General features: G+C 60.5%; 89 protein-coding genes and 13 pseudogenes (1 of these 102 only partly in view). 47 read left to right on the forward strand and 55 right to left on the reverse strand.

Annotated elements, in window-relative coordinates; genetic code table 11:
* The 8 genes and pseudogenes from tnpB to QNA11_RS20090 all read right to left on the reverse strand — a co-directional run.
* On the reverse strand, nt 1-315 hold the 5' portion of the coding sequence (gene tnpB, locus QNA11_RS20055; protein ID WP_165056354.1) for an IS66 family insertion sequence element accessory protein TnpB. 42 nt of this gene lie to the left of the window's left edge; the window shows 315 of its 357 coding nt (coding positions 1-315); the start codon lies at nt 313-315; its stop codon lies off the left edge, out of view.
* Nucleotides 312-737 carry an IS66-like element accessory protein TnpA gene (gene tnpA, locus QNA11_RS20060; protein ID WP_413661933.1) on the reverse strand — a complete coding sequence of 142 codons (426 nt, stop codon included), beginning with the start codon at nt 735-737 and terminating at the stop codon, nt 312-314. Before tnpA ends, tnpB begins: the two co-directional genes overlap by 4 nt.
* Before the next feature lie 182 nt (nt 738-919).
* Nucleotides 920-1,399, reverse strand: a complete 480-nt coding sequence (locus QNA11_RS20065) for a hypothetical protein (protein WP_281932586.1) — start codon at nt 1,397-1,399, stop codon at nt 920-922.
* Between the two features lie 274 nt (nt 1,400-1,673).
* A pseudogene (locus QNA11_RS20865) lies at nt 1,674-2,143 on the reverse strand (IS6 family transposase); the annotation flags it as partial.
* Nucleotides 2,144-2,449: 306 nt separating this feature from the next.
* The gene (locus QNA11_RS20075; RefSeq protein WP_281932587.1) at nt 2,450-2,911 is read right to left on the reverse strand and encodes a PRC-barrel domain-containing protein; all 462 of its coding nucleotides are present in this window, start codon (nt 2,909-2,911) and stop codon (nt 2,450-2,452) included.
* Nucleotides 2,912-3,149: 238 nt separating this feature from the next.
* Nucleotides 3,150-3,335 (reverse strand): annotated as a pseudogene (locus QNA11_RS20080) (transposase); the annotation flags it as partial.
* A gap of 38 nt (nt 3,336-3,373) precedes the next feature.
* Nucleotides 3,374-3,820 carry a GlsB/YeaQ/YmgE family stress response membrane protein gene (locus tag QNA11_RS20085; protein WP_349362234.1) on the reverse strand — a complete coding sequence of 149 codons (447 nt, stop codon included), beginning with the start codon at nt 3,818-3,820 and terminating at the stop codon, nt 3,374-3,376.
* 43 nt (nt 3,821-3,863) lie between these two features.
* Nucleotides 3,864-4,278, reverse strand: a pseudogene (locus QNA11_RS20090) (transposase).
* Nucleotides 4,279-4,852: 574 nt separating this feature from the next.
* On the opposite strand from QNA11_RS20090, the gene QNA11_RS20095 reads away from it, so the two are divergent.
* Complete coding sequence (locus QNA11_RS20095) at nt 4,853-5,524, forward strand: IS6 family transposase (RefSeq protein ID WP_281932588.1); 672 nt, start codon at nt 4,853-4,855, stop codon at nt 5,522-5,524.
* A gap of 126 nt (nt 5,525-5,650) precedes the next feature.
* Here the strand turns inward: QNA11_RS20095 and QNA11_RS20100 are convergent, their stop codons facing one another.
* A complete protein-coding gene (locus QNA11_RS20100; RefSeq protein WP_165056231.1) occupies nt 5,651-5,986 on the reverse strand; it encodes a hypothetical protein in 336 nt (111 codons plus the stop codon).
* Between the two features lie 343 nt (nt 5,987-6,329).
* Between QNA11_RS20100 and QNA11_RS20105 the strand changes: the two genes are divergently transcribed.
* Nucleotides 6,330-6,539: a hypothetical protein gene (locus QNA11_RS20105; protein ID WP_281932589.1), complete on the forward strand. Its 210-nt coding sequence runs from the start codon at nt 6,330-6,332 to the stop codon at nt 6,537-6,539.
* A gap of 168 nt (nt 6,540-6,707) precedes the next feature.
* Here QNA11_RS20105 and QNA11_RS20110 read toward each other — a convergent pair.
* Nucleotides 6,708-7,376: pseudogene (locus tag QNA11_RS20110) on the reverse strand (IS701 family transposase); the annotation flags it as partial.
* A gap of 57 nt (nt 7,377-7,433) precedes the next feature.
* Nucleotides 7,434-8,154: pseudogene (locus QNA11_RS20115) on the reverse strand (IS6 family transposase).
* 342 nt (nt 8,155-8,496) lie between these two features.
* Here QNA11_RS20115 and QNA11_RS20120 point away from each other — a divergent pair.
* Nucleotides 8,497-9,498, forward strand: coding sequence for a complex I NDUFA9 subunit family protein (locus tag QNA11_RS20120; RefSeq protein WP_281932590.1), 1,002 nt, complete (start codon nt 8,497-8,499; stop codon nt 9,496-9,498).
* 342 nt (nt 9,499-9,840) lie between these two features.
* Here the strand turns inward: QNA11_RS20120 and QNA11_RS20125 are convergent.
* A pseudogene (locus QNA11_RS20125) lies at nt 9,841-10,413 on the reverse strand (transposase); the annotation flags it as partial.
* A 72-nt stretch (nt 10,414-10,485) separates the two neighbouring features.
* Here QNA11_RS20125 and QNA11_RS20130 point away from each other — a divergent pair.
* Together QNA11_RS20130 and smbP are read left to right on the forward strand one after the other, a co-directional pair.
* Nucleotides 10,486-10,623: pseudogene (locus tag QNA11_RS20130) on the forward strand (IS6 family transposase); the annotation flags it as partial.
* Nucleotides 10,600-10,908: a small metal-binding protein SmbP gene (gene smbP, locus QNA11_RS20135; RefSeq protein ID WP_281932707.1), complete on the forward strand. Its 309-nt coding sequence runs from the start codon at nt 10,600-10,602 to the stop codon at nt 10,906-10,908. The pseudogene QNA11_RS20130 and the gene smbP, both read left to right, overlap by 24 nt.
* Here the strand turns inward: smbP and QNA11_RS20140 are convergent.
* On the reverse strand, nt 10,888-11,199 hold the full coding sequence (locus QNA11_RS20140) for a CBS domain-containing protein (RefSeq protein WP_281932591.1): 312 nt from the start codon (nt 11,197-11,199) through the stop codon (nt 10,888-10,890). The genes smbP and QNA11_RS20140 overlap by 21 nt on opposite strands.
* Before the next feature lie 228 nt (nt 11,200-11,427).
* On the opposite strand from QNA11_RS20140, the gene QNA11_RS20145 reads away from it, so the two are divergent.
* Nucleotides 11,428-11,616, forward strand: a complete 189-nt coding sequence (locus QNA11_RS20145; protein WP_281932592.1) for a hypothetical protein — start codon at nt 11,428-11,430, stop codon at nt 11,614-11,616.
* A gap of 1,120 nt (nt 11,617-12,736) precedes the next feature.
* On the opposite strand, the pseudogene QNA11_RS20150 reads toward QNA11_RS20145, so the two are convergent.
* Nucleotides 12,737-13,060: pseudogene (locus tag QNA11_RS20150) on the reverse strand (DDE-type integrase/transposase/recombinase); the annotation flags it as partial.
* A gap of 52 nt (nt 13,061-13,112) precedes the next feature.
* Here QNA11_RS20150 and QNA11_RS20155 point away from each other — a divergent pair.
* The 4 genes and pseudogenes from QNA11_RS20155 (at nt 13,113) to QNA11_RS20170 (ending at nt 16,646) form a co-directional block, all read left to right on the forward strand.
* Nucleotides 13,113-13,817 carry an IS6 family transposase gene (locus QNA11_RS20155; protein WP_281932593.1) on the forward strand — a complete coding sequence of 235 codons (705 nt, stop codon included), beginning with the start codon at nt 13,113-13,115 and terminating at the stop codon, nt 13,815-13,817.
* A gap of 51 nt (nt 13,818-13,868) precedes the next feature.
* Nucleotides 13,869-14,342, forward strand: a pseudogene (locus tag QNA11_RS20160) (IS6 family transposase); the annotation flags it as partial.
* A gap of 139 nt (nt 14,343-14,481) precedes the next feature.
* Nucleotides 14,482-15,530 (forward strand): annotated as a pseudogene (locus QNA11_RS20165) (IS110 family RNA-guided transposase).
* A 285-nt stretch (nt 15,531-15,815) separates the two neighbouring features.
* Nucleotides 15,816-16,646, forward strand: a pseudogene (locus QNA11_RS20170) (IS5 family transposase).
* Between the two features lie 147 nt (nt 16,647-16,793).
* On the opposite strand, the gene QNA11_RS20175 reads toward QNA11_RS20170, so the two are convergent.
* The 4 genes from QNA11_RS20175 to QNA11_RS20190 form a co-directional block, all read right to left on the reverse strand.
* The gene (locus tag QNA11_RS20175) at nt 16,794-16,991 is read right to left on the reverse strand and encodes a hypothetical protein (protein WP_281932594.1); all 198 of its coding nucleotides are present in this window, start codon (nt 16,989-16,991) and stop codon (nt 16,794-16,796) included.
* 598 nt (nt 16,992-17,589) lie between these two features.
* The gene (locus QNA11_RS20180) at nt 17,590-17,886 is read right to left on the reverse strand and encodes a hypothetical protein (protein WP_283484510.1); all 297 of its coding nucleotides are present in this window, start codon (nt 17,884-17,886) and stop codon (nt 17,590-17,592) included.
* A gap of 456 nt (nt 17,887-18,342) precedes the next feature.
* The gene (locus QNA11_RS20185) at nt 18,343-18,546 is read right to left on the reverse strand and encodes a hypothetical protein (RefSeq protein WP_165056255.1); all 204 of its coding nucleotides are present in this window, start codon (nt 18,544-18,546) and stop codon (nt 18,343-18,345) included.
* A gap of 39 nt (nt 18,547-18,585) precedes the next feature.
* Nucleotides 18,586-19,020, reverse strand: coding sequence for a DUF2721 domain-containing protein (locus QNA11_RS20190; protein ID WP_281932596.1), 435 nt, complete (start codon nt 19,018-19,020; stop codon nt 18,586-18,588).
* Nucleotides 19,021-20,789: 1,769 nt separating this feature from the next.
* Here QNA11_RS20190 and QNA11_RS20195 point away from each other — a divergent pair.
* Both QNA11_RS20195 and QNA11_RS20200 read left to right on the forward strand, forming a co-directional pair.
* Nucleotides 20,790-21,047 carry a hypothetical protein gene (locus QNA11_RS20195; RefSeq protein ID WP_281932597.1) on the forward strand — a complete coding sequence of 86 codons (258 nt, stop codon included), beginning with the start codon at nt 20,790-20,792 and terminating at the stop codon, nt 21,045-21,047.
* A 792-nt stretch (nt 21,048-21,839) separates the two neighbouring features.
* Complete coding sequence (locus QNA11_RS20200; protein ID WP_283484511.1) at nt 21,840-22,199, forward strand: hypothetical protein; 360 nt, start codon at nt 21,840-21,842, stop codon at nt 22,197-22,199.
* Here the strand turns inward: QNA11_RS20200 and QNA11_RS20205 are convergent, their stop codons facing one another.
* Nucleotides 22,200-23,555 carry a transposase gene (locus tag QNA11_RS20205; protein ID WP_283481505.1) on the reverse strand — a complete coding sequence of 452 codons (1,356 nt, stop codon included), beginning with the start codon at nt 23,553-23,555 and terminating at the stop codon, nt 22,200-22,202.
* A gap of 354 nt (nt 23,556-23,909) precedes the next feature.
* Between QNA11_RS20205 and QNA11_RS20210 the strand changes: the two genes are divergently transcribed.
* The 4 genes from QNA11_RS20210 (at nt 23,910) to QNA11_RS20225 (ending at nt 25,352) form a co-directional block, all read left to right on the forward strand.
* The gene (locus QNA11_RS20210) at nt 23,910-24,257 is read left to right on the forward strand and encodes a DUF2173 family protein (protein WP_281932599.1); all 348 of its coding nucleotides are present in this window, start codon (nt 23,910-23,912) and stop codon (nt 24,255-24,257) included.
* Nucleotides 24,258-24,530: 273 nt separating this feature from the next.
* Entirely contained in the window at nt 24,531-24,839 is a 309-nt protein-coding gene (locus tag QNA11_RS20215; protein WP_281932600.1) for an SOS response-associated peptidase, read from the forward strand.
* The gene (locus tag QNA11_RS20220) at nt 24,754-25,044 is read left to right on the forward strand and encodes an SOS response-associated peptidase family protein (RefSeq protein WP_281932601.1); all 291 of its coding nucleotides are present in this window, start codon (nt 24,754-24,756) and stop codon (nt 25,042-25,044) included. Before QNA11_RS20215 ends, QNA11_RS20220 begins: the two co-directional genes overlap by 86 nt.
* 122 nt (nt 25,045-25,166) lie before the next feature.
* The gene (locus tag QNA11_RS20225) at nt 25,167-25,352 is read left to right on the forward strand and encodes a hypothetical protein (RefSeq protein WP_281932602.1); all 186 of its coding nucleotides are present in this window, start codon (nt 25,167-25,169) and stop codon (nt 25,350-25,352) included.
* A 231-nt stretch (nt 25,353-25,583) separates the two neighbouring features.
* On the opposite strand, the gene QNA11_RS20230 is transcribed toward QNA11_RS20225, so the two are convergent.
* The 4 genes from QNA11_RS20230 to QNA11_RS20245 all read right to left on the reverse strand — a co-directional run bounded on the left by QNA11_RS20230 (nt 25,584) and on the right by QNA11_RS20245 (nt 27,581).
* Nucleotides 25,584-25,775 carry a hypothetical protein gene (locus QNA11_RS20230; protein ID WP_281932603.1) on the reverse strand — a complete coding sequence of 64 codons (192 nt, stop codon included), beginning with the start codon at nt 25,773-25,775 and terminating at the stop codon, nt 25,584-25,586.
* 19 nt (nt 25,776-25,794) lie between these two features.
* Entirely contained in the window at nt 25,795-25,992 is a 198-nt protein-coding gene (locus tag QNA11_RS20235) for a hypothetical protein (RefSeq protein WP_281932604.1), read from the reverse strand.
* Nucleotides 25,993-26,264: 272 nt separating this feature from the next.
* The gene (locus tag QNA11_RS20240) at nt 26,265-26,702 is read right to left on the reverse strand and encodes a hypothetical protein (RefSeq protein ID WP_283484512.1); all 438 of its coding nucleotides are present in this window, start codon (nt 26,700-26,702) and stop codon (nt 26,265-26,267) included.
* 687 nt (nt 26,703-27,389) lie between these two features.
* A complete protein-coding gene (locus QNA11_RS20245) occupies nt 27,390-27,581 on the reverse strand; it encodes a hypothetical protein (protein ID WP_281932606.1) in 192 nt (63 codons plus the stop codon).
* Between the two features lie 982 nt (nt 27,582-28,563).
* Between QNA11_RS20245 and QNA11_RS20250 the strand changes: the two genes are divergently transcribed.
* Nucleotides 28,564-28,728, forward strand: coding sequence for a helix-turn-helix domain-containing protein (locus QNA11_RS20250; RefSeq protein WP_281932607.1), 165 nt, complete (start codon nt 28,564-28,566; stop codon nt 28,726-28,728).
* A gap of 398 nt (nt 28,729-29,126) precedes the next feature.
* On the forward strand, nt 29,127-29,315 hold the full coding sequence (locus QNA11_RS20255; protein ID WP_281932608.1) for a hypothetical protein: 189 nt from the start codon (nt 29,127-29,129) through the stop codon (nt 29,313-29,315).
* A 452-nt stretch (nt 29,316-29,767) separates the two neighbouring features.
* Here the strand turns inward: QNA11_RS20255 and QNA11_RS20260 are convergent, their stop codons facing one another.
* The 3 genes from QNA11_RS20260 to QNA11_RS20270 form a co-directional block, all read right to left on the reverse strand.
* Nucleotides 29,768-30,220 carry a type II toxin-antitoxin system MqsA family antitoxin gene (locus QNA11_RS20260; protein ID WP_283484513.1) on the reverse strand — a complete coding sequence of 151 codons (453 nt, stop codon included), beginning with the start codon at nt 30,218-30,220 and terminating at the stop codon, nt 29,768-29,770.
* A complete protein-coding gene (locus QNA11_RS20265) occupies nt 30,213-30,530 on the reverse strand; it encodes a type II toxin-antitoxin system MqsR family toxin (RefSeq protein WP_281932610.1) in 318 nt (105 codons plus the stop codon). Before QNA11_RS20265 ends, QNA11_RS20260 begins: the two co-directional genes overlap by 8 nt.
* 627 nt (nt 30,531-31,157) lie before the next feature.
* A complete protein-coding gene (locus QNA11_RS20270; protein ID WP_283484514.1) occupies nt 31,158-31,973 on the reverse strand; it encodes a hypothetical protein in 816 nt (271 codons plus the stop codon).
* Between the two features lie 48 nt (nt 31,974-32,021).
* Between QNA11_RS20270 and QNA11_RS20275 the strand changes: the two genes are divergently transcribed.
* The 5 genes from QNA11_RS20275 to QNA11_RS20295 are packed head-to-tail and all read left to right on the forward strand — an operon-like array spanning nt 32,022 to nt 35,456.
* Complete coding sequence (locus QNA11_RS20275) at nt 32,022-32,456, forward strand: TrbG/VirB9 family P-type conjugative transfer protein (RefSeq protein WP_283484515.1); 435 nt, start codon at nt 32,022-32,024, stop codon at nt 32,454-32,456.
* On the forward strand, nt 32,375-32,845 hold the full coding sequence (locus QNA11_RS20280) for a TrbG/VirB9 family P-type conjugative transfer protein (RefSeq protein WP_283484570.1): 471 nt from the start codon (nt 32,375-32,377) through the stop codon (nt 32,843-32,845). The genes QNA11_RS20275 and QNA11_RS20280 overlap by 82 nt, the downstream gene beginning before the upstream one ends.
* A gap of 9 nt (nt 32,846-32,854) precedes the next feature.
* Nucleotides 32,855-33,682: a TraB/TrbI/VirB10 family type IV secretion system protein gene (locus QNA11_RS20285; RefSeq protein WP_283484516.1), complete on the forward strand. Its 828-nt coding sequence runs from the start codon at nt 32,855-32,857 to the stop codon at nt 33,680-33,682.
* Between the two features lie 17 nt (nt 33,683-33,699).
* Nucleotides 33,700-34,953 carry a type IV secretory system conjugative DNA transfer family protein gene (locus QNA11_RS20290; protein ID WP_283484517.1) on the forward strand — a complete coding sequence of 418 codons (1,254 nt, stop codon included), beginning with the start codon at nt 33,700-33,702 and terminating at the stop codon, nt 34,951-34,953.
* 14 nt (nt 34,954-34,967) lie between these two features.
* On the forward strand, nt 34,968-35,456 hold the full coding sequence (locus QNA11_RS20295; RefSeq protein WP_283484518.1) for a hypothetical protein: 489 nt from the start codon (nt 34,968-34,970) through the stop codon (nt 35,454-35,456).
* A 588-nt stretch (nt 35,457-36,044) separates the two neighbouring features.
* Here QNA11_RS20295 and QNA11_RS20300 read toward each other — a convergent pair.
* Both QNA11_RS20300 and QNA11_RS20305 read right to left on the reverse strand, forming a co-directional pair.
* The gene (locus tag QNA11_RS20300; RefSeq protein WP_283484519.1) at nt 36,045-37,475 is read right to left on the reverse strand and encodes a radical SAM/SPASM domain-containing protein; all 1,431 of its coding nucleotides are present in this window, start codon (nt 37,473-37,475) and stop codon (nt 36,045-36,047) included.
* Nucleotides 37,476-37,495: 20 nt separating this feature from the next.
* Nucleotides 37,496-37,672 (reverse strand): annotated as a pseudogene (locus tag QNA11_RS20305) (IS3 family transposase); the annotation flags it as partial.
* 360 nt (nt 37,673-38,032) lie between these two features.
* On the opposite strand from QNA11_RS20305, the gene QNA11_RS20310 reads away from it, so the two are divergent.
* Together QNA11_RS20310 and QNA11_RS20315 are read left to right on the forward strand one after the other, a co-directional pair.
* Nucleotides 38,033-38,248, forward strand: coding sequence for a hypothetical protein (locus QNA11_RS20310; protein WP_283481660.1), 216 nt, complete (start codon nt 38,033-38,035; stop codon nt 38,246-38,248).
* Complete coding sequence (locus QNA11_RS20315) at nt 38,238-40,307, forward strand: recombinase family protein (protein WP_283484520.1); 2,070 nt, start codon at nt 38,238-38,240, stop codon at nt 40,305-40,307. Before QNA11_RS20310 ends, QNA11_RS20315 begins: the two co-directional genes overlap by 11 nt.
* Here QNA11_RS20315 and QNA11_RS20320 read toward each other — a convergent pair.
* The 11 genes and pseudogenes from QNA11_RS20320 to QNA11_RS20370 form a co-directional block, all read right to left on the reverse strand.
* A pseudogene (locus tag QNA11_RS20320) lies at nt 40,307-41,345 on the reverse strand (IS3 family transposase); the annotation flags it as partial. The gene QNA11_RS20315 and the pseudogene QNA11_RS20320 overlap by 1 nt on opposite strands.
* A 355-nt stretch (nt 41,346-41,700) precedes the next feature.
* Entirely contained in the window at nt 41,701-42,639 is a 939-nt protein-coding gene (locus QNA11_RS20325) for a GIY-YIG nuclease family protein (RefSeq protein ID WP_283484521.1), read from the reverse strand.
* Between the two features lie 112 nt (nt 42,640-42,751).
* Entirely contained in the window at nt 42,752-44,011 is a 1,260-nt protein-coding gene (locus QNA11_RS20330) for an AcrVA2 family anti-CRISPR protein (RefSeq protein WP_283484522.1), read from the reverse strand.
* 80 nt (nt 44,012-44,091) lie between these two features.
* Nucleotides 44,092-44,649, reverse strand: a complete 558-nt coding sequence (locus QNA11_RS20335) for a hypothetical protein (protein ID WP_283484523.1) — start codon at nt 44,647-44,649, stop codon at nt 44,092-44,094.
* 705 nt (nt 44,650-45,354) lie between these two features.
* Complete coding sequence (locus tag QNA11_RS20870) at nt 45,355-45,744, reverse strand: hypothetical protein (RefSeq protein WP_502867587.1); 390 nt, start codon at nt 45,742-45,744, stop codon at nt 45,355-45,357.
* 536 nt (nt 45,745-46,280) lie between these two features.
* Nucleotides 46,281-55,397: a PKD domain-containing protein gene (locus tag QNA11_RS20345; protein WP_283484525.1), complete on the reverse strand. Its 9,117-nt coding sequence runs from the start codon at nt 55,395-55,397 to the stop codon at nt 46,281-46,283.
* 191 nt (nt 55,398-55,588) lie between these two features.
* Nucleotides 55,589-56,524 (reverse strand): DUF7146 domain-containing protein, encoded by a 936-nt coding sequence (locus QNA11_RS20875; protein WP_461649598.1) that lies wholly within the window; start codon nt 56,522-56,524, stop codon nt 55,589-55,591.
* A gap of 130 nt (nt 56,525-56,654) precedes the next feature.
* A complete protein-coding gene (locus tag QNA11_RS20355) occupies nt 56,655-57,419 on the reverse strand; it encodes a hypothetical protein (RefSeq protein ID WP_283484527.1) in 765 nt (254 codons plus the stop codon).
* 6 nt (nt 57,420-57,425) lie between these two features.
* Entirely contained in the window at nt 57,426-57,965 is a 540-nt protein-coding gene (locus tag QNA11_RS20360; RefSeq protein WP_283484528.1) for a hypothetical protein, read from the reverse strand.
* 226 nt (nt 57,966-58,191) lie between these two features.
* Nucleotides 58,192-58,806, reverse strand: a complete 615-nt coding sequence (locus QNA11_RS20365) for a hypothetical protein (protein WP_283484529.1) — start codon at nt 58,804-58,806, stop codon at nt 58,192-58,194.
* On the reverse strand, nt 58,806-59,279 hold the full coding sequence (locus QNA11_RS20370; RefSeq protein WP_283484530.1) for a hypothetical protein: 474 nt from the start codon (nt 59,277-59,279) through the stop codon (nt 58,806-58,808). The genes QNA11_RS20365 and QNA11_RS20370 overlap by 1 nt, the downstream gene beginning before the upstream one ends.
* A gap of 182 nt (nt 59,280-59,461) precedes the next feature.
* Between QNA11_RS20370 and QNA11_RS20375 the strand changes: the two genes are divergently transcribed.
* The 12 genes from QNA11_RS20375 to QNA11_RS20430 all read left to right on the forward strand — a co-directional run bounded on the left by QNA11_RS20375 (nt 59,462) and on the right by QNA11_RS20430 (nt 72,126).
* Nucleotides 59,462-60,019 (forward strand): lytic transglycosylase domain-containing protein, encoded by a 558-nt coding sequence (locus tag QNA11_RS20375; protein WP_283484531.1) that lies wholly within the window; start codon nt 59,462-59,464, stop codon nt 60,017-60,019.
* Complete coding sequence (locus QNA11_RS20380) at nt 60,016-60,327, forward strand: TrbC/VirB2 family protein (protein WP_283484532.1); 312 nt, start codon at nt 60,016-60,018, stop codon at nt 60,325-60,327. The genes QNA11_RS20375 and QNA11_RS20380 overlap by 4 nt, the downstream gene beginning before the upstream one ends.
* Nucleotides 60,327-60,623 (forward strand): VirB3 family type IV secretion system protein, encoded by a 297-nt coding sequence (locus tag QNA11_RS20385; protein ID WP_283484533.1) that lies wholly within the window; start codon nt 60,327-60,329, stop codon nt 60,621-60,623. The genes QNA11_RS20380 and QNA11_RS20385 overlap by 1 nt, the downstream gene beginning before the upstream one ends.
* A 10-nt stretch (nt 60,624-60,633) precedes the next feature.
* Nucleotides 60,634-63,069 (forward strand): VirB4 family type IV secretion/conjugal transfer ATPase, encoded by a 2,436-nt coding sequence (locus QNA11_RS20390; RefSeq protein ID WP_283484534.1) that lies wholly within the window; start codon nt 60,634-60,636, stop codon nt 63,067-63,069.
* The gene (locus QNA11_RS20395) at nt 63,059-63,754 is read left to right on the forward strand and encodes a hypothetical protein (protein ID WP_283484535.1); all 696 of its coding nucleotides are present in this window, start codon (nt 63,059-63,061) and stop codon (nt 63,752-63,754) included. Before QNA11_RS20390 ends, QNA11_RS20395 begins: the two co-directional genes overlap by 11 nt.
* Nucleotides 63,755-63,777: 23 nt before the next feature.
* Nucleotides 63,778-64,500, forward strand: coding sequence for a type IV secretion system protein (locus QNA11_RS20400; protein WP_283484536.1), 723 nt, complete (start codon nt 63,778-63,780; stop codon nt 64,498-64,500).
* A gap of 212 nt (nt 64,501-64,712) precedes the next feature.
* Complete coding sequence (locus QNA11_RS20405; RefSeq protein WP_283484537.1) at nt 64,713-65,768, forward strand: TrbL/VirB6 family protein; 1,056 nt, start codon at nt 64,713-64,715, stop codon at nt 65,766-65,768.
* Nucleotides 65,769-65,785: 17 nt separating this feature from the next.
* Complete coding sequence (locus QNA11_RS20410; RefSeq protein ID WP_283484538.1) at nt 65,786-66,535, forward strand: VirB8 family type IV secretion system protein; 750 nt, start codon at nt 65,786-65,788, stop codon at nt 66,533-66,535.
* The gene (locus QNA11_RS20415; protein WP_283484539.1) at nt 66,532-67,398 is read left to right on the forward strand and encodes a TrbG/VirB9 family P-type conjugative transfer protein; all 867 of its coding nucleotides are present in this window, start codon (nt 66,532-66,534) and stop codon (nt 67,396-67,398) included. Before QNA11_RS20410 ends, QNA11_RS20415 begins: the two co-directional genes overlap by 4 nt.
* A gap of 15 nt (nt 67,399-67,413) precedes the next feature.
* Nucleotides 67,414-68,760 carry a type IV secretion system protein VirB10 gene (virB10, locus tag QNA11_RS20420; RefSeq protein WP_283484540.1) on the forward strand — a complete coding sequence of 449 codons (1,347 nt, stop codon included), beginning with the start codon at nt 67,414-67,416 and terminating at the stop codon, nt 68,758-68,760.
* A gap of 1 nt (nt 68,761) precedes the next feature.
* Complete coding sequence (gene virB11 / locus QNA11_RS20425) at nt 68,762-69,712, forward strand: P-type DNA transfer ATPase VirB11 (protein WP_283484541.1); 951 nt, start codon at nt 68,762-68,764, stop codon at nt 69,710-69,712.
* Nucleotides 69,713-69,720: 8 nt separating this feature from the next.
* Nucleotides 69,721-72,126 carry a type IV secretory system conjugative DNA transfer family protein gene (locus tag QNA11_RS20430; protein WP_283484542.1) on the forward strand — a complete coding sequence of 802 codons (2,406 nt, stop codon included), beginning with the start codon at nt 69,721-69,723 and terminating at the stop codon, nt 72,124-72,126.
* 113 nt (nt 72,127-72,239) lie between these two features.
* On the opposite strand, the gene QNA11_RS20435 is transcribed toward QNA11_RS20430, so the two are convergent.
* The gene (locus tag QNA11_RS20435) at nt 72,240-72,866 is read right to left on the reverse strand and encodes a LysE family translocator (RefSeq protein WP_283484543.1); all 627 of its coding nucleotides are present in this window, start codon (nt 72,864-72,866) and stop codon (nt 72,240-72,242) included.
* A gap of 314 nt (nt 72,867-73,180) precedes the next feature.
* The gene (locus tag QNA11_RS20660) at nt 73,181-73,780 is read right to left on the reverse strand and encodes a cupin domain-containing protein (protein ID WP_330085148.1); all 600 of its coding nucleotides are present in this window, start codon (nt 73,778-73,780) and stop codon (nt 73,181-73,183) included.
* A 66-nt stretch (nt 73,781-73,846) separates the two neighbouring features.
* On the opposite strand from QNA11_RS20660, the gene QNA11_RS20445 reads away from it, so the two are divergent.
* Complete coding sequence (locus QNA11_RS20445) at nt 73,847-74,602, forward strand: phospholipase D-like domain-containing protein (protein ID WP_283484544.1); 756 nt, start codon at nt 73,847-73,849, stop codon at nt 74,600-74,602.
* 4 nt (nt 74,603-74,606) lie between these two features.
* On the opposite strand, the gene QNA11_RS20450 is transcribed toward QNA11_RS20445, so the two are convergent.
* The 3 genes from QNA11_RS20450 to QNA11_RS20460 all read right to left on the reverse strand — a co-directional run bounded on the left by QNA11_RS20450 (nt 74,607) and on the right by QNA11_RS20460 (nt 78,865).
* Nucleotides 74,607-75,284: a methyltransferase family protein gene (locus QNA11_RS20450; RefSeq protein ID WP_283484545.1), complete on the reverse strand. Its 678-nt coding sequence runs from the start codon at nt 75,282-75,284 to the stop codon at nt 74,607-74,609.
* Nucleotides 75,285-75,497: 213 nt separating this feature from the next.
* Nucleotides 75,498-78,146, reverse strand: a complete 2,649-nt coding sequence (locus QNA11_RS20455) for an LPD7 domain-containing protein (protein WP_283484546.1) — start codon at nt 78,144-78,146, stop codon at nt 75,498-75,500.
* A gap of 314 nt (nt 78,147-78,460) precedes the next feature.
* Entirely contained in the window at nt 78,461-78,865 is a 405-nt protein-coding gene (locus tag QNA11_RS20460; RefSeq protein ID WP_283484547.1) for a MobC domain-containing protein, read from the reverse strand.
* A gap of 1,027 nt (nt 78,866-79,892) precedes the next feature.
* On the opposite strand from QNA11_RS20460, the gene QNA11_RS20465 reads away from it, so the two are divergent.
* Together QNA11_RS20465 and QNA11_RS20470 are read left to right on the forward strand one after the other, a co-directional pair.
* A complete protein-coding gene (locus QNA11_RS20465) occupies nt 79,893-80,579 on the forward strand; it encodes a nucleotide-binding protein (RefSeq protein ID WP_283484548.1) in 687 nt (228 codons plus the stop codon).
* Entirely contained in the window at nt 80,572-80,994 is a 423-nt protein-coding gene (locus QNA11_RS20470; RefSeq protein ID WP_283484549.1) for a hypothetical protein, read from the forward strand. The genes QNA11_RS20465 and QNA11_RS20470 overlap by 8 nt, the downstream gene beginning before the upstream one ends.
* Before the next feature lie 228 nt (nt 80,995-81,222).
* Here QNA11_RS20470 and QNA11_RS20475 read toward each other — a convergent pair whose 3' ends face one another.
* The 4 genes from QNA11_RS20475 to QNA11_RS20490 all read right to left on the reverse strand — a co-directional run bounded on the left by QNA11_RS20475 (nt 81,223) and on the right by QNA11_RS20490 (nt 83,548).
* Nucleotides 81,223-81,627: a type II toxin-antitoxin system VapC family toxin gene (locus tag QNA11_RS20475; RefSeq protein ID WP_283484550.1), complete on the reverse strand. Its 405-nt coding sequence runs from the start codon at nt 81,625-81,627 to the stop codon at nt 81,223-81,225.
* The gene (locus QNA11_RS20480; RefSeq protein ID WP_283484551.1) at nt 81,624-81,875 is read right to left on the reverse strand and encodes a type II toxin-antitoxin system VapB family antitoxin; all 252 of its coding nucleotides are present in this window, start codon (nt 81,873-81,875) and stop codon (nt 81,624-81,626) included. The genes QNA11_RS20475 and QNA11_RS20480 overlap by 4 nt, the downstream gene beginning before the upstream one ends.
* A 277-nt stretch (nt 81,876-82,152) precedes the next feature.
* Nucleotides 82,153-82,530, reverse strand: a complete 378-nt coding sequence (locus QNA11_RS20485; protein ID WP_283484552.1) for a single-stranded DNA-binding protein — start codon at nt 82,528-82,530, stop codon at nt 82,153-82,155.
* 673 nt (nt 82,531-83,203) lie between these two features.
* Nucleotides 83,204-83,548 carry a single-stranded DNA-binding protein gene (locus tag QNA11_RS20490; RefSeq protein WP_283484553.1) on the reverse strand — a complete coding sequence of 115 codons (345 nt, stop codon included), beginning with the start codon at nt 83,546-83,548 and terminating at the stop codon, nt 83,204-83,206.
* A gap of 363 nt (nt 83,549-83,911) precedes the next feature.
* On the opposite strand from QNA11_RS20490, the gene QNA11_RS20495 reads away from it, so the two are divergent.
* Both QNA11_RS20495 and QNA11_RS20500 read left to right on the forward strand, forming a co-directional pair.
* Nucleotides 83,912-84,451, forward strand: coding sequence for a hypothetical protein (locus QNA11_RS20495; protein WP_283484554.1), 540 nt, complete (start codon nt 83,912-83,914; stop codon nt 84,449-84,451).
* Between the two features lie 384 nt (nt 84,452-84,835).
* Entirely contained in the window at nt 84,836-85,402 is a 567-nt protein-coding gene (locus QNA11_RS20500) for a helix-turn-helix domain-containing protein (protein WP_283484555.1), read from the forward strand.
* Between the two features lie 31 nt (nt 85,403-85,433).
* Here the strand turns inward: QNA11_RS20500 and QNA11_RS20505 are convergent, their stop codons facing one another.
* From QNA11_RS20505 to QNA11_RS20525, 5 genes are all read right to left on the reverse strand, one after another.
* The gene (locus QNA11_RS20505) at nt 85,434-86,372 is read right to left on the reverse strand and encodes a DUF2493 domain-containing protein (RefSeq protein WP_283484556.1); all 939 of its coding nucleotides are present in this window, start codon (nt 86,370-86,372) and stop codon (nt 85,434-85,436) included.
* A 330-nt stretch (nt 86,373-86,702) separates the two neighbouring features.
* Nucleotides 86,703-87,758, reverse strand: a complete 1,056-nt coding sequence (locus tag QNA11_RS20880; RefSeq protein ID WP_283484557.1) for a DUF7146 domain-containing protein — start codon at nt 87,756-87,758, stop codon at nt 86,703-86,705.
* Complete coding sequence (locus QNA11_RS20515) at nt 87,758-92,092, reverse strand: strawberry notch-like NTP hydrolase domain-containing protein (RefSeq protein WP_283484558.1); 4,335 nt, start codon at nt 92,090-92,092, stop codon at nt 87,758-87,760. The genes QNA11_RS20880 and QNA11_RS20515 overlap by 1 nt, the downstream gene beginning before the upstream one ends.
* A 170-nt stretch (nt 92,093-92,262) precedes the next feature.
* Nucleotides 92,263-94,401: a ParB/RepB/Spo0J family partition protein gene (locus QNA11_RS20520; RefSeq protein ID WP_283484559.1), complete on the reverse strand. Its 2,139-nt coding sequence runs from the start codon at nt 94,399-94,401 to the stop codon at nt 92,263-92,265.
* A 144-nt stretch (nt 94,402-94,545) separates the two neighbouring features.
* Nucleotides 94,546-95,739 (reverse strand): DUF932 domain-containing protein, encoded by a 1,194-nt coding sequence (locus QNA11_RS20525; protein WP_283484560.1) that lies wholly within the window; start codon nt 95,737-95,739, stop codon nt 94,546-94,548.
* 436 nt (nt 95,740-96,175) lie between these two features.
* Here QNA11_RS20525 and QNA11_RS20530 point away from each other — a divergent pair, with 436 nt between their 5' ends.
* Nucleotides 96,176-96,379: a hypothetical protein gene (locus QNA11_RS20530; protein ID WP_283484561.1), complete on the forward strand. Its 204-nt coding sequence runs from the start codon at nt 96,176-96,178 to the stop codon at nt 96,377-96,379.
* Nucleotides 96,380-96,717: 338 nt separating this feature from the next.
* On the opposite strand, the gene QNA11_RS20535 is transcribed toward QNA11_RS20530, so the two are convergent.
* Together QNA11_RS20535 and QNA11_RS20540 are read right to left on the reverse strand one after the other, a co-directional pair.
* Nucleotides 96,718-97,440 (reverse strand): IS6 family transposase, encoded by a 723-nt coding sequence (locus tag QNA11_RS20535; protein WP_283484562.1) that lies wholly within the window; start codon nt 97,438-97,440, stop codon nt 96,718-96,720.
* Nucleotides 97,441-97,592: 152 nt separating this feature from the next.
* Nucleotides 97,593-98,471: a trypsin-like serine peptidase gene (locus QNA11_RS20540; RefSeq protein WP_283484563.1), complete on the reverse strand. Its 879-nt coding sequence runs from the start codon at nt 98,469-98,471 to the stop codon at nt 97,593-97,595.
* A gap of 159 nt (nt 98,472-98,630) precedes the next feature.
* On the opposite strand from QNA11_RS20540, the gene QNA11_RS20545 reads away from it, so the two are divergent.
* The 4 genes from QNA11_RS20545 (at nt 98,631) to QNA11_RS20560 (ending at nt 100,448) form a co-directional block, all read left to right on the forward strand.
* Nucleotides 98,631-98,987 carry an ArsR/SmtB family transcription factor gene (locus tag QNA11_RS20545; RefSeq protein WP_283484564.1) on the forward strand — a complete coding sequence of 119 codons (357 nt, stop codon included), beginning with the start codon at nt 98,631-98,633 and terminating at the stop codon, nt 98,985-98,987.
* Nucleotides 98,988-99,161: 174 nt separating this feature from the next.
* Nucleotides 99,162-99,440: an SRPBCC family protein gene (locus tag QNA11_RS20550; RefSeq protein WP_283484565.1), complete on the forward strand. Its 279-nt coding sequence runs from the start codon at nt 99,162-99,164 to the stop codon at nt 99,438-99,440.
* A gap of 206 nt (nt 99,441-99,646) precedes the next feature.
* Nucleotides 99,647-99,988, forward strand: coding sequence for an ArsR/SmtB family transcription factor (locus tag QNA11_RS20555; protein WP_283484566.1), 342 nt, complete (start codon nt 99,647-99,649; stop codon nt 99,986-99,988).
* Nucleotides 99,975-100,448 carry an SRPBCC family protein gene (locus QNA11_RS20560; protein ID WP_283484567.1) on the forward strand — a complete coding sequence of 158 codons (474 nt, stop codon included), beginning with the start codon at nt 99,975-99,977 and terminating at the stop codon, nt 100,446-100,448. The genes QNA11_RS20555 and QNA11_RS20560 overlap by 14 nt, the downstream gene beginning before the upstream one ends.
* Nucleotides 100,449-100,700: the final 252 nt, after the last annotated feature.

Genomic DNA, 100,700 nt, shown 5'->3' on the forward strand with positions numbered 1-100,700 from the left:
CACGCGGCGAAAGTCGAGCCCCTCCAGCAGCGCCGAAAACTGCGCCGCGGACAACCGCATCACCCCGTCTTCGATCTTCGGCCAGCGGAACTCGCCATCTTCCAGCCGCTTGGCAAAGAGACAGACGCCCGTGCCGTCCCAGAACACCAGTTTGATGCGATCAGCCCTTTTCGCGCGGAACACATAAACAGCGCCGTCAAAAGGATCTGCCTGCATCGTCTCTCGGACCAGCGCAGCCAAGCCCTCGGCGCCCTTTCGGAAGTCGACGGGCTTCGTCGCCACCATGACGCGGATCGCGCCTGTCGGCCCGATCATGAACTCGCCTTCAAGGCGTCGATAATCGCCGTGACCATGCCCATGGGCGCGTCACGCCAGATCCAGACGCTTGCACCGTCAATTGCGAGCTCAATCACGTGCGGGCGAGCAACCGGTCTGCTCTCCGACCCCAGAGCGACGGGCGCTTCCTCTCGTCGCTCGACAACAACCGGCGCAAATGAAACAGCATCGAGTTCCGCTTGCCGTCGCGCCTTTTGTCGCCACGAAAACAATTGCTGCGGCGCCAGCCCATGCCGTCGCGCGACAACTGAAACCACCGCGCCAGGCGCAAGCGACTCTTCGACGGCTTGCGCCTTCTCCGCAACCGACCATCGTCGACGACGTTCGCCGCCGCCCGTGATCACTTCGATCCGGCGCACCGCTCCGCCATTAGGCTCAAGCGTAGGGTCAAGTCTGGACACAAGCCTTATCTCCAAATCAGGAGATCAGACTCGCTGCTTTCAGCATCGGTTGGAAGGTGGGACCGCAACAGCGCTTACGCTTTTGCGAGAATCTCATCGCCTCAATCCCATTTCGCAGGGCAACCGCTGACGACGGGCATCGTCTATCCCTTGTCTAATCCGTCGTCAGCGGCGGAGTGGCATCACTTGCTACCGTTATCGGTCTTGCCATTGTTATCCATGTCATGGTGGTGGTGATGGTGATGATGGCACCCATGCGCTGATGCTGCAGCTGGGGCCAAAGCCACAGCGATGGCGATCAAAGCTGATGATAGAATTTTCGTAAACATATCCGACTCCCTTGAGGACTTCACCTCATCACGCGAGTGACAAGATGTAGATAAGCCCTTCAAAGGGAGCGGCAATAACAGCTGGTCTGGGCCAAGAAGAAATCTACGACATGTGTGGACGCCCGCGCGACGCGCGACTTCGCCTTCTTTGGCGCGCAGAGCAATTGCGATGTCCAGGAGCTTTATGCGTTGATCGAGCAAACCCAGTATATCAACTAGGACGCAAAGGATGCGACGCGCCGCTTCCGGCAGAGGCAGCTTGGGATCCTGCACTGCCATGAAAAGCTTGCGGCCGAGATAAATAATCGGTCGCAGTTTTTCGTTATTGTTCAAGGAGAGCTGGCTTCGGTTGGACGGACGGCATGAGACGATCGACGTTTGTGTGGCTGGGAACTTAGTATGGCCGGCGCTTGTCCTTGCTGGCGCGGCTGTGCGCTTCTTGAGCTCCAATCGCCGCCTCGATCCCGAGCTGGGCCAAGCTATCGATAACCTCGGCCGCCACAGTGCGATCGACTCGCATGCCGCCGAACGAAATGCATTGTTCGCCGCCGGGCTTTGTCGCAAATTTTCACCCAAGACGCGATGAGCGCAGCGAGGATGATCTGGCTTACCCTGCCAGGGCATAGAACTGCTGCGCTGGACGCAATTCGCTCGTCGTTCCGAGCTGTCCCTTGCAGAGCGTGTGCATGAGTTCGATCCCCGTGAGCGTCGCCGCGGCTGATCGAAAGGATTTGAAGCCCAGCATCGGCCGCGTCGCGCGTTTGACGGCTCGGTGAGCATGCTCGACAATGTTATTCAAATATTTGATTTGGCGGATTTCGTAGCGCCGCCGTGTTCGCGCCACTCTTGTCGATCGTGATCTTTGCCGGAGCCATGCTGACCGATCGCCTTGCGCAGAAACCGCAACGTGGCTTTGCGGTCCCGCTTTGACCGTCAGCAGAAGGTCCACCGTTGCGCCAGCCTTGTGGCCCGATACAAATATTTCCGCCAGCCCTTGACCTTCACGTAGGTCTCGTCCAGTCGCCAGCTCCCGCCGATGGGACGCTTGCGGGCGCGGAACTGACGCTCCAGCAATGGCGCTGGCGCGCGCGGGTGCCCCCGTGCACTCCCAGCTCAGGCGCCCGTGCGTGAGCGGAGAAGTCGCCCGCGTAGCGCCAGCGCAGATCGGCGTGGGGGTCCCACAACGACGCCGGATTAGACGCGTGGTGGGTGGCAACCATGTACGGTCCCTCAACCGGCGCCGCCAGCGCCGTGTTTCAGGAACGCCCGGCTCGCACGATGCATCGCGGCGGTGTTCACCGGGCGCACGTACTTATGCCACCCCGTCGGGCGGCGTCAGATGCGCCGGTAGTCGCTCATCCGGTGCGGCGCCGTGCTGGATTTTTACTGCGCGGCCGCCGATGCCTCCCAGTAAGGCCGAGCGTGGTAATGTTGATGCACCCGTGCTTCCCATTCACGGTCCGTCCAGCTTTCGTCACTATATTCCGGCGCGCTCTCGACTAACTCTTGGCTCACGTCCGTCACGTAGCCACGACGATCTCTGTCGAATTTTAGCGAGGTCCAAGGCATCGGATGGTGTCCTGGATGCAGGCACATGAAGCCGCAGAAGTTAACGACCGCGTAAAGCACTCGGCCCGAGACCATATCAATCATGAAATGGTCGATCTTGCCGATTTCCTTGCCAGCCATGTCAAAAACGGCCGCGCCATCGATATGCTGGCTCGAGATCAGGTTGATTTTTGAATAAGGAGCGGCGGTAGCCATTTCACTCTCCCATGCGTGCGACGGCCACCGCTCGCCTTCCTGCGATATGCCGTGCTCACGCTCTTTGTAGGGGCTGAACATCTCGCATAGATCCCGAGCTCCGGCGGCGTCATGTGCGCCGTGAACGCGTGGGCCAGCGTATCGTTCCTCCCTTTCTGATTGGGGTAGTTGAAGTCAAGCTGTCCCGCCCTGATCAAATCTCGTACCGTTCCGTGGGTCGCACGCTCTCTTTGCGGTCGGCGCTCGGGCCGCCGCCTGATGGGGTCAGGAAGGCGAGGCGTCTCAATCTGTCACGACCTTGCCGGCAGCTGCGGCAGGCCAGCGCCATGCGAGCGAGTTCGTCGCCGCATCGGCTGATCCTGCCCAGGATGTCCGTCTCTCCGGATTGGTAGCGGGCCGGCGTCAAGCCGAGATGCGCGCCCAGGTCCCTCGAATGCTGGAAGAGATCCGCTCGGTCGATCGTGGCGCGGAAGGCGAGCGCCGTGATTGGACCTACGCCGGGAACGCGGCGATAACTTTGGCCCATCGTAGCGCTGTGCTGCACTAAATGGAGGGATACTTATCTGAATAGCCTTGTCCTGCGCCCGGATGAAATCTCTGCCATACGGTGATGATCAAAATCGAGCCCGCGATGGCAGCAATAAAATGCCCAAGCGACCCCCGCACGACAATACCTAAGAGGTCCGCGAGCTGCGATCCGATCCATGACCCTGCAACCCCCACAAGGATGTTCGTCAGTACCCAATTACGCACCCCTGTGTAACCATACCCGCTATCCAACCGGCTAACCCGCCAATGACGAGAAGGGCGAAAAATCCTACGTCGGGCGTTCCGAGAATACCTAGCGGCTGGTTCATCGCGACCTCCTGACACCCCTGGCAGGAGTGACAAATGGGTCGCTCTTGCTGATTGGCCCGACATCGTGAAGAAAAAAATTTCTTCATGCCAGATAAGCACAGATCGCCGAATGCAAGGCCCGCGGCGATGCATGTAAAAAATACGCCGACGCGTGCCGCAAGGCTTAGGCTAGGGTCTAGCTGACTATCGCGGCGATGCAGACAGCGGCGAGGAAGTCGGCTGCGTTCCGACCATAGCGTGTGGCGATGCGCGTGAAGTCTTTCAGCCGGCAGAACATGCGCTCGATGGCGTTGCGGTTGCGGTAGAGGAATGGCGAGAAGCAGTTCATCCACTTTCGATTCGCCTTGGGCTGTTGGGCATGGCTCTGCCGGCCTCGATCTGCCGCCGGATATATAACGGTTGTAGAGCGTCTTCCTCGGCCCGTATTCTGGCGGCGCGTCGATCCAGCGCCCGCCGGATTTCAGCACATGAACGATGCCGCTGATCACTCGCCGGTCGTCGACCCGCGCCTTGCCCCTCGTGTCGGTGGGACGGTGTGGCGCGATCTTCGCGAACTGGGCGTCCGTTAGCCAAATGCGGTCCGGAATCATTGGCGCTTCCTCGGAAGCTGTGAATCACGATGCCGCCCTCACGCCGGCAACTTTATAGACGAGCTCATAAGAGCGCGCACGCAATTCCTCCGGCAACATCGGCCCGACGAGGCGAGCCCGCGTCTAGCGCAGCACAGGCTCCCGGGAGGCAAGGTCGAGCAGAATCGCCTCAAAGAATAGTGCATCGGCTTCGGATGCCGATTACCCAGACGCTCGCTGCAGCGGATCAGTTTGCAATTCGACGGATTGACGGCATGGAAACCGTCTCCGTCAGAGACATATTATGCGCATGACAAAAAAGAAAAAACCTGTGACTGACGCCGACCCCGAAGCTGTCGAGAGTTGGGATAATGAGGGTGGCGCTCCGGCGTCAGGCGACCGGTCGTCGGTCCATCCCAAAAGCCCCCCAAAACCAATCGGCTCGCGCCACGAGGAAAAAAAGCTGGGTCCGCAGGAACCCTGCCGAGTGAACGCGCCAAACCCAGCCGAGGGGCGAGATAGGGCTCTGTCGCAAACTTTTCGGGGCTGAGGCTTGGCGTATAATCGCTAGAATCAAATTCGGCGAGACGGCGCGATGATCGAGTTCAAAGGCAGCCATTTCGAACGCGAGGTGATCCTGTGGGGCATCCGGTGGTATGTGGCATATCCGATCAGCTATCGGCAGCTCGAGGAAATGCTGGAAGAGCGCGGCGTCGAAGTCGACCATTCCACGCTGAACCGCTGGGTCGTCAAATACGTCCCGCTGCTGGATCAACAATTTCGCGCCCGCAAGCGTCCGGTCGGCGCAAGCTGGCGATTGGACGAGACGTATGTGAAGGTCAAAGGCAGCTGGAAATATTTGTATCGGGCCGTCGACAAAGTTGGCGCGACGGTGGACTTCCTGTTGACGGCCAAGCGGGATCGTAAAGCCGCATTGCGGTTCCTACGCAAGGCGATAAATCAGCATGGCGTGCCAAAGAAGATCACGATCGAGAAGAGCGGCGCCAACACGGCGGCCATCGAAAGCTACAACGCCGAACATGAGGCGGAAATCGAAATCCACCAAAACAAATTTCTGAATAACATCGTCGAACAGGATCACCGAGCCGTCAAACGAGTGGCGCGGCCAATGCTAGGGTTCAAGTCCTTTCGAGCAGCTATGGCAACCCTCGCAGGAGTCGAGCTCATGCACATGATCCGAAAGGGGCAGTTGCGGACGACGGGCGAATTGTGTCCCGCACAGCAATTCTACTCGCTGGCGGTGTAAACCTCGTCGTTGTTCCAGGCCCACCTCGGCCGCACAAAAAATTTGCGACAAAGCCAATTTCTGCCTTCCGCATTTTGTATGCGTGTCATGCTCCACGCATTGCCGGCCAGGACGCCCTTCTCGCTCTTAAGGCCTGTCAGTATTCTTAGCCTCCGATAGAAGCTTCATAATATCTTCTGGAGTCTCCATGACGTCTACGTAATTTTCTTCGCTCACCGCGAACGTGATCCGAGATCCTTTTTTGTGAGGGACTATCGTTCCGGCACTCGCAAGATTGACGAAGATGCCCGTCTCGCCATCATCCGATGTGCATTTTACCCATTCGGAAGGCATGCCAATCTCCTGCTTTGCGTTAGCCCTAGACTGATCGCCGGAAGCTGCTCCGCCCTCATTATCCCATACGGCAATAGCCCTTGCCTTCAACTCTGAGGCGGTCATCGGCTTTTTCAGATTATCGATCATCCCCTAAATATGGCGCGCCAGCCAAACAAATTCCAGGAAAGTGGATCTCCGGTGAGGCCTCAGTTGGAAATTCTGGACTCTTGGCGAGGCGATTGCGCTCGCCACGATCATGGCCGCCGCCGTTGTGAAGATCGCGTTGAACGCAGTCGAGATCGATTAATGACCGGCGCGGGTATTGTAGCGTGGCAAAAGGACAAATGTTGTCAAGGATACTTGATATCAAATGCAATAATGTGAACGTGTTAATTGTTCGTCCCGTCGGGCGATTTTTCGGCTACTTCATCCAAAAGCGTCGGGAGCTTCTTAATTCCGTCCTGCTGAATTTCTCGAAGACCGGTCGCGAATGACGGCCAAGGCTCCATTCCGCTCGGCAAACGCCAACCTGGATGGGATCAAAGATTATGGCGCTTATGGCAGCTACAATAATCTGTTGAGCTTGCTCTGGAATCCTGGCTACCCTTTTTCTCTGCCAATCGTGCAGCTCATAATGGATTTGCTCTGTGATATCGGGCCTGGCGCACCCAACTTTCTAGGAGGAACAGAAAAGGCATGACCTAGCATTACAGTTGCGATTTCAGGTGAGCACGCTTTGCCTGGGCTTGATGGGCTCTTCGCCAAAGCGACCAAGCGATGACGCACTCTGGTCGGATGCGCTTTCGAGCCAGCCGCGTTGCGATGCGGCGGATTTCCTGCATGGACCAGCGGATAAGCGACGGGCTCGTCAGCTCTGAGGCGGACTGGACGTCGTCGGCTTGCGCCGCATTGTTTTTGGGGGCGACGCGACCGTATTGGCGTGAACGCGGATCGCCGCCATCATGGCAAAGGCGAGCATGACCTGCGACACGTAACGACGCCAACCATGCCAGGAACGCGTCTCGTTGTGATCAAGGCCGAGTTCATTCTTCGTCGTTTCGAAACTGTCTTCGATCGCCCAACGACGCCCTTCGATTTTCGCCAGTCTTTCAATCGATGTTCCGGTCGGCGCCCATGCCGTGAAGAAGGCGAGATCGCCATCGGCGATTTTGCGCCGGATCAGAAGGCCGCGCGTCCATGCCTGCCCGGCGAGAGCCTTGTTGTATTCGCCAGCGTCGAGATCAGCGAGTTCGAGATAGGCCCAGTCGTGAAAGCGCTCGCCTTTCGTTCCCGCGCCCGCCGAAAGACGCCGCCACGCGGAGGCCGGCAAGCCCTCGGCGATCTCCTTCGCCGTTCCGGCGACGGTCTGGGGCCTGTCCCAGGAGTGAAAAGGGTCATTGGATTTCACGCCAAGCACATAGCCCTTGCCGGCGCGCCGCAACGCCATTTCGATGTCGCCGACGCCATAGACAGTGTCGGCGGTGACGAAGGAGAAGGGAACTTTCGCCGCGATCGCACGCTCGATCATAACACGGGCTCTGTTGCAAGCCCTGAAGCGGGGCGCAGAAGCGCGACTGTCGTAGCTGGCGGGGTATCACGCCGCCTTGAGCTCGATCCGCTCACTGACGAATTGCATTGCCTCGGCAAGAACGCAGGAGCCGATTCCAAAAGCGCGCTCGACAATACGGGCCTCGCCTCGCATGTCGCGCGTGAGGTTGAAGATCGCCGCCTGCCCCTTGCGCAGCGCCCTCATGACCTCGAACCGGGCGGATCAGCTGCTTCAGCTTGCCGTGGTCCGCCTCGACGACATTATTCAAGTACTTGACTTGGCATGCTCTGTTTCCTTTGGGCATTTGCCTTCCCTCTTCAGCTCGGCAATCGCCGCCGCGTAGGTCGGCGCCTTATCGGTGTTGATGACCAGGGGCTTCTCCCAAGCCTTGAGCCCGGTCAGCGATTTGGACAGAAAGCGATTGGCGGCTTGGGCGTTCCGCGTCGGTGAACGGTAGAAGTCGATGGTGTCGCCGTGCTTGTCGACGGCCCGGTAAAGATACGCCCATTTGCCGCCGACTTTCACGTAGGTTTCGTCAACCCGCCAGCTCGTCGACCGTGGGCGGCGCCACTGCCAGCGTAGCCGCTTCTCGATCTCAGGAGCGTATTTCTGAACCCGGCGGTAGATGGTCGAGTGGTCGACCGAGACCCCGTGCTCGCCCCATCATCTGTTCGAGATCGCGGTAGCTGACGCCGTAGCGGCAATACCATCGCACCGCCCAGAGCACGATCTCACCTTCAAAATGGCGTCCCTTGAAGTCCGACATCGCTTGCCTCCCCCGCGCTCGGACCCATCAAGCCGCAGAGCCCACGTTTTTGCAACAGAGCCAGCCAAAGAGGCCCAGTGCGAATAAGGTCGCCTTGCTCCGCGTCGGTCCAGTCCGGAACCCGAAGGAGAGATTTACGACGTGGTGCAGGAGAAGGACTTGATCACCAGCTCAAAAAGACAGGCGCAGATCGGAACCACTATCGAGCCCTTTATTCTTGAAATCTTAGCGTTCGACTCGAGTTAATGCGAACGGCGCATCGTCTTCGCGTTCAAGCCGCGTTAGTAGGCGGCCCAGAAAAACCGCGGCAGGACAAGCAAAAGCGGGAGTGGAGGTCGGACGATGACAAAGGATCAAATTGGCGCAGAACGTTCGGTGACCGTTTTTGGCGGATCTGGTTTTGTCGGACGCCATGTTGTGCGGGCGCTTGCGCGGGACGACTGGCGCGTGCGTGTTGCCTGCCGCCGGCCTGACCTCGCGTATTATCTGCAGCCACTGGGCGCCCCCGGACAAATCGCAGCCGTTCAAGCAAATTTACGCAATCCAGAATCAATCGTGGCTGCTCTGCGTGGCGCAGACGCCGTCGTCAATCTCGTCGGAATTTTGGCTGAAACTGGCACGCAAAAATTTTCAAGCCTTCACGTGCAAGGGGCTCGTATCGTCGCCCAGGCCGCCAAGGCCTTGGGAATCACCAATTTCGTGCAAATTTCTGCAATCGGCGCCGATCCTCAATCGTCTTCCGTCTACGGCCGCACTAAGGCTGAGGGGGAGGTGGCCGTTCTGGAAAACATTCCGTCCGCCGTCATCATTCGTCCCTCAGTGATTTTCGGGCCCGAAGACGACTTCTTCAATCGCTTCGCTACATTGGCGCGCTATTTCCCAATAATACCGATTGTTGGCGGCGAAACGAAATTTCAGCCCGTCTACGTCGAAGATGTCGCCGATGCTGTGGCGCTCGCGCTTGGCGGCGGCGCTAAACCAGGAGAGATCTATGAGCTTGGCGGACCGGAACAAAAGACTTTCATCGAGCTTGTCGAATATGTTTTGGAGGTAACCGAGCGGGATCGAAGGTTAGTCAGCCTTTCTTTCGGATTCGGCAAGGCCGTCGCGTCTATCATGCAACTTTTAACGACCCTGTCGCAGGGTCTTTTCCCCAAACTTCTGCGAATGACCACAGACCAGGTCGAACTGCTGCGCCACGACAATGTCGTATCGGAATCAGCCAAGGCTGAAGGCCGAACGTTCGCAGGTCTCGGCATTCAGCCAGAGGCGATAGAGACAATCGTGCCTTCCTATCTTTTCCGATACCGCAAGACGGGGCAGTATCAGGGACAGCGGAGCTAGTTTGTCTAGCAGGCTGTTGAAGAATCCTCCCGCTTCGCTTTGAGAGGGCTTCGTCGCCGCTGTATTCGAATTGGATCTCGATTGAGGCGTCGTCGCGCAATTCGGCGTTCCCATCGCCGGAGACTTCATCCATTTCGTCGAAGCCGATCCAGGCAAAAGCGATCGAGGTCGGGGCGTATTCGACATCGAGAGTCGCCTGCATCGCGCCGAAGGCGATTTCCCCGCGGCCGTCGGCGCCGATGACGATCGTCGCCGATCCGCACAGGTCGAGATAGTCTCGATCCCAAATGTCGGCCTCGACGATCCGCCAGCGACCAACGAGCTTGCACCCGGCGGGCGCGCTCATGTCGGCGCCGCCATCAGTTTCGGCAGCCGCACCAAATTGTAGGCGGCGGCCGCAAAAGTGAACGCCCAGCCTACCCGCGCGCGACCTCGGAACTTTGTCTGCTCCTGACCAGCGACGATCTTGATCCAGCCGAAGCCTTCTTCGATCTTCTTGCGGATGCGCTGGCTGATGGCGTAGCCCGCATGCTGCGTCGTGCGTCCGTCGATCGTCGAAGCGCGGCCGCTGGTGTTTTGCGCGACATGCGGCGTCACCTTCATCGCGCGCAGCTCATTGACGAAATCCTCGGCGTCATAAGCCTTGTCGGCGCCGATCGTGATGGCCGTTGGCCGATCGACGCGCGGCTCGATCATGTGCAGCGCCGCGATGCGCTCGGCGTGGCCATCCGCCGGCGTGAGGCAGGCGTCGACAAAGAGCGCATGCCGGTTCTCCATCAGCGCGTGGCCGATGAAGCAAAGCTTCGCCTCCTTGCCGGGGCCTTTGCGATAGAGACACGCCTCGGGGTCGGTCGTCGAGGCGTGCGTCTCGTTCGAGCGCTTCTCGCCGCGGAAATCCGCCTCCTTGTTGCGCCCGCGGCTCTGGTGCAAACAGCGGAAGCGGGGCATATTTTCAGGAGAAGGTGCTGAGCAGAGGACCTAATCCATATGCTGAGTATTGATGATCTCTTCAGAGGCCGCCATTTCGACCGAGAGATCATCATCCTCTGCGTACGGCGGTATCTGCGGTTCAAGCTAAGTTTTCGAGACCTCGTCGAGATCATGGCCGAGCGCGGAATTGATTTGGCGCCGCGTCTCGGCTTAGCGAAGGATCACCTGGCCGAGGCCATCAGCCAGACGAAGGAGGCCATCGCCACCGGGGAGCAAGGACAGGCGGACGTACTCGTCACCCACGCCGAAGCCGCGCTCAAGCATGCCGAGGCGGCCGAGAAGGTGAAATCCAATACGCATACCGAGGAAGGCATTAAGCATCTTGAGGCGGCGATTGACGAGGGCAAGAAGAAAAATGCCGGCGCTGCTACAGGGCACGCCAAAGAGGCATTGACGCACCTAGAAGCTGCGACGAAATAAGACGGATAAACGAGAGCGGCCCGGCGTTATACCCACGCTCGGGCCGCTACAGGTAAGACGAATTCTCATCGGTGATGCTCGCGCTGTTAACATTCTTTCGACGGCGCCAAACCCACCCTTTTCAGTATCACGACAATAAATGATGCCGCTGGTCATCACGTCGCGCGCGGTAAGCTGGGAGAGTTCCTTGTCTTCAGCAACGGCTCTGATTGTGATGTCGCGATCGGTAATCATGCCGACAAGTCGATCGTTTTCGCCAACCGGAACCGCCCCAATGTCATGTTCCCGCATCTTCTGCGCCACGTTGGCGACCGGCGTGTCGGGAGAAACCCATTCAGCGCCTTGTGCATCACATCCTTTACCTTCATGGGGAACTCCTATTTAACAGGCGGGCCTATCGGAGGGCATCCGCTGTTTCCTCCCAACACTCTTGGCTCGCCTTGTCGCCGTTTTAGGCTGTTAGTAAGATACTCGACCCCGATGTAGCTGGCGCCTGACCCAAGCCCTTGGAGAGAAATCATGTCTGAAGAAAATCACGTTTTGGTTCTTATCGCCGAGGCAATTCACAAGGCGAATTTCATAGACCCAAGCTCTACCACAGGCGTGAAAGATGCTCATCATAGGAGCAATGAAGAAGATAGTGCTCATTTAGCCAAGGCCGTCGTGGCCGCACTTCACGCTGCGGGCTACAAAATCGTAAAGGGCTAAAGGCCTGCGGCTTGTATGGCGGATATACGAAACGGCGCGCTGTCGATGCGCCTCAGTCATGGGGATTGTGTCGCTTGCGAAAACGCCGGAACACGGTAGCGCTACCCCAGCCGCGACCTCCTTTCCGTTTATAGCCACACAAGGACTCGTCATTGAAGCGGATTTCGACAGACCTGCAGGGCTTCAAGCGCCGCGGGGGTAGTTTTGCGGTTCAAGTTGTTCGCCTCGGGAGCGCAGAGCCACCCAAGCGCCAAACTCAGGGGCGCCTCTCTCAACTTCCGGGGCCGGCGCCGTCGAGCGAGCCACTCGCCCCCAAATTCACCGAAAAGGCTGACGGAATCTCGGCAGCCCGCCCATGGCAGGCAGCCGGCACAAGGATCATCGAGGTCCTCGATCAACCGCAACACCTCGAGAAGCAGCCCGAGCCGGGACCGCGCCGCGGCCGCCAGAGCCACGAAAAACTCGAGCATCCCCCCAATACGAGAAAGGGGCCTCAAGCCGGGCCAGCCGCCGACAAGCGACAGCCGCGCGCCGTCCCAAGCCACGAGTCCTCGACCGCGCCAAAAGCAGTCCCGGTGCCTCGTAAGGCGCGCCGTAGCGCCGAGGAAATCCTTGCGAGCCTTGCAGAAACGACTCCCGCGCCGGCCGTTCCCGCGCCGATAGCTGCGCCCCCGAAGGCCAAAAGAATGCGCCGCAGTAAGATTGAGGCCCTTGTTGCGAAGCTCGCCGAGGCATCCACGCCAAGCCGTGTAAAGCGCGATGCCAGGAAGGCAATCAGCGAGGCTGGCGTCCGGCTCACATTCCGGCAGCGCTGCGCCTTGCGCCACAAGTCGACGTAATGGCGGGCGTTTGCTGTTCGTCACCGAGGCTTATACCAGGGGACGAAGAAGCCAAAAATGCCTGAAAGCACCGCGAACACGATGACAGTCGATGCAATTATTGGGATGTCAGAGGTACCCCACCGGGCGAGGATGAATCCGAGAACCCCGCCCGCCCTCCTAGCCCCATTTGTTTGGTGAGGAGACTGTCTACTCGATGCGGGCTGTAGACGCCAGATAGAGGGCTGTGGTGCAAAATTTCCGTGACGAAACAACGAATGGCCAGAGGGCATGAGCGGAGGTCATGCAACGAGCGCTGTGTTCCAGATTTCCGGCGCACGGGTGTCTTTGATGCGAAGCGCTCCGAGTTTGAACCGACCTTTCCTGATCCGGTGCACGAGCTCGATACCAGCGATGGTGATCGAGGCAGTTCGGAACCGCTTCAACCCAAGCATTGGGCCCAAGCGAAGCTTGATCGATCGATGATCCTGTTCAGTGAGGTTATTCAAGTATTTTGAAGATCCAAATTGAGTCCGCGCGCCGCCTTGATGCTCGGCGAGGAATTCGCGCGCCGCTCGATGCGAAGCCTGGTAGCCATCGAGCGTGATGGCGCGGGGCAGTCGGCCTGGCGATGTCAGGTTAACTTCGGCGTAGGTAGTTCCGGGCGATACGGCTCGGATGAGCGAGCCCCCCGTCAGCTACAAGCGCCACCGCTTTCCGCCGCAGATCATCGCCCACGCAGTGTGGCTGTATTTTCGATTTCCCCTGAGCCTACGGCTGGTCGAGAAATTGCTGCTCGAACGCGGGATCGTGGTTTCCTACGAGACCGTTCGCGTCTGGGCTCACAAATTCGGACCGGACTATGTCCGGTGCTTGAGGCGAAAGAAGCCGAGCCGACAAGACATCTGGCATCTCGACGAAGTGGTGGTCACGATCAACAGCGAAAAACGCTACCTCTGGCGCGCCGTCGATCAAGACGGATACGTGCTCGACGAAATCGTCCAGATCCGCCGCGATACGCGAGCCGCCAAACGGTTGTTGGAGCGGCTTTTGTGCAAGCAAGGTTGTCCTCCCAAGCGCATGATCACCGACAAACTCGGCTCCTACGGAGCCGCCCGGCGCAAGATCATGCCGAAAGTAGAGCACTGCCAACACAAGGGCCTCAACAATCGCGCGGAAAACTCGCATGTTCCCATCCGAAAACGCGAGCGGGCGATGCAAGGTTTTCGTTCATGGAGCGGACTCCAGAGATTCGTCGAAACTTTTCCCGCCGTCCGCAACCACGTTGTTCCACCGCATTCACACCGCTCCGCATTCGCTACTCATCTGCATCGCCTCGCGGCGATGGCGGAGTGGAAATCCGTCACGCTGACCGCGGCCTAAAATTGACCCGCGCGGGGCATCTGCACCACGTTTAAGTTAATCTGACATCGCCATCTCGACGAGGTCGTCGTCTCGATCAATGGCGAGAAGCGCTATCTCTAGCGGGCCGTCGACCAGGACGGCTACATTCTTGACGAGATCGTTCAGGCTCGCCGCAACGCCACGGCCGCACAGCGATTGTTAAAACGCCTTCTCCATAAGCAGGGCTGTCACCCCCGGCGCATGGTCACCGACAAGCTCGGCTCCTATGCCGTAGCGCAGCGGAAGACTCTGCCGGATGTCGAGCATCGATCCCACAAGGGTCTGAACAATCGTGCCGAAAATTCCCATGTGCCATTGCGAAAAAGAGAGCGAGCGATGCAGGGGTTTCGATCATGGGGAGGGTTGCAGCGCTTTGCCGATGTGTTCTCCGCGCTCCGCAACCTGTTCGTTCCGTCCCGACCTTCCCGCCGCTCCGCCATCTCCATCCATCTGCATCGCCTCAGGGCGATCGCGGAATGGAGATCCGTGACGCTACCCGCTTAAAATGAAGACCAAATACGCTTCGCTACACCGTGTGCGAGTTAACGTGATGGTGTGGACGGCGCCGCACCGGCATCCAGCTCCGAGAGAGTTGTGCCAAGATGGTTGCTGTCAAGCAATCCATCTGCAAGGAGCGCCGTCCATGGGCAAACATAGCATCGATTTATCTTGTGTCACGATCGTTGGGCTCGATTTGGCCAAGCATGTGTTTCAAGTCCACGCCGTCGACGCTTCCGGAAAGGTCATCCTCGCGCGCGCAGTGAGACGAGGGCAGCTTTTGGCATTTTTCCAATCTCTTCCGCCTTGTCTCGTCGGCATGGAAGCTTGCGGTTCAGCGCATTATTGGGCGCGCCAGCTGATAGCGCTCGGCCATGATGCCCGGCTGATGCCGCCAGCCTATGTGAAGCCCTTTGTGCGCCGGCAGAAGAACGATGCGGCGGATGCAGCGGCGATTTGTGAGGCGGTGGCGCGGCCTTCGATGCGTTTTGTTGGCGTGCGCACGGAGGAGAACCAGGCAGTGCTGATGCATCACAAGGCGCGCGAGATGCTTGTGGGTCAGCGCACGCAGCTCATCAACGCCTGCGCGGACATCTGGCCGAGATCGGCGTGATCACGGCGCAGGGGCATAACGCTGCACGGGAACTGGCCAGGCGGATTGAAGCCCGCGACGAGACGATATCGCCCTGCGTCTGCGAGGCGCTGGCCCCGCTGGTTCTTCAACTGCGCACGCTCGACGAGGCCATCGACACAATCGACCGGTCGTTGATGAAAAAGGCGAAAGCCGATGCGACTGCGCGGCGCCTGATGAGCATCCCGGGCGTCGGCCCGATCACGGCCCAAGCGATAGCGGCAAGCGTCCAGGACGCCTCGAGCTTTGAAGGCCCGCGCGAGTTCGCGGCTTTCCTCGGCCTGACGCCGAGGCAGAACAGTTCAGGCGGCAAACAGAAGCTTGGGCGGATTTCGAAGATGGGCAACCGCTATTTGCGCAAATTGCTCGTCGTGGGCGCACATGCGGTGCTGTACCATCGCAAACCTCACACCGACGCGTTGCGCACATGGGCCAAAAAGCTCATGGAGACCAAGCCATTCAAGCTAGTCGCCGTGGCCCTTGCAAACAAACTGGCGCGCATCGTCTTTGCGATCCTGCGCAGCGGGGCGAGTTATGCTGCGGTGACGCAAACGCTGGCGTAAGTGGGAGTAGCGGTTCGGCTAGCGATAAATCCACCGCAAACGGAGTCGAGGGCGACAAAGAACTGATGCGAAGGCAAGCGAATTGATCTCAAAGCCCGCGGCGATGTCTGCGCGGAAGAGCGCGCTAATGTGATCGGGGCAAGGGATCAGCGGACAACATCAGGGCCAGCGGGCGAAGTTCCGCTGCGAAAGGCCGAAGACATGACCGCGCTCACGAACCATCGCAGAGATCTCAAAGTCGCCTTGACGGGAAGGCGCCGTCCAGACATGACATCGCCATTCGGAATGTGGACGCCGGATCATCGTAACCTACACCCGCGTCGGCGGGCGTTACCCCAGCGACATGACGGATGCGGAATGGGCCGTGCTCGTGCCGTTGATCCCGGCGGCCAAGTACGGCGGTCGACCGCGCAAGACCGACATGCGCGCGGCGATCAACGCCATTCTCTATTTGCTGCGCACGGGTTGTCCGTGGCGCTACCTTCCCCGCGACGGCTTTCCGCCACGGTCGACCGTCTACAACATCTTCCGCAATTTTCAGAAGGACGGCGTCTGGGACGCGATCTGGGACAAATTGCGCATGGAGCTGCGTGAAGACATGGAGCGCGAAGCGAGCCCCACGGCGGCGGTCATCGACAGCCAGTCGCTGAAGTCGACGGAAAAAGGGGCGGTCATGACGGCCTGACCGGCTACGACGCCGGCAAGAAGGTGAAGGGTCGCAAGATTCACGCGCTGGTCGATACGCAAGGCTTGCCGTTGCGCGTCGTCGTCCACTCCGCCGGCGTGCAGGATCGCGACGGCGCGGCGCTCGTGCTCGATAAAATCCGTAACAGCTTTCCCTGGCTCGAACTCGTCTGGGCCGACAGCGGCTACAACGCCCATCAGGTCAACACGGCGGTCGCCAAGGCTCCGTCGCTGCGCATCGAAATCGTCAAGCGCAGCGACGACATGAAGGGCTTCGTTCTGCTGCCGCGCCGGTGGGTGGTTGAAAGAACGTTCTCATGGTTCGGACGCAACCGACGCCTCGCCAAAGACTGGGAAAACCTCGCAACGACCCTGCAAACCTTCGTCGTTCTGGCGTCGATCCAGATCGCTATCAGGCGGCTCGCGCGATAGTTGTCTTTTGAGTCAGGTTCTTACACGATTTCAAGGTCGGGTGTGTTTGCTACCTAATACCGTACAATTGCGCCCCGCAAAGAAGCAGCCCGGTTATCCGGTATCAGGTAGCAAACACACCTAGTAAAATTAAAGCAAGGTAGTGTCCTAATTTGAAGCGTCGTCCTCAAATTTCTTCAACCGTTCAATCAGGATGCCAAGCTCGGCCTGGCATAGCTCTAAATGGGTGCGTATCTCATTTCTCTCTGCCTCCCGAAGAGGATTTGAATAAAGCTCGCCCCAATCGATTTGGATTGACTCCCTGAGCGTATGGATATCCCGGAGGAGTTTCTCTATTTCGCTCATTTGGCTCCCCTACGCACCACCGCGATTGCGGCTTTCAACGTGTCCTGCGGCGATCATACGCCGCTCAAATGCAATATTGCGAATTTGCGCCGCATGTCGGTTCCTTCAATAGGATCCGACCACACATCGTCGCGGCTTGCTTTGGGGTTGCCTCTGGATTGGAAACCTCAACCACGCCTTCCCACACGGCGCGGCGCTAGGTAGCAAGCAGGCCTAGTCCATTGCGTAAAATATAAGACACTGATTTACGTGCAGTTTCTATTTAATCTGGACAGTTATCCACATCCTGATGGTCGATTTCGCCGCACCGGCGCCCAAGGGGGGCGGCGACGCACTGACTGGCAGGCCTGATGACGCCATCCGAGGATTAAGGATCGTTCGAGCTATGCCTACCCCAGCGCCGTTGCCGCAGCCATAGGGTCTGCCCCTAAGAAGCCACGCGCGAACATCGCGCCGACGCCAATCGAAAGAATACGCCAGAAGGCCTGCTCTCGCATCATGTGCGTGAGCCCTCCCGAAGTGGTGGAGCCCCACACCCCCATTTAGGATGACAGGCCATCAAATCGAGCGGCGCCTTGGAGGCGCGCGGACAGATGTTCTACGGCTGTGGATACGGCTTCCCGAGAGGACCGCCGATTGGCAGCACCGTAAACAGAGGCTCGTTAGCGGTGATCGATAAGAACTCGTTGGCGATCATCGTCCGATAAAAGAAACGCATTTTCTTCTCGTAGGGGTCGAACATCGACCAGCCAACCATGCCGGTGTCTGGCCCCCATCCGCCCGTCGGATAGTGATGGTTGTCCCTGAAGCCCGGCGCGCTCTTGATCATATACTTAGCCAAAGGCATACGCGCGATATCCAGCAAATGCCGTTCAGCATAGCCGAGGTCATACACGCTCAGAGGAATGGTCGGCGTTTCGTTGCTGCTCAGCCATACGGAGCTTCTAATCCCGCGCTACCCATAGTAGCGGCGCGCGATTACGCCCTTCTGCGGCCAGCAGCATCGAGCATGAATAAGGCGGCCGCCCGAAGCTCACGGGGCAGCCGCCGGGTCGAGCGGTCGTCAGAGGGCCACCTTGGCGGGGCGGTCTTGGAGCTTCATTCCGTCCGCTCGATCACAACGCCCGAAAGCGTCGCTCACTATCAACCCTTTGAACACTTTTCGGTTCGCGGCTGTGGCAGCAATTTTCCGCGGGCTCCCCCGCCCATCCGGCTTGTCGCCCCATCTAGGGAGCAAGGCCTTGCCTTCCCCGAAACGCTCGCGTAGCTTCCCCGCAATGGCGTCGTGGCGCGGCGCCAAAGAGAAACGCCCCGACCGTGGATGTGCCGGCGGGGCGTTTTGCTTATAATGCTAACTCTTCTGTGGATCGTCTTTTTGAGCGATAGCGCAATATTCGGCTTTCCACGGCAACGTGTCGAAATCCGGCTCATAGCCCTTGTCTCGATACTCTTGCTCAGGAATGTCTATCCCGATCCTCCCAATTTCGACGAGAGCGGTATTTGGTTGACCCCGCTCGCCTGACGTCCGGTAACGTCCCTGCGGTTTTTCTGGCATAGCTCATCCTCCCGCTTTCTGATCTCAGGAGAGCAGCGATCACTCATATTCATCTGCCTCAGAAAGGCCGATGCGGGCTTCCTGGGCGAAGGAAACGAGCCCGGCACCCAAGAACAATGTTGCCACGACGAAGAGCAGGCCCGCCCCATACGCATATTTAAGGCCGAAGAACTCGGACGTAAAAACAATCGCTAGGAGGATTGTTGCGCAAATCCCGCTGACCAGAGAGGCGACTATGGCTCGGTTCAAAAGCCGTGCACGCCGACGTAGTCGATCAATGTCGGTCTTGAGATGTGCGCGGGCGGGGTCATCTCCAGGTATCCCATTGAGCCCGCGAATCCGGGTCACCACTGCGGAAAGCCGCGAGGACATGAGCGAAACGAATCCCGCGACTGCGCCTAGAAAGAAGGTTGGCGCGGTCGCCTGAGAAAAGATCATGGTCAACCGTGGCAGGTCCGGCACAAACTCAAGCATTGGATCCGCCTTACGCTGCTGCGTCCCGTGCGCCTGCTGACGTCGATTGACGTATCGGCGCTCTCTAAATCGGTAGAAGCCCCGTCGTTGAAGCGCCGGGCTACCGCAGAGCTTTACCGTTCGATCAACAATCCGAGGACCCCGCCAACGATTGCGCCGCATAGGGCGCCGACAGGCGCTCCGGAGAAACCGGATCCTGCTCCAGCCAGTAGTGCGCCTAACGCCGCACCGACCGCAGCGCCAATGCCAGAAAGTGCTAGGATACCGGACGTCTGGTCGTCGCGGTTATGTGTATCTGCCATGTGAGGATGCCTTGGTAGCGGTCTGGCGACAAACCAGACGCCCTTTCCATGCATAGGTAGGGCGCTGTTAGGCTATACGGCTGCCGCCGTCTCGCTTGCACCGTTTTGCAGCTGCTCTCCGCGCTGCGCCCATTCTCGCGGATGAAGATCGCGCTGACGGCTTTCGAGTGCGGCGCGGACTTGCCCTCCGGCTGGTCGACGGCGCGCATCAGGCGGAAGACGAGGCGCTGGCCGAGAGAGCGCGCAAAAGTAGCAAGGTCGAAAACTGAGCTGATGGACGTCCACCGGGCTGGTCGCAGCCGGGCGAGTGGGCTCCAACCTAAGCTGCCTCATCCTGCATTTGTGGAAACGAGGACTCAAAACGCTTCAGGCCTCGGCCAATTCTGAAGCGTAACCGCGGGCTCCCAAGTCGATAAATCGGGTGATGTCGTCTTGGATCATCTTCCGAAGCGCCAGGGGACCTCGCTTCCGGTTGAGCAAATAACCTGCGAGAATACGGGCGGGCCTGTTGCTTGGACTAACGCCGTGAGCCATAGGGGCGTGTTCGAGATTCGTCATCTCTCGCCTCTTCTTTGCGATCTGAGCTAGGGATACGCCCACCGCCTACGCATAAGATCATGCTGCGATGCGCGTGCTTCAAATGCCTATACCGCCCTCACATGTCACGTTGATGTCGTACGGCGGAGTCGGCAGCAACGGACGAGCAAGTGGAGGCGGTGCGGGGCGGACGTCCGGCCGATTACGGCAGAGGCCGGAACAAAGTTCTTAGAGCCAGAGTTGGATTCTCAACTTCTCCTACTTATCAGCGCCCGCACTCCCAGGTCGGGCGCATTTTTTCGGCCTATCCATGTCGCATCCATGTCGCGCGGGGCCGCCGGGATTGCCGGGGAATCGTTGGAAACCAAGGGAATTTGTTGCGAGCCGATGCAACATGAAAAGCAGCTATTTCGAGCCCCTGCCAACTAACTGGGGGCGCGAAACACCGCCTTCCGTGGGAGCTGCTTGTTCGCTCGCTCTTTTCAGATCAGGAAAGACAGAACCCCCGCCTGCCTGGCCTTCCCCAGGAGGATTGGAGAGAGGCACGCGGGGCGGGGGCAGGCGGGGGGCTACATAAACGAACCAATAATGGCTCCTCCGAGCCCGCCAATTACAGTACTCGCGAGAGCAGCCGGAAAGCCGATTGTCGCGCCTCCCAGCGCTGCGCCGAATGCCGCACCGACAAGAGCGAGAACCGTCGCCATAGTCATGTGTTCTTTGGCGGTAACCATCGTCGCCTCCACGATCGCGCCCCGCCAGCTCGAGGCGAGGTCTACCGTAGTACGGTAGCGCTCTTCCGCTGCCAGACAAGCGCTCGCCCTTCAGTTTTCTACGGGTTCCCACTAAGCGTTTCCCTTACCTTGAAGCGAGCGCTTATCTGGGCGTATTCCCGCCGCTCCAATGTGCGGAAAAACAAGGAAAAGCTTGCCAATGGGTCGTCTTGCTGTGTCCGTCCTCAACGAGTTGGAAGCGCCCGTTTTCTCAGCCGAATTTCCCACGCACACGACCGCCAAAAATTTCATCGAGTGGCGAATTGAGGATTTGCTGGCGCAGGGCGCGAAATATTTCGACATGATCGACAAGGATACGCACGCCGAAACCCGCTACAGCGCTGCTGCAATTGCCGATGGCGTTTTCGCCACCATCAAAACGGATTGGCGTTACGCCCTCATAAGGAGGGCAGCCTAGCGCTTGCTCCCGAAGCGCTCATCAAGAAGCGCCGGTGAGAGGGCGAGGCGAGGCGGTCGAATCGGGAAGTTCACCGCCTCCCTCGCGACTCAAATAGCAGCATTATCGCCCCATCCCGCTCGCCTGAAGCTGCGACGAATCGGGCAGCACGTCGCTCGGCACCACGGAGGGAGGCAAACAAACAAGCTATATCAACCGGTATTTAATATAAACAGCATGTTTGGATGGTTCGACTAGCCCTCAATCCGGTTAGCGCACTCGTCTGGGGGACAAGGGGTCGTGGGTTCGAATCCCGCCACTCCGACCATCTAACATTCGGAAAAAGGGCCAAGCCCGCTCGCCCGATATTGCGTCCAATCCTGGCCGAAGGTCGATCGTCCGGCCACTATGCGGCAGCTTTCCAGCTCTCCCAATAGAACTTTAATCTTGTGATCTTGGCGGCGGATTTAGGAGCGCGCCAATGGCTGAACACACAATCGCCCTTGCAGCCCTAATTTTGGGGGCATGTCTCATCCTGCGTATCATGCTGAGCGCCGGGCCATAGGCCGGGAATGAGCCGGAGAGGCTGTCCAGCACTGCCCGCGCGCAGGGCGGGCGCCTTAATGGAAAGACGGCCCGCCGCTAAAGATGCAACGGGCCGTCAGATCAGGCCAGGCGCCTGCGACAGTCTCACACACTCAAATCCTGTGAAGGGCGCGGGATTCCGGCCGGCCGATATTTCTAACCGAGCCACTCGACGCGGTCGTCTGACGATCTAACTGGCGGGTCTCCAGCACTCTGCAGGAGGCCCAGATGTCTAGTTTGAGAGCCATGGGTTCGACGGCTGCGCTTTGCGCCACGGTTGCCGTTTCCCTCGTGCCGACCTCATCGTTCGCCGGCGTCATGAGCATCACCGACAAGGCCAGCGTCAGCCTGTCGTCATCCACCAATCAGGTTGATTGGCGCCCCTATCGGCATCATCACCATCGTTGGCACATGGGCTGGTATTACGGCTGGCCACGCTATCGCATCGGAACCTACGCTGCTGCGGCGCCTTTAGCTGCCTACGGATCCGCCTATCCAAGCGGTTGCGGAGTCCACGGCACTGCCTATCCAGCATATGGCGGTTGCGGCGCGTGGGGTTATCAGCGCGGTGACGAAGTCGCAGCTTGATTAATCGGGTTCCGGAGCGGCGATGACGGCGAGCAAGGCCGGCGCGCCGCCGATGTCGGCGATGATGACGATGCCCGTGGCGCTATCTGTCCGAATAACGAACAAAAAGGCGTTTCTGGCCGCCTCGGCGCGTTCTCTTGGCGTCCCGCAGCCGACGAGGGCGCGCATCAGGACGCCAAGATTGAAGCCTGCGACGTGGATCAGATAGCGCTTGGCGATGTTCTCGCGACCGCGAAGCCAAGCCCGGCGCATGCCGCCGCCATCCAGCACATGGGCGAAGCTGCGTTCGACCAGCTCACCGCGCTTGCGCATGGCGGCGCGTCCAACGCCCGATTTCAGCCGTGCGCGGTTGGCGTAAACGGCGTCGCGCGCTTCTTCGTCTCCATGCCAGCGCAAATAGCCCTTCGCCGGCAAAGGCTCGCTGATCCGGCTCTTCCACTCGCCGTCGTCAAGGCCTTTCAAAACCTCGCGCGAATGATAGCCTTTGTCCGCGATGATTTCGCAAGGATCGTCCGGCGTCGGCGCGAGGCCGACAGCCGAGAGATTGGCCTTCGCCGTCTCCAGCGTGTCGCCAAGCGTCGTCGTATCGCCCTTGTCCGCCTCGTGGATCGGCGCGGCGACGATCACGCCTGTGTCGAGGTCGACCGCATGTTCCGGCTTGTAGGCGAGATGCGTCGTTCCGTCCTTCATCCGCGCGATCTTCGCCTCGGCGTCCGTGGCGCTCGTCCAATCGTCGTTCGAGAGCTTCTTGCCTTTGCGCTTACGGTCGAAACGCGCCAAATCCTCGGCGTTCGGCGTCGCGATCCCGCTTTCCTTCGCCATGCCCTCGAGCATTGCGCGATAGGTCTCGCCATTGTCGCGCCGCACGATGCTGCGCAGCGCCGCGTTCGCCTCCATGGTCGAGCCGTCGACGCCGATGCGCTCGCCCTTCACGAGGCCGCGCTCGGCGACGAGCTTCAAGATGAAACCGAATACCTTCTCGTGAACCTCATGCGGCAGACGCGAGCGCGTCTTCGACAGCCATGAATGATCCGGGACTTTCTCGCGCGTCGATAGCCGCAAGAAATCCCGCAACGAAAAGGAATCCGCGCAGCGCCATACGATGCCGCGTTCGCTGTCGAGCCCTTCGAAGTAGCCCACCATGTGCATGCGGAAATAGCGCCCTGGTGGCAACGAGGGCGCGCCCATCTTCGCCGCGTAGTAGGGCTTGCAGGCGTTCTCGACGAAAACGTCGAAGCCCGCGTCCAGTAGAACCTTCTGAAGCTCGTCGTAAAATGCGTGCCCCGGAGAGCGCGGCAGATCCGCCCAGCCGACAACCAGATCTTCCTGCGTCCCCGTCTCACGCCGCATCGCCATCGAACCAACCTCGGCCGAATCTCACTTGGAAACGGAATCAGTCAGACGCGACTTCGTCAACGGGCTGTTATGGCGGAGGTCTGTTTGGCATGGGGCTTGGCCCGTTCTAGCCGCCCGGCCTACTCCATACTTCAAGCAAAACGCCCCGCCGCTGCCTTTGCGGTCGGGGCGTTTCTCGCTCCGGGTTCCTGGCAGGGGCCGGAACGAATGAGTTCTCAGCGCCCGCTGTGACGAAAACAAGGCCTATTCCGCCCGGGGCATGGCCGTCGCGCAACGTGAGCGCCGGGATGCGCGAAGCGAGCGAATAAGCGGGTGCGCGGCGCCGCGGTGACCGTCGCAAAGGTGGAGAGAAAAATGGCGGCATTGACCGACCTTGCAAAATTGGATGGCGTCGTCCTCGCATTTGAGTTCGCCCCGGACGGCCGCCTGCTTAATCACGAAGCGACCGCCGAGACGCCGCCCGGGATGACTGAGATGGCTGCGGCTGCACAGTTCTGTGCGTCTGTAACGACCAACTTCAACGCGCTTGCCGAAGCATTCTCCAAACTGAGCGGCATGCAATGGATACCCCAACAGGGGTGGGCGTATTCCGGGGGTGAGTATACGATAGCCATCGGCTGCAACGGCTATCGCGGGGTTTTCATCAAGACCGAGAAGGCCGACTTCAACCAACTGTTTGAGCTACTGGTTGCCAGCAAATAGCTGGCTTGCGATGGGCACAGCGCGGGGCTATGGCTGGCGCAGCCGCGCGGATAGGTCCGGCCCCGCGATCGGCACGCAATAGCGCCGATGAGAGTGCGGCGTTAATATCGACCCCATGTGCGGACGGTTCACGCAATCCTATACATGGGCGGAGGTCGAGCGCTTCCTGAGCGTAATCGGCCCGGCGCGCAATCTACGGCCGCGCTACAACATTGCGCCTACCACGCCGATCGACGTCCTACGGCTTGGGGGGCCGGCCGCGAGCTCGTCTCGATGCGCTGGGGCCTCATCCCATCATGGTGGAAGAAGCCGCTCAACGAACTGCCGTCGACCTTCAACGCCCGCGCCGAGACACTTGCCGAAAAGCCGATGTTCCGCTCGGCGTTCAAGTCGCACCGCTGCATTATCCCGGCCTCGGGCTTCTATGAGTGGACCGGCAAGCCGGGCGCGAAGACGCCGCACTATTTCTCGGCCCCAGACGGCCGCCCGCTGGCCTTTGCGGGCCTTTTGGGAGTGCTGGCGCAATCCGGAGACGAACGAGCCTATCGAATCCGCAACTATCATCGTGGGGCCCGCACATGAGTGGACGCAGCCCTTTCACGACCGCATGCCGGTCATTCTCGACTGGTGCGACGCGGGGGCATGGATGCACGGCGACTATCCGCCCGCGCTCCTGCACCCGCCGCCCGAGGACGCCTTGCGGGAATGGGTGGTGTCGACCCGGGTGAACCGGGCGGGCGCCGGGGACGATGATCCGGCGCTGATTGAGGCGGTCGAGCCGGCTTGATTATGCTCTCCGCCACTCGCCCCCTACTGCGACCTGTCCGGACAGAAGTCGGGCAGCCCGGCGCCTTAGGGCTCGCCCCTCGACCCGCTCGCCCCATGTGTCAGGCAACTGGAGAGCAGACCATGGCCGACAGCGATCGCAATCCCAACCAACAGAAAAATCGCTATATTTTCGCAGGGACCGGTGCGGTTCTGGGCGCAGTAGCGGGTCTCGGCGCCGCCGGCGCGATTGCGGCGCTGGGGGGAGCCGCGCTCGGCGGCCTGTTGGGTTATAATCTCTTGGCGCGGATCGGGGCGCGGAAACATTAACGTTCCGGCGGTTGCTTCTGCCCAATGGGATAGGCCACCGAGGCGCATCTTCTGACGGTCGCGCCGCAGCCGCCGGCTGCAGCGAGGGAACCTCGGCCAATTTAAGAAGGCGAGAGACGTCGTCCTCGCCCGGCGCGCACGGCCGGAGAGCGCTCATCCCGAGGTCGCGCATGTTCCTGTGGTCCATGGCGGGGAGGGTGCAACAAGATGTCCTGAGCAGCCGCAGCGATGTCAGTTTCTAGCCTGGCCGCTTTCGCTCGCTCGCTTGGCGAGCGCTTCGTCTATCAGCGCCCTGATCTCGGGACGAACTTTTCTGCTGCCTTTTTCGAATAGTCCGGCGATCTGGCCAGCCCGAATTTTGGCCGCTCTGATGCGGCGTCTTTCTTCTGCCAATCTGGCCGCTTGGGTCTTGATGAGGGTCACGTTCCCGCCTCCGCAAGGATCAACGGTGGGGAGGCACTTTCCCAAGCGGGTCGGTCTGCGCAACATCCTTGCCTAGATCGCTCGCTGGTTGAACGCCTTGCTCTAACGCGGCGTCTTTCTGCCGCCCCTTTATTCCATTGAGCTCAGTCTTGCTTATTCGAATAATTTCCTGCGTCGCTTCAAGCGCCGCAGCCGTCATTTCCAATTCGCTTGCCATTAGCGGCTCTCCCGCCATCGTATGAGATGGGAACTTCACTGCAGGCTCACCGTTCCCTCCGCAACGAACTTTGTTGGAGCCATCTCTCGCGTCCAAGTCGGCACAACAAAAACGCCCCGGGCTTACATCCGGCGTCGGGGCGCTTCTCAGCCTACCCTCTTGCCAACAAATCAGCTCAGAGCTCTGCGGGTGCGCCAGAGCCTTCTCGGCTACCAAGGTAGTGCCCTGGCCATTTTCGCGCACCCGCGCCCCGCTCTGCCCGGCGCACGGCGTTACCGGCGCTCCCCGTCGCATAGGCGTCCAGCACTCTTCCAGTCCGTCCAAATAGCCTGCCGCGCGGCCTCGAGGTCGATCGTCCCGGCGCAGACCGCGCGGGCGAGGCAGACCTCGACGCGGTCTTTCGCTTCCGAGTCGTCGTGATCCTGCAAGATCAGGTTGCGCCGATCGGCGGGCGCGCCTCCCAAGGCCGGAGGGATGCGATGGTCGAGCACGAAATCTGCCATCAGCTCGAGCGGCAATCCCTCCCGCTGGAGCATCTCGCGTTTCACGTCGTTAGTGTAGGAGACAGGCGGTCGGACGGCAGGGGTATTTTGCGTTTTCAGGACGAGGCTGCATTCTCTTCCCGCGTCGCCCGAGAAGCGGCAGGCGTCGAGTTCATCCCGAGCGGCGGTGGGGCGGGGGTGCGGCTGGAAAACAAAGGCCCCGGTCATTTTCAAGTTAGATAGGTGCAAGTCATAGGAGGCCCTGACTATGAAGATTTTCCTTCAAGATACAACGAGAAAGACAGTATTCACTGTCGCGTGTGCAACGAGTTTCTCCCTGCCTGCGGCAGCGGCCCAAAAACAACCCAACTCAGAATATGGACTGCTCATTTCAGCCCTCGTTCATCAGAACCTTGCTTCAGTCCTCGCGCGGCGCGACCCAGGCTCGAATGCGGGTCCCGGCCAAGGGGCAGCCTCTTGCTCATTCTGGATAAAGCCAACTGCACAGGTAACACGGCTGAAATGCTCAGGCTCGACGCCTGGACAGGCTGCTGTACTGCGGCAGACGATAAAGGCGACACAGTTCCCCCCCGCCTCCAGGACCTGGCTTCGCGGCGGAGCAAACGGTCAAATTTTCCTGCCGATTGTGGCAGGGCGGTCCACCATCCGAAATGCAACTTTCGTCCAACTAGCTATAGGTTGATAAGGCATGAATAGCGTCATTTTCTGTGTGTAATTCCGCGCGCTTATCGAGATCGATCCCTACGATGGCGGAATAGTTGTCGCCTGGGACTTCTCCGCGAGGGGCGGCGGCGGATTGTGCGCTCGTCTTTGTCGGTTGCTTCGGAAGAGCCCCGCCGCCAGGTGGCCGGGGCACGAGGATCAGGCGGACGGCGGGTTGGTGATGAGATGCGCTCAAGCGCTCGTATAATCTGCGGCGTCACAGGCCAGCGATTGGAGGGCCGCAGCGTCGCGCGGGTCCGATAGGTCCGCCTCGCGAAGCGCCAACCGCATGGCGCGGGCGAGCCCGGCAGCTTTGACGGCGTGGTCTTCAAGCGACAAGAGCACGCCGCAGCGCGCGGGATCGTGAAGAAGCGTGTCAGTCATTCGGGGTTTCTCCTTGGGTTTGCGGCGGGGCCGCCGGGTAATGGGCGCGCGGTCAGGCGCCCCAGTAGGTTTGCGCCGAGAGGGTCACGGCGAACGCATAGGCCACGCGGGCGGCGAGCGCTTCGTCCGCAGCTCACACGAAATCATTCGGGTGCCGGCCTCGTAGCGCCTCGCCCATTCGACGGTGAGCGCTCATCATCGCGACAAGCTCCACGACCGTCGGGCTCTCTGCTTCGGCCCAGCGGTCATTACTACGCCTCGGCGCCGGCGAACTTCCAGAGGGCGCGGGCGTGCAAGGACGCGATCGGCTAGAACTATCGATTGCGCGGCGTGCCTGCCACGCGCGGCCGGTGCCATCAAAGCCGAAATAAACCGATCCGACGCGACCATTATCTTTGATGTTCTCGGAGAGCGACATGGGCTGGTCTCAGTAAATCCGCGGGCGATGAGTGGACGCGGGCTCGAACCGCGAAATGAGGTCGTCTCGAATCGGCTATCTCGCGGAGCATGTAGCCCACGGGCGGGTCCGCCGAGGCCCTCCGCGCCTCATCGGAAGTCTAGGGTGGCGGCAGGCAACACATCCACGTTGGTTTGCAGCGCCAAGAGCACGCATTCGGCCCGGAACGACGACAAGCGGTCAGCAGTCAAGGCCGTCTGAAAGTTGCACATGGAAAGGTCCTCTTGCGCGCGAGAGAAACCGGGCGCGAACATATCGAGGCGGTCGCGTGGGGGTGAGTGACGAAAGTCAGTTGCGAGCGAAATTCCCGAGGCGCGAGACGATATTGAGGATGATCCGGCCGGAGGCTTGGAGAACGTCGAGGGCCGCGATGATCACGACGCAGACGAGAAAGACGCCTTACCCATTCAGCGCTGCGCTCTTTCATAATCTTGCGGTACTTGATCGAAACTGGCGCAATCAGCAGGGGCATTTTCGCGGCCATGTCTGACAAACGACTCGCGACAGTCCTGCACCCATTGGCGCATGCAGATCGCCGCCCGCCGGCTTGTCGAGACCAGGATTACGGTTGATCGCTTGGCGGAACACTGCGGCTATGAATCGGCAGCTTCCTTCAGCCGCGCATTCAAACGGACTTTCGGCGTGTCTCCCGCGACGTTTCGCAAGAACCAGGCACAACGAGCTGATTGATAGATGATCTCCAGACGCCGGGTCGCCAACCGGCAAAATTCGTCTTCCGGTAGCCACTGCGGCTTATTCGAGACTGCGTAATCGTAGCCGTGGGGCGATCAATCATTCCGCCTTCGCCTTCCGCAACCGGACGCCCGCGTCGCCACCGTTCTCGGGGATAAACTCGACGCCTGCCGCTGCCGGTCGGCAGCAAAAGTAATTAGGGGGTAACGCGTTCGGACGATGGCCGCTTGATCGTCTTGTTTTCACAGAATCATAGGCTTAGGTTTCAAACGATCCGGGCACCCCCTCCGCGCTCGGCAAGAGAAACGCCCCGACGCCGGATGTAAGCGCGGGGCGTTTTTGTGGATATTAACAGGCGAGAGCGCCCTAGTTATTCATCCATGCGATCTAAAGACATGCGCTCCAAAGACCACGCCCTCTGGCTTGCAGAAAGAAAGCGCCGCGCGACGGCTGCCCAAATTCGGGCCGGCAAAGTTCCGGGTCTCTTCGAGCAAGGCAGCAAAATAGTCCGTCCTGAAATCAGGACGTTGATAGACGAAGCGCTGGACAAGAGAGCGCGCGAGAGCGGCGAGACCGAAAACTGATCTCTAGGAGCCCTCAAAGAGCTCGAACGCCCGCCCGCGACTTGCCCTACACTGTGACGAGTGGGCCGAATAGACGAAGGCCGCTCAGCGCGAGTGTGACTGAGCGGCCTTCTCAACCCCTCAAAAGCTTCCCCCGCTGTACACCCGCCGAGCATGGGGAGCCGGAGAGGTGGAGGTTTTAGGTAGACCTCTCCGTCCAGGCCGCAAGCGCCCCTTAGCAGGAAACAGCCGGCTCCGGATGCGCAAGGTTGAATTGTTTCAGGACCTCGGCCAGATCCGAAGCGTATCGGTGAGCGCCGAGGTCAGAAAAACGGCCGATAGGCGACATAGCCTTGAGCAGACTTGGTGGCAGGCCGGGGAATATCAAGAACTTTTAATAACTGCAGTACCCTGCGGAGGGGTGCCGTGGGCTGTGCCTCACCTTCGTGAGGAAGTGGCTCACGGCAGCTAAATCAATCGCCCGCGCGGAGTTCGCCGAACGAAGGCGAAGTAGGCGCAGGATGTGGCCGGGCAGACAGAACGGCCAGACCCGAAGGATCATGGTCGAGCAACGCCAGTGCGCTGCCAATCGCACGGCTGGGCAGAAGGTCGCCCGCCTCGTATTTCTGGAAGGCGCGCGGCCCGCCGCCGATCAGTTCGCCCGCTTGCTCTTGGGTCAAGCCCAGCTTCGTGCGAATGCGCTTGACCTCCTCGGGTGAAGGCAAGCCCTCTCTCTCGGCTTTGAGCCGATTAAGGGCGCGGTCGGAGACCTTCATGTCCTCGCCCGTGTGGATGCTTTCGCCGGACTCCTCGCAATACCAGCCGGGCATGTCGAAGGTGATGCTCGCGCCCTTGTAGTCGAGGGTCATGGGACGCACCCCGCGCTGCATAGGTGCTCCCGTCGTCGGACAGACTGGATTAGTCATTGTCTTTCTCCTTGAACGACAGCAACAAAAACTCGGTCACGGCGTCGGCCGTGAACTTGACGTAAAGCGCGCCGACCGGCGAGGGCACGTGATAGACGTCCTGCCAAATCCGATGATCTGCGTAAGAGGTCATGGATTTGTAGAAATGCTCGCGCTGCATGGTCTGAATCGTTGCGGCGATGTCCTCTCGGCCGAACCCCAAGGCCGCAGCGCTTCGCACAGCCGTGCCCGTAACATTGAGCTTATCGGCGTCCCCGCAAGCCGCCTTAAAAGCTGTCAAATCGTAGGTCGGCTTCCGCTTTTCAGTCATGGGGTATGATACACCATAATGGTGTATAGTCAAGGAAATTATTGTTTGGCTTATGCTAAGCCGACGCAGGCTTTCGGCAGGGGAAAGCGGCAGTTGCAATCCGAAAAGCGGGCCGCATCAAGGCGATGGCAATGGCTGTCAAAGTTGACGGAGCATTGAAGGCTGACTGTCGACATTCTATATTAGAGGCCGCGCAGTTATGCCACGCAAACTCATGAGGGTCTTAGATGCAAATTGCCGGTCAACTCGCTGCCGGACATGAATTGAGCCGGGCTGTTTTAGTTTTCGTCGTCGCGTTGCTTATTGGCCTCCTGACGCTGGCTGCTGTCGCTTCCATGCGGACAGACTGCTCTACAGAGAACACCTATCTGGGAACCCAAGACGGCTCATACCTCGTCACGGAAAACGGGGAGCGGATGATTATCGGGCAGGAACAGCAATGCCACTTGTTGGCCGGTCCATTCCGACTTCCGCTTTGGCGCTTGCCCCTTCCCTGACACGGCCTGAAAGCGGCGGCGCGTCGCCGTTCCGCTGACCAGCCTTTTGATTTACGCGAGTTCGGTCGCACGCGTCGCGGGCGCCCATGAGCCCCATTCCTTCATCAGCAACACGCCGCCAATGTCGAACTTACTGGCCATGCAGCCTGGGTTTTGCGGTGTGGACTTGCGATATGTCGTCCCGCTCCGTAGCCCGTCGCATGGATTCCAGGCGCTTTTTTTCGACTTCATGGCGTTCGATAGGGCCCCGTATCGGTTCGTAGATGTCATGAAAGCCGCGATGAAAATTCTTAGCCATGCGCAAGACCAGGTTGGCGAACTCGTGGACGTCCCCCTGCGTTTCTCGGATCGTTTGCTTCAAACGCACTGATGTATCGCCGCTATCACGCAAGTATTTTTCGTCGACCTCGCCGCCATTGTGCTCATAAACGTGGCGGCGCTGAAACATGCGGGTGGCGGTCCCGATGTCTCCCTCTGTTAGACCCTCACAGATGTCGATATCAAAGCCGCCAATTAGCTCCCTTCTGGTCGCGACAAGATCACGAAGGCGCATCTTTCGAATGCGCTCGCACCGCATCGAGCGCATCGGCCTATTTTTGATAAGCTGATCCGTATATTGCCCCACGAAGATATCGAAGGCTGAACCGATATCCTTTAGAGAATTCGACGGAATGCCGCCGCATTTCAGATCCGCGCGGATCGCCGGAATGATATTGTCGACAAGCTCATCAATGTCATTGCGGGTGCCGCAACCTGTGCAATAGGCAAATCGCCCCAAGATATCGTTGTATTCGCCGCACGCCGAGCAATTGAACTGCTTCTGTTGGCTTTCCTCGGCATAATAAGATGGCGGTTTTTCAATGTCCTTTCCTGCGGCGTCAGCGACGGCATCCATGTCGATTACGTGGTCGCCGTCCTCCTCGGAATTCAGAGCCTCATTTAGCATCTCACAATACTTTTGCACATACACACGCTGCGAATTGGAGAGAAACTGATGGCGTTCGCCGCGAGCGTAGCGTCTTCGGTGATGGCGGAACGAGCGCCGCGCCCAGTGCCGGCGGACTACAGGATTAGGACCGTGCCGTTCGAGAAAGATAACGTCGTGATGCTTTACGGCACCATGGGCGTCTCGACGATGATCGTATTCGGTGAGGATGAACGGATCGCAACGGTAGCGATGGGCGACACGCTGGCATGGCAGGCGGTGCCCGACCAGTCCAAACGCTTTTTGTTCCTCAAGCCGCTAGATCGGGATGCGGCGACGAACATGAACGTCGTCACAAACAAGAGGATTTATAACTTCGTCCTTAAGCCCGGAACGATCGGGGCGAGAGGGCGGTTTACAAACTGCGTTTCACCTATCCCGACGAAGAGAGCAGCGCTCGCCTTCTCAATCAAGCAAAGGAGATGGCGGCGTGGCCGAATTTGAAGGGACTGACGTGGGAGAATATGAACCTCGACTACGTCTACAAAGGCAGAGAGATTACCAAGCCCGCAAACGTCTTCGACGACGGCGTAAAAACCTTCTTCTATTTCGAGGGTGACGTACCCGCGATCTTTCAAGTCAACTCCGACTTGACCGAAACGCTTGTAAATTACCGTCGCGAAGGAAGGTGGATCGTGGTGGATAAGGTCGCGGGGCAATGGACCTTGCGACATGGCGATGAATCCACCTGCGTGTTCAATTTGCGAGGTCGCAAAGAGGAAATGCCGCGCGTCGATGTGACGGACGTTCAACCGACGCTGCAAGCGCGACACGCGCCGACCGAAAATGTATTCGAGCGGGTGTTTTCGACGTTGGCCGCCGCGCAACAATAAGGGCTGAACATGGCGAATGATGATTTCGAGCTCGAAGGCCGGCTTGCGGAAACAGTCACGCAACGCGGGGCAAATCCGAACTTGATGGTAGGGGCGGCGGCCTTGGGCGCCGCTGCACTTTTCCTCGGGGTAGTAGTTTACACTTCGAACGCGAAAAAGCCGCAGAAGCCGCCCGAGTCGGCGGAGGTATTTAACGCGGCGAAGATGGAACCGGGTATCAGCTTCGATAAGCCCGCGCCGAAAGAGGAAAACAAGCTCACGCTGCCACCGGCAACACCTGTGCCCGCCCCTGTCTCCCAGGGGCCGGTAATCGTTCCAGCGGACCAGGCGGTGGTTGACGATGGAGCGGCGCGTGAAGCGGCAGAACTCGAGAAGCGTCGTAAGGAAGAAGAAGCGAGAAGGCTAGCGCGTTTGCGATCGCCGATGCTCATTGTGGATCAAAAGGACGCTTCGGCGGCGGCTGCCGAAGGCGGCACTGTGAGAGTCCAGGCGCAGGACGAAGAGAAAGACGAAAATCGACGGTTTCAGCAAAACGTCGGCGGTCAAGACGTCGAAGTCGCGCGGGCGCGTAAGAACAATCGTATTGATGCGCTGGTGCCGCAAGGGACGTTTATTCGGGCGTCTCTGGAAACGGCCATCCAAAGCGATTTGCCCGGCATGGTTCGCGCGATCACGAGCGAGGACGTGTATTCCTTTGACGGCCGGCGTGTACTGCTCCCCAAGGGGACGATGTTGACAGGCGAATATCGTTCGGCGATCGCGCGAGGGCAAACGCGCGTCTTCATCGTGTGGACGCGCGTTCTCCGGGCAGATGGCCGTCGCGCGCGACCGATGTGATGAACATCGCAAAGAGCATGATCGAGACGCCGGTGAACGCGGATGCGTATTGGGTCGAGACCGCGCACGGATTGTTCGGTGGATTGCTCGCCTATGTGCTGGAAAGCCGTACGACAGAAGGAAAGCGGACGCTGCAATCTGTCCTAAAAATGTTTAGCACGGGCGCGTCTTTGGGGCGTCGCTTCGCGGAAATTATCGTGAACGAACCCGAGTTGCATCCTTTCATCGTCGACAAATTTCGCCAACATCTCGGCCGAGACGAAGAGCAAAGGCTGTCTTTTGAATCTCATATCGTCACGTCGCTTGAACCTTGGAACAATGAGCTGGTCGCGGCCGCGACGAGCTGCTCCGACTTTGACGTAGCAGAGTTTCGGCGGAAGCCGTTTACGGTTCTGCTGTGCAGCCCGCCCGGCAATTTGCGGTCGGTTATGTCGGTCATCCGGCTCTTTGTGGAAATGGTGCACGACGTTCTGCTGCGACATCTCCCCGGCGCGGATGAGCCCTATAAAGTGCTGCTGCTGCTCGACGAGTTCTACCAGTTCAAGAAACAAAGCGAGATTGTTGACCGCGCGCCTCTCGTCGCCGGATACGGATTTCAAATCGCGATGGTGTCGCAAAGCATCGCCTCGCTCGATGTCACCTACGGGAAGTCCACCCGCGAAATGCTGCTGGGGAACATGGACGTGAAGCTGTTCGTGGCGATCGGCGATGAGTTGACGGCCGATTATGTCTCTCGCGCGCTCGAGAAGCATTATGTGCTGCGTGAGGGATGGGGCGAGTCTAATTCGGCTTCGCCGGGTGGATGGGGAGGGATGCGGCAGAGCCGTTCGATTCAACGCCGATGGGAGCCGGTTCCGCTGATTTCACCGGACGCTTTGGGGCGTCTGGACAATGGCAAGATGGTCTTGCTGTTGCGCGCTCAGTGGGGTTCGGTACTCGAGAAGGTTAATTTTTATCGCGACGCGCAGTACCTACAGGCGGTGAAGGCGGCGCAGCCTTTCGAGCGCCTCGTATCGGCCCCGAATGTGCTTGGCGATAAGACGCTCAATGACGATGAGCCCGACGAAGAGGGCGCGGGTAGGCGGCCGGGGCGGGCGGCGATCGGCCGCCGTCGGCGATTCAGGCGGTGCGCGATCTGGCCTCTCGCGCGTTTGTCGATCCGACGATGTTCAATGAGAAATTCGTGGATGCGATGGAGCAAGTGTCAAATCAGCCGATGGCGGAACTGGCGGCGACGTTGCGCCAGTCGCCCGAGAAGCTCGGGACGTTGAAAATCGGTCGAGGAATGTTCGCAAGGCGCAGCGTCGAAGACGTGCTCCTTGACCTGCGCAAGGCGGCGATCGCGGCGAAGCGGTCGCTGAATGATGATAGGGCGCAGTTGGCGCCTGTGGACGGGGCGCCGATGGTGGACGCGGCGGACGCGGTGTCGGCGGCGGACGCGGGGCCGGTGACTGGCGAGGCGCCTGCGATGACGTATGGGGGCGGCGAGATGCCCTTCGCCGCCCAGGGCGACGAATCCGATTCCGATTCCGAGACCTTGGAAAGGGAGGCGGAATTAAATTTTGGGGCCGTGGTCTCGGGCGTCGAGCGGCTGAAAGCGAATGGTGAGGTCGTGTCGGCCGCGCTGAAGGCGCGATTTGGCGAGGAGGTCGAGGGGCTCTCGTTAAGCATGGGGATGTTCCTCGATACGCCGGACGATCTTTGGAAGCATATCCAACAGCGACGCGGCGCTGCGGCACGAGATAGGGTCGCGGATCGGTGGCGACTTTGGTAGTGACTTCCGCGTTATATTTCGGCGAGGGACCGGCCTTCGGTAGTGGGTCAGTTTGAATTTCGCCAATGCGTCATAAGCGGCCGTAAATCGATGACCGATTAGCGCCATAACGAGACACTCTCGGTCTAACTTCACGTATTCGGCCTGTTACGCAGCAATTCTTACGTCCTCAGCTCTTGTCCCCAGCAATCTTGAAGAATGTCCGGAATTTGTCCGGGACTTTCGTCGTCTGCTGGTGCTCCGTGACGCAGTCACAGTGGCACATATCGCAGTCGCAGTCCGGGTCAGGGGCACAATTCGGGTCGGTTTCGCAAACGCAAACCCCCTCACAATGGCAAATGTAGTCGCAATCCGGGTTGCTTACGCATTGGCAAACATAATCTTCACATTCACAAGAGCATTCGGGCGGATCAAGGTCACACTCGCACTTATGTTCCGGACAGGGTTCGCCAATAAAGCGCACCTCGCTCGCAAACTCTTGGTCTGCCGAAGAGTCGCCGGCGTTGTTAGATGGCGAGCGTTGACTAAGTGTGACAAGGCGGATTTTCGGAACCATGAGAATCCCCCGCTTCTACACTTGGAGGTGGTTTAACAACCGAACGAAATGATATTTGCGTGCTCTAAGTTACGAGGTTCGATGATGCCGTCCGCCAGCCAGGCGATGAGTTGTTTGTTGATCCGATGGGCAATCTGACAACGATATGGATCCGGAGAATAGAGATCCCCCTCAGAAAATCTGAAGCTTCTGACCGGACAGTCGCCGGCGCATTGATACCTGAGAAAGCAGCCTTTACAGGCCTCCATGTTACCGGAAACTCTTAATCTCAACTGCTCAATTTGAGCATGATTCAATATTATTCGGCCCTCAATCGGATCAACTTTGCCGATAAAGAATTCACCGGCAGCCGCGTCCATGGGATCGAGCACCTCGTAGCACGTTGTAATGTTTCCGTCAGGAGTAATGCAACGATTTTGTCCACATGCCGCGCAGAATCGTTGACGATAACGCTCAAAGCAGTGAATCCCCGAATATTTGACACTAATATCGTGCTTCAGACCTTGGAGAAAGCATTTCAGGAACTTTTCGGCGAATTCGTCCGCATCCGGTCTCGAAAGGGAGCTGGTGGCACACCGTCCTGTCAGTGAAACGGGTTCAAAATGAACCGCTGCAAGACCCAGTTGCTTCGCCAACTCGACTGTTTCTTCCATCGTCTCTAGGGCGTTGTCGGTAATCGTTGCCCGAACGGAAACGCGCCGGCCAGCTTTTACGAGCATTTTCAAGTTGCGCGTCACGACGTCATAACTCGGTCGCCCACCACGGAAAGGCCGCAGGCGATTCTGGATGTCGCGCGGGCCATCCAGACTAATATTCACATTAATATTGTTGTTGACGATCCAACGATGCACCGAATCGCGGTACGTCCCATTGGTGCCCATACCCACGACCGGCTGTAATCTCGCCGAGCGGGAACGCTCACAGAATTCCGCAACAATCTCTTTCAATGTGGCAAATTCAATTGTCGGCTCTCCGCCGCCATGGATTGTCAGGTGCACGTTTCTTATGTCGGCCCGCCCTTTAGCGGTGCCTGAACTGAGCGACGAAAAAAAATTGTCCATCGCGAGATTCCAAATCTCTCTGCTAATGGTCTTTGCCGCGTCTCCCCCGCGCGCGTAACAATACGCGCACCGGAGATTGCACTTGGTAGTAACAAATATGGCCAAGTGGGTCGTTGAACCCGAATTGTCCGGCGCACTGGGCCTCTGAATTTTATTCGCGTCTTTCAATTCAATCAAAATACCGAGTCCACGCAATTTCTCAGCAATTCCGCTCAATCGATTGCAATCTTTATCTGGTAGTTCTTCGAATGGATCAGCATCTTCCTGATTCTTGAGGAATGCCAGCATGCCCTCATTCATAGAGGCACAAGTGCGAGTGGCGGGGTCGAATAGGTAGATACCGTCGTTATGCTTGAACACCGATACCCGAGGATTCAATGTCAGGCGACTTGCTTGACCCATGGTGACCTGCCCCTGAACTTTCATCCAGCAATAATTAGAGTCGGAGCGTTTGATACGCCCGAGGGCGCGGATGTAGCAACAGGCGATCGGCGGAGCTGGTCGGGGTTGCGCAGCCGATCGCCTGTTGCGGTGAGATTGGCCGCATAGTCCGCTGGCGTCGCGTAGCCGAGCGAAGAATGCGGGCGTCGATGATTATAGAAGAAGGTTTGAGAACACCCACAAGACCGCTTGCAGGGAGGTTTTATATCGACTCCATCCGTGGTTCGGGCGTGAGGTCTTCATCCACGCGTCGATTGATAAGACGGATGGCAGCGTATTCCGGTGTTCAGTCGACGGCTCGGACGTCAAGCGGTGGCTCGAGATCCCCGCATGGATGTTTGATCGCGCTGCATGCGGGTCCGACGTACGCTTTTCCTCCGTTCCCGTCGTTAGTCTGCAAGCGCTCAGCGCGTTATCCGCGCTGCTCGATCAGGTGTTGAAGAACACGGCGCCATCATCGAATGCCCGGGTTCCCAGCGCATCCGGAGTCTCTCACGACCCGAATCAGGGAGAGACCCATGGTGCGGAAGACGACGGCGGCAGTGACCGGCAAACGGCTCAAGCGGCGCCTCCCGCCGCAGCAGATGGATTTATTCTCACAGGGGGTAGCGGCCGGCGCACCCAATTGGCTCGACCTGCCAAAGGATGCGCGAGAAGCGCTGATCGGTCTGATGACGCGGCTGATCCTGGCGCATGCGCGGACAACGACGAGGGGAGCCGGCCATGAGCAATGACAAGATCGGCCCTCACCATCTGGAGCGCAAGGCGATCCTCTATGTGCGCCAATCCTCGGCCCACCAAGTGCTGCACAACCGCGAGAGTGGCGCCTTACAATACGCCATGCGAGATCGGCTGACGGCGCTGGGCTTCACAGAGATCGAAGTGATCGATGAGGACCTTGGCCGCTCGGCGGCCGGCAGCGTGCAGCGCGCCGGCTTCGAGCGAATGGTCGCCGAGGTCTGCCTCGGCAAGGTCGGCGCCGTCTGCGCCCGCGAAGTCTCGCGCTTCGCCCGTAATAGCCGGGATTGGCAACAACTGATCGAGATGTGCCGCGTCGTCGATACCGTGCTCGTCGATCAGGAGACCATCTACGCGCCTCGGCACGGCAATGATCGTCTGCTGCTTGGGCTCAAAGGAAGCCTTAACGAATACGAGCTCGATCTTCTACGCCAGCGCTCGCTTTCCGCCCGTTACGCTAAGGCCCGGCGCGGCGAACTCGTCGTTGCGGCTCCGGTGGGCTTCGTGAAGGCCGGCGACCGATACGAGAAGGATCCGGATCGGCGCGTGCAAGCGGCAATCGCGCTGGTCTTCGACAAAATCGAGGAGCTCGGCAGCGCGCGACAGGCGTTGCTTTGGTTCCATGAGCAGGACCTTGAGCTTCCCGTGAAGCAGAGGGATGGCGAGACAACCTGGCGACGGCCCAATTACGCCACCCTCCACAGGATGGTCGAGAACCCGGCCTACGGAGGCGCCTATGCTTATGGTAGAACGGCCGCAACGATGGGATACGGCGCCAAGGGCGCCGGTGCGCAAATCCGCCGCAAAGCACGCGCCGACTGGCTTGCGCTGAAGCCCGGCGCCCACGACGGCTATGTGAGCTGGGAGAGGTTCGAAGCGATCCGCACCATGGTTTCCAGCAACATTCCAACGAGCCGGCATCACGGCGCGCCCAAACATGGCGACGCCTTGCTCGCCGGCCTGATCCGTTGTCGCCGCTGTGGGCGCAAACTGACGCTACGCTATAGCGGCATGCGGCATCATATCCCGCGTTACAGTTGCTCGCGCGGCTGGATGGATAATGGCGAGCCGCGCTGCATCGCGTTCGGGGGCTTGCGCGTCGACGATGCAATCGAGGACGCGCTTCTTGGCGTTGTTGGTCCCGGCGCCATTGCCGCATCGGTCGCTGCGGCCGAGGAGGCTGCCGAGCGTCGGGATCAGGTGCGCGACGCTCTTGGCCGCGATCTCGAGGCGGCGCGCTATGCCGCCGACCGCGCTTTCCGGCAGTATGACGCCGCCGACCCTGCCAACCGGCTGGTCGCCAGCGAACTCGAGGCGCGCTGGAATCAGGCCCTTGTCCGCATCGCCGACGTCGAAAGCAAGATCGTTGCGCATGAGGCGGCTTCTCCGACGCCGACGATCGACCCGCCCGCGCTTGCCCTGCTGGGAGCGAACCTCAAAACAGTCTGGTCAGCCCCGACGACGGACGCGCGGTTGAAGAAGCGCATCGTGCGCACGCTGATCCACGAGGTCGTGGCGGATATCGACGACGATGCTTCCGAGATCGTTATCGCCGTCCACTGGACAGGTGGCGTTCACAGCGAACTTCGCTTGCCGAAGCGCCGACGCGGACAGCGCAACAGCACACCCGCTGACATCATCGCCGCCGTACGCGAGCTGGTGCTGATCGCCAGCGACGATCTGATAGCCGGCCTTCTCAACCGCAATGGCCTCAAGACCGGCCACGGCAACCGTTGGACCCGCGAGCGCGTCACCTCGCTACGCTCGCACCATCGCATCCCGGTGTTCAAAGCCGCTGAGGATGGCATCGAGCCCTGGCTTAACCTCTCCGATGCCGCACGCCTATTGAAGGTCACGCCCAAGACCCTCCGACTGGCGGTGGAAGTCGGCGAGATCGAAGCCCGACGGCCTTTGCCAGATGGACCCTGGATATTCGCGCGCGCCGCGCTTGCGACCGACGCGGCCAGATCGATCGTCGAAAGAGCGCGTCGCAACGCGAGATACCCCGCGGGACCAGGCCGCGGCCAGCAAAGCCTATTCCCTTCAATAACATAGAGAGATGGGTGTTGTGATGCGCGGTTGTAGTCGCTTACCCATTCGCCGATCTTCGCCCGCGCGTGGTCGAGGCCGAAAAACAGCGTCTCATTCAGAAGCTCATCGCGCATGCGCCCGTTGAAGCTCTCGCAAAAGCCGTTCTGCATCGGCTTGCCCCGCGCGATGTAACGCCATTCGATCCCGCCTTCGCTTGCCCAGGACAGGATGGCGTTCGAGGTGAACTCCGTCCCGTTGTCGGAAACGATCATGCCCGGCTTGTCGCGCCGCCGGATCAGCGCGGACAGCTCACGGGCGACGCGCTTGCCCGAGATCGACGTATCGGGGATCGCCGCCAGACATTCGCGCGTCACGTCGTCGACGATGTTGAGGATGCGAAAGCGCCGGCCACAGGCGAACTGGTCATGCACGAAGTCCAGAGACCAGCGCGCATTCGGCTTCGCCTCGACGAGGATCGGCGCCCGCGTCCCAACGGCGCGGCGTCGGGAGCGGCGCTTGCGCACCGTGAGCCCTTCCTCACGATAGAGCCGGTAGATGCGGTTCTTGCCGAAGCGCTCGCCTTGCTGACGCAGCAGGACGAACAGCCGCCGGTAGCCGAAGCGGCGGCGAGCGTTGGCGAGTTCTCGAAGCCTTTCACGCAGAGCCGTATCGGCCTGACGCTTCGGGGCATAGCGGACCGTCGTGCGGTCGACGGCGACGATGCAGCAGGCCCGACGCTCCGACAGGCCCATCACGGCCCGAAGATGCGCGACGGCTTCGCGCCTGACGGCGGGCCCTACCATTTTTTTCCAGAAGCTCCCGGAGCGCCGCCGCTTCCAGCATCTGATCCGCCAACAGCTTCTTCAGCTTTGCATTCTCCTCCTCCAGCGCCTTCAGACGCTTCGCTTCCGAAACGTCCATGCCGCCGAATTTGGCCTTCCAATTGTAGAGCGTCGCTTCCGAAACCGCGTATTTGCGCGCCAGATCCGCGACCTTCGCGCCCGCTTCCTGCTCCCGCAAAATCCCGATGATCTGCTCTTCCGTGAACCGCTTCTTCTTCATCTCGTCCGTCCTGCAATGGGCCGGACTCTAATCCAAGCTGGAGGAGTTTTTCAGGGGCAGGTCATAGCCGATCCGATATCCCGCGCGGTGAATCTCGCCGTCCTTCCTCGTCCAAGGATGGCGCGGCAGCTTGTTGCTCGGAGGCGGGCTGCGCTTCTTTCGGGGCGTCGCCTTCTTCGTCGTGCGCGGCTTTGAGGCCATGATTTGCTCTCTCCAATCTCACCCCTACGATGAGCTTTTGAGAGACAGGAATCAAGAATGAGTTTTGAGAGGTAATTTCGCCAGTTTCGGAGGGTGGTGCGCTCGCCCGCGCCACTCTCTCAAAAACGACCGTTTTTGAGAGACGCAAGTGTGCTCATTTAAGCACACGCCCATATGTCTTGCCTGAAATGAGGTTGCGTACGCGCTTTTCTGACGCCCCAAAACGGTCCGCCAACTCAGGAGGCGAGTGGCCTACCGCGTGTAAGTCAATAATTGTGCGCAAAGCGCCTAAGCTGAACCTGTCAGAACGACCGCATAACACACGCGCAGCATAGTCAGGGTTATCCCAGAGAGCCGCCACGACCGGATTCGGCAGGCTGACACGACGCTCCTTGAGAAGGCGATCGAGAAGAGATTCTCGATCTTCGAGTTTACAGGGAGTGGCGCCTACGTATTTGCTCAAAAATTTAAACCCAGCCTTACCTCCGGGAATCATATTGAGCCCCTTAGGGTGGTCCAAATAATATGAGAATGCAGCGACACGATCCTCTTCAAAGCTCATCGCCTGATCCTCATCCGCACCCACCATAAGAACGTGGGACCGGATGATCTTCGGCTTCGCACGGAGCGCTTTATGGAAAAGCGTGTTCGAGCCGGAGCGCGCCGACTGAAGGTGGCCAGTAAGCCGCTGCCGCCAACCCTGCTTTGTCAAGCCGACGTAAATGTATCCGTCTTCGGTATCGGCTTCGCTATCGAAAAAGAGCTTATGCGCATAGACTGAATACGTGCCTTTGAGGCTCTTATGATTTGGATGCAGGTACCCCATTCGCATGCTCAGCGTAAGATCAGTGGCGTCACCGCCGGGAATTACCACCTCAAGTCCACCCGGCTCGAAGTAGGAATGTGCCTTGCCGCCGATAGCTTTCCATGCCTTCCGGTTTCGGTCGAATTCCACCGAGAAAAAATGGTCTCGGACGTGATTGCCCTGCGCTTCCATTTGGAAACAGACGGATACCAGTGCCGAGAATGCTTCACGGCCAAGGCCGGTCAGATAACGAAAATTTTCGAGGCGAAGATCAGCGTTCTTGAGCATGTGCGTATCAAACCATAGCTAAGCCCATCCATCAAAAATATGGCCTTCTCTCAAAAGGGATATGATTTTCGTAACAATCAGCGTGTTGCGAAATCGTTGATTTATGAACCGCCTAGCTGTGAACTGTATATATTCGACCTTTTTCAGGATGCCCTTGATCCGACCGCACCAAAGTTGGCCTTATCCATATAAGCCGCCGATCTACTAGGTTGGGACCGTGAGCTTGTCGTCGCCAGTGACCACGCCGCCAGTGAGTAGCCACCTCCTGCGACGCTGCTAATTCTGGATCGTTTTCCCTTTGATAGGGGGAGTCTCGATTAAGCGAGACGCGATGGACGGCGAAAAATCCGGTTTCGGCGAGCTGACCGGCGGCGGTCTTTTGTCGCTTGGCGGTAGTCGCATTGGTTGCAGAATCTACGAGAGTTTTAGGCGCGTCATCTGGCCATTCGGCGTGTGAGTTCTGCGGCTCAGCCGACAACAAACACAACGCGTTGCAAATCAGCGATATGACGGATTTTGCCGTTGGAATCGCTTCCTCGTTGAATAGCGCTTTCCGTTGATACCCTGTCACAGAAGGAACGCCGATTGAGACGCCTTCCTCGCGCGCCACTTGAACCCCATGCTGTAATCGATCAATCGCCTCTTCGTCGGGTTGAAGGGCAATATCCCTCGTTGCCACAGCAAGAACCATTGCCGCTTCCAAGGTTTGCTCTGGGTTGTCTAATGAGAGCGGCGCAAAAAAATGCGGCTCGTGATTCACAATCCACGAACCATGCTTGCGTTGCGTTTCGTCTCGCTGTCTTGACGTGATGTAAAAAGTCAACCGCTCTGCTGGGTCATTTTTACCAACGTAATGCTCTACATAGGCACCGTCGATGATATTGGGGGCTCCCGGGAGTCCGAAGCCTAACCCTCCCTCGAACCCGAGATAGAATGCTCGGAAAGGGAGTTTTATGTCTCCGAGGCGGATGTCCCCCAGATCGGTCTTGCCCAGAAGCGATATAAGATTTCGGTCGATCAAAAAGGAGTTGCGGCCTGCCGCTGTGAAGGGAATTAGGTGAGCTATGGTGCTCGAAAGGGAAACAAGAATATCGCTTGTCTCAGGTCGCTGTTCAAAAGCAATTTTCTCAAGCGCGCGATTGTAGATGTTCGCCGTAAAATCAACGACGGACTGAAACTCATCGCCTGTCATCAAGCCTTGTGAAAAATTCCGAGCCGCGTGCCTAATAAACGGCCATGCTTCTTTGGGAAGCTGACGCACGAAACGCATAGGGTGAATTTCGTCCGCCCTCATCACCACCACCGCTTCCGAAAGCGCTCGTTCGCTCCATTGCGTCAGCCTGACTCCCGCCAGATCGTCGGTAAAGGACATTATCACATATAGCCGTGGCTGCGGTCGGCGCGGCGAGCGGCCATTCCGGCTCCCCATCGGACCCTATTCGATGCCCACCTTTAACGTAGAGCTCCCTCGCGGAGCCCGAGCACATAGCGGGCCCACTGGTCGCCGCCCGAGACATGCCGCAGCTCCGGGGCGACATCGGGCCCGTTGTAGTAAAGCTCGTCGTTGCCGTGGGGCGCCGGCCATTGATGGGCGGCAAGGTGTTCGAGGGGGTCGTAAGCAAAGGCGATGTTACGACCGTCCGAACCGCGGATGGCGTCGAGCCGCATCTGGTTGGTGCGGGCGCGGAAGGAGCTGCTGAAGTCCCACGCCGTGGCGTTCGCCGCCTTCGGCTGCCGGCGCGTCGGCTGGCCGTCGGGGCTCCATGTGTAGAGGTTATCCGCGTTCTCCAGCACACGGTCGGCAGCATCGGTCGAATAGCCTGCCGAGATATGCGAGGCGATGCGGTTGCCTTCCGCGTCGTAGGAATGGCTCTCGATCTGCTGCGGCGGTGACGTCCGGGCCGCGCTGGCCAGCCGCTCGACCGTGTCGTAGGTGAAAGTCTTCGTGCCGGCGAGCTCGCACAGCGCCGAGAGATTGCCGCGGATGTCATAAGCGTGGTCGAATTTCATGAGGGGCGTGTCTGTCCAAAAGACAATCTCAGGCGTCCCCATATCCAATATATCAATAACAACTGAGCGATTGCCATGAGAGTTTGAACTCCAAGCCAGATCCCCTGTTGAGGGAAAGATGCCTCGGGACCGATATCGCATCCGCTTATTAGCCATCTACATGGCCTGTAAACTATGTATTCAAAGATATACCCCAGCGGAACTGCTAGATACCACATTACAACTATAACTTCTTCAACCGTCGCCGTTTTGTCGGCGGTGCGCCATCCGATCAACACAGACGCATATAGGTATATTGAATATACCAAGTGAAATAATACGAACACGGCATAGAATATAAGAATAGCGCGCGACACCATCGCAAGATGCTTCATTTTCATACTCACTGCTGGAATGCACACTTGAATTCACAATTCGAGAACAGATCAGAGGCAAACTCCTGACATGTATAGTCTGGCAAAGAATATCTGGGAGGCGCCAACTGCAATCTGTCGTAAACACACTTGTTTACACACGAATTGTTGAAAACAGTCTCACAAAACTCGGGCTTGCACACATCGCCGTCCACCCATTTGCCCCCGCCTGATCCGCGGCAAAATACATCACCCGCCGGACCGCGAGCGCATAGATAATCGTGGTGGAATGGCCCAACGTCGTTGCCGCGCGGCGCCGGCCATTGACGACCGACGAGGCGTTCGAGGGGGTCTAAGCAAAAGCGATGTTGCGACCGTCCGAGCCGCGGATGGCGTCGAGCCGCATCTGGTTGGTGCGGGCGCGGAAAGAGCTGACGAAATCCCAGGCCGTGGCGTTGGCCGCCTTCGGCTGGCGGCGCGTCAGCTGGCCGTCGGAGCTCCATGTGTAGAGATTATCCGCGTCCTCCAGCACGCGGTCGGCGGCGTCGGTCGAATAGGCAGCCGAGATATGCGACGCGATGCGGTTGCCTTCCGCGTCGTAGGAATAGCTCTCGATCTGCTGCGGCGGCGAGGCCCAGGCCGCGCCGGTCAGACGCTCGACCTTGTCGTAGGTGAAGGTCTTGGTTCCCGCGAGTTTGCTCAGCGCCGAGAGATTGCCACGAATATCATAGCGTGGCCGAATTTCATGAGGGGCGCGTCAGTCCAAAAGACAATCTCAGGCGTCGCCACATCCAATATATCAACAGCAACTGAGCGACTGCCGTGAGAGTTGAAATCCAAACCATATCCCCTGTTGAGGGAAAGATGCCTCGGGAGGGATCCGCACAGTCGATTATGCAAATAAAAACGGCTCCCCCCCAATTTCTTCTTATTCCCGGCGCAGCTGCCTCGGAAAAAGCAGCTTCCAGATAAACACGATTTGCAAACAATACCCAACTATATGAACGCCGTTGTAAATATTCAATCCACACGCCGATGGATACGCAATGAAATCAGCGCACCCAACTGCACTGATAATAAACCTGAACAAGTAAAAGTCAATTATTAATCCAATCGGAAACGCAAGTATGTCGAATATCAACACATACCCGCGCGCGTTCTCCGGCCAATCTGAACTAAAATCACCTAAGCCGTCGTACGCCATTGCGATTTGCAACAAAAGTGAAGTTATGCAGAAAAAGCAAACTATTAGCTTCACATACGACACCTTGCGGTTATTCATTTCGAGTAAGCTCCCTGAGCACACTTAATTTCACATATCTTAACAATGTGATCTGCCGCATCTTTGCAGTTCGCCTCTCCATTAAGGAATTCACCCATGGCAGGTCCCGGTCCGGACAATCTGGTGTAAACACAGTTGCTCATACAAGCGTCATTTGAAATTGAAGAGCATATACTTCCGTTCCCTCCGAGCGAGTCGCCAGTCACCCATCCGCCCGCGGGCCCCCCAGCACCATTACATTTTAAGTCTCCCTTGGGCCCAGATGCACAAAGGTATGAGTGGCTGATTTTTTGACATATACGAAACGCTAGTTGAGCGACGCGTCGCATAGTATTATTCGAATCGAATTTGAGGGGACGATCACACCAGTACACTTCATTATGCACCCACGCTCCAAACCTTCCCACAAAATATGAGTGATCCTGAGCCACTTCGAGATTGTAAACGACCATTTGGCGACCGATCTCCTCGATCGCAACGACTTTGAGCTTCGCGCCCCCTTCCGCGTGGAGAGTATCTCCTACCGCTAGCTCCCGCACGCGCGTGAAACCAAGTCCATCCTTGAAGAACGGATGCTCGCCCGTCACGCCGTAAGTTTCGCGCTTTCCATCCTCGGCTTCAACCGTCAGACGAACAATCCCCGGCGCTAGCCGCCGGAACAGGTCGGTTACCGGCCGCCAGACCGTTTCCGCCGTAAAGGCGTCCCGAGAGGCGATCAGATCGCCGACCTTGATGTCCTCGATCTTCTTCGGTCCATCCTTCGTGAGCACTTCCGTGCCCGACTCAAAAGAGAAGTGCGAACTAGGGCAAGACGGGGTAGGCGGACAACTTGGCCCGTCACCGCCCGGGGCGGGCTTGGGCGGCTGCGGAGGCGTCCCTGTGGCGCCGCAGGCGCCATCGGACTTGAGGTCCGTGTAGCCATCGAGCCCAAGCGCAACTTTGGCGAAGATTGTGTTCAGATTGCAAGCGATCCTGCGATACTGGTCAACGGGCGAGAGCCCTATCAGGCCGCTATAGTCCGCCGCGCTCAATCCGCTGGGATCACCCCAATTCTTCGGATTGTTCCAGGCGAAGCTGTAAAGATTGATATCTCCCCCGCCATACCCCAGCGGATCCTGCGCCAAAAACCTCCCCAGCACGGGGTCATAAAATCGCGCGCGGTTGTAATAGATGTCCGGCCCAGGCACCCACTCGCGCCCCTTCCAGCCATAGGGCTGCAGCGGCAGGCTCTCGACCACGGCCAAACGTCGCCCGAAGCTGTCGTAGTCGTAGCGGTTGGCGTCTACGCCAACGGAGTCGGAAAGCATGCGGATCGAGCCTTCACCGTCCGCATGGTAGTAATATTGCGCGCCCGTACCCGGCGTCGGCTGCGCGCCTTGCGCGTAGAGCTCCGTCGCCAGCGGCTGGTCGTTGCGGGGCCCGTGCACATAGCGCACCCACTGGTCGCCGCCCGAGAGATGGCGTAGCTCCAGGACGAAGTCGGGTCCGTCGTAGTAGAGTTCGTCGTTGCCGCGGGGCGATGGCCATTGATGGCCGACGAGGCGTTCGAGGGGGTCGTACGCGAAGGCGATGTTGCGACCGTCCGAACCACGGATGACGTCGAGCCGCATCTGGTTGGTGCGGGCGCGGAAAGAGCTGACGAAATCCCAGGCCGTGGCGTTGGCCGCCTTCGGCTGGCGGCGCGTCAGCTGGCCGTCGGAGCTCCATGTGTAGAGATTATCCGCGTCCTCCAGCACACGGTCGGCGGCGTCGGTCGAATAGGCAGCCGAGATATGCGACGCGATGCGGTTGCCTTCCGCGTCGTAGGAATAGCTCTCGATCTGCTGCGGCGGCGAGGCCCAGGCCGCGCCGGTCAGACGCTCGACCTTGTCGTAGGTGAAGGTCTTGGTCCCAGCGAACTCACTCAGCGCCGAGAGATTGCCGCGAATGTCATAAGCGTGATCGAATTTGAGGACTGGATTGCCGGTAGATGTCGGTGCATGCGCGACGCTCGCGAGCCGCCCGGTCTGCGCCTCGAAGGAGACATCGGCCTCGAGCCCATTGGGATAGACGAGCCGCTGCGGGCGCCCCGCGAAATCATAGCTCTGGGTTATGTCCTTGCCCCAGGGCGCAGTGATCGTGGTCACCCGATCTTCGGCGTCATAGGCGTAGCGCGTCACGGCCCCGTAATTGTCGCTCATCGCCATGCGCCGCGACAGCGCGTCATAGCCATAGGAAAAGGCGACGGAGACCGGATAGCCTGCCGTCTGCATGCCAGTTGGACGGTTCAGCGCGTCATAGGCGTAGTCGTAGCCGACGCCAGTGTCGCCGCGCACCGAGACGAGGTTCGAGGCCGCGTCGTAAGCGAAGCTCGACCCGCCTTCCCGGATCAGCCGCTGGAGCGGATCATAGGCAAGGGCCTGCGTCTGTCCCGAGGGCGTCGCAAGCGATACGGGATTGTCGATGCGGTCGTAGTGCGTGAGCCAACGCCCGCCCAAGGGGTCGACGCGCAAGTTCAGCCGCTTGAAGACGTCGTAGCCGAGCGCCGTCGTCTTTCCGCGCGCATTGATCACGCTCAGGGGATTGTCGCGCAGGTCATAGGCGAGGCTGCGCGTCGCGCCGAGCGCGTCAGTGACCGAAACCGAGCGATTGGCGGCGTCATAGGCGTAGCTCGTCACCGCGCCCGAGGCGTCGGTCGTGGTGAGGCGATTGCCGTTGGCGTCGTAAGTGAAGCTCGACGTCCCGGCGTCGGGGGTCGTCTCCGAGAGCAGCCGGTTGTTGGCGTCGTAAGTGCGGCGCGTGACATTGCCGGCGGGATCGACAATCTGGATGACATTGCCATTGCCGTCATAGCCTGTCGCCGTCACCTGGCCGGCGGCGCTCGTCTGCTCGATGACGCGGTTGTTCGCGTCGTAACGCGAGGCGCGGTTGCGAGCGATCGTAGTCCCCGCCGCGTCGATCGTCAGGATGAGATTGCCGCTCGGGTCGTAATAGCGCTCGAACGTCGTCCCCAGCGCGTCCGTCGTGCGCGAGAGATTGCCGTTGTTGTCATAGGCGTAGGCGGTCACATGGCCGAGCGGGTCGGTCTTGGTCAGCGCAAGGCCGCGCCGGTCATATGTGTAGGCGGTGACGCCCCCCATTGCGTCGGTCAGAGCCGTCATATTGCCGTTGGCGTCATAGCCCCATTTGCTGACATTGCCTACGGCGTCCGTCTTCTGGGCGAGCTTGTTGTGCGTGGGCTCGTAGACGTAAGACGTCAGACGATCGAGTATGTCGCCCGTCTGCGGGTCGTTGCCATGCCCGACGCCCTCGTGCAGCTGGATCAGATTGCCGCGCTCGTCCCAGAGATATTCGTTGACGAGCGTGTCGGACGACCCGATCTGCGGCAGGCCGAGCGGGCTCGGCGCGATTGGCCCGGTGCTGGTTCCCGCCGGGATTTCGCTGCGCACGACATGATTGGCGTCGTCGCGATAGAAGCGCGACACGCGACCGAGCACGTCGGTGACGCGCACCACAGCGCCCCACTCATTGACCTCCGTTTCGCTCAAATTGCCCTTCGCGTCCTGCATCTGGGTGATGCGCGCCTCGAGAGGCACGAAGGCAGCGTTGGTGGGGCCGCCAAGATCGACGCCGAGCGCGTCGAGGCCGAGCGCATTCGAGACGTCGAGCTTGACCGAGTTGCCGTCTGGGTAGGTCTGGCCCTTCAGCTGGCCGGTCGACGTATATGTGTTGCTCGTTTTGTCGCCATTGGGGTCGATCGTCGCGACGAGCTGGTGATTGGCGTCGTAGAGATATTGCGTGACATTGCCGAGCGGGTCGGTGACCTTTGTAAGATTGCCCGATCCGTCGTGCTCATAGCTCGTCGTTCGACCCGCGCCGTCGGTCGTCGACGCCAGCCATGAACCCGAATAAGCGAAAGCCGTCGTCTTGCCTGTGGGCTCGACGATCTGCGTCAGCTGGCCCTGGCCGTTGTAACCGTAGTTCGTGACATTGCCATTGGCGTCGGCGATGCTTGTCTGGAAACCATTTGCGTTGAAGGCGACGACCGTGCCGTCATTGTAGATACGGCTGTAGGTTCCGTCGCCGTTCTGAACGAGGCGGGTGTAATCGCCGATCGGTGAGACAAAGGCGCCGTCGGGATGCGGATTGCCGAAGAAGATGGCGACCCGGTCATTATCGATGTCGTTGACGGCAATATCGGAGATTCCGTCGCTATCGAAATCCACGACGTCGGTCTCGATGCCCACCCGGAACGGCGTGTCGATCTTGATCGGCGTTGGATTGAAGCCGCCCTTGCCGTCGTTGACGAAGACGTAGAAGCCGGCGGTCTTCGCAGTGACGATCAGGCTCGGGCGATTGCCCGCCGCCAGCGGCGCCAGCGTGACGCTGTCGGGCGCAAGGCCGCTGGGGAGTTTCAGCGTCTGGCGGATATATTGATTGCCCGCGCCGGTCATGCGCCACTGGACGATATAAACGGCGTCGGAGGCCGCGACCGCAAAGGCGGGCAGACCGGAGGCGTCGATGTCGCCCGTTGCGAGCGCGCGCGACGGTCCCGTAGGCGCGAGTGGCGTGGGCATTTTAATCGTGTCGATGACGACCTCGTCGTCCTGGACCTGCCAATAGCCAAGCGTGCTCGGCCCGCGCGACCACTGGCGATAGTTTCCGGTCGTATTGCCGCCATAGGTGAAGGAGAGCGAGCCGTCGGCGGTCAGCACCGCGACGGTGTCGTGCTGAAAACCCGGCAGGCGCACCTTCACATGGGTGACGTTCGTGCCTGATAGGGCCGGCGAGTCAAAATGGAAGGTGAAATTGTTGCGGCCGTCGTTGTAGATGATGTGAAGGTCGGGATGGTAGCTCTGATTTTCGCTCATCATGAGATGGCCGCCGCCGTCTCCGATGAAATCCCCGGTCACAATGGAGCCGCCGGCGCCATTGGACTCGACGGCAAGCGGCACGGGGAAGAAAGCCCCGCCGGTGGCGCCGAAGAGGATCTTCGCCTGATTATGCTTGGAGTTGACGTAGGCGACGTCGATATTTCCGTCGTTGGTCACATCGCCCGCCGCGACGTCCGTCACATCGACATTGAGTGTGCCATCGGCGTTCTGGAGTCCGGGATCGCCAATAATCGGCGTGGCGGTTTTGATGAATTGCCGGTTGCCGCGGTTGAGGATGACATTGAGCGAGCCATCCTTCCAGCCGAGCCGCAGGATCGAGGGAAGCCCGTTGCCCAAGAGGTCGGGCGTCGCGCCTAGGAACGGACCCTTGACCGGGATATAGACCGGGTTTGGCAGGAAGTCCGGCGCCTGCTCGGCATGGGCGACCAGCGTCCTTCCGTTGCCTTCGACAATGGCGAGGGAGCCGTCCGCCTGCTTGCTGAGCTTTTGCAGCTCCGCGAGCTGCCAGCCGGCGCCGAAGGCGCTCTGCCCCTGATTATTGACGACCAATGTTCCCGTCGTCTGAGCGGCGACAGCCGAGCAGGCGAATTTGCTAATGGTCAGCAGGGAATATCGATAGGCGCCCGACGTCAGACTCGTGGCGTCGGCGACGCCAGCCTGAATGACGCTGTTGTCGCGCGCGCCATCGAGCGCGGCGGCGCCCGCGCCCGTAAGCGGCATCGACAGATTGGTGGTCAATATCGTCGGCTGCGTGACGCCGGCGACGGTGAGCCGCGTCGTCAGGGTCTGCGGCAGGCCAAGGCCGGCGCCGAGCTGCGCGGCTGCGTCAATGATCGGACGCGCGTTGGCCGTGGTCGAGTGATAGACAAAGGTCAGACCGCGACCGGCGTTGAGCACGCGCGATCCAGGCGGCGAAAAGCTTGTGGCAAGATCGCCGGTCCCCAGCACGCTGGGCGCGAAAAAGTCCGCGGGCTGCGTTCGTGTCTCGGCGACGCCCGCATGGCGGGGCATCATGGCGAGGATCGTGCCGCCGGGGACGCCGCCGATTAGCGTCGCAATACTCCCCCCATCGGCCGAGACCTGCCCGATGCCGACGACACGTGCATTGGCGAGCTGCGGATCGAAGGCCCAGAGGTCCACCTGCGCGCCGGCAGGAAGCTTATCATTGTTGGCGACGGTGAGCTTGGCCGCCGGATTGAATGTGACTCCTGTCGGAGAGATCACCAACAGCTGGCAGGGCGCGAAGCCCGGAGGCAGATTGACAGGCGTATTGGGCGGCAGCGACCCGATCGAGACCTCCCCGGTATAGGGCGTGCCGTCGGCGTTGAAGGCCGAGTTCGGCGCGATGGTTAGCGTGACGCCGAGCCCCGGGTTCGTGATCGTCGTCGTCCCCGAGCCGTTGATGCTCCCGCCGCCCGAAGCGCGCGCCAATAGAATCGGGCCGTCAAGCGTGTTGGTGACGCCGGCGATCAGCGGCGCCGAGACGACCGTGTCGAGATAGAGCGCACCGTCTGGCGCGGGCGCGGCGCCAGACGCCGAGACGGCAAGCGTGTCCTGACCGGCGGGCAAGCCGGAGAGCGAAACCGCGCCAGTTGCATCGCTCGTCGCGCTGGCGGCGCCGACGGAAACGACGACGTTCGGAACAGGCGTCAAAACGCCATTAGCGTAATCGACCGCGTCATAGACCTTGGCGGTCAGGCCTGCGGTCGTCCCGGAGGGCGAGCCCGTCACCGTCACAGGAACGGTCTGGGCGATGGCGTCCTTGCCGTTCGTGGCCTGAAAGGTGAAGGAATAGCCCGACGGATCATTGCTCTGCGGCCGGAACTTGAACGCCCCTGTCGCCACGTCGAAGCTCGCCCCCGTTGGGAGCGCGCCGGAATAGGCATAGCTCACGGGCTTGCCCCCCGAATCCTTGGCGACGACAGTGAAGGCTAGGCTCGAGCCGAGCGCGACGCTTTGGGCCGGTAAGGGCGTGAAGACGAAGCCGCCCTGAGCGACGATCGTCGCGGTGGCGGGCGTCGACGCGCCATAGGCGTCGGAAACGATGAGCTGGACCACATAGGAGCCCGCGACGTCCGGGATCAAATGCGCGACAGGCGCGCCTATGTCGGTCAGCGCTGCTTGGCTGCCGGCCGGCGCGCCCTTCAGCGTCCAGGAGAAGCTAAGCGCATTGCCGTCCGGATCCACGGAGGCAGATCCGTCGAAGGCCGCCGTCTGCGCTACCAAAACCGGCGATTTGGCGACGATGGTCGCAACCGGCTGACGCGCGGAAACGTCTAGAACGAGCGTTCGTGGCCGGCTGTCGAGCACGCCGTCGGAGACGATCAGTTGCATGACGTAGCGGCCGTAGACGTCGGGCTTCAGCGTCGGGCGCGCGCTTGTAGGATTACCGATTTGCGCCGTGGACGTCGCTGGCCGCGATAGCAGCGACCATTTGTAGGTTAAACCGCCGTTGGGCGTCGCCGGCAGATTGGGATTGACCGAAGTCGAGCCGTCGAACTGGACGGCGACGCCGCGGTAAATGGGCCCCAACTGCTGCGGCATCGCGACAGGGCGCGCCTCGACCGTCGAGACCACGATGTCGTCGTTCGAGAACAGCAGCCGATTCTCGACCAAGAGCTGCACAATGGCGAGCTTCAAAGCCGGACCCGAGCGCTTCTCCTTCTCCTTCTCGTCCTTATCCTTATCTTCGTCCTTGTCCTTGGCTGACGTCTTCCCGGCAGGAGAGATGACAAAATCCGTGACGAGAGAGGACGGAGCGGAGAGCTTGCCCGGCAGCTGATCGCCTAGGCCGAGGATCGTCCATGTCGGCGCCAGCGGGCCAGCCTCCGTATCGCGAGACGCAGAACCATCCAAGGTGACAGCGGCGCCGGCGCGCGCCAGCGGATCGGGCCCCGCGACGGCGAACGGCGCGGCGGCGTCGGTCGTGATGACGACAGTGGCGGGGCGGGCATGGCCGAAGCTATCGTCGACGACAAGCTGGGCGACATAGGAGCCCGCGAGATCGGCCGTGAAGGTCGGCTTCACCGACGCCGGATCGTCGAGCTTAGCGGCCGACCCCGCCGGCCGGGAAATCAGCGCCCAGCGATAGGTGAGGAGGTCGCCATTGACGTCGGTCGAGCGCGAGCCGTCGAGTGAGACCTTCGCCCCAACGGCGATACGCTGGTCGTCGCCCGCATTTGCGACGGGCGCGACATTGCCCGTGGTCAGCAGCGAGGTCGCGAAACGCGCGTCCCGGCGACGCGGCGGCGCGTCGTCGTCATTCTCGCCTTCGCGCGACGCGCCCTGGAGCATGACCTGAACGACATAGTCGCCGGCAAGATCAAGCGTCGCCGCCTGACGCGCGTCAGGCCCGGCCTTTAACAGCGCCGCGCTGCCTGTGGGCTTTGACAACAGCGCCCAATTGGCATTGGGCGAGGCCGCCCGTCCCGGCGGCAGATAAGTCCCGTCCGCATCAACCCGAGCGGTCGCGCCCTTGGAGAGGAGTTGCGCGGGCCCGGCGCTCGCCCGACCGTTCAGTTTGTCGCGCGTGGAGAAAACGACGCGCGACGGCGCGCTGCTCTTGCCGGTCGCGTCGGTGACGACAAGCTCCGCGACATAGGCGCCCTCGGCGTCGATTGTGAGCGTCGGCCGCGCTGCGGTTACCGAGGATAAAGCGGCGGCACTCCCCTTGGGGCGCTTCACGAGCGCCCACTGGTAGGAGAGGGCGTCGCCATTGGCGTCGAAGGAGCGCGCCCCGTCGAGCGCGACCGTCGCCTCGACGCTCACCCGCCGGTTGAGACCCGCGTCGGCGACGGGGGCGACATTGGCGGTCGAGACGACGACCGTAGCGCTGGCGGGGGCTGGCCCCTCCTCGCCCTCCTTGGCCTGGGCCGAAACTGAAAAGACATAGTCCCCGGCGATGTCGACAGTGAAGGTCGGCCGCACGGACGCGGCGTCGGAGAGCCGCGCGGCGCTGCCCATTGGCAGCTTCACGACTGTCCATCGATAGGTGAGCGCCCGACCGGAAGCGCTCGTCGAGCCAGAGGCGTCAAGCTGGATCGTCTGTCCGATCGCCGCCAGCCGGTCGAATCCCGCGCTTGCGACGATCGTGGCGGAGCCGCCGAAGGCGTCCGCATGGGCGAGGGAAACCGGCCCGAGGAACGAGCCCTGGAAAAGACCGAAGGCGATAAGCGCCCGTAATGTATTAGGAATTCTATCGCAGCCAATCCGAGCGTATAAAGCGCCAAACGAAAACATTTCGATGCCTCAGATCAATGCAAGCAAGCTGAAAAACCGCTTAAGTACAGATAAACAATTATGATTTACCCGTATTTCTACGATAGCCAGCCCGCCACGCCCCAGCTATTGGCGCGCAGTTGTGGCCAAATAGCAGAGCCTTTGCAAGAGGTCTTGTGAACAACTCATCGAATTCCGGCGCTAAATCTTTGTCAGCCAAAGAGATATTTTCTTACCAGGGAGGCCGCCGACGGGGTGTCGTCTACCTCCGGAACCAAAATAACCGCAGATTCCCACACTCGCGCGAAATCGGCCCCCACCACTGTCGGCGTCGCGATCCACACCTCGAGCTCCGGTCGGTGCTCGAAGAATGAGAGAGCGGCGGATAGACCCGGCGCATCGTAGTCGGCGAAGACCGTGACGCGCCTTACGACCGGGGGAAGAGTGACCATCGCATAGCGATCGGCGCCCAGGGTCGCCCAAACAGGCAAATCGTCGTGAAGTAGCGACGCCGCCCAGGCCGTCTCGAAGCCTTCCGAGAGCCCGATGTGCTCGGCGGCGGGCGCGAGCCGCAGAAGTCCATCGCCAAGTGGTCCGATCGCGCGTCGCGGGTGCGGCACGTCGGCTTTTCGAAGCCCCGAAGGGTCGAGGAAGGTCAACTGAACGGCGACGATTTCGCGCGAGGGCGCCTGCACGGCTGCGATTAGGCATGGAAAGCGTCGCCTCTCGTCATAACGATAGGAGGGGAGGAAACGAATGGTCGGCGGCGGCGTCGACGGCAAGCGACGCGCGCGAAGGTATGTCTCGGCGGGCTTACCGGCGACGGGAAGCGCCGCCTTCCAGAGTTTCTGCGCGAGCGTGGTAGTGGTCTTCGATTTCGTGGGGAGTCTGTGAGGCGTTCGGCTTTCGAAGCGAAGCTTGGGGCCACGGTCCGGCGTTAGCGCGTCCAAAGCAGCGATAATGTCGCGGGGTTTGCAGCCCGCGAAGCAATGGAAGACAAGCGTGCGCTTTCCGTCGGATACGCTGAGCGATGGGCGGAGATCGCCGCGCCCCTTCCCATGCCCTTTCACGGGACAGGAGCAGAGGTAGCCGCCTCCCTCGGGCCTCCCGCCAAGAATTTTGGCTATCGTCGCGGCGTCATGCTTCATCGGGCCGGCGAATTAGTGGCTTTGCCCCGCCTGCTGCGCCTCGGCGCTTGAAGGCGCAATTACAGCGAACACGCCAAGCAAAAATCCGCAAAAGACGCTACGGCAGTCGAGAAACATGCGCTCAGCCTTCCTAAGCAAGATTTGCGGGAAGCGAAACGGGCGCGTTGCCTGGAGACGGCGGGATGACGCCCCCGGGCGTGGACCCACCGCCCGGGCAGTTGGTGCCGCCCCCACCAGAGCCGGTTGAAGCTTTGCACGTCGTCGCCGCTTGGTTGATTTTGTTCTGGATCGATTGTCCCCAGGAGCAGATGGATTGATTGTTCCCATCGAGGTTGGCAGTACCATTGCGAAGCATTGCGCCGGTGGCTCCAACGCCGCCATTGCCGGCGGTCGGGCAGGCGCCGCCGTTGGACTGCATGAAAGCGATGTCGTTCTTGCAGATGAGCGGGCCGAATTGAAAGCAGGCCATCATCATGCCGGGCGAAACCGCCGTGCCGGCGATAGACCTGTTGTTGGCGAGAGTCTGAAAGCCCCCTAAAGTGTTCGAGTTGCCGACCTGTTGAGCCCAAAGACAAACCTGCTGTTGCATAGGCAGATTGAGATATTGGCTTGGGCTCATGCCGGGGGGAAGATTCGAGCGCGTGAGCTGGAGCACGCCGAAGTTGTTGCCGTTCGATTCGCAGGTGTTGCCGCCGGACTCGGCCATGGCAGCGCCGCCGAAATTGCAGGAATTGTTTTTCAATGTGCCGTTGGCGTTCGAACAGCCTTGGAGGGCATTTGAGATGTCGGATGCGGAGTAGCTTTGATTGGAGCAGCCGCCCGCCAGAAAAGCGTGCACCGGCGCGCAAAACGCGGCGGACAACAGGGCGGCAGTCACGACGGAGGTGCGGCGCATGGCGTCCTATTGGAGCTTGATGTGAACGTCGATCGGGCTCTTTTCACCGTTCGATACGTCGGTGAAGGAGAATGAGCGCGTCGACGGATCGAAAGAGGCGATCGTCATGAAGCGCGTTTGCGAATTCGACGAAGCGTCGAAGCCGTACTCGCCGCGCACCGAAGAAATGGGAAGATCGAAGTTGGCGATGACGCGGGTCTTTCCGCCGATGATCTCAACGACGCGGGCGGGACAAGTTAACGAGTTGGGGTCGGCTGAACTCGACGTGCAACTGTTATTGACTGCGGAAACGACATAGGAGCGATCGGCGCCCTTGAAGGTGGTCGTCCAGACTTGGGCGATCGGCTTGAGATGGACGCCGGGCGCAAGAGCTTGGACTTCGGCTCTGTCGGCGCGAAGCTTCGCAATCTTGTCGGCCCAAACGGCCGTTTGGAGGCTCGCGGGTCCGACGAGTGAAAAATCCTCGGCCACGAGCCGGTGCGACGCTGCGTCTTGCGCATAGCTGGCGAACGGGACAAGGAGGGTAATGACTGCTACGGCGCTCACGAAAATCTCCTTCGCAATATTGGCCGATGCGAAGCGAGAAGCGAGGACGGGCGCCGGCGTCAAAGGCGCGAAGCGCCGGCGGAAAAGCAGAGGGTCCGCTTGCGGAAACTGCTTTTCCGCTTGACGCAAGGAGGCGAGCGGCCATGCCAAAAATCGCTGCGCTCGGATCAACGACGAAAAGAGGCGCGTTCGCGTGGTCATTGTCTGTGCTCCGGTGAGCTTGGCGCTATTTCGTGGGGTGAAGAGGCACGGTTTGAGCGCATTGGGGGATTTCCATATGCGAGACCGTGTAGCGGATTTTGAAGGCGCGCGCGGTCACGTCGTAGGAGACTTCGGTGCGCGTGGCGGATGAGTCTTCAATAGGGGCGTCAGGCTGCTTTTCGAGAAAACAGGCGGCTCCGTCGATCACGAGTGCGTAGCGGTCCGCCTCGAATATGGCGAGTCGCATCGGGCAGACTTTGATTTTCGTGCCTACCGCTGGGGAAGGGTATTCGTCCGTGCAAACATTGGGCGCGTCGAGCACGGTCAGAGCGGCGAGCTTGGTTTGGAAGTTGATCGTGAAGTGCCATTCCGAGGCGCCGCGATTGCCGACGGCGTAGCTGAGCGAGGGGTCTGCGAGCGGACGCCCCGGAACCGGCGCCGGCGGCGGCTTTGAATTGTTCTCGTCGAGCCGATCCTGCCAGATCGAAGCGTATGACTCCCCTTCTCCCCGGGGAATGCGAAGATCGGAATAGGCGACCGGACGCCATCGCTCCGGATCCGCCGTGAAGGATTCGGCAGAGACTGTCGCGGGCGGCAAGACAACCCCAGCCGCCAGGATCGACGAGAGCAACGCGCGCATCAGCGACGCCCCACGAAAGGCCGGAGAACGCGCATAGCGGCCCGAAACATTCGGCGGGCGGCAAAATAGCTCGCGGCGAAGAGAGCGAGCGTGGGAAGCAGCACCAGCAGCGCCGAACCGTTGGGACGCAGCGGGGTTTGCACGTCCGGAAAGAAGGCTGCGTTCAAAATGCGCTCGATTGGATAGAGAATCGGTCCGACAAGTTGGACAGGAAGACTGTTCAGCCAATCGGCCGCCAGCGAGACGACAACCACCAAGGCTCCTAAGACGATCAGAAAAGGGAAAGGAAGCCGAATCGGTTCAAAGAAGACGTATTGGCTGTCATGGAGATGCTTCATGGCGGCGCTCTCACTCGGACGCTTGCGTGGGACGTTTCCGATCCCTCGCGGCGTCCCAATATTTTCAGTCGTTTCCATATCGCAGATTTTGGCTGTTGCCAATTTATTATATTTTGTTAAGAGGGAGTCGCTCACCAGGGAATTGCCCCATGCGCATTGCGCTCCTTCTCACCCTCTGTCTTCTCCCCGCAATCGCGGCCGCCGACGGGCGAAAATCTGCGCCAGCGGGAGCTGTAAGGGTCGCCTTGGCGCCGGCCTCAGCCGCGCCGCGGAGCTTGCCGGCCGAGCCTGTCGAATCAGGAGCCTGCTCGTCTGAGATGGATTCGCAAAGCCTGCGAGGCCTGGTTCAATCCGAGGCGCGGCGTGCGGGAGTCGACGAGAAGCTTGCTCTCGCGATTCTGGATCAGGAGTCATCAAGCGGCGCCAATCTCAATTCCCCGAGGGGCGCGCGCGGGCCGATGATGCTCATGCCGCAGACCGCCGCCCAATATGGCGTCAAGGACATTTGCAACCCCGTCGAGAATGTCCGCGGGTCGATGCAGTTTCTGAAGGACCTCGTCGTCCAGTTCCAAGGAAACATGATGCTCGTCGCTGCCGCCTACAACGCCGGTAGCGAGCGCGTCTATCAGGCGAAAGGCGTGCCGGCGAACTCGGAAACGGTTCGCTACGTGGCTGCTGTGACCAATCAATATTACGGGCTCGGCGATCTCTCGGCGCGGCGTGGAAAGCGTGTCGCCGAGGCGAGCCGCAACGTTCAGGAAGCGGCAGGAAGCGAGTCGCCGCCAGCCGGAAAGAGCCGCTCGGCGAAAGACCAGGAGTGGATCGGCGGGTCGGTACTCTACGTGTCCCCTGGCGATGAAGGAGAAAGCAAATGAAAACTTTTTCGCATTCCGACGCAATGTTTTTGGGCGTTCTGGTCGGACTGGCGCTGATCGCTGGGTCCGATTCGGCTCTGGCGCAGACGGCGACCTTCCAGCCCCTGAACACCGCGCTGACGAGCGTGCTTCAATTCATGACGGGAACCTTCGCGACGACGGCCGCGACCGTCGCCGTGGCCGCCGTCGGCTATCTCGCTCTCACCTCGCGCATTCCATGGTCTTGGGCCTTCTCGGTCATCGTCGGCGTGGCTCTGATCTTTGGCGCTGCGCAAATCGTCCAGTCGCTCACAAACGGGCAGGGCTGATGATCCGGCAACAGGCGAAGCCCCGTCTCGATCCGCTCGTCGGCGGCCTTACAAGGCCGCCCATGATGCTCGGCGTCCCCTATGTGCTGTTCGTCATGGAATGGTGCGTCATCGTTCTCATCTTCATCAACACCAAAAACCTGCTGATGTTTTTGCTGTTCGCGCCCATCCACGGCCTCGCTTACGCGCTGACGGTCCGGGACAATCGGTTCGTCGACATTTTGCTCGTGCGCTACGGCAAATGCCCCATCACCCGAAATCATCGATTTTGGGGCGGGGACTCCTACAAGCCTTGAGGGGTCGAACGTGGCGAAGCTCTCCGCGCATATTCTCAATTCTCTGAAATTCGGAGCGCAAAGCGGCCGCGAGGCCGGGATATCCAAGCACGTGCCCTATCTTCGGCATGTCGAGGAGGACATGCTCAAAACCAAGGAGGGCCACTTCCTGATGGTGGTGAAGGTCGGCGGCTTCTGCTTTCAGACGGCCGACCAGGCGGAGATCGATATGCGGCTATCGAGCCGCAATACGCTCATTCGTTCGATGAACGACAGCCGCTTCGCTGTCTATTCCCACATCATCCGGCGCGAGGTGACGCCAGAGATCGGCGGCGGCTTCGACAACTTTTTCTGCGTGGAGCTCGATCGCCGCTACATGGCGAACCAGGCGCATAAGCGCATGTTCGTGAACGACCTTTATGTAACGATCGTTCGCCGGGGGTTTCAGGGCAAGGTCGGCATGGCGGACAAGGCAACGAGCTTTTTCCGCAAGGGGCTCGGCGTCGAAGAAAACGAGGTCGAGCGCGAGGCCAAGCGGGAGCTGCGCGACGTCACGGCCAATTTCTGCAGGGAGATGGCGAGCTACGGAGCGCAAATCCTTGGATGCAGAATGCGCCACGGCGCCGTCTGCACGGAAATCGGCGAATTCCTGGCGCAGCTGCTGAACGGCGGGACGCCGCTTCACTTGGCGCTTCCACGCATGGCGCTCGACGCCTATCTGCCGACGAAGCGCATCACCTTCGGTAAGAAGGCTCTTGAATTCAGGGGAGCGTCGGACGCCGACACAAGGTTTGCCGCCATGCTCTCCATTCGCGAGTATCCGGCCTACACGGGAGCCGGGATGCTGGACGGGCTCCTGCGCGTCCCACATGAAATGATCGTCTCGCAGTCCTTTGCGCTCGAAGACCGCGCGCCGGTCATGTCCCACGTCGCCAAGGTCGAGCGCCAGATCGCCGCCTCGGACGAAGCCGGGACGGAGGTCGAGGCGGCGATCAACACCGCGCGCAACGAGCTCGTCACTGGCCAAACGGTCCTCGGCTACCACCATCTGACCGTCTGCGCCCTCGGCCGCTCCATCCGCGAAATGGAGAAATGCGTTCAGGCGGCGACGCAGGAACTGCAGAATTTCGGGACGATCGTCGTCAGAGAGGACATGAACGCCGAGCCCGCCTTCTGGGCGCAGATGCCCGGGAATTTCGCCTACATCGCCCGCCGCTCCCTGATCTCCTCGCGCAATTTCGTCGGCTTCGCCTCGCTCCACAACTTCGCCGTCGGCAGGCCTGAGGGCAATCGGTGGGGACCGGCGATCTCGATCCTGGAGACCACGAGCCAGACCCCCTATTTTTTCAACTTCCATAGACGACAGGTCGGCAATTTCACGGTCACGGGCCCGACCGGTTCGGGCAAAACCGTCGGCCTCGGTTTCTTGCTTTGCCAGGCCATGCGGGTGACCCCGCGCCCGCGCGTCGCTTTTTTCGACAAGGACCGCGGCGCCGATCCGCTCATCCGGGCCATGGGCGGCAGCTACGAAGTGCTGGTCCCCGGCATTCCGACGGGCTTCAACCCCCTGCAGCTTCCAGGCTCACCCGAGGACCGCAAGTTCCTCGAAGACCTCCTGAAACTGATGGTGCGGCCTCGCGACGGCTCGGATCTTGGCGCTCATCAGCTCAAAATCGTCGAAGGCGCGGTCGATCAAATTTTCGCCGTGCCCGCCAAGGATCGACGCTTCGCGGAAGTCGCGCATCTGCTCAGGGGCAGCGAGAAGCTCGGCCAAGAGGATCTCGCGTCAAGGTTCGACGTTTGGACGAAGGCCCGCGGATGGCTCTTCAACAACGAGCGCGACTCGTGGTCGGCGTCGAATGGCGTGTTCGGCTTCGACATGACCAAGGTGCTCGACGATGACGATATCCGCACGGCGGCGCTCGGCTATATCTTCCACCGCATCGAGGGGATGATGGACGGCAATCCGATGATGCTGTTCATCGACGAAGGTTGGAAAATTCTGACCGACGACAAGTTCGCGGGCTTTCTCAACGACAAGCTGAAAACCATCCGCAAACTCAATGGTATCGTCGGCTTCGGCACGCAGTCGGCGAAGGATATCGTCGCCTCCCCAATGGGGCACACGCTGCTCGAGCAGACGCCGACCAACATCTTCTTCCCCAATCCCAAAGCGGACTTCGAGAGCTATGTGACGGGCTTCAAGCTCTCCGAGCGCGAGTTCGAGTGGGTGATCAACACGCATCCCGACTCGCGGCAGTTCCTGGTCAAACATGATCAGGACTCGGTCATCGCCCGGCTCGATCTCTCAAACATGTTCGATATCATCAAAGTCCTCTCGGGGAACGTCGACACCGTCAAGGAGTGCGAAGAGCTGCGCGCCCGGGTCGGGGACGATCCGAGCGTGTGGGTCCCGATTTTCTGCAATTGGCGCTCCGCGAAGCGGGAGGTTCCCCATGCGGCATAGATTATTTCCGCTGGCGACCTCCTTTCTCGCCGGCGTCGGGCCGGCCCTTGCCGATGTGCCGGTCACCGACACCGCTCGGGAGACGACCGAAAAAAGCATCTCCGATTGCACGGCCAAAGCGCGGGTCTACAAGGAATCGACCTTGCAGCCCTCGAAGGGGATTACGGCAAGCCTGCAGACGCCGGGGCAGGGCCAATTGCCGTCAGTTGGCGGCGATCTCCTCTCAGCGAACAATGTGACGGCGCCCGCGACCGGCATCGTCTCCAACATGGATTTGAGCGCCGTCCAGACTATCGTGCCCGGTGGCGGAACGAGCGTCACAGCGCTGAACCTGAACACAGTGGCGCAGACGGTCGCGGCTTTGGGCGCGGTAGCGAGCGGCATTCAAGGGAACAAGAACAACACGCAAATCGCCAGCGCCATCATTGGCGCGCTGGCCCTCTCCCAGACCGCCTGGAACCAAAACAGCAGTGCGCGCAGCAACAACGGCGGCATGTGGAACCAGGCGATCATGGTGACGAGCCTGACGGCGCAGCTCTTCAATCAAGGCGGACTGAACCTTATCGCCGGCGCGAGCCGGGCGGCGAATGCTTTGGCCTTCGACCCGGCCAAAGCGACGCTCGTCGGGCTCCCCGCAATAACGGACACGAATGCGACTGTCGTCACGCGTTCCACGGGACCGTGAGGCGAGGCCAGAGGAGACAGATCATGATCAGGAAGCCGCTGCTTTCATTGTCGCTCGGGAGCTCGTTGCTCCTTAACGCCGCCGCACTGGCGCAAGTCCCAGTTATCGACACGGCGACGCTGACCCAGGCGACGCAGACGGCGCAGAACACCGCGCAGATCATGAACACAAACCAGCAGATTCTCGAGACGGTCAATCACACGCTGGCGGCGGTGACGGGCGATCGGTCGACTGGAGGCCTGTCCTCGATTGGCCTTGGCGGCTTCTCGCTCTCGAGCGCGCCGGACCTGAGCTCGCTGCTTGGCGGCGGGTCCCTGTCGATGGGGGCGCTGGGCTCCTATGGTTCTTTAGCGTCTTCGATCATCAATGGCCTCAATCTCGCAAAAACGCTGACTGGAGCGGACTCAACGACGTCGACGACCGACCTCGCTTACACGGGCGCGGTCAACACCTCCGCCGCCATCACCGCCGCGGTGTCGGGCGCTCAGGCCGCCTCCGTTACGAGGTCGTCCGGCTTCAAAGGAGCGGCGGGACAAATTGGCTCGGCGCCGGACATCAAGGGATCGATCGATCAAAACTCGCAGATCCAGACTCAAACGGGTCAGACCATCAACGAATTGATCGGCACGGTTAACCTGACGAACGCAGCCCTGAACGCTCAGCAACAGCAGGATCTCGCCGCGCAATCAAAGCTAGCGAACATGTGGTCGTACGACGCTTCGAAGGCCACCCTCGTTGGGCAGTAGGAGAAAAGGCGCGATGAGAAGAAGAATTGCTAGAGGCGCCTTCGTCGTCACAATCGGGATGGCGCTAATGGCTCTCTCGGCTTGCGCGCACGAGGACCTTACGGCGCCTTGCATGCGCGACAGTTCTCTTTGGTCTTTTGGACGAGCCTTTGCGGCGGCAAGTGATTGCGGGCCGCTTCTCCCGATAAATCGATAATTATGGAGGAACCGCCGTGGACATTATCTCGGCGCTTTTCCAGAAGGTGGACGCCGTCGCTGCATCGACGGTGCAGCAGATTTATCAGTCCATCTCCTCTGGCCTTGCGCCGGTATTCACCGTGGCGTTGACGATCTACGTCGCATATTGGGGATATGAGATGATCTACGGGCGCGCGCCGCTGACTGCCGGCGCGTTCCTATGGCGCATCTTTCGCATCGGCGCCATCTACACATTGGCATTCAGCTGGGGCGATTTCTCCTCGATCGTCGTGGATGTGTTCACGAAAGGAGCCGACGGCGTGGCGACGGCGGTTTGCTCAGGCGTCGGCGGCACGAACTGCGGCACGCCGGAGACCTCGATTTCATCGACGCTTTCGACGCTCTTCTCTAACGCGCTAACGGCGGGCAAGACCGTGGCAGCTTCCGGCGGCTGGGGCGCCGCGATCGGCCTCTCGCTGCTCGCGATCGTGCTCCTCATCGCCGCAGTCGTCTTCATCACGATCGCCGTGAGCCTCGTGCTGGTCGGCAAGATTGCTCTGTTCGTCTTGCTTGGGCTGGGGCCGCTGTTCATCGCCATGGCCCTCTTCAACTTCTCTTCTGTCCTCTTCACCGGGTGGCTGCGCACCTGCGCGCAATATGCGATCGTCCCCGTTGTTGTTTACGGAATCCTTGGATTCCTGCTAACGCTCATGAACTCCACCATCACCAATCTGGAGTCGATCAATGACGCATCGTCCGCAATGACGGTGATCGCTCCATTCTTGATCCTTTGCGGCGTCGGAAGCGCCTTGCTGCCGCTTTCCCTCCAAATCGCAGCCTCGGTCGCTGGCGGCTACGCGTTGCGCGATGTCATCGACCTTCAAGGCCGGGCGCAAGGCGCCTGGCGGCTTTGGCGGGGCTGGCGCGGCGGCGGTTACCGCCAAGCTGCGCTGCCGCCGCCAAGCGGCGGCGGATACACGATCCATCCGGGCGGCGCCACCGTGCAACGCGGCGCGCGCTACGACCCGCGCGCCGAACAGGTGGCGGCCGCCCTTATTGAAAGTCGCGCGGCTCAATTTCACAGCGAATAGAGATAGGAACCTCCATCATGTCCGATGATGTGGAGACCGGCGGGCGGTCGCCGCTGGTGGGCGATAGCTATTATCACGATGGCGCGCGCTGGGAGCGGGACATCTACCGCCGGCTCGAGCTCTCCAGAAACGCCTGGCGCGTCGTCGCAAGCCTGATTGGCCTCGCGCTTCTGGCGTCGCTCGTCGCCCTGTTCATGCTCATTCCCTTGAAATCCACCGAAGTCGTGACGCTCCTGGTGGACAAGGCGACGGGCTATGTCGAGGTCGCTAGGCCGCTTGAGAGCGGGGGCCCGATTTCTGAGCGCGAGGCGGTGACGCAAGCTAACATCGTCCGTTTCATCCGCGCGCGCGAGACCTACGACCCGCCGGCCTTGAGGGACAATTTTGAGCTCGCGTCGCTGCTCTCAAGTGGAAGCGCGAGCAAAGAACTCGCGGAACAATTTTCCCTGACCAATCCAAACAGCCCGATGAAACTCTGGGGACCAACCGGACGCGTCAAAGTCTATGTCAAGAGCGTGAACTTTCTCACGCATGGCTGGATGGGCAACCCCAAGGCGCTCGCGACGGCGGCGGTACGGTTCATGACGACTCGCACGAATGAGCGAGAGCAGGTCATTGAACATTGGGCCGCGAATGTCAGGTTCCGCTACACCCAGGAGCCGATGCGCAACGAGTGGCGCTTCGACAACCCGCTCGGGTTTCAAGTCGTCGAGTATCGCAAAGACCAGGAAACCGTGGCTCCTCTTGGCGGGGGAGGCGCGCAATGATTAGAGTTTTGCTTTCAAGCTTCCTTATCGCCACCGTTTTCTCATCGCCTGCCGTCGCTGAGCGCGCGCCGTTGCCGGTTCCGGCAGATTCGCGTCTGCGCACGGTGCCATTCGAGAAGGATAACGTCGTCACGATCTGGGGAACGCGGGGCGTTTCGACGATCATCGTTCTCCATGACGACGAGAAAATAGCGACGGTCGCGCTCGGAGACACGATAGGCTGGCAGGCGGTGCCCGATCAATCGAAGCAATTTCTCTTTATCAAGCCCCTGGAGCCGGATGCGGTCACGAACATGACCGTCGTGACGACGAGGAAGCGAATCTATTCCTTCATCTTGCGAACGAGCAGCGGACACGATCGCCGGGTCGTGTTCAAAGTCCGCTTTACCTACCCGGACGAAGAAGCAGATGCGCGGCTTTTGGAGAAGGCGCGCGAGCTCGCGGCCTTTCCGAACAAGCGGAACGCTGAAATTTCGTCGATCAGAAACTTCGATTACAGCTACAAAGGCGCGCTGTACGTCAAACCCGAGCACGTCTTCGACGACGGAACAAAGACCTATTTTCGGTTTTCGGGCGACGTTCCTGGCATCTTCCTGGTCAATCCCGATCGGTCCGAGACACTCGTGAACTACCGGCGCGAGGGCGGCATGATTGTCGTCGATCGCACAGCCCGCCAGTGGACGATGCGCAACGGGGCCGCGACCGCTTGCGTCTTCAACATGCGCGCCGAACCTGATCCGCCGCCAAGGGCGCAAGAGACGGACGTGCAACCCGAAATCCAGGCCGTCCATGCGCCCGACGGCGGCTTCTTGACGAACTTTCTTTCAAACGGCCTCGCGCCGAGCGCCAGCTTGCAGCAATAACAGGAGCGCCGGATCATGGCTGCTGATTTCGAGGAAGAAGGCCGGCTCGCGAACGAGACGGTCACGCGCCAGTCGTCGAACCCCAATGTGGCGCTGGGCGGAGTCGCGGTTCTTGCCGCCGCCGCTATCATCGCCTTCATGTGGTACGCGTCGAGTCGTAAGCAGAGCAAACCGCAAAACGCCGGCGACGAGTCATTTGCGACCGCGAGGCTACAACCCGGCGCGTCTTTCGACCGGCCGCCGCCGAAGGTGGAACCGGCTAAATTCGTGATTCCCGCGCCTCCGGCTCCGCAGCCTGCCGCTGCGGTCAGCCCTGCGCCCGTGACTGAGCCCAAGCCGGACGATAGCGAAGCGCGACGCCTGGCGGAGCTCGAACGGCTGCGCAAAGAAGCTGAAGCGAAACTGGAGGCTCGCCTTCGTTCGCCCATGCTCGCGATCAACGACCGGGAAGGAACGGCGTCGGTCGATCCCTCGGCAAGGGTCGGCGCCGAGAGGGACGAGGAAGACCCCAATCGCCGCTTCCTTCGCAACGCCGAAAATGACGTGACGCGGGCCCGCGCCGTCAAGCACGCGCGGATCGATGCGCTGGTGCCGCAGGGCTTCATGATCCACGGCGTCCTGGAAACCGCCATTCAGTCGGACCTTCCCGGAAATGTGAGAGCGTCAGTGAGCGAAGACGTCTATTCCTTCGACGGACGTCGGGTCCTCATCCCCAAGGGAACGATGCTCACCGGCGAATACCGCTCCGGAATTGTCCGAGGGCAGTCGCGCGTGATGATCATCTGGACGCGCATGCTGCGCGCCGACGGGGTGTCGCTGATGCTTGGCTCCTATGGGACGGATAATCTTGGCCGATCGGGTCTCGCAGGCGAGGTGGACAAGCATTTTCTCGACAGGTTCGGAAATGCTGCTCTGTTGACCCTCACCGGCGGCGTCGCGCAATTCGTCGCCTCGCTCGGTCAAAATCAAAATTTTGCGACGAGCCAGCAATATGCGCTCGATCCAGTGACCGGCCAGCTCGTGCCCATAGTAGGCAATCAGAACTCCGTGCTCTTAAGCGCGCGGCAGATCGGGGCCCAGTCGACCTCGCAAGCGATCACGCGCATGGCCGCAGAGGCGCTGAAAGACGAGGTTCACATTCCGCCGACCATCTACGTCGATCAGGGCACGAGAATTCTCGTCTTTGTGAAGCGCGACCTCGACTTCTCCGACCTCCATGCGGATCCTGTGAAAGAGGCGCTCTATGAACTCAAGCACCCCAATAAGCGCTCACGGCGCGACCAAGATACCGCTTTGGGAGACCCTGCCGGTGTTCTTTCGGAACGCGGCGGAGCCCATTCGGGTCTGGTTACAAAACCCTGACGTGATCGAGATCTGCGTCAACCGGCCAGGGGAAGTGTGGGTCGAGGCGCTGGGCAAGCCCGACATGGAGCGATTCGAAGTTCCTGAATTGAACGAGACGGCAGTGAGGCGTCTTGCCGAACATGTGGCCTCGATCACCCAGCAATCCGTGAACTCGTCGACGCCGCTGCTGTCGGCGGCGATGCCTCACGGGGAGAGATTTCAGGGTGTGCTTGCGCCGGCGGCGCCTTCTGGCGGCGCGTTCTCGATCCGCAAGCAGGTTATCGCCAATCTCGGCCTTGATGACTATGCGCGAATCGGCGCTTTCGAAGACGTAAAGGTGAGAGGGCCGCTCAAGGCGGACCTGAATCACTATCCGGAGATCGAGACCGAGCTTGCCGAGTTGCTGCAGGACGTGACGCCTGAGGGCGTGCATAAGGCGCTCGCCTTCGCGATCAAGAACCACGTGACGATGATCATCTCGGGAGGCACGTCGTCAGGCAAGACGACCTTTCTGAACGCGCTCCTTAAAGAAGTTCCAGCTGCCGAGCGCGTGATCTCGATTGAGGATACGCGCGAACTCCAGCCGCCGCAGCCGAACTGGTTATCCTTGCTCGCTTCCAAAGGCGGGCAGGGCTTGGCCCAGGTCACGGTTCAAGATCTGCTGGAATCGAGCCTACGGTTGAGGCCCGACCGGCTGTTTCTGGGCGAGATTCGTGGCGCCGAGGCGGCGACCTTCCTGCAGGCCATCAACACGGGCCATCCCGGCTCGCTCACGACGCTGCACGCCGATAGCTCCTACGGCGCCTTTGAGCGCCTGGCGCTGATGACGCTGCAATCAGACCTCAAGCTGAGCAAGGCGGAAATCATGGACTACGTCCGCTCGGTCGTGCCGATGGTCGTTCAATTGCGCCGCCGGCCGACGCGCGGCGTCGCGGAAATCTATTTCCGGGGCTTCGGCGGGAAGGCGTGAGAGGATCAATGCGCTGGTCGATCTATCTCCTTGGCGCGCTCTGCGCCTTCGCGGCGGCCTTCCTTCTCTGGGAGGCCTCTTACGCGCTCGCGGTCGCCTGGCGCACGCATAACTGGTTGCTCTGGATTCGCTGTACGCGAGGATTCGAGCTGCTCTTGCCCCTGCGCGCCGCTCAAAGCGAGTGGGGAAATCCTGACGTCCAGAATTTGGTCGCGCGAGCGACGCTCGGCGCCACGATCGCTGTCGTGGTCGTCGCCGTCATCGTCATGCAAATAGTTCAAGGCGTTCGAGCGATGAGGCCGCCGTTCGGGGGCTCGAGACTCGCGACGCTCAAAGATTTGCGGAAAGCGGATTTGCTGAACGGCGAGCCCGGCTACTCCATTTTCCTCGGTCGCCATAACGGCAAGGACGTGCGCTACAGCGGCGCGAGTCACATCTATGTGAACGGTCCGACGCGCGCCGGCAAGGGCGTCGGCTTCGTGCTCCCAAACGCGCTTGAATGGCGCGGCTCTTTGATCGGTTTGGACATAAAGCGCGAGATTTGGACCGAAATCGGCGCCGCGCGCGCAGCCATGGGCCAGCGGGTATTTCTGTTTTCGCCGGGTTCGGCGGAATCGCACTGTTGGAATCCCCTCGATCTCGTGTCGGATTGGCCGGAAAGGGCGACCGATGTGGCGAATATCGCGCGAAGCCTCATTCCGACGCCGGCGACAGGAGATTCTTATTGGGCGGAAACGGCTCGGGGGGTCTTCGCCGGCCTCTTGGGCTATGTGCTCGACAGCGACACTATGCACAGACATCGCACGGTAAAATCTGCGCTCAGGATGATGAGCCGAGGTCGCAGCCTCGCCGCCGTGATGGCGGATATTCTCGTGGCCGAGCCGAATCTGAACGAGTTTGTGGCGGATAAATTTCGGCAGCACATTGGCCGCGAAGAAAAGCAGCGTATGTCTTTCGAGGCGCATATCGTCACCGCGCTCGACGGATGGAACAACAAGCTTGTCGACGACGCGACGAGCCGCAGCGACTTCAACATCTCGGATCTGAGGCGCAAGCCCTTCACGATTCTGATCGGCACGCCTGTCGGCAATTTCGGCTCGGTCGAAGCGGTGGTGCGCCTCCTCGTGCAGCAGGTTCATGACGTATTGCTGCGGAACCTTCCGGGGCTCGACGAGCCGCACAAGCTCCTCCTCATGCTCGATGAATTCTACCAGTTCGGCCGCATGCCGGAAATCGTCGATCGCGCGCCGCTCGTTGCCGGTTATGGGTTCCAAATCGCGGTCATCGCTCAGGGACTGACTCAGCTGGACGTCCGCTACGGCAAGCCGACGCGCGACATGCTCGTCGGAAATATGGATGTGAAGCTTTTGATCGGCGTCGGCGACGAAACAACCGCGAAATATTGCTCCGACGAGATCGGAAAGCACTACATTCGCCGCGAAGGCTGGGGGACGTCGATCGGCGGCGGCAGCCTCGTCGGCGGCATGCCCCGCGCCAGCCGCACGACGCAAGGGCGATGGGAGCTTGAGCCCCTGATGGCGCCGGAAGCCCTACGGCGATTGGACGGTAAAAAGTCGGTGCTGCTGGTGCGTGGTCAGTACGCGGTAGTTTTGGACAAGATAAACTTCTTCACGGATGGCAGCTACAAGCGGAAGGTCGCGGCCTCGGCGCCTTTCAGCGCTCAACTGAGCGTGCCGGAGGTAGGGGCTGTCGCCTCCGCGTCCGACTGGTCGGCCGATGCGCGAGCGACGATCGCATCTGCTGTACGTGGAGCGAAGCACGACGCGGCGTTTGCACGCGTGATGGCGGCCGCAGAGGAAATCTTCGATGACGCTGAGCCTCTCCGCGTGGCTTTCGTCGCGGCGATGAACGAAGCGAGCAATGAGCCGGTAGCTACGCTTTGCAAGCGGCTTCGAACCGAGCCTCAGTCGGTCGCCGTTCTGAAGAAGCCGAGCGGCTTCTCGATACGACGGGCGGACCCGCCGGACGTTCTGACCAAATCGCTGCGAGCGGAAATCGTTGCCGCCCGAAATCTTCTCAACGCGGACCGCGCCGAAAGTACGGGCATCGCACATGGCGGATCTGGGTCTGACGATTTAAGCGGCGCTGCGCGGGTGTTTCCTCCGGCTGAAACGACGCCACTGCCGCGGCCCGTCTCCGTGGCGAGCGTCGGCGCCGGCAGCGGTGAAATGGAGAAGGCGCTGGAACCAGCGGACTTGATGGCGCTCGTCGCGGGCGTCAATGCCGAAGCCGCCGAATGGGTGGAGGAGGTGAAGACCACAATCGCATCTACTCTGGGGGGCGAGGAGCGGGCGGACTTCAACGCCGAGGTGGCGCGTCTGGAAGCAGCAGCGGGCCTTTTCCAAGACACGCCGAATGATCTGCGCGAACTTCTCGAGGTTGAACGCACGTAAGCTAGTGATATCAGAGATTGTCAGCTTGGGACTCGGAAGGGCATAAATGCGCCATTTGCGGACTTTCGGCGTCGGACTTGCGTATTGTTCTCGGTCCGACCAATTGCGGACCTTCAAGCCTTTTCGGCCGCCAAGCGAAGACCCAATCCGACGAAGATCACGCCCATTGCTTTTTGAAGCCAGCGCGCAGCGACCGGATTTTGTCGCAGTGTGGCAGTTATCTCTGCTGTCAACGAGACAATAACGACGTTCACTGCAATCGCAAGCATGTTGACGGTCAGGCCGAGCGCCAGCAGCTGGACAACCGGTTCGCCCGCCTCCACGTTCACAAATTGCGGCAGGAAGCTCAGAAAGAAAATTGCGACCTTCGGGTTCAACGCGTCGCTCAGGAACCCTTGCCAGAAGATGGCCCTGAGACTTCTGCCAGTTAGTGTATCGTAGGCGATAGACAGCCTTTGCCGGTCCCGCAGCGCATTCACGCCCAGGTAGATCAGATATGCAGCACCGATCCATTTAATCGCAGTGAAAGCGACCGCGGATGTTAACAGCACCGCCGACAGTCCGGTGACCGCCGCAGCCAGATGGACATAAGCTCCAGCGTTGATGCCGAATGCAGCGACGATACCAGCTCGCCTGCCCTGCGCCATGGATCGGCCGAGCATGTAGAGCATGTCTGGCCCTGGTGTTAGGATCAGGATGAGGCTTGCACCGACGAACAAGAAATAGCTCGCAAGGGTCATGGAGCGGTCCGGCAATCGCGTCATTCACGCAGACTGAAATCAATAGCTATCGACGCATGCGGCCGTCGACACTTCAATCACAAACGGTGTCATTCCGCCCATGGCCGACCATTTATCTGCGCAAGATCCAAAGACCGCTTCGGGTCAAAACCGGTCTGTTGCCTACGGTTTTGTGCGCGCTCCTCGGAGAACGGGGAGGCATTTAAAAGACGAAACGTGATCGAATCGCGGCCGCCGCGAAATCGGCTGGAATAAAAGGTATCGAATTTGCTTCCTGAGAACACAGGCCACGGCGCTGAGCCATCCGCCCTGCATCATCCAGCTTTGGCACTCACATGCACAGCAAGCCACACCGTCGGCTCGTTGGCGTCCGTCCATTCGACGCGATGCCGAGCATGGGCCGGGATCTCCACGTAGTCGCCCGGACGCAGAATGCGCGGCGCGGCCTCGCCGTCGAACAACAAGCCCGCCGACCCACTCAGCAGCACGACCCATTCGACCTGCTCTTGGTCGTACCAGAAGCCAGGCTGGCTGGCTTGCCCGGTGGAGACGATCCGCTCGATCTTCGCGCCCGAAAACTCGGCCAAGATTGTGATCTCCTCGTCGATCAAACGTTTGGGCACATTCGCAAACAAGTTCCTGGTGGCGAGCATCGGCTTCCTCCATGCGGCTGCATTCCCCTCATGAACCCCGTGGCCCGTCAAATGGAAGTAGTCCCTCCTTCCGGTGAGCATCAGGGCCAGCCCGTCGATGGCGGCCACCACCGTTGACGACGAGAAATAGATTGGGCCTGAGATCTCCATGCGCGCCTGTTCGCGCGTGATCGTCTCCCGGCAGCCGCCCATCGCCGCCAAGAGGCGCTCGCGGTCCACAAAGCGATCCGATCGGCGGTTTGATCTGCGGGGCATGGACATAGCCTCTTTCGTTCTATATTCGTTCTTATATGAGGAGGGCGACCTCCGGAAGGACGGGGGATAGGATTGCGGGCAGGGAAACGAGTTTGCGACTGTCTCGCGCTGCCGTTCGCCTTGCACGGATTTCTTGCCGTCTGTGCGGTGCCGGCCCGAGCCGCGGACGTCGAAATCCATTACGCGCCTGCCGAGAACCTCGAGCGCGTGGACGTCGACCTGCTGCGTTCGGCCCACACAAAGATAGACATAGCGGCCTATTCGCTGACTGATTGGCCGGTAATCGACGCCCTGATTGACGCCCACCGGCGTGGGGTGGTCGTTCGCATCGTGCTCGACCCCAGCCAACAGCATGCCCTCGACCGCCTGCGCGAGATCGCGGGCAGCATCCGCACGAAGGCGCCAGGGCCCTACATGCACCTGAAGTCCTATGCGATTGACGCCCGGATCCTGCGCTCGGGCTCCGCTAACCTGTCGGCCTCGGGCCTCAAGCAGCAGGACAACGACCTCATCATATTGCGGGAGTCCGCCGCCGCCCACACCTTCAAGGCCCGCTTCGAGCAGATGTGGGCAGGCGCCAATCCACTGCCGGCCCCCGGCAATCAGTTCGAGAATCCCGCTCCATCCCCGGCGTCGAAGAGAGATAACTGGGTCGCTGCGGGTTGCCTGATCAAAGGCAACGTCAGTCGCAATGGTGAGCGCATCTACCACGTGCCGGGGGATCGCACATATGATCGCGTGCGCATGGATAGGGGGCCGGACAAGCGCTGGTTCTGCACCGAGGAACAAGCGGTCGCCGCCGGGTGGCGGAAAGCCTCGAGTTGGTAGCCTCTTACCAAACGAAGGGCACGAAGCGATATCTGACCTTTTTCGCGTAGGCGGCGTATTCGGGGAACCGCTCCGCGAGCACGCGCTCCTCAAAGATCGAACGGACGGCGAGCAGGATCACCAGCAGGGGCGCGAAGACGAGCCCGTAGGACGAGCCGAGAAGCAGCGGCGTCCCGAGCAGAAATAGGATCGCGCCGCCATACATCGGATGGCGCACGATGCCGTAAGGACCGGTCGTCACGATCCTTTGTCCGCGCTCCTCCTGTATCCTGACAACCGGCGCGGCGAAGGAGTTCTCCGCCAAGACGCGCCAGATGATTGCGTAGGACGCCAAGATGCAGACGGCGCCCACAGCCTCGGCCCACGCCGGCATGACGGTCGCTCGCCAACGAACGGCATCGAGACCCGTGACAACGAAGGACGCCAAGTAGAGCGCGAAGAATAGCGACAGGATCGCCTTGTCCCATGCGGGCTGACCGGTTTGGAAGGGCAAGGACAGCCGCTCCCTCAAGAGACCCGGATCGTGACGGGCGAACCACAGCCCCGCGGCCGCGCCGACCGCTCCTATGATGCCCAAGAAGATCCAAGCCTCCGGCCAGGCGATCGTGCCAGCCGGCACGAAAAGGAGGGCAGTTATGCCGGCGAGCCAGACGGATGTCTGGAGGAAAAGTCGAATTAGCATGGCTGCCACCGCGGCGTGAGCAAATGTGGAACAACGCCGGGGCGCCCTTGCGCGCGCCGACCGGCCTCACGATCCTGCCCTCGTACGCTTACTGTTTCCATCGCTACTTGCGGAGTGGCATTGACTCGAACCACCGCCAACAGCTGAGGTCGGGAGAATGAGATTCAATCTTAAGCGCTCCATGGCGACGGCCAGCCGAAAGACGAGGCCTTTTTACATCGACTCGCCTTCCGCTTCGTCGCGATCACGACGCTCGTCTTGGCGGAAGCGCTCGGCGTTCTCCGCGTCGATGCGTTTTTGCTCGTCGCGATTGGCTTGATCGAGCACGCGGCGCTGTTCAAAGCGAAGGGCTTGGATGGCCTCGCTTTGCAGGGGGTCCGCGGGGATTTCGCGAGCGGGACTATTGTCCACGGCCCGCTCCGCCTCGCGAGCCGCGCGGGCTTCTTCCGGAGCGCGGTACGGCGCTCTTTCGGTTCCGGCTGCGGCGTTGGTTTCGAGAACTTCCCTGGCGTGTGCCGCCTGGCGGGTTTCTCGTTGCGCCTCGACGTCGACGCGCTCGCGGATGCTGTTGAGCTCGATCGCACGCTCGGCTGGCGTCGTGTTGAGGACTGGCGGGTCGGCGGGCCTTTGATGTTCCGGCTCCGAAAGCGGGGCAGATTTCACAGGCGCGTCTGTCTCTTTAGCTTCGGCTCGTTCTTTTCCTTCGCTGATGCTCGCGCGCTGCGTTTCGATCTTAGCGCGGAGTTCACGAATGCGGTCCTGCAATTCGGGGTTTGTGATCTTGTAGCCATTTTCCGCAGCAAGTCTGGCGACGGTTTCCTTGTATTCGTCGCTTCCGCTGACGCTCAGCGTCTCCCATTTTTGAGAGGCGAGCTTCAGAGCCGCATTGACGCTCTCGCCGTTGCTCCAATCGCGAATGTCGAGCTGTTTGCCGCTGTCTATGAAAGCAAGAGTCTGGAACGCGCCAGTCTCTCGATCATGGCGCTTGTAGTGGATCTCCGTTCCCTTCTTCTCATTGGTGAACAGAGCGCCGACGTTCCGTGGCTGGGGCTCCACGAAACGGTCGCCCTCGATCTGTCCTGGGTTTCGTTCCAGCCGCTCTTGCTCTTTGGTTGCCCCCTCGGCGCGAGCAAGGATGTCGCGCGACCGCCGCATCAGATCATCCTTGACGGCGCCCTCGGGCAGGTAGCCGCCCAGCCGCGCCATGGCGTCGGCCATATTGCGTCGGGCGGCCTCCATCGTTTGGGCTGTTCGCATGGCTTCGTTCTCCTTGGAAACAATTGGGCGTTGCGGTCGCGTTACCAGCGCGGCGTCGACGCGACGTTGGAAGGGCAAAACGGCGGCTTCGTCGATCCAGTCGACGGGCTTGCGGAGCGCGTTTAGGGCAGGGGGCACGACGAAGACTCTCGCGGGTAGCTCGCGCGACGGGAGCAATTCCGCAATTCGCTCTGCGGGAACATCCAAATAGACGAGCCGCGAGGGCCCACTTTTCGTGGCATAGAACTCCGCAAGCGCGCGATCGATGGAAAAGAGGGGCGCGCGGTGTGAACCGTCTTTCATCGATTCGGCGCGATACAGCCGCATTGCGCCTGCCGCAAGCGGCGGAAGAACAGCCGCCCGACGCGCGGCCAATGATTTCCATTCAGAGGCCGCCTCGGCGGCGCGACGACGACCCTCCTCGCGCGTGGGTCGGTGAATTTCGCGGTTCTGCACCCGCTCGACGCGCCGCCGGACGCTCTCGGGCGCAATGCCGCGCTCGACCATCTTCGCGTCCTTAAGCCGATAGGAAGGCGCGTGAGCCTGATCGAAGCGCCGAACAGCCTCCATGGGGATCTGACGTTCGCGCGCTTCCTTAGCGAGCGTCTGACGCCATCGGCTGAAGTCCTGAATTCCGGGATGCAGCTTTTCGCCGGTGGCGCTCGTTAGCCTGACGGCGGCGTGGACATGAATATGCCGCCTATTCGTGTGCATGACGAATACATATTCATGCCCCCTGAACTCGCGCGCGAGCGTCGCGCGCGCGGCGTCCATAAACGCCTCCTTGTCGGTCCCTGGCTTCGCGCTCAAGATCACATGCGCGAAATCCCGCGGGCTGCTCGATCTCATGGCGGGGCGCCAGATCTTGGCGATCTCCAGCGCCGGATTGAAATTCGAAGGCTTCAGGCGATTCGCGTTGCTCGGCTGTTTTGCGAAACGGCGGTTGGCGGCCTCTTCCAGACTTATGCCGGCGTCTGTCTCCGCAGGGAGCGCGCCCGCCTTGGTGAGCGCGGCAAGTTGGGTCGTCGCGCCCTCGACGCCGTGAGCCCAAACGGGGGCCGAAAGATCGACGTCGCGGCCGAAGGCGTCCTCGATCTTGTCGTGGAAGCAAAGAAGAGATTTCGCGTTGGCGTAAATCCGCTCCTTCTTTCCGTGCTCATCTTTGCGGGCGCCGGCGGCGACAGCGACGAGATGCACAAGCGTGGAGTCGGCGCGCTCCTTCAGCCTCCAGGCGTAACGATGGCCGTCAAGGGCGAACGCGAGGCCGAGCCGTGCTTCCTCGGGACCGAGTCTGCCCTCGAATGTGAACGTGACGCGGAAAATATCGTTCGAAGGCTCGCGCGCGTCATCTTCGCGCCAGTGCGCGGCGAGATCGTCGACGGCAGCCTTGCCGGTCACGAGAGTCCCGTCCTCGCGTTCGAGGGTGAGCTGGCCCTTATCGCTCTGATAGTTAAGAAGCGAGGCGGCGCGCACGCTCCCCGAGCCGTAGCTCGCAAGCTTTACGACGGCGGCTTGCGAGCCGGCGGCGAGACCGGCCTTGGCGGCGATCGATGCAGCGGGGCCTGAGGATCCAGAGGAAGCGGCCTCGGCTGATAAATGCTTCACTCCCGGAGAAAACCGTGACGCCGGGCGAATTGCCGGTTCCCCGCCGCGCCCGCTTCCCGGCCGGCGCAGGGCCCATTCGTCTTCGAGTTTCTCGCCGGCGCCGCCCAACGGAGCGCGCGGCCCCGAATAGGGCAGGCCGTTTGCAGGGGGGCGAGTCAATTGCGACGCGCGGACAGGAGAGGCGCCCGCCGCTTTCGGAGGCTCCCCGGAAGTCACCGCCTCGAGTAGCGCCCGTCGTTCGCGGAAATCCTTTGCTGTTCTGATTCCGCGCAAGCGCTCGGACAGGGGACGTAGATCGTAGCCGGCAAGATCGATCATTTCGAGCGCCCGGCGACGGCAGCTTCGGCGCGTCGATAGGATTTGACGCAAAGCGACCGATACAAGCGATCGAGTTCGCCGATCGCGCGGCTGACCGCTTCCAGGTGGCCCCTCATATCTTCGCTCTGGATCACATGTCCTGCGTTCATGTGATGGACGGCCTGGTTGAGATTATTGCCGACGGCGCGCATTTGCCGGGTGAGCGCAATGACTTCGGCGCACGCTTCGCCCGTGAATGTCGGCCCCAAAAGTGCAGCGGACCTCGCCAGGCGCCGCAACGCTTCGCTCGGCGTCACGTTCAACGACTCGCAAAACTCCCCAAAGAGCGCGTGTTCTTCCGGGCTCATGCGGACGCTGCGCGTCACTGCCTTACGGCGGGAACTCGTCTGCTTGTCCGTCATATGTGCTGTCTGCCGCAAGGGTTCGGTTTGGCTTTGCCAAACTGCCGGACCCGATGAGGCCCGCCCGGCGAGGGCACATAAGAAAATGTGCTACATTTTCGGTATCCTGCCAATAGAGAAAAAGCTTACGTCACCTCAATTCGTCCAAATTGCATACTTTATCTCTCGCTTTCAGGCCATTTCAACTTGATACACTGTTTCCATCTGTTTTCATCTGTTTTCATCTTATTTTACCTGATACCGTCGATGCTGCATTACGAATGCACGCAATTGCAGCGGGTTGCTCTTCTTTTCATTCAATTTGCGCCTCTTCTCATTCGTATCCACGCTGATCTCCACCCAAAACCGCGCAATCCCGCCCAATTTCCGCCCATTGCACGCGTTTGCACGCTATTTTCACTCGCGTTTCTGCGAGTTTCAGGGCTTTGCGCTCAATTGCATGCGATTCCCCTCGATCCCTGTGCGTCGAGCCACCGCGCGGCGTTGCGGCTATCGCCATTTTATAATATTCTGCGCGTATGGACTTCGAGGATCTTCAAGAGCGCCTGAAGCAGCGGCTGCAATCCGCCCCGAAAAGGGAACGCGCCCCACGAGTCGCCCCGCTGCTGCGCTCCATGCGCGACGAGATCGCGAAGGTCGCTGAGGAAAAAAACCTCTCTTACAAGGACATACAACAGATGCTCGCCGCCGATGGGCTGGCCGTCTCCATCTCGACCCTCAGCCGCCATCTCGGCGCGAAGCGTAAGGGGAGAGAGACGGATCGGAAGGCGGCGACCAACGCAACGAACGCGAGCGTTGAGCCATCGCCGACGGGAGGCGAACGGCTTTCCATGCCGCCGGAGATCGCGCTGACGAACGCGGCAAAGCGAACAGTGGGCGGCGCAGCTCGTCCGGTGCCTCCTATGCCCAGCCCATTCCCCTCCACGAATGACGCGACGAAGCCCAAGGAGTCGCCGGAGGCGGCCGTCCCGCGCGCGTCATCCTTCCCAATCCGGCGGGACCGAGAACGAATTTAGGAGCGCGAGCGATGAGCAAGGCGATCTACGTGGTGGGCGGCAGCAAGGGCGGGGTGGGCAAATCGCTCGTCACCATGGGCCTCGTCCACAATCTCACCCAAAGAGGCGAGGACGTTTTCGTCATCGACGCAGACACCTCGAACCCTGACGTATTCAAGTCATATGAGAACGAGGTCGTCTGCGAGCTCGTGAATTTGGACGAGGCGGACGGATGGATTCGCTTCGTGAACATCTGCGACGAGTACAAGGGCAGCAACGTCGTCGTGAACACGGCGGCGCGCAACAACGTGGGCGTTGCCGCTTACGGCCGAACACTCAGCCAGTCCCTTGACGAGCTCGAGCGCCAGCTGGTGACACTCTGGGTGATCAATCGTCAGCGCGACAGCCTCGAGCTGCTGCAGGACTACATCGACGCGATTCCGAACTCGACGGTGCACGTATTGAAGAACGGCTACTTCGGCGCCGATTCGAAGTTCGAGCTCTATAATGGCTCTGAGGTAAAATCCTCGGTCGAGAAGCAAGGTGGCCGTTCGCTGCTGTTTCCCGACATGGCCGACCGCGTGAGCGACGATCTCTACAGCAATCGCTTGAGCATCGCGCGCGCCTGGCAAACCATGCCGATCGGCAATCGCGCCGAGTTGCGCCGCTGGCTCGAAGAGGTCAGCAAGGTATTCGCGCCAGTCGTCGATAATGAATGAGACCACTGCGCCGCTGTCGAGCTTCGAGCGCATGCTGGGGCGCGCCGCGACCGAGCGCGAGCGCGACCAGCTGCGACGTGTTCAAGCGGAGCTGGATCTGCGCGAAAACGACGCGCTTTGGCTCGTGATCTTCGCTCTCCAGTACTACGAAGGGCTCTATCGGCAATTTCCGAAAGCGATTGCAGCGGAAGCGCAGCGCATCCTGTCGGAAACGCGCACGACCGCCGAGGCGACTATTCGGGCGAGCGCGGAATCGGCGAAGGCGGACCTAGCCAAGGCGATCGCGACGACGGCCCGAGATGTGGCTCAAGAAGTGGCGCGGCGGCAAATGATCCAATGGCTTGTCGTTGGAATGCTTTTGGGCGCGGGTCTCCTGAGCGTAGGCTTCTACATCGGCGTCCGAATTGGCAATTAGACTTGCAGTATCTGCCTCTCCGCCGGTCACGCGGCGACATAGGGTAGGTCTCCCCCCCAGCCACTTCTTCGTGATGATCGCTGCCTGATTGGCCTTCTGAAAATTCGATCGGGTAGGTCGCGGCTTTGTGACGGATGGCGGCGCGCCCGTCGGGATAACCAACCATCGTCACGCGCAGGCGGGGGAGGGGACGTGTGAGGGCCTGCCGCAAAAACGCATCCCGGGGCGTCAATGCCTCACGGAATCATTGATATCGGTCTGCGAAAAATCATTGCCTTTGAACAAGAGGCGCGCGCGGTAGGCGCGGGCACAGGCGTAAGCGAAGCAATCGCCGAAATTCAAAGCAGCGGGATGGCGGCTTCGCCCGTATTTCTCGAACGCGCCGAGCGCGACGCTTGTCATGCCTTCAGTGATAGGAACGACGCGCACGGCGGCCTCGTCCAGCAATTCGCGCAGCATGTCCTGCGCGTCATTGGCGGCGATCTGGCGCGCGTTCATGAGGCGCGCGCAGGTCTCATAAACCGCAAGAGGGGACGTATATGGGGCCTTCGCCAACGCGATACGCTGCGCCATCTCGGGGCCGTCTGGCTCTTCCAGAAGGATCGCGAGAAACGCGGATGCGTCGATCATCATTTCTCGTCGCCCCACATGTCATCGAAAAAACCCTTGTGGCTCGCGTGCGTTTGTCTGGGCCGGGCGGGGTGCGACGCGACGCGCGCGCGAAGCGGCTGTAGTCGTTCCCACAAAGGAATTTTCGCCCGCTCGCGCTCAAGCTCATTCGCGCAGGCTTCCTTGATCGCCTCGACGATGGGCTTGCGCTTCGCCTTTGCGAGCTTGCGGATGATCTCGTCGGTTTCAGGGTCTTTGATGCTATACGCCACTATATACCCCCTATTGGATATACATATACCCCGGAAGAGGTATATCGCGTTGGGGAGGTCCCAACAAGCCGGGGGCCTCCGCTACCTCGCGTCAATATGGGCGCCCCGCTGGCATTGTTTAGCCGAAAAACGCCAAGCCGTCCTGTGAGATGCGTTCTTCACTGCTCGTTGTCAAAATGCTTATCGATGCAAGGCCACTGACCATGGCCGTCTATATCAGCGCCATGCCCGAATTTGGGGAGGCGAGGGGGCCTACCGGCCCCCTCGCAAGCCCGTCTTAGCGGCTGCGCCGGCTGCGCGTCTGCGAAGCGTCGTCCTGCCTCTCCTTCTTGTCCGACTTGGCTGTCAGCAGAGAGAGCTCGTTCACCGCGAAGGTCTGACCGTAGTGGGTCTCGCCGTCCTTCTTCCATTCTGTTTGGAAGGGGGTGGAGCGGGCGAGAACCAGGTCGCCGGGCTTGAGGCTCTCGGAAGCCCATTTGAGCAGGCCGTCCTGACGCTCGAAGATGGTGTGGTCGTTCCAGTGGGTGCGCTCGACCCACGCGCCTTCGCCGTTCTTGTAGTTGGCGTTGGAGGCGATTCTGACGATCAGGTTCCTGCCGACGCTCTTGACCGAAGCGACGTGACCGATCTGGTTCATTTCACAAAGATGCGCCATTTTCTCTCTCCATCGTCTGGGGCCGTCCCCGTTGCGATGGCGGTCGTCATTCGACGGCCAAGAAGCCTGCGGAGCCGCGAAGCGGGCAAGCGAAGCGCCGCGCGCCGCCCGCGCCGACGAATTTTGCCGCGCGAGGAATTGCCGCTCGCCGAGCGGCAAGGGGAAAATTCTTCGACGTAGGCGCCGAAGCAGGATTCGCCGTCGATAGACCTGGCCATTTTAAGCAACGGGGCGCGCCCAGGCATGAAAGAGAGCCCCGCGCATTTCAACGAATGAATAGGGATCGTCGCAAAGACGCAACGCGTGTGATCGGATGAACCGCATGATCACAAACGCCCCAGAACCGACCCAAATCTCGCAACGCGGGTTCGACACTCTGAAAAGGCACACGGGCGCTGGCGTCCTTAAGACCTCAGGAAGTGGGGCGCCAAAGCGTCTGTTCCGCGCCTCGTCTGCAACCAAACAGGGAAATCCAGCGAATAACGTCGGAGCTCGTCCGCGGTTCGGCGCGCCCGCGCCAGCATAACGCAGAAAAGGAGGATTTTCGGAGCGACGAAGATGAGGTTTTCCGCGCCTTAACGTCTGCGCCGTCTGCATCGGTTTGGGCTCGCCTTCGACCAGGGCGCCGCCAGAGGAGCAGCGGCGGGAATCACGAACGGCAATACCCTTTCACCTATTCCTCTCCGGCTTGCAGCGAAGGAGCCAGCCGATCGATGACATTGACTATGATGTCGGTGGTATAGACCGTTTGCTCGTCTCTCTGGTAGCTGCGCTCCGTAACACGACACTCGGCGTAAATCGGATCGCCCTTCTTGATGTTTTCCATCGCCCATTTGGCGATTTTTTCGTTTAATATTGTGAGCGTCACCCAGTCTACCGCTTCCTTCTTTTCGCGGGTCTCCCGATCCGTCCACACACGATTCGTCGCGACGGTAAATTTCGCGACTTTGCCGCTGTCGAACCCTTTCGGATCGGCGCCGACGTGGCCGCGTGCGATGAACAGATTGGTGCTGCGCATGGGATTCTCCATTCCCTTCTCGACGCAAGGCGTCTCGTCGATTTAGTCGCCGAAGGCCACGCCATAATGGTGACTCGCATTTTATTATATTTTATCATATACGCGCCGGTTTACGATGAGGTCAAGCGCCCATGCCGTCACGAAGATCGGCGGGCGCGCACCGACTGGACGAGGCCTACCCTGTCGCCAAGGTGGCATGTTCTTTGGGAAGATTCAGGCGAAAGCGCCCACGTAAAGCCTTCGCGACCGTGGTCGTTACCCCTGGGGCGAAGACGCCGGCGGCGGCCGCCGCCGCGAAATCGCCTTACGCGGTCCCTAAGCATTCGCGAATAAGTTTTTCCCTTAAGACAGGGGTAGCCATTTATGAAAGGTCAGGTGTTAAAGTTTCCGATCCATATTGCGCGGCGAGGAAACGTCTGGTGCGAACCACTCGGGCTGTATTTCCCCGAAATCTATCGTCTTATCAAAAAGAACGTGGCGCTTTCGTCAGCAGCTCCGGGGTTCAAAATAAACGAGTCCGCAGTTGCTTCTGAATTCGCACTCCTCGAAATCGATGACGAAACGCAAGGAATCGCGAACGCGATCCCCGTGCGCCACTTGTCGCCGCCAGACAATCGCTCACTTATCATCCGTCATCATTGGTCGCTGTCGCTTGCAAGCGCATATTTGCAGGGCGTCGAGGATGTGGACCCCAGTCACATTTGCGGCGGTATTTATGAGACCGAGCAAGGAATCTTCACGATGGCGAAATGTGAGACACGGAAAAGCTGGCCCGGACCCATGATCTTCTATCTCGCCGACCTCTTTGAGGATGATTCCGAATTCGGAGTGCAAATCTGGGAAAAGTCGATTGGCGTCGAGGGCGAGCTGCGATCGACCGATATTTTTTATGAAGACGATTGAGGCTAACGAAAGCGCAATTTCCTCAAAAAGCCAAATGGATGGCGGTACCCATGCCTTTCAGTTCGATTTCCTCTCACGCAAATTCAAACCCTGAACATTATGCTTGCCGCCGATGGGATCAGCTTTATGTCGACTGAACGCGAGCGGCGAGAAACACGGATCGCCTAAGCGTACCCGAAGGGAGAGATCTTCTTTGACAATGGGCTGTTGCGCCAAATGCCCTGCGAAGCAATTGGCATCAGGCGTGGTGATGCTACTTCAATTATACTTTTTTGGCAATCACTTCTAAAAAGTTGGCGGGTAGCGGATTTTGCCACTTGGAATCAGCGCAGGAATCCCGGATGATAATCCTAGAGCGGCTAAGACCTAACCTTATGTGATCGCATGAATAAAAGGCCGGTGACAGGAGGGGCTCGCGGTCGAAAGACAGCGACGCCGAAGGGGGAGTATCAACGGCTGATCGTCCATTCGATCGAGGACCGTTTAGCATCCCCTCACCTGGAGCGACTGGCGAAAAATCTCATCGAGCATCTCGATGAAAGCGGCATGACGAAGCCAGATTTCGCAGCGTCAATCGGCATGTCCGGTTCTCAGTTCCGTTATGTGCGTAGCCGCGCGGCAAATCCGTCGATCGAAATGCTCGCAAAGATTTCCGCCAAACTAAAAACGCCGTTGTACGAACTACTCGAGGCCACGGAGCTCGGACGTCGTCGTGATTTGTCCGCAAAACAGATGGCAAAGAGCCTCGCGGCGATTGTGAAGAAAAAATATGAGGAAAGCGGGTTGGAGAAGGAAGCTTTCGCGGAAGAAATCGGTGTTTCTCTACCGCAGCTTTACCTGATGTTGAGAGGTGATGCGAACCCGTCGCTCCTCGGTGTTATCGAGATCGCGAAGCGTCTCAGCGTCGGCATGTGGGAGCTATTAGGGGTCGAACCGATCCGGACAAAGTAGACTACGAAGGGTTTGGAGTGTCGAGTGGCGCCTATGCGCCGCCCGCTGGAACCTTCCAGACCGGGATGCCAAGCTTGCGGGCCTTGTCGGCGAGATTCTCTTGAATGCCGGTTCCGGGGAAGACCATGACGCCGATCGGCAAAGCCTCGAGCATCGCGTCATTGCGTTTGAAGGGTGCGGACTTCGCGTGTTTCGTCCAGTCCGGCTTAAAGGCGATCTGCGTCACTTTCCGGTGATCGGCCCAACGGGCCGCAATCAGTTCGGCGCCTTTGGGCGAGCCGCCGTGGAGGAGCACCATGTCCGGGTGCTTGGCGCGCGCCTGATCGAGCTTCGCCCAGATGAGATGGTGGTCGTTGAAGTCGAGGCCGCCGGTGACGGCGATTTTCGGGCCGGCGGGGATTAGCACTTCATTGTCTGCGCGCTTTTTGGCGGCGAGGAAGTCGCGGCTGTCGATCATGGCGGCGGTTAGATTGCGGTGGTTGACCACGGACCGGCTCCGCGGGCGCCAGGACGATCCGGTGTGGCGTTCGAAGTGATCGGCGGCCTGATCGCGCATGAGTTCGAAAGCGTCGCGGCGTTCGAGAAGCGTCTGCCCTTCGGCGGTGAGGCGCTCGAGTTCGACGGATTTGACCTCGCTGCCGTCCTGTTCGCGTTGCGAGCGCCGTTGCGCCTGCTCATTGTCATCGAGCTGGCGCTCGATCCGTTCGGTAGCGCGGTGGAAGAGATTGACCGTCGACCAGAGGAGGTCGGGAAGGTCGGGTTCAAGGCGCGTGTCCTGCAATGAGGCGATCAGCGCGTCGAAAATATCGGCGACGGCTCCCGCGACGAGGCTGCCTTCGGGCAAGGGCCTGCGGTCGGGTTCGTCTTCGAAGGGGCGATAGCCATAGAGCTGGAGCTCCTGCAAAAGGTGGTCGGTTGGGGAAGAGGCGTGCGGGGGCTCGGGATCGTTGTCGTCGCGGTCCGTGATCATTGCGCTTTTCTCCGTCGGGTCAGCCGCGCCCGCCGCGGCCTTCATGGCGACGAAAGCGGCGGACGGGGCGGAGCTGCACCCGCAGCAAAGCGAAGGGCCGGAGCGCAGCGGAGGACGGCGAAGGCCGGCCATTTTGCCTCGCGATGGAAAGCGGCCTTCAGGCCGCGCCGGAAAATAGTCGGCCGCAGCCGTTGCCGATCCGAACCGCCCGCCGATCGATCGCCCTCTGAAGAAGGCCGTGCGCGAGGCTCACTCCGACGGGGAGAGTAATGCGTGATCACGGGTTGCGCGGTTTAACGAGAGTCTGCGCCACCATTGACCTTGCCGGCTCTATCGTGCGGGCGCCAGGAAGCGCGTGGCGTCCCTCGAGAAAAGCTGTCGTCGCAAGGCGTTCCGAAGGTCTTCGACGCCATGGAGCAGCAAATCATCGTTGAAGTCGCCATATCTCGGCGCAAGAATAATCGCCTCAACGCCCCCCTCCGCCACCCTCTCGGCCAGCGTCATCGCCGCGCGCTCTCCGGCGGGATCCCTGTCTTGCGCGATGTAAAGGCGGCGCACGCGTTCTGGAATGTGCGTGGCGGCGAGATTCGTCGCCGAAAGCGCCGCGGCCATCGGCATGGCTGGAAGGGCGGAATGAAGCGACAATACCGTCTCAACGCCTTCGCCGACGGCCATGACCTCGCCTGGCGCGCCAAAGCGGACGGCGTGGCCGTAGAGTTCGCCCATGGCCTTTCGCGGCGGTTCGATCGGCGCCTTGCCAAAGGTCGTCTCGGAGAAGCCCTGCGGATCGAGCCAGCTGCGCTGGACGCCGGTCAAGCGCCCCGCAAGGTCGGTGACGGCGGCGATCATCGCCGGCCGCTCTTCGGGCGGGGAACGCGCGTCGGCGCGCCAACGGCATTCTGCGTGGAAACGAAGCGCGAGGAGATCGGTCAAAGCGGTCACGCCGCGATTGCGCAGATAGCGCTCGGCAAGCGTGCCTGTGATCGGCCTAGACATGATGAACAGCCGGCGGGCAGCTTCCTGTAAGTCGAGGTGGGAAGAACAAGGCCGCGAGCACGCCGCTGCACGCGAGGGGTCCTTTTGCGGCAGGCTGAGAAACAGACGCGCTTCGTCTAAAACTTCCCCGAAGGACGAAAGGCTGCGACTTTCGCGAATGACGTCGAGAAGATCGCCAAATTCTCCTGTCGCTGCATCTCGCCATCTCCCGGCTGGCGCCCGTGACGAATCCTCTAGCCGCATAAACATGGAGCGGCCCTGAGAGTTTCGCACATCGCCGACCTGCCAATAATTCCCGCAACGCCGGCCGGCGTCGAGGTAGCGGCGGCACACCGTTTCGGCGCGCTGGCCGAGACGGTATGCGATTTCAGAAGGGTCGAGCCACGCCATCACGCAGCCTCCCGTTCGGCGATGCGCTCGATCGAATAGGTCTCGAGGAGGCGCCCGAGCACGACGGGACCAGATGCGTCAACGGGAACGAAGAAGCGCAGCTTCCAGGAAATAATCTCGGTGAAGAGTCCATAGGCCCGCAGACGTTCACGCATCCCCTCCGAGAAACCGCATAGCTCGATGCGATTGGCGCCCATTACGCGAACGCGACGCAGGTTCAGTCCTTCGGAAAGATTGAGGATCGTAGAGCCTTCGAGCAGCGCGGCGTGGGCGTCGGCGGGTGAAAGCGTGATGGCGCCCGTCACAGCGGCGCTCGCGGCCCACGCCGGAGAAACCCGGCGGCCGATGATGCGCTCGCCAGCGTCGGTCTGAAGTCGATAGACGCGCGTCGACTCGTCCGGCAGGCGCTTCCAGACGGGGAGCAAAAGCCCGGCGACGACATGGATCGTGCTTTCCGTGAAGGGCGGGACGTCCGCTACCTCTTTCGTCCAGGCGGATGCGAACGCCTCGCGAGCGGCTTCCTCCCAGCTGCTTTCGGCCATACTCTTAAAGGAAGCGTATTGCTGCTCCACGGGGCGAACCAGCCGGACGCGGCGCTCGATTTCGCCGTCGTCGAGCATGAACGACGGCGCCGCCAGCTGCACGGCGGCGCGGCCCGATTTGCGGTTCACGAGAAGCTTGCCGCCGGCCTCTTCGCAAAGGGCGAGCGCGTCGGCGAGCAACCGGGGTTTATTTCGCTCGCGCTGCGCGATGGTGAGCAAGGTCGTTTGCGCGCCGGTCCCGGGATGGGTGTAAATCGTCTTGCGATCTGCGACGACAAGACTCTCCGCTGTCAGAGTCTCGAGGCCGATGTCATAGACCCCACTCGCGACCGCGCCCGAGACCTTTGCGTCGAGAAGCTGCTCGAACGCCGTGAAGAGGACGCCCTGAAGATCGATGGTGAGCGCCAGCAGGCGGTTCAGAAAGGTCGTGATCGGCGGCAAGTCGTCCTTGATCCCATTGTCGTCGGTCAGCGTCAGCCCCGTGGCGTCCTCGAAACATTGGAGAGAGCAGCCGTCGATCTTGCCGCGCAGGATGAGAAGATAGAGCTGGCGCAACGCATCGCGGGCATAGACGCTTTCGAGATTGTCCTCGGGCCGGAACAGGCCCTGACCGCCGGTCTGGCGCTGCCCGCGGGTGATCGCGCCGAGCGTGTCGAGGCGCCGGGCGATTGTGCTCAGAAAGCGCTTTTCCGCCTTCACGTCGGTCGCGATCGGCCGAAAAAGCGGCGGCTGCGCCTGGTTGGTGCGATTGGTGCGCCCCAACCCTTGTATCGCGGCGTCAGCTTTCCAGCCGGGTTCGAGCAGGTAATGGACGCGCAGGCGCTGGTTCTTCGCAGAGAGTTCGGCGTGATAGCTGCGGCCCGTGCCCCCGGCATCGGAGAAGACGAGGATGCGCTTCAAATCATCCATAAAGGCGGCGGTCTCGGCGAGATTGGCCGAAGGGGCGCGGTTCTCGACGGCAAGACGCTCGCCTTTCCGCACAATGCGCCGCGAGCGGCCCGTCACCTCCGCGACCATGTCGGAGCCGAAGCGTTGGACGATCTGGTCGAGCGCGCCGGGAACCGGCGGGAGCGACGCAAGCCTCTCGATCAGATCGTTCCGGCGCGCGACGGCTTCGCGGCTTTCGACCGGTTGGCCGTCGCGATAGACGGGACGCGATGAGAGATTGCCCTCTGCGTCGGTAAAGGGCTCGTAGAGCTGCACCGGGAAGGAATGGGCGAGGTAATCGAGAACATATTCGCGCGGCGTGATATCGACCCGGACATCGTTCCACTCCTGCGTCGGGATTTCGGCGAGGCGGCGCTCCATCAGCGCTTCGCCCGTAGAAACGATCTGTACCACGGCGGTGTGGCCTTCCTCGAGATCGCGCTCAATCGAGCGGATCAGCGTCGGGGTTTTCATGCTGGTGAGCAAATGCCCAAAGAAGCGCTGCTTGGCGCTCTCGAAGGCGGAACGCGCGGCGGCCTTCGCCTGGCGGTTCAGCGTGCCACTGGCGCCCGTGATATTAGCGGCCTCCATCGCCGCGTCGAGATTGCGGTGGATGATCGAAAAGGCGCCAGCGTAGGCGTCGTAGATGCTACGCTGCTCCTCGGTGAGCCGGTGTTCGACGAGCTCATATTCGACGCCGTCGTAGGAGAGCGATCGGGCGGTGTAGAGCCCAAGGGAGCGTAGATCGCGGGCGAGAACCTCCATCGCCGCGACGCCGCCGTCCTCGATCGCCTCGACGAATTCCGCGCGGGTGGCGAAAGGGAAATCGTCTCCGCCCCAGAGCCCGAGCCGCTGGGCGTAGGCGAGATTATGAACCGTGGTCGCGCCAGTGGCGGACACATAGACGATACGGGCGTTGGGGAGCGCATGCTGCAGGCGAAGGCCGGCGCGGCCCTGGCGCGAGGGAGCGACGTCGCCGCGCTCGCTTTTGCCGCCGCCGGCGTTCTGCATGGCGTGGCTTTCGTCGAAAATGACGACCCCGTCGAATTCCGAGCCGAGCCATTCTACGATCTGGCGCACGCGCGACATCTTCTCCCCACGGTCATCCGTCCGCAACGTGGCGTAGGTGGCGAAGAGGACGCCTTCGCGAAGCGTGATCGGCTTCCCTTGAGCAAAGCGCGAGAGAGGCGTGATGAGCAGCCGCTCCATGCCGAGCGCGGACCAGTCGCGTTGCGCGTCCTCGATCAGCTTGTCGGATTTGCTGATCCAGAGGGCCTTGCGACGGCCCTGCATCCAATTGTCGAGGATGATCCCGGCTGATTGGCGGCCCTTGCCGGCCCCCGTGCCGTCGCCGAGCATGAAGCCGCGGCGGAAGCGGACAGCGTTTTCCGCGCCCTCGGCGGCTGCCTGAACGAGGTCGAAGGTTGTATCGACCGTCCACGCGCCGGCGAGATAGTCGCTATGCGCCTCGCCGGCGTAGATGACTGTTTCGAGCTGCGCATCCGAGAGAAGCCCGAGAATATTCGCCGGCAGCATGGGGCGGTAGCCAGGCTTGGGCGGCGCGACGCTCGCCATTGCCGCGGATTGGACGAGCTTCGTCGGGTGCGGGCGAGAGCCTGGAATACAGATCGACTGCAAGCCGTATTCTTCATAGATCGCGTCGGTGAGACGGGCGCTTTCGGGCGGCGTCCAGTCGATCGTCTCATAGGCCAGCGGAACCCCCGTCGGATCCGCCGACGGCGTGAGCGCCGGACGAGCCTCGGCCCCGCGGGAGATATAGCTGCCCACGGTCCTCGCCCCGGCCACAGCCGCGATCGGCGCCGAGTTGGCGGGAAGCACGACAGGCAGCCGAGGCGGGACGCAGTCCTCGATCCACTTGAGCAGCGTCGCGATGTCTGGCGCGAGGCCGGGCGAAGCCGGGAACAGCGTCGGATCATCCGCCGGCAGCTTGTCGATGACGGTCAGCCGCGATGGAAAACTCGTGCCATGTTTGGCGTAGATCGAGCCAGCGATAGAGGCCGTGAAAATGACGCGGCCGCGCTCCTGCAAGCGCATGAATGCCTCGCGCCAGTCGGGAAGATCAGGCCCCACATTGGCGCCGGTGATCACGACGAGGCGGCCACCCGGCGCGAGACGGTTGAGCGCCGAGGCGATGTGGCGAAAGCCGGCGTCCTGCACGCGGCCTGCGACATGCGCCAAGGCGGAGAAGGGCGGATTCATGAGAACTACGGACGGGATCGCGGAGGCGCCGAGGTGATCGTCGATCTGCGCGGCGTCGAAACCCGTGACGGAAATCGCGGGAAAGAGCGCGGCGAGCAATTTGGCGCGCGTCTCGGCGAACTCGTTGAGAATGAGTTCGCCGCCTGCCGTCGTCGCCAGAATTGCGAGGAGCCCCGTTCCCGCGGACGGCTCCAGCACACGGTCGGCCGGCGTGATTGCGGCGGCGGCGAGGGCTGCGAGACCGAGCGGCACGGGCGTCGAGAATTGCTGGAGCGCCTGGCTCTCCTCCGAGCGGCGCGTGTGCGTCGGCAGCAACTGGGAAATTTTCGTCAGCGCCGAAAGCCGGCTGGCCGAAGTAGGCGTTTTACGAAACAGCGCCTTGCCATATTTGGCGAGGAACAGGACCGTCGCGACCTCGCACGCCTCATAGGCGGCTTTCCAGTTCCAAGCGCCGGACGCGTCCGAAGCGCCGAAAGCGCGCTCCATGGCGCCGCGAAGGATGGCGGCGTCGATCTTTTCGCCACGTTCGAGACGGGCAAGGAGGAGATGCGCGGCGGTAAGGATCGCGGCGGCGCCATCGAAAGCTGCAGGGTCGAAAGACTGTTGCAGGGTGAGGGGCTGAACGGCAGGACTGAGAATATTCATCGAAACGGCCTCGAGGAGAGCGAGCAAGCGAAAAGTCCCAGCGGGCGCTCTCTCTCGCCCCCGCCGAACTCGCTTTCAGCGGCAGCCCTCTCGCTCTAGCCGCAACGCATAAAAAAAGCGCCCGGCCTTACGGCGGGGCGCTTTCCGTCATCCGGAACTGAACCAGCTCGCTATTCGGCAGCTATCGGCTGTTCGTGGTCTTCTTCGTCGTCGGCGGCGTGCTCTTCGTCATCGTCGCCAGCTAGGAATGCGGGCAACGCCTCCTCGCTATCGTCTTCGGCACGTTCTGCGCTCGCTTCGTCGCCATTGCCTTCGAGGCGCAGCGGCTCTGGCAGCCAGTGAGCATCCAACAGCAGACGTTCGGCTTCCTTGGCCATATCGCTTTTCTTCATATGGCCGATAAGTTCCGCCGCACGCCCGCCCGCGCCTTCTCGAACGGCCTCGACGATGCGCGCTTTTGTGACGCGGCCGAAATAATTGCCCACGGTCGGTCGCCAGCCGACCTGCGCCATGTCGAGACCGGTTGCCCGGGCCAATCGATCAGCCTGGGAGAGGCGGACTTTCAACGCATGGTCGCTCACGCCCGATGCGCCATAGGGGTTCGGGCGCTCATAAAGCGCGTTGACTCCGAAGCTGACGCAATGCGCGAGCAGCTCCATCCGGCTGTCGTCTTCGAGCGCCATCAGCCAGTTCCACAGGGCTTCGTCGTCACCGGGAATGTGGTCGCCCCAGCGCTCATGCCGATCCGCGACCGACCGAGCCGAAAGGCTGTCGTTCAGTTCCTCCGACTGCGCGGGGAAAGCGACCTGACGGATATGCGCCTCCAGGGCGCCGGTTGCGGGACGGCGTTCGAACATGTCCGAGACCAGCTTATGGAGGAGGGCCGTCATGGCGACGCGAGGATTGTTCGCGACGGCGTCGCGCAGAGCGAGCGTGCGGTGGGCGGTCAGTTCCGTGATCAGTCGGTCGGGGAGTGGCCTGACGCCGTCTTCCTCCTGCTCCTCCGCCGGCTCGGCCGCCTGCTCGCCGATCGTAATGACGGCTCGTTGGATGGTCGGCGCGATCGGTGCGGTCGCGCATTCCCTGGCGTCATGCAGGGGCGCGGCGCCCTCTTCGGCTACCGGCTCGTCTCGACGGCGGACATAGCCACGCTCGACTTTGAGCGCGCCATTGGCGTCGACACTCAGGAAGACTCCAGCTCGAGCGATCTCGGTCGGCTCGTAGCGAACGGGGCGGCTCTCGAAGGCTTCGAGCGCCGCCTCGATCTCTTCGAGACGGTCGTAGACCTCATCGGGCATCTCGTCGGCATGCTCATATTGGTCGGCGAGTTTGTCGTTTTCGTCGCGAAGAGCCTCGCGTGTCGCACGCTCGTCTTCGCTCAGGTCGACGGGGGTTCCGGTCAGCTTACGCAAGCCGTTCGTCAGCCCGTAGGGAAGATTGACCGCGGCTTCGACCCATTTCCAGCCTTCCTCAGCAGTTTCGTCGGCGATGGTCCGGAGCTTTTCGGCGACGAGACGATCGAGGAGGGCGACATCCTGAAGCCATCCGCCGCGATCGTTCTCGAAGAGGTCGCGGAGCATAACGCCGCCAGCGGCCTCATACGCCGTCACGCCGATGAATACGGCGCGCTTGTCCGTGGCGCTCACCAAGGTCTCAGTGAGCGCTCTCCGGATACGCCAGGGCTCGTTCTGATACCCGTTGCGGACAACGTCCCAGACTTGCTCCTGACGCGTGTGATCCTCGCAAACCGTGAAGGCCATGAGCTGCTCAAGCGTCATCTCGTCCGCCGCATAGACCTCAAGCAGTGCGGGCGACACGGACACGAGGCGCAGGCGTTGCTTGACGACATGAACGTCGACGAACATAGCGGCGGCGACGGCTTCTTCGGTCATGCCCTTGTCGATCATGGCCTTGAATGCCCGAAACTGGTCGAGCGGATGCAGTGGCGCGCGGTCGACATTTTCGGCGAGCGATACTTCGTCGATCAGAACCTCGCTCGTTGCGTCTCCGACGACGCAGGGCACCGGAGCATTTTTCGCGAGACGTTTCTGTTTCACGAGCAATTCCAGCGCGCGATAGCGACGACCGCCTGCAGGCACCTCGAATTTACCGGTTTCAACTCCCTCGGCGTCGAGGATGGCGCGAACGTAGAGGCTCTGGATCAGCCCCCGCCGGGCGATCGATGCGGCGAGTTCTTCGATTGAGACGCCCGCCTGCACACGCCGGACATTCGATTGCGACAAAAAGAGCTTGTCGAACGGGATATCGCGGGAGGAGGAGAGCGTGATCTTCTGGGCTGCCTTCGCCATGGTCATTACTCCGCGACGAGCGATCGAGAGCCTCTCTCTCGACCAATTCCTCGTCACGGAGCGAGGCGCCGCCCTCTCACTCTAGGAGCGGGCAGCGCCATGATAGCGGACGATAGGACAGCAGCGTCGGCAGCTCCTTTCCGCTCAAGCCGCGCGGTCGAGCAGCTTCTTGGCTTTCGCCTCCAGATCAAGCCGTGCGTCCTGATGCGGCTTGTCGCGCGCAACGGCGGCGATGCCCTGCACGAAATCGAAAATCGACTCTGGCGGGCGGCTCTCCTCGGTCAACACGGTGTCGATGATCTTGCTCGTCTCGGCTTTAGAGAAGCCACGCCGCCGCAAAAACTCGTTGCGGTCTTCGTCGGTCTTCGCCACGATACGCTCCCGCGCGGCCTTGACGCCGTTGACGAAAGGCATCGGGGACGAGTTCGCGAAATTCAGCAGGGCGGGAGCCGCCTCATGTGCGAAGCGAGACGCGGCGTATTTGCTGTGGCGGATGCTGATTTCCTCGAAATTTTCCACACCCCAGAGATTGCGATTCTGGCACACCGCCCGAAGATAGAAGCTTGCGATGCCGAGCGTCTTCGCCCCAACTTCCGAGTTCCAGCAATAGAAGCCACGAAAGTAGAGATCTGGCGAGCCGTCTCGCAGCCGGCCTGCTTCAATCGGATTTAAGTCGTCGACGAGGAAGAGGAACACGTCGCGATCCGACGCATAGAGCGTCGTGGTGTCTCTCGTGATGTCCACACGCGGATTGTAGACGCCGGTCGACCAGTCGAGCACGCCCGGGACTTTCCAACGCGTGTCCCCCGTGCCATTGCCGGCGATGCGCTGCACCGCTTCGACGAGCTCGTGATCGAAAATGCGGCCATAGTCGGGGCCCGTCACGGCACGCAGTTCCACCCGGCCATCGTCCGTCTCCAGCGTCTTGATCTGCTCGGCGCGATGCGACGTCAGGCCGTATTGGAGATTGATGCCGGCAATCGCGGCGGGCAGCTGGCGCAGATAGGAGGCCGGCGCGCCGACCTGGCTCGCGAGCTGCCCAAAACTCCAATGCGTCGGAGCCACAGGCGCTTCGGCGTCAGGCAGGATAAGAGACAGGCGCTCGGGGTTTCCGCGATCCGCCTCGACATGGATCTGCGCGGTTTCAACAACGCGAGTGCGGCTTCGATCGGCGCGGCCACGCACAGCGCGCGCCAGCTCGCCAAGCGAGAGAAATCGCTCGTCGGCGGGCCGAGAGAACCACTCCGAAGAGACGCGGCCGATGCGCTCCCCGCGAGAAACGTCGACTTTGTAGCCGTTGGAGAATTCACAGCGGGAATCGAGAAGCTGGATGTTCATGGGATTATCTCCATGACCGGGTCGCCGAAAGACTCTCTCTCCGCGCTAACCCGTCACCGCCTCCCCTTCCCTCCTCTCACTCTCTAGAAACGGTCAGGCCAATCGAACATCATATCGCCTGGCGCAAGACGCGGCGCCGGCGGAATGTGAGTCGAACTCCAGCCTCGCTGATAGCCCTACGGGCCTCTCGCTTCGCACGGCTGGGCGTGGATACCTCGGCGAGCTTGGCAACGAGGGCCTCAATCTTACTGCGGCGCATACCCTTGCCTTTCGGGGATTCGGCTATCGGCGCGGGTGTCGGCTCGGCGACGCTCGCGAGGGATTCCTCGACGCTGCGGCGCGCCTTACGAGGCGCCGAGACTGCTTTTGGCGCAGTCAAGGACTCGAGCCTTGGGACGACGGCGCTTGGCGGTTGCTTGCCGGCTCCTGGCCCGACATGAGCCCCATTTTTCGTATCGGGACGAAGCTGGAGTTTTTCGCGGCTCTGGCGGCCGCGGCGCAGCCCCGGCTCGCGCTGCTTCTCGAGATGTTGCGGTTGGTCAAGGGCCTCAACGATTCTGGCGCCTGCCATCTGCCATGGGCGGGCCGCCGTGATTCCGTCAGCCTTTTCGGTGGATTCGGGGTCGAGTGGCTTGCTTGACGGCGCCGCCCCTGGAAATTGAGAAACGCGCCCCTGAGTTCCGGGACGCTTGGGTGGCTCTGCGCTCCGGAGGCGAACAACTTGAACCGCAAAACTGCCCCCGCGGCGCCTGAAGCCCTGCAGGTCTGTCGAAATCCGCTTCAATGACGAGTCCTTGTGTGGCGATAGTCGGAAAGAAGGACGCGGCTCGGGTAGCCGAACGACCTCGACCAGCTCTTTGCTACCGTGTTCTGGCGTTTTCGCAAGCGACACATATCCCTATGACCGATGATGCGCATACGGCACCGTCAACTTAACGACTGTCGGTCGCACTACGAGCGAGAGGTGTGGCTCAGAGATCATGCGGCTCCGACGCCGGCTGCCGTGATTTCGCGCCAGACGGCGATCGCCTCCGCGCGACGAGAGCGGCGCGTGGCGGCCGTCTGGTGTTCGGGGTGGGGAAGGTGAAAAAGATTGGCGAGCTGATCGTGGATGGATAAGAACCGTTGCGCCTGTCGAGCGGATTTGAACCGCTTCATAATCCGCTCTCGCCGTCGCGTCGGTTGATGCGAATTCTCCGCCCGGTTGTTCAACCCTTTGTGCGAGCGATGCTCGACATTCAAGCGCAATTCCTTTTTCGCCGCGCCGTAGGAAGCGAGCTTGTCCGTGATGATGACGCGCGGCGTGCGAGCGGTTTTCTTCAGCAGCTTGCGCATCAGGCGTCTCGCGGCTTTCCTGTCGCGACGACGTTGCAAGAGAACATCGAGGACAAAGCCGTCCTGGTCGATGGCGCGCCATAGCCAGTGCTTTGTTCCAGCGATGGAGACGACGACTTCGTCCATATGCCATTTATCACCGCGTTGTGGCGCCCGGCGCCGCATCGCGCCTGCGAAATCACGTCCGAACTTTTCAGCCCAGCGCCGTATTGTTTCGTAGGTCACGTCGACGCCCCGTGCTGCAAGCATTTCTTCGACCATACGCAGGCTCAAGGGGAAGCGAAAGTAGAGCCAGACGGCCTGCGCAATCACTTCACGCGGAAAGCGATGACGACGATAAAGAGAGGGGGACAGGGCGCTGGTCATGATAACCGTTCCTACCCTGCCGCCCTCAAACCCAAGTTAATGTGACGGTGCCCTTCGCGCGTATCTCCCAGCCATTCGATTGCTAGTTTTGGCACTGCATCGGGCTTTGTGACGCGGCGCACCATCCGGCCTGTCGCGGAGGAGCCGCTAGTCTAGCACGACGGTGTTCCAGCACGGCCTGTCAGGAAGCATCGCTTGGCGGGGGTGATCCAAGCATCGTAACCGACTGGGCCGAGGAAATTTGATCGCACGGCATAAATGCCACCGCTACCCTGCCTGAGAGCCGACGACCCACTTGATCCGCGACCCTCGCCAATGAAGAAGAACAGCGTATTCTGCTTGCACCCTATGTGAACAAGGCCAAGGTTCTTCAATAGTCGAGTGTCACCCTCAACGTAGAAGTAGCGGTCGAAGCCGTTCGGCGTCTGACAATTTGGCTTGGCTGCCTCCATTACATGGCGAGTGATTGTCGCCGGGAGATCGCGATCAATCTCAACGAGAGCAACGTCGTGGGCGAAGTCGTGCCCTTGGGTCCACCCGCTGAAGGCAATGAAGCGAACGGCTCTGAAGGCTCCATACTCCGGAGATGACGCGCCGTTCGTGTATCCGGGATAGGCCGTGGCATTCTGCCTAAAACTGCCTCCATCGAAGACGCAGTGGCCTGCAGTGAGCAGGTGGCGAGGTCCTATTACGGTAGATGAACAAAACGTCGCGCCATCATTGAACTCGATCCGAGGAAATGACGGATTCGGCGGCATGTCGGGAAGGTCGAAGCGCACACCATTCATTGGTGGCTCGCCGTATTCGGGGAGCGTTGGATCATCGCCGCTCAACGTGACGGGTGTGCTTGCACCTGTCTGAATGTCGTAAATGATTGCTGCGCTCTGGCCGGTGAACGCCTTAGTGGTTGCACTTCCTTCAATGTCGAGAGAGCGAGCATTCGGATGTGGCGCAAGCGTTTCTGGAACGGCCTGACCGTATGCGGCTGTGATACAGAGGAAACCCATCAGCGCGGTTGCCATGCTCTTCATTGCTATCCCCCTATAGAATAGAGTGCAGACTACGCGGAGAACGGGTTTGCGTCGACTCTCAAAAGGGCGCGATTTTTCGGTTAAGATCCGCGTTGCGAAATTGTTGAGTTCTGCAACATTTAAGCGAGAACTTGACTTTCCGCCACGATACTTAAGCCCATGGTTGACCATTCGACCGAACTGGACAAGGCATTCCATGTGCTTGCGGATGCGACGCGTCGGGGAATTCTTGAGCGCCTTTCCCGTGGGCCAGCGTCTGTTAGCGAGTTGGCAAAGCCCTACGCTTCATCGCTCGCGGCAATCCAACAGCATGTGCAAGTCCTCGAAGCCAGCGACTTAATAGTCACCGAAAAGCGTGGCCGCACTCGTGAATGCCGCATCTCGGGTGACGCCATCCTGCGCGTCGAACGTTGGCTAAGTGAACGCCGTCAATTGTGGGAATTCCGTTTCGACCGACTCGAAAGGTTGCTCGAAGGCGAAGAAACAAGTTCGGCATTCAACAAAGGTGAAAAATGACTAGCACTCCCTTTTTCCATGGAACGTTTTCGATAAAGCGACTTTGGGCTGCGTCCCCGAGCGCATTTTCAGGGCATGGCCTGACCCTGCCCTGAAAACCAGTGGTTTCATGGCCCCCCAGAACAATGGGCTGAAGTGCGTTGTTCGATGGATTTTCGAGTGGGAGGCCTCGAAGTGGCTGAAGGCCGCTTCGATAACGGAATTACGACGCTTTTCAAGGCCCGCTATCACGTCATCGAGACCAATCGCCGCCTAATCTACGTCTATGATCTCCACCTTTCCGGCGAACTTCACTCTGTCACTTTGTCCAGCCTCGACCTTCAATCGGATGGCGGCAAGACCCACGTGTCCTACACAGAACAAATCGTCCTTATGGATGGGAAGGATGGCGTCGAGATGCGGTGCGGCGGCACAGAATGGCATTTCGAAACAATCGAGAAGTTGTGCGTGTAGGCCGAGAGCCGGAATAGAGGCCGCTCCTTTCGCGTCCCCCCTCCGATACTGAACCCCGAAGCCCGCCCTCCGGTTGGCTTTTCGAATCCGGCGCGTCTCTAAAAAGGGTGCGATTTTCCGGGCGGAATCCGCACACACGCCAGCCAACACTTAGCCGAGAAGCTAAGTGTCTTGACACGAAGAGGCAGCCGGTATTAGTTAGCCGAATGGCTAACTTAGATCAGGTCTTCCATTCGCTCTCCGATAACACCCGCCGCGCCGTGATAGCGCAACTGGCGAATGGCCCAGCCAGCATCGGCGATCTCGCGCAACGCCATCACATGGCGTTGCCTAGCTTCATGAAGCACATCCGGGTACTGGAAGAGAGCGAAATCGTCGTCTCCCGCAAGATGGGGCGTGTCCGCATGTGCGAATTGCGCTCGGAGGCGCTGGCGGCAGCGCAAGATTGGCTCGAACAGGAACGCCGAGTTTGGGGAGCCCGGCTGGATCAGCTGGACGCCTTCATCGAAATACTAGCCGCGAAGGAAAACACCAATGGAAAAAAATGACGATCTCGATCTTCTACTCGAACGCACGGTGAAGGCCAGTCCGGCCCGGCTCTGGCGCGCTTGGACGGAGCCGGAGTTGCTGAAACAATGGTTCGCGCCAAAGCCCTATGGCGTGGTCAAGGCCGCAATCGACCTCGTGCCGGGCGGCGCGTTCAACATCGTGATGACTTCACCGGAAGGGAATGCCTTTCCAGAAAGGCCGGGCTGCATCCTCGTCGTCGAGCCCCAGCGCCGCTTGGTCTGGACAGATGGTCTCGGCCCGCTGTTCCGGCCGAATGCGGAAGCCTTCATGACGGCGGAAATCACGATGGAAGCCGTACCGGGCGGGACACGCTACCGGGCGCTTGTGCGCCACAAGAGCCCCAATGATCGGAAAAAGCATGAGGATATGGGCTTCTTCCAAGGGTGGGGAACCTGCCTAACTCAACTTGAGGAGCTTGCAGGGCAGCTGCCGGTCTGAATAGAAGCCGCCTTCAGGCGGCTTTTCTCATTCGCGCAGATCTCTCAAAAGCCCCGGATTTTCTGCCGAAAGCCATGGTGCAGAAATCTTGATTTATACAACACTTAATATGTGTGTAGGCTGAGGGCTCCTTTCGCATCACCCCTCGGATACGGAACCTAGAAGTCTGCCCGAGGGCGGGCTTCGGCACATTCGTGCGGATGTCTCAAAAGGGTACGAATTTTCGGGAGAAACGCTCTGCTCTTCCACGAT

The sequence above is a fragment of the Methylocystis sp. JR02 genome, assembly GCF_030063565.1.
GTDB classification, from domain to species: Bacteria; Pseudomonadota; Alphaproteobacteria; order Rhizobiales; family Beijerinckiaceae; genus Methylocystis; species Methylocystis iwaonis.

Bases quoted from the DNA above. Each gene is read 5' to 3' on its own strand.
- QNA11_RS20075 (WP_281932587.1), bottom strand. From the start codon at position 2,911: ATGTTCAGCCCCTACAAAGAGCGTGAGCACGGCATATCGCAGGAAGGC.
- QNA11_RS20085 (WP_349362234.1), bottom strand. From the start codon at position 3,820: ATGCATCGCCGCGGGCCTTGCATTCGGCGATCTGTGCTTATCTGGCAT.
- QNA11_RS20095 (WP_281932588.1), top strand. From the start codon at position 4,853: ATGATCGAGTTCAAAGGCAGCCATTTCGAACGCGAGGTGATCCTGTGG.
- QNA11_RS20100 (WP_165056231.1), bottom strand. From the start codon at position 5,986: ATGATCGATAATCTGAAAAAGCCGATGACCGCCTCAGAGTTGAAGGCA.
- QNA11_RS20105 (WP_281932589.1), top strand. From the start codon at position 6,330: ATGACGGCCAAGGCTCCATTCCGCTCGGCAAACGCCAACCTGGATGGG.
- QNA11_RS20120 (WP_281932590.1), top strand. From the start codon at position 8,497: ATGACAAAGGATCAAATTGGCGCAGAACGTTCGGTGACCGTTTTTGGC.
- smbP (WP_281932707.1), top strand. From the start codon at position 10,600: ATGGCCGAGCGCGGAATTGATTTGGCGCCGCGTCTCGGCTTAGCGAAG.
- QNA11_RS20140 (WP_281932591.1), bottom strand. From the start codon at position 11,199: ATGCGGGAACATGACATTGGGGCGGTTCCGGTTGGCGAAAACGATCGA.
- QNA11_RS20145 (WP_281932592.1), top strand. From the start codon at position 11,428: ATGTCTGAAGAAAATCACGTTTTGGTTCTTATCGCCGAGGCAATTCAC.
- QNA11_RS20155 (WP_281932593.1), top strand. From the start codon at position 13,113: ATGAGCGAGCCCCCCGTCAGCTACAAGCGCCACCGCTTTCCGCCGCAG.
- QNA11_RS20175 (WP_281932594.1), bottom strand. From the start codon at position 16,991: ATGAGCGAAATAGAGAAACTCCTCCGGGATATCCATACGCTCAGGGAG.
- QNA11_RS20185 (WP_165056255.1), bottom strand. From the start codon at position 18,546: ATGCCAGAAAAACCGCAGGGACGTTACCGGACGTCAGGCGAGCGGGGT.
- QNA11_RS20190 (WP_281932596.1), bottom strand. From the start codon at position 19,020: ATGCTTGAGTTTGTGCCGGACCTGCCACGGTTGACCATGATCTTTTCT.
- QNA11_RS20195 (WP_281932597.1), top strand. From the start codon at position 20,790: ATGGGTCGTCTTGCTGTGTCCGTCCTCAACGAGTTGGAAGCGCCCGTT.
- QNA11_RS20200 (WP_283484511.1), top strand. From the start codon at position 21,840: ATGTCTAGTTTGAGAGCCATGGGTTCGACGGCTGCGCTTTGCGCCACG.
- QNA11_RS20205 (WP_283481505.1), bottom strand. From the start codon at position 23,555: ATGGCGATGCGGCGTGAGACGGGGACGCAGGAAGATCTGGTTGTCGGC.
- QNA11_RS20210 (WP_281932599.1), top strand. From the start codon at position 23,910: ATGGCGGCATTGACCGACCTTGCAAAATTGGATGGCGTCGTCCTCGCA.
- QNA11_RS20215 (WP_281932600.1), top strand. From the start codon at position 24,531: ATGCGCTGGGGCCTCATCCCATCATGGTGGAAGAAGCCGCTCAACGAA.
- QNA11_RS20225 (WP_281932602.1), top strand. From the start codon at position 25,167: ATGGCCGACAGCGATCGCAATCCCAACCAACAGAAAAATCGCTATATT.
- QNA11_RS20235 (WP_281932604.1), bottom strand. From the start codon at position 25,992: ATGGCAAGCGAATTGGAAATGACGGCTGCGGCGCTTGAAGCGACGCAG.
- QNA11_RS20240 (WP_283484512.1), bottom strand. From the start codon at position 26,702: ATGACCGGGGCCTTTGTTTTCCAGCCGCACCCCCGCCCCACCGCCGCT.
- QNA11_RS20245 (WP_281932606.1), bottom strand. From the start codon at position 27,581: ATGACTGACACGCTTCTTCACGATCCCGCGCGCTGCGGCGTGCTCTTG.
- QNA11_RS20250 (WP_281932607.1), top strand. From the start codon at position 28,564: ATGCAGATCGCCGCCCGCCGGCTTGTCGAGACCAGGATTACGGTTGAT.
- QNA11_RS20255 (WP_281932608.1), top strand. From the start codon at position 29,127: ATGCGCTCCAAAGACCACGCCCTCTGGCTTGCAGAAAGAAAGCGCCGC.
- QNA11_RS20260 (WP_283484513.1), bottom strand. From the start codon at position 30,220: ATGACTAATCCAGTCTGTCCGACGACGGGAGCACCTATGCAGCGCGGG.
- QNA11_RS20265 (WP_281932610.1), bottom strand. From the start codon at position 30,530: ATGACTGAAAAGCGGAAGCCGACCTACGATTTGACAGCTTTTAAGGCG.
- QNA11_RS20270 (WP_283484514.1), bottom strand. From the start codon at position 31,973: ATGCTAAATGAGGCTCTGAATTCCGAGGAGGACGGCGACCACGTAATC.
- QNA11_RS20275 (WP_283484515.1), top strand. From the start codon at position 32,022: ATGGCGTTCGCCGCGAGCGTAGCGTCTTCGGTGATGGCGGAACGAGCG.
- QNA11_RS20285 (WP_283484516.1), top strand. From the start codon at position 32,855: ATGGCGAATGATGATTTCGAGCTCGAAGGCCGGCTTGCGGAAACAGTC.
- QNA11_RS20290 (WP_283484517.1), top strand. From the start codon at position 33,700: ATGATCGAGACGCCGGTGAACGCGGATGCGTATTGGGTCGAGACCGCG.
- QNA11_RS20295 (WP_283484518.1), top strand. From the start codon at position 34,968: ATGTTCGCAAGGCGCAGCGTCGAAGACGTGCTCCTTGACCTGCGCAAG.
- QNA11_RS20300 (WP_283484519.1), bottom strand. From the start codon at position 37,475: ATGGGTCAAGCAAGTCGCCTGACATTGAATCCTCGGGTATCGGTGTTC.
- QNA11_RS20310 (WP_283481660.1), top strand. From the start codon at position 38,033: ATGGTGCGGAAGACGACGGCGGCAGTGACCGGCAAACGGCTCAAGCGG.
- QNA11_RS20315 (WP_283484520.1), top strand. From the start codon at position 38,238: ATGAGCAATGACAAGATCGGCCCTCACCATCTGGAGCGCAAGGCGATC.
- QNA11_RS20325 (WP_283484521.1), bottom strand. From the start codon at position 42,639: ATGCTCAAGAACGCTGATCTTCGCCTCGAAAATTTTCGTTATCTGACC.
- QNA11_RS20330 (WP_283484522.1), bottom strand. From the start codon at position 44,011: ATGTCCTTTACCGACGATCTGGCGGGAGTCAGGCTGACGCAATGGAGC.
- QNA11_RS20335 (WP_283484523.1), bottom strand. From the start codon at position 44,649: ATGAAATTCGACCACGCTTATGACATCCGCGGCAATCTCTCGGCGCTG.
- QNA11_RS20345 (WP_283484525.1), bottom strand. From the start codon at position 55,397: ATGTTTTCGTTTGGCGCTTTATACGCTCGGATTGGCTGCGATAGAATT.
- QNA11_RS20875 (WP_461649598.1), bottom strand. From the start codon at position 56,524: ATGAAGCATGACGCCGCGACGATAGCCAAAATTCTTGGCGGGAGGCCC.
- QNA11_RS20355 (WP_283484527.1), bottom strand. From the start codon at position 57,419: ATGCGCCGCACCTCCGTCGTGACTGCCGCCCTGTTGTCCGCCGCGTTT.
- QNA11_RS20365 (WP_283484529.1), bottom strand. From the start codon at position 58,806: ATGCGCGCGTTGCTCTCGTCGATCCTGGCGGCTGGGGTTGTCTTGCCG.
- QNA11_RS20375 (WP_283484531.1), top strand. From the start codon at position 59,462: ATGGATTCGCAAAGCCTGCGAGGCCTGGTTCAATCCGAGGCGCGGCGT.
- QNA11_RS20380 (WP_283484532.1), top strand. From the start codon at position 60,016: ATGAAAACTTTTTCGCATTCCGACGCAATGTTTTTGGGCGTTCTGGTC.
- QNA11_RS20385 (WP_283484533.1), top strand. From the start codon at position 60,327: ATGATCCGGCAACAGGCGAAGCCCCGTCTCGATCCGCTCGTCGGCGGC.
- QNA11_RS20395 (WP_283484535.1), top strand. From the start codon at position 63,059: ATGCGGCATAGATTATTTCCGCTGGCGACCTCCTTTCTCGCCGGCGTC.
- QNA11_RS20400 (WP_283484536.1), top strand. From the start codon at position 63,778: ATGATCAGGAAGCCGCTGCTTTCATTGTCGCTCGGGAGCTCGTTGCTC.
- QNA11_RS20410 (WP_283484538.1), top strand. From the start codon at position 65,786: ATGTCCGATGATGTGGAGACCGGCGGGCGGTCGCCGCTGGTGGGCGAT.
- QNA11_RS20415 (WP_283484539.1), top strand. From the start codon at position 66,532: ATGATTAGAGTTTTGCTTTCAAGCTTCCTTATCGCCACCGTTTTCTCA.
- virB10 (WP_283484540.1), top strand. From the start codon at position 67,414: ATGGCTGCTGATTTCGAGGAAGAAGGCCGGCTCGCGAACGAGACGGTC.
- QNA11_RS20430 (WP_283484542.1), top strand. From the start codon at position 69,721: ATGCGCTGGTCGATCTATCTCCTTGGCGCGCTCTGCGCCTTCGCGGCG.
- QNA11_RS20435 (WP_283484543.1), bottom strand. From the start codon at position 72,866: ATGACCCTTGCGAGCTATTTCTTGTTCGTCGGTGCAAGCCTCATCCTG.
- QNA11_RS20660 (WP_330085148.1), bottom strand. From the start codon at position 73,780: ATGTCCATGCCCCGCAGATCAAACCGCCGATCGGATCGCTTTGTGGAC.
- QNA11_RS20450 (WP_283484545.1), bottom strand. From the start codon at position 75,284: ATGCTAATTCGACTTTTCCTCCAGACATCCGTCTGGCTCGCCGGCATA.
- QNA11_RS20460 (WP_283484547.1), bottom strand. From the start codon at position 78,865: ATGACGGACAAGCAGACGAGTTCCCGCCGTAAGGCAGTGACGCGCAGC.
- QNA11_RS20465 (WP_283484548.1), top strand. From the start codon at position 79,893: ATGAGCAAGGCGATCTACGTGGTGGGCGGCAGCAAGGGCGGGGTGGGC.
- QNA11_RS20470 (WP_283484549.1), top strand. From the start codon at position 80,572: ATGAATGAGACCACTGCGCCGCTGTCGAGCTTCGAGCGCATGCTGGGG.
- QNA11_RS20475 (WP_283484550.1), bottom strand. From the start codon at position 81,627: ATGATGATCGACGCATCCGCGTTTCTCGCGATCCTTCTGGAAGAGCCA.
- QNA11_RS20485 (WP_283484552.1), bottom strand. From the start codon at position 82,530: ATGGCGCATCTTTGTGAAATGAACCAGATCGGTCACGTCGCTTCGGTC.
- QNA11_RS20490 (WP_283484553.1), bottom strand. From the start codon at position 83,548: ATGCGCAGCACCAATCTGTTCATCGCACGCGGCCACGTCGGCGCCGAT.
- QNA11_RS20495 (WP_283484554.1), top strand. From the start codon at position 83,912: ATGAAAGGTCAGGTGTTAAAGTTTCCGATCCATATTGCGCGGCGAGGA.
- QNA11_RS20500 (WP_283484555.1), top strand. From the start codon at position 84,836: ATGAATAAAAGGCCGGTGACAGGAGGGGCTCGCGGTCGAAAGACAGCG.
- QNA11_RS20505 (WP_283484556.1), bottom strand. From the start codon at position 86,372: ATGATCACGGACCGCGACGACAACGATCCCGAGCCCCCGCACGCCTCT.
- QNA11_RS20880 (WP_283484557.1), bottom strand. From the start codon at position 87,758: ATGGCGTGGCTCGACCCTTCTGAAATCGCATACCGTCTCGGCCAGCGC.
- QNA11_RS20515 (WP_283484558.1), bottom strand. From the start codon at position 92,092: ATGAATATTCTCAGTCCTGCCGTTCAGCCCCTCACCCTGCAACAGTCT.
- QNA11_RS20520 (WP_283484559.1), bottom strand. From the start codon at position 94,401: ATGGCGAAGGCAGCCCAGAAGATCACGCTCTCCTCCTCCCGCGATATC.
- QNA11_RS20525 (WP_283484560.1), bottom strand. From the start codon at position 95,739: ATGAACATCCAGCTTCTCGATTCCCGCTGTGAATTCTCCAACGGCTAC.
- QNA11_RS20530 (WP_283484561.1), top strand. From the start codon at position 96,176: ATGAGCCCCATTTTTCGTATCGGGACGAAGCTGGAGTTTTTCGCGGCT.
- QNA11_RS20535 (WP_283484562.1), bottom strand. From the start codon at position 97,440: ATGACCAGCGCCCTGTCCCCCTCTCTTTATCGTCGTCATCGCTTTCCG.
- QNA11_RS20540 (WP_283484563.1), bottom strand. From the start codon at position 98,471: ATGAAGAGCATGGCAACCGCGCTGATGGGTTTCCTCTGTATCACAGCC.
- QNA11_RS20545 (WP_283484564.1), top strand. From the start codon at position 98,631: ATGGTTGACCATTCGACCGAACTGGACAAGGCATTCCATGTGCTTGCG.
- QNA11_RS20555 (WP_283484566.1), top strand. From the start codon at position 99,647: ATGGCTAACTTAGATCAGGTCTTCCATTCGCTCTCCGATAACACCCGC.
- QNA11_RS20560 (WP_283484567.1), top strand. From the start codon at position 99,975: ATGGAAAAAAATGACGATCTCGATCTTCTACTCGAACGCACGGTGAAG.